Source organism: Poseidonibacter antarcticus, assembly GCF_003667345.1.
GTDB lineage: Bacteria > Campylobacterota > Campylobacteria > Campylobacterales > Arcobacteraceae > Poseidonibacter > Poseidonibacter antarcticus.
Window position 1 is genome coordinate 115,343 of the sequence record NZ_RCWF01000001.1, and the last position, 115,343, is coordinate 230,685.

The window sequence follows — 115,343 nt, forward strand, 5'->3', positions numbered from 1 at the left end:
ACCTAAAACAGCAAATGGTACAGCAAATACAATAGTAATAGGTAAGAACCATCTTTCATATAAAGCACTAAGGATTAAGTAAAGGAAAATAATACCTGCAATAAATGCAATACTACTATTACTTGATAACTCTTTTTCTTGATATGCAGTTCCTGTCCAAGCTAATGAATAATCAGTTGGTAATACTTCTTTTGAAATTTTTTCAATCACATCAAGAGCTTCACTTGAAGAAACTCCAGGTGCTGGTGAACCAGACACTTTCGCTGATTGGAACATATTCATTCTTGTAATAATATCAGTTCCTGTTGTTTTAGTAATTTTTATAAATGATGTAATTGGTAATAAATCACCATCACTTCCTCTTACAAAAACTTTATTTAAATCATCAGGGTTTTCTCTATAATTTTGAAGTGATTCAATAATAACATTGTAGTTTTTACCATTTAAAGTAAAATCATTTACATATTTATCTGCTAATGTTGCATTTAATGCTGTAAATATATCACTTGTAGAAACACCTTTTGCAAATGCTTTTTCATAATCAACATCCATTTTATACTTTGGAGTATTTACATTAAGAGTTGATCTAACACCTGTTAATTTTGGATTTGCATTTGCTTTTTTAACTATTTCTGACACATATTTATTTAATTCTAAAATATCAGTACTATTTCTAGACTGAACATACATATCAAAACCACCTGTCATAGACATACCAGGAATTGGAGAAGGTACAACACCAAAACTAAAACCTTCTGTTGTTGTTTGCATTAATTCACCAGTAAACTTTTTAGCTAAATATGGTGTTTGTTGATCAGGAAGTGTACGCTCACTCCAATCTTTCATATCAACAAAAGTAATCATTGCATTTGTTCTACTTGTAAAAGTACCAAAATCCATTCCTGGAATTTGAAATACTTGGTCTACATTTGGATTTTTTGTAACAGTATCATAAATTTGACCTGCTAGTTTTTCTGTTCTAGTTAATGAAGAACCAGGAGGGTTATAAGAAAGAATAAATACATTTCCTTGATCTTCTGTTGGAACTAATTCTGTATTCATTTTCCCAAATTCTGAATATGTAACATAAGCAACACCTGCATAAATTACAAGGAATACAACCGAAAGTCTAATCACAAATTTTACAATTTTCGCATATCCATTAGATAATGCATCAAACATTCTATTGAAACCTCTAAAGAAGAAGTTTGGTTCTTTATGATTTGGTTTTAATAATAATGCACAAAGAGCTGGTGTTAATGTAAGTGCAACAATACCTGAAATAACAACAGAAATTGCAATAGTAACAGCAAATTGTTTATACATAACTCCTGAAAGTCCACCTAAGAATGCAACAGGCACGAATACAGCACATAAAACTAATACAATAGCGATTAAAGCACCTGATACTTCGTGCATTGCTTTCATTGTTGCGTCTTTTGGATTCATTCCATCAGACATATGCTTTTCTACATTTTCAATAACAACAATAGCATCATCAACAACAATACCAATGGCCAGAACTAAACCAAAAAGAGTAAGAAGATTTATACTATATCCTAAAGCATACATACCTGCAAATGCACCAACAATTGAAATTGGTACTGCTAAAATAGGAATAAGCGTAGCTCTCCAGTTTTGTAAGAAAATATAAATAATTAACATTACTAAAATCATTGCTTCAACAAAAGTATTAATAACTTCATCAATAGAAACTTTAATAAATGATAATGTTTCATAAGGAACTCTATAACTAACTCCTGAAGGGAAAGTTTTTTCTATTTCTGCAATTTTTAGATTAATAGCATTATCAGTTTCAAGAGCATTTGCACCTGATTGTAAGAAAATACCAAAAGGAATCGCATTCTTTCCATTATATAAAGCTTTTCTTGAATATGAAGCAGCTCCAAGTTCAACTGTAGCAACATCTTTTAATAGAACATTTCTACCTGTTTCATCCGCTTTTAAAATAATATTCCCAAATTGTTCAGCATTTTTGAATCTATCTGGTGTTTGTAAAGTATAAGTAAACATTTGTTTGCTTGCAGTTGGTTCTTGTGCAAATTTACCTGCTGCATATTGTTCATTTTGATCTTTAATTTTTGTTATTACTTCAGCTGCAGTTAAATTATAACTTACTAATTTATCAGGGTCAATCCAAACTCTCATAGCATATTCTTTTTCACCAAAAATAACTACATCTCCAACACCATTGATACGTTTTAAATCATCAACAATATTGTTTTTTGCATAATTTGATAAGAATAAACTGTTTCTTGAGTTATCAGGAGAAATTAATCCATATACTTTTAGTATACTTGCAGATCTTTCTCTTACATTTAAACCTTGACTTTGAACACTAGCTGGCAGAGTAGAAAGTACAGTTTGTACTCTATTATTTACATTAACTTTTGCACTTTGTCTATTAGTTCCAACTTTAAAGAAAACATTAATCGAAGCTGTTCCATCATCTGATGTTGTTGATTCCATATAAATCATATCTTCAACACCATTTAAACTTTCTTCCAATGGTGCAACAACAGTTTGAGCAATAGTTTGAGCACTAGCTCCTGGATATGTTGTAGATACAATGATTTGAGGAGGTGACACTTGTGGAAACTGCTCAATTGGTAGATTTTTAATTGCCAATAATCCTGTAAGAAATATGATAATAGAAATTACCGATGTAAATACAGGATTTTTTATAAAATAAGATGAAATCATTTTATTCTTTTTCCTCTACTATTTGAACCTTAGAATTTGGTCTAAGTTTTGCAATATTATTTACTATAATTTTTTCACCACTTTTTAAACCACTACTTATAATAACACCTGTAGAAGTACTTTCACCTGTTAATTGAACTGGTCTAATTTGAGCAGTTGATTTATCATCAATAACGTAAACAACAGAAGCATTTCCACTTTGCATAATTGCAACTTCAGGAATAGAAATAACATTTGGAATAATTATATTTTGAATATTAATATCTGTAAATTGTCCTACAATTACTTGATTGTCAATATTTCTAAATTCTGTTCTTAATAAAAGTGTATCTGTTGCAGAATCAATTGTTGGAGAAACATATTTTAATTCACCACCATCAATACATTTATCTCCACAATTAATTGAGAATTTAATATCTTTTGATTTTAAGTGACCTAAATATTTTCCAATATCTTTTTGTGACAATGAAAATTCAGCATAAACAGGATCAACTTTTGTAATAGATGTTAAGCTTGTATTAGCATTTACATAATTACCAACATTTAATTTTGTAGTAGCAATAATACCATCCATTGGTGCTTTGATTTCTGTATAACCATATTGAATTTTTGCATTTGTTAAAGCTGCTTGTGCATTTTTTTCATTTGCAATTGCATCTTGGTAATTATAATAATACTCATCTTTTTGAGATGCACTAATTGATTTTTGTTCATATAATTTTTTATATCTATTCCAATCATTTGTAGCTTTTACTACTAAAGATTTTGCTCTATTAACAGCAGCTCTTGAAGAATCAATATTTGCTTGGTATGTTCTTTGCTCAATTGTATATAATTTTTGACCTTTTTTTACAAAATCACCCTCAACAAAATATCTTTTTTCTAATGCACCTGAAACTCTTGCAATAATATCTACACTTTTTTCTGCTTTTATTGTTGCTGGATATTTTTTACTTATTGTTACAACATCACTATTTACAGTAAATGCCTTAACAGGTACAGCAGGAGCTTCATTACCCGCTGCAAACATAAATGTGCTTGATACTAAGGCTAAACCTACTAATAATTTTTTCATTTTACGTACTCCCATACATTTTTTCCTTTTTGATACATTACGTTAGCTTTTCTAACTTCTAAATTGTATTTTGCTGAACTAAGCGCACTTTGTGCATCTGATTTATCACTTAAAGCTTCTAAATAACTTACATTATCAACTAAACCGTTTTCATATTTATTTTTTACTACATCATAAGTACTAACTGCTGCACGAAGTGCTGCATTTGCAGATTTGATTTTTAATTTTGCAATTTCATAAGATTTTATTGCTAAATTTAAATCAATACTTGCTTTGTTTTTTTCGTATTCTAGTTTTGATTTTGAACTCAAAAAAGATTTATGTTTTGAATCATAAGCTGCTTTTGTAGAACCAAAATCAAATAAATCCCATTTAAGATTTACTGAAAAAACATTTTGATGGTCAATTGCTGAATTTTGGTATGTTGAACTATTATAATTATAATCATAATATGAGTATGTATTATCTAATGAAACTTTTGGCATATTATCTGTTTTAACAGTTTTCGCATCTAAAAACTTAGTTTTAGCTTCATATTCTAATGTTTTAATATCATTTCTTAATTCACCTTCTTCACTACTTACTTCAAGATAAGAACCATTTGAAATATCAACTCTTTTCCCTGTAATATATTCTAATTCGTGTAATACAGTTTCAATATTTAAATCAAGTTCATGAAGTTCTACTTTTGCACTTTCTAAATTAGACATAATTCTATCTAACTCATCAATTGTTGTAGCTCCTGCATCTAAAAACTTACTTAGTCTTTGATACTGTGCTGTTAATTGTTCTATTTGCGTTATTTTTGCTTCTTTTTGAGAAACATAAGTTAAATAATTGAAATAATGGTTAATAACATCTAATGAAACTTCATTTTTTAACGTATTTAATTCTTCTTTTGAAGCATTTATTTGTGATTCATAAGATTTATAAGTTAAATCTTTTTTCCCACCATCATATAAACTATAAGAAATATCAACATAAGCATTCATTGAATTATTTGCATAACTTGATGTTTCTCTATCCACATCTGTATACGCTGCACCAACACTAACATTTGGTAAATAGCCTTTTTTTACACTTTTATACTCATCTTGTACAGATTCAACATTTTTTTCAGTTGCCATTATATTTTTATTTTTTAACGACATATTTATTAAATCATTTAAATCTTCACTAAAAAGCAAAATTGGTAAACTCAAAGCTAACATAACTTTTTTAATCATTTTTATATCCTTATTAATTACCTTCCTAAGAATTTAACATCTTAAAACTTATAAAATGCTTTCCTAGGAATGTATTTTTTGGGAATTTTCAATTTTTCTGATATAATAATCTTATGAAAAAGAAAATATTAGATGCATTTTATGCTTATGAACAAACAAAATCTAAAAATGGTGAAGATGATTATTGTGCACAATTAACAATACCTATGACAATAATTTCTAATATGTTGCATTCTCGTGGTAAACACATCTATGAAGCGTATGACTTAACTCAATCAGAAATTGATATGCTTGCGGTTTTATATATATACAATGAAGGACTAACAGCAAGTGAAGTTTCAGATAGAATGGTTTTTTCATCAGGTGGAATTAGTAAAGTTGTTAAAAAACTTGAATTTAAAAAGTTGATTTATAAAAAGTATTCCACAGAAGATAAAAGATGCGCTCTTTTATATCTTGAAGATAAAGCTAGAGAGATTGTATTAGCCTGCTTTCCTTTATTTAAAGAAAATGATGCTTACTTTTACAATGTTTTAGATGAAACAGAAATAATAATCCTAAAAAAAGCTTTCAAGAAAATTCTTTACTCAGTATCCGAAGATTAAAATAAATAAATCATATATCATGGAATTAATCCATGATACATATTTCTTTTTTTAACATATGATAAATAGTCTCTTTTGCTACTAAACATACTATTATAGTTGTCATTGTTGCTAAAACATATGATAAAACTGCGTAAAAATTTAGATGCGTTAATTGAAACATTAGTATAGTTGCTAAAGTAATTGCTGCCATTGGGAAAGTAAAAGCCCACCATGATATAAAAAATTTAATATTCATATAATTTTTATACATAGTAAATACAAGTATTGTAAAGAATAATCCTAAACTATATAAAATATGAGCAAAAAAATCTAATCCTTCTGTAAATTTCATATATGATATAAAACCAATTGCAGGTGGTGCAATTAGAATAAATAAAGTTGGCATAAATTTTGCAGCAAATTGTTTATGAAAAATTATTCTATTTAATATAATTGAAAAAAGAATAACCCAAAAGAAAATACCAATTGAGAAATAAAAGTATAATACAGAATCATCAATAAAACCTTTTCCAGCAATTGGAACAATTAAATTCCCAACAATTGGTATAAACCATGCAGGATTTGAGTGATGAAGTTCAAAGTTATTATTTATCCAAAATTTCATAGTATAAAAAGTTAATATAATATGTAATATAGCCCCAACAATAAAAAATATTTGAGATAAATCATCAAATGTATGTCTATAAAATATTGATAAAATTAAAGTAGAAATTGAAATCGCTGCAAAAAAGTTCACTCTTATTGGATGAGTTATTTCCTCTACTACTTCTTCTTTATACTTAAATAATTTTAAAAGATAATTTCCTAAAATTAGGAAAAATATTATCGTAGTGATTAAACCAAAAACACTTCCTATAATAGTAGGAAAATGTAAGACTTCTCCAAGTTTTTTAAAAACCAACGATAAACCTGATAAGCCCATTACAATTGCAAACATCATAACAGGAAAATATTGTAATCTATTTGAAGGTATTGCTTTAATACTCTCTTTATTATTCATTTATTACATCCTATTTATATATAATTTAATATACTTAGAAAAAAGGTTTAAAATGGCAAAAAAGAAACAAGCATTAATAGATTTAAAAAATATGAACCTCTCTTTTGAAGAAAAAGGTCAAATAATAAAACTAATAAATTTTAAAACTCAAACGCTAACTTTAGATACCCAAATCTACGAAAATGAGGAATTAATAGCCAAAAGAACTATGGTATACGCTCATTTACCTAAGAAATTGAAGGCACAATTAAACAAATTTTTCTAATTATAAGTATAATTATATCTTATTATTATTAAATTAAGTTTTATTAGTATAAGTTATACTTATACTATAAAAGATTTTATTTTTTATATTATTAAAACTAATTAATAAAATTAGATGAAAATATCACCCTCTTTTTTATCTATGATAATACTACACTATGCTAGAATTAAAACAAAATACATTTTCAGGACTTTAAATGAAAAAAGCTTCAAATCTTATAGAAATATCACAAGTATTTGACCCTCAAAAGGTACTAACACTTAAAGATAAAGATTTACATCAAGATATTTATGAAAGTACTATTAAACCTTTAAAAATGAAATTATTAATAAATCAAATTCCTAGTAAAACATTTTTTATATGTGGTCAAATTGGTATGGGGAAAAGTACAGCTTTAAACTATTTACCAGATGATAAAATCAATAAAAAATTTGATGTAAAATATTTAACAGGTCGTGAACTATTTGCAATTAATGATATTGATATTATAGATATTCTTTTAATGTTAGGTTTTGAACTTATCAAAGATACAAGTTTGGAAGATAGATATTATGAAGGATTAAATAAATTAAAAGATATAAACTTAGAAACTTTAAAAATAAGCAAAGAACAAACTTGGGATTTTGAAAATGATAAAGAAGAGAGAAAAGAAATTGGTGCAAAACTAAATCTTTTAGTAAGTAAGTTTGATGGAAAAGTATTTAAAAACTTAAAAATGAATGAAAGAGAAAGACAATCTATTAGAGAAATATTTAGTATTGATAAAGCTAATCTTATTGATTTTATAAATGATATTATTTCTGATTATAAAAATGAAGTTATGCAAAAAGATAAAGATTTATTACTTATTATTGATGATTTAGAAAAAATATCAGATAAGAATATCATAAAAAAAGTCTTTGTAGATGATAACTGGGTATTTCATAAAATAAATTGTGTGAAAATTATTCCTATTCATATATTCTTACCTAGAACTTATTCTATGTTTAACAATGATTTAATAGATTTTGATTTTAGAATAGAAGCAAATAAACTTGATAAAAGTGAGTTATCAAAAGAAGAAAAAGCAAAAATAGACACAAATATAAATACACTCAAAAACCTAATAAAAGCACGGCTTATAGATGAAAAGTTTATATCAGAGGATGCATATACTGAAATAATAAAATATTCAGGTGGAAATATACGACAACTAATAGAAATCATATATCAAGCATCTATAAACCAACTAACAATAAGTGATATGGAAGGTACCGTTATCACAATAGAAGATGTAAAATGGGGAGTAAGTGAAATATCAAATCGACTTTCAAAAGCAGCTGATTCTAAAATAAGACTTTTAACACAAGTTGCAAAACATCATAAACTTTTTGATGTACCTACAGAAAAAGATTTGGAAGATTTTGATAGTTTACTTTTGGATAATCTTATATTCTTTCACAAAAATGGTACACATTGGTATGATGTAAACCCAATTATTCAAAAAACTGTAGAAGTATATGCAAAATCAGATAATAACTAAACTAGAAAAATATTTAGTATATGAAGATAAACTAAAACTAAATACACTAAATACAACTTTAAAAGTTCGTCCAAAGGGTGCTTATATTTCACTAATAGGTGTTGATAGTGATGAACTTTTAAATGCTTTTAAAGAATATTTAACAACTTTTGAGAATACTGAAATATTTAACTACAAATCAGAGCAAATTATAGATGAAATTATTACTTTAAATAAAGAAAAAACATATATTATTGATATATATAATATTCCCGATAGCTTTGATATAAAAAATATAGTACAACACTTTAGATTTAACCGAGACTTTATACCTGATAAGAATATCCGTATATTTATACTTGCATCAAATAAAACACTTGATGTTTTCAGTGAAAAAGCTTATGATTTTGTGACATTTAATAATTTTTATGGAAAATTCAAAGATAATAAATTTGACTTTAATTATAAAGTTAATAGTGAAAAGTTAGATAAACTAATAAAAGAATACAAAGATTTAAAACCAAATACAGCTAAAAAAATTCAAATAGATAAAATGATAAAAATTGCAAAAGAAGCTGAAAATATTGCAAAAAATGATATTTCTCTTAAATATCTGAATATGGCATTACCAAAAGCAAAGAAAATTAAAAATAATTCTATCCTTGGTTTACTATATACAGCATTTGGAAATATTTATTTTCAAAGTGTAAAATATGATTTAGCTTTGAGATATTATAATTATGCTTTAAAAATTGCACAAGAAATAAATGACAGTTTAAATAAAGCTACGCTTTTATCTAATATTGGGAATATTTATCTTAAATATAATATTGAAGATAAATCACTTCTTTATTATAAAAAAGCAGAAAAAATTAATAAAAAATTAAATAATAAATATGGATTATCAAATAATTATATATCTATTTCAGAAATATATATAAATTATAAAGACTATGATAAAGCATTTGAATATTTGGAAAAATCATTTGAATTGGCTGTTTTAGTAAATGATAATTTCAATATTTCTAAATATTATAATAATAAAGGAGTTATTTATTTAGAATGTTATGATTTAAATAAAGCTTTAGAATTATTCCAAAAAGGTTTAACTATGGCTAAAAATTATTTATATCATAGTCTTATAATAGCTTTTTTAATGAATATAGCTCGTGTTTATAAATTATTATTAAATTTTGACTTATCTTTAAAATATTTTCATAAAGCTTTAGTTTTAAATAAAGAATCGAAGTATATAGAAGATACTAAAGAATGTGAAATGAATATCAATGAAATAGAAAATATCCTAAATGGTGTAGATACTCATAACTATTTTAATACTCTAGTAAATAAAGATAGTAAAGCCAAAGATGATATTATAAAGTATCTTATCTATGAAGCAAATATTTTAAAAGAAAAGAAAAACTACAATGAAGCAAAAGAAAAACTACAAGAATCAGAAAAAATTGCAAATGAAATAAATCTAAAAGGTTTATTATGTGAAGTTTATATGTCGTCTTATGATTTTTATAAAACTATAAATGATAGCAAAATAGCAAATAAGTATTATAATAAAGCAAAATACATTATAAAAAATTCAGGTCATAAACTTTTTGAAAAAAGACTAAGTGAGATAAAAAACTCTCACTTATAAATCTAAATATCTTTTAATCTTAGAAAAGTTGTTTCTGTACATTGTATGAAGGTATGTTCCAAATACTTTCTTATTTTTAAATGCTCCGTAAACTTCATTTTGATTTTTCTTTTTGTATAAGGTATATTCACCTTTATTACTTCCTAAAACTTTTGTATAATGAAAAGCGTGTCCTGTCATTCCTAAATCATTTTGATAATACCCTAGCCTATTTGGACGAGATGTTAGTTCAAAATCTATTGCTAATAAGCCTAGCATTTTTTTATCATCTACTTTTTGTCCTAAAACTATAAGTCCAGCACATTCACCATAAACTACTTTTGTTTTTGCGTGATTTATTAATGATTCTTGAAATATTTTTGAGTTTTTGAATCTATCATAGGCTTTTTGTGTTTCTATATATCCACCACAGATAATGACAATATCACTATCGCTTGGAATTGCTTCATCTTTTATACTATTTACTATTGTAACTTTTTGAAAAGTTTCTTCTAAAAATTTCAAATTGTCATAATAAAGAAAAGTGAAGTTATCATCATATACAAGTGTTAAATGTTTATTATATTTTTTTATTGTTTCAAATGGATAGTTTTCTTTGTATTCATATTTAAAATTAGCTATTTCATCAAGCTTTTTTAGATCAATATTACAAAGAACTTCTTTTGAAATATCTTCAAGTTTATCTTTATCATTATTACTTAAATCTAATCCTAAATGAACAGATTCTAAAGTATCAAGTTTACTTTTTATCCATCCTAGAACTACAATATCATCAAAATCTTTTTCTACTTGTTTTTTTATAAGTTCAAAATGCATAGAAGATGAAATGTGATTAAAAACAACTGCTTTGATTGTATTACCTTTTTGATACTCTTTTAGTCCTTTTATTATGGCACTTAATGTTATATATGAACCACTTGCATCAAGTATCATAATAGTTGGTATATTTAAAAGCTTTGTAACGTCATAAGCTGATGAGCCTTTGTCCATTCCATCATAAAAGCCCATAACTCCTTCTAATATTGAAATATCTTTATTTGCGTAGTTATTAAACATCCACCTAACTTGATTTTCATTCATAATACAAGTGTCTAAATTTACACTAGGTGTATTACAAATCTTTTTATGAAATAGTGGGTCAATAAAATCTGGACCTATTTTAAAAGGTCTTACTGAATTTTTATAATGATAAAGCAAGGCTGTTGTTAATATCGTTTTACCCTGATTTGATGCTGTTGCACTTATACATAAAGCTTTTATGATTTATCCTTCTAATTGTTATATTTTGTATTTTATCCTAACTTGCTATAATTCCTAAATAATAAATATAAAGTTAAAAAAATAAGGAAAAAAATGAAAATCGCTATTTTATCTGATATAAAATCAAATGTTTACGCACTAAAAGAAGTTTTAATGGATGCAAAAAATAATGATGTTGATGTATTATTAAATCTTGGAGATTCTTTTTATGGACCTATTGCTCCAAAAGCTACTTATGATTTAATAAGACAAAATGAATTTATTACACTTTTAGGTGACGAAGATAGAAAAATTTTAGAAGCATCATTAGATCAGTTAGAAAATAACGATACATTAAGATACGTTTATAATGATTTAGGAGATGAAGTTTTATATTGGATTCAAGAACTACCATTTGAAAAACTAATTGGTGATGATTTTTATATGATTCATGGAACTTATCAAGATGACTCTTTATATATGTTAGAAGATATTTCAAGTGGAAAAGCAGTTTTAAGAGATGATAATAAAATATTAGAGATTCTTGATGATATTAAATCAAAATTTGTATTTTGCGGAAACTCTTGTACTCCAAGATGCGTAAACTTAAGTTCAGGACAAGTAGTAATAAATCCAGGTTCCGTAGGAATACAAGCTTTAAGTAAAGAAGAACCAAATAAACATATTATAGAAAATAACTCTATTGAAGCTTCTTATGTGATTTTGACAATTGATGATGAAAAATATGATATTGAATTAAGAAAAGTTGCTTATGATTTTGAAAGTGCTGCATTAAAAGCAAGTGCAAATAATAGAGAAGATTGGGCAAATGTTTTAAGAACAGGAAAAGTTAACTAGACCTGTTTCTTTTAATCAATAAATATACAAAAAATGGCGCACCTATAAATGCAGTTACAACACCAATTGGTAAACTTGAAGCTGTGTTTAGGTTTCGTGCAATTAAATCAGAAATTACTAAAAATATTCCACCATAAAAAAATACAGGAAAAATTAACTGATCAGCACTTTTTTTGTAAATCAACTTAACAATATGAGGAATAACAAGCCCAATAAAACCAATGGGACCAACAAAACTAATACTAACACCTACACAAATAGAAATAACTACAAGAAGTAAAAGATTTAATTTATGTACATTTAAACCTTTTAAAAATGCTGTATCATTTGAGATTAGAAGTAGTTTTATTTTTGCTTTATTAGAATAAATAGTAAAATACATAATTAAAGCCATTACAAAAATAATAGCTGGACTTTCAAAACCAACTGTATCTAAGCTACCTAATGTAAATCGTACAATTGAATAATTTTGTTCTAAATTACTCATATAAAAAACCAACATCAAAGCAGATGAATAAAAGTATGATAAAGCAATACCAATTAAAAGTATTGAATTTGTTGATACTGCAACTGTATTTTTGTTTATATTCTTAGAAATATAATAAAGAATAGTGATTGTAATTAGTGAGCCAAAAGCAGATGAAATAGATAAAATCATCGCAGGGAAAAATACAATCGAAATTGCTGTAAAAAGCGTAGTTCCACTTGCAATTCCTAAGGTATAAGGTGTTATAAGTGCATTTTTAAATATAATTTGAAAAATTAAACCACTTAAAGCAAGTATTCCACCAACTAAAAAAGCTAATAAAACTCTTGAAACTCTTAAATCCCAAAATACTTTGTAAGTAATTGTTGAGGTATCTAAAATTTCATTTAGATTTAATATAATTTCACCTAAAAATGGAGATATTATAAGAATAATTGCTGAGATAATATATAAGCCAAGTTTCATAAGTTTACCACCAAATGCTCATTTACTTTTTGTATTGAATTATTATAAAATCTTTTTAGGTTTTCTGTTGAAAAGAATTCATCATTTTCTCCAAAAAACAGTATTTTCCCATCTTTCATATATAAAACTTTATACTTTAAAGCATAAGCTAAATCAAGATTATGAGTGATTACTATTTTTTGTTGTAGGTAATTGGCTTTAAAAATATCAAAAACTTCTTTTAGTCTTGAAATATCTAAGTTTGCAGTTAACTCATCAAAAATAGTGATTTTTGCATTGTGCATAATACTTGAACCTAAAAGTAAAAGTTGTTTTTCACCTGAACTAAAGGCTTTACAGTGCTTGTGTTCTAGTTTTTCTAAGTTTAAAATATTTATTAAATCATCGATTTTTTTATTATCAATTTGATTAATACACGCTAATTCAAAAAATTCTCTTAAAGTTATGTACTCATCAAATATTGATAGTTTTGGTGGAATATAGTTTATATATTCACTTCTTTTATTATCACTTAAATCTGAAATATTTTGATTAAAAACATTTACATTATTGTTTTCAATTAAATTAGATAAAACCTTTGCAAGAGTTGACTTCCCTGCTCCATTTTCACCTAAAATAATTAAGTTTTCATTTGTCTTTAAAGAAAATGTAATATCTGATAGAATATTGCTATTATAGTTATTTATTTCTAACATTTTCTAATATCTTTTTAAAATCTTTCATAAAATAAATCACTCTTTGACTTGGAATTCCTGCGTATAGTTTATCTACAACATAAATATTTTTCTTTACACTTGCATTTATAGGAAGTGTTTGCCAAAGTTTTATCAACTCTTTTTGCTCTTTTTCTTTTCCATCTAAAAATGGTGAAATCATTACGATAATATCTGGATTCATATTTATAATCTTTTCACTATTTACAACTGGTTGATTTGTACTCGTTGAAAAATAAGCATTTTTATTTCCTGAAGCTTTTATAATATCTTCAAAATATAAGTTGTTACCTGTAATATATATTTGATTATTCAAATTTTTTCGTGGACCAATTACAATTAATATTTTTTTGTCAAGTACAATATTTTCTAATGATTTTAAAGAAGTATCAATCTTAGAAATTAGTTCATTTGCTTTTTTCTGCTTTCCAAAATATTCACCTAAAGTTTTGATAGTATTTTTAATAGAATCTAAGGTATCAGTTTTAAAAACCATAGTTTTAATATTTAGATTTTTAAGATTTCCTAGCATTTTTGCATCATAATTTTGTGCAATTACTACTGTTGGTTTTGCTTCAAGGATTTTTTCTAAGGAAATAGTAGAATATCCACCAACTTTTTTCACTTTTTTAGACTCAAGAGGAAAATCACAATATTTTGTATTTGCAACTACATTTTTTCCCATTCCAAGAGCGTAAACTATTTCATTTATTGAAGGAGTCAGAGTTACAATTCTGCTCTCCCCCATTAAATTTATACAGAAAAATAAAAGTATAAATATATATTTATTCATATTAGAATGTAGCCTTTAAACCTATGTATGCACTTCTCTCAGCTGTTGCGTAACCATCAACTGTTTGATAATATTTATCAAATAAGTTATCAACTTTTAAGTAAGTTGAGAAAGTTTTGTTGATTTCATAGTTAATTACTGAATTCCAAACTGTGTATCTTCCCGTTTGAGCACCTGCTTTATTTGCACTATTATATCTAGTTCCTACGTATGAACCATTAACATTTAAATGTAATTTATCAATTCCATAATAATCAACTCCAAATCCAACTTGTCTTTTTGCACGTCTTGCTAAGTCTTCTCCATCACTATCTTGTGCGCTTAAATGAGTATAGTTTAAACTTAATAATGCATCTGCACCTAAATTATGTTTATAAGCAAATTCATAACCTTTTAATGTTGATGTTCCATCTATATTATTGTATTTAGATGTAGCAAAATCATAATCAATCATATCTTTTATTTTACTATTAAAATATGTTACAGAGAAACCTTGATATTCAACTTGGAAATCATAATTTTTTGTCTCTTCTGGATTTAAGTCTTCATTTCCATAATATGAATATAAATTATATAAAGTTGGAACATTATAAGCAGTACCATAATTTGCACTTACATTTAAATCCTTCCAAATATATTGTTTTATTCCTATTTTAGCAGTTGTTTTATCATCAAATTTTGTATATGAATCAAATCGTAAAGATTCTGTTATGATTGTTTTATTATCATTAAATTTATTGCTATTCGTTATAAAAACAGCTTTATTATTATATTTTTCATTTAAATCATTTTTATGTTCAAATGATTTATAATCTGCTCCTAAAACTAAAAAAGAACTATCATTTAAATATGCAATATTTGTTTTTACTCCATACTCTTTTACAACACCATCATACTCTGATAGTGAACCGTATGCAGGGTAGTAGTATTCTCTATCAAATTCAGATCTTTTTGCATAAATATCTGTTGTTGCAAAATCATTTTTATTTTCATAAGAAATTGTTGAAAATTTATCTTTTGTACTTGATGTATTATACGCATCAGCACTTGAACTATCAAAATTACTATCTGCATCAATAATTGTGTGTGATACATCAATTTTATTTGAATCATCAATATTATAACCAGCTTTTAAATTTACAGTTAAGTTTTCATATCCATCATCTTCTAAACCTAATTTATCGCCTCTTTTTCCATAATCAGCAGAAGACTTCTTTGCAACAAAAGAAGAATAACCATCTGTATCTATTTTATGAATAGAACCTTTTACATAATATTTATCTGTTTTATGTGATAAATTCATACCGTATTTTTTAGTATCAAATGATCCATACTCTACATTTATATCACCATGAGTACCTGATTTTGCAGTTTTTGTAATAATATTAATTACACCCGCACTAGCATCAGCACCCCAAACACCACTTTGTGCGCCTTTTACAACTTCTATTTGCTCAATATCTTCTATCATTAAATGCTCAAAAGGAGCGCCACTTAATCCTGTAATATCGTTGTATCTAATTCCATCAATTAGAACTAAAGTTCTTTTTGAATCATTACCTCTTACATAAACAGATGATGAATTACCTAATCCACCATTACTAGTAAATGATATTCCAGGAAGTGTATTTAAAGCTTCTGTAACACTACTAAAGTGTCTTTCTTCTATTTCTTCACTTGTAATAACATCTATATTTGATGTAACATCTTTGATTGACTGAGCTGTTTTTGTAGCACTTGTAACTGTGATTGGAGCTAATTCTTCTGTAGCGTAGATATTTGTTGCAATAAGTAAGCTTGCAACTATACTTGTAGATATTTTCTTATTCATTCTTTATTTTCCTAATTTTTTATATTTTATTTGTTGAATCTAAGTTTATGGGTTTTAATTGTTTTGCTAGTAATATTTTCATTGTTTCTGGTAAAGTACTATGTAAAATTGCATCAATTGTGCAGTAAAAAGATTGCATTTTTTTATCAACAGTAGCTGCTAATAGTCCAAAAATTGTAAAATATTTTTTTGATTTACTAATCATATATCCCTCCTTTAAAAAGTTTTTGAATTTAAGTGAAGGGATTATATAGAAAAGTTGATAAAACTATTGAATTAATAATTTATATATGACAGCTTAATATAGATTTTGTAGGATCAATGATATATTCATAACCGTGATAAACTATATAAAAACCAAAGGCTATTACTAATATAGAAGCTAGTTTTATAAATAATCCTCTTAAATTTGATTGTTTAAATAAGCCTACGAAAAAACCTAAAGAAAATAAAGCAGGTATAGTGCTAAGTCCAAATATCAACATTACAAAAGCACCCCAAAAAGCACTTCCTGTACTTGCAGCTGTTATTGCAAAGACATATACAAAACCACATGGAAGTAAGCCATTTAACATTCCTAATAAATAAAAACTAAATAGTGAATCTGAACCTAAAAGTGATTTGAATGTATTTTGATAAAGTGGAGATTTTGAACATGAGTGTTCTAAGATTGTTAAAAATTTGATTTTTCCCATTAGTGAGAGTCCAACTAAGACCATCATTAAGCCTGTAATTACTAAAAATATTCCACTTGTCATATTATCGAAAGTTACAACGCCACCTACTAAACCAAATAATGCTCCTAGAATCATATATGTTGTAACTCTACCAAACGAGTAAAGAAGATGGGCTATTGCTTGTACTTTTTTTGACCATTCATCTCTAATTTTGGTACTTGAATAGGCGATTACAATTCCCCCACACATACCAACACAGTGTCCAAAAGAACCTAAAAATGCAATTGTTATTATTGATATTATACTTATCGTTTCCATTATTTACTCATTAATTCTTTTTTAATATATGGGTTAGTTAGGTTTTCACCACGAAGCATCATTAAAATCATAGCTTCAAAATCTACATATCCCTCTTGTTTTACTTTATTAGCACCAAAACCATAGTTCATAGGAGTTGTATCTGTTCTCATATACCAAGCATCCCTTGCATTTATATATTCATTTGTATCATTTGTATATACCCAAAGAGTTGCTTCTTTTTGGAATTTTATATTGTGATACCACAAAGACATACATCCAACATCATCAAAAAACCAAGTTCTTCCATCAGGGGCAACTGCTTGTGCTGAATGTCTTTTATTTACTATTGTCATACCACATTGTGAATCTTGAAAATGATTTAATTTTATATCTACTGGTTGATGTGTATGATTTCCTTCATGAATAACAACCATTTGTTTTTTATTAGACATTGATAAAAATATTATGACAATTACGGCTATTATTATGATTATTGTTAAAAAAGGTAAGATCTTTTTCATTTATTAAACTCCAAGGTTTGTATTATACAAAAAAAAAGCTTCACAAAGATTTGTGAAGCCGCATTCAAATTTATTATATTAATTATAGGATACTAATCTTGTATATAATCAGTTTAGTAGGAGGATTAAACTAGTAAATATCCTAAGTTGTGTGAAAGTATAACGATTAAATGTTAATTAATTGTTAAATGAAGATATCTTTTGTCCTATATATTGTTTTTGTCTAAATTTAATCTTCCTTTATAGTTTTAATCATATAATACAAAAAATATTTACCTTAGGAAAAATTTATGCGTTTAATTATGTTTGATATGGATGGAACTTTAATAAATAGTGGCTTTGCTATCACAAATAGTATTAATTATGTAAGAGAAAATTTAGGACTTGAAGAATTAGAAAGAAATTATATTTTAGAAAAATTAAATGAGCCAGATATAAATTCAGCTGAGTTTTTTTATGGTACAAAAGAGTTTACTCCTAAACAAACAAAGCTTTTTGAAGAATACTATGATAAACATTGTTTAAGTGATTTAGTACTTTATGATGGTATTGCAAAGTTAATTAATGATTTAAAAGGTGATTTCAAACTTGCTGTTGCAACAAATGCTAATTCTTTATATGCAAGAAGAATGTTAAATCACGTGGGAATTGGAGAGAATTTTTCTACAATTCTAGGTTATGATAGTGTGAAAAATCCTAAACCACATCCTGAAATGGTAAATAAAATCTTAAATAAATACAGTGTTTCAAATACAAATGCGCAAATGATTGGCGATTCTCACAAAGACATAATAGCAGCTACAAAAGCTGGTGTTGATTCAGTTTTAGTAAATTGGGGATTTTCAAATCATGAAAAAGATGCAATTGAAACAATAGAACAATTAGAAGAAAAGATATATAAAAAATTTAGATAAGTTTATATTCAATTGGTATTATAATTACAATATCTTTTGATACTCTAGGGAAAAAAGAAGAAGCATTTTCAACTGCTTGAATTGTTGCTTTTTGCAAATGTCTACTTCCACTTAATATCGTGATATTAGTAACTTCACCATTTTTAAGTAAAGTAAATTTCACTCTTACTACATCTTGGATATGCATTATTCTTGCACGTTTAGGATACTTTACATTTTTATTAATGTAGCTTCTAATTTGCGCAAGATGTTGATTTAGATAATTTTCTCTTACATCAACTTCTTTAGGTGTTGAAACTACTTTTTTAGCTACATTTGAAACTTTACTCTCACTAGGTGCTTTTTTTTCTACAACTTTTTCTATTTTTTGATTTTTAGGCTTTGTAACTTCTCGTTTTTTAATTTCTTTTGTTTTTTTAGCTTTAACTACTTTTTCTACTTTTTTCTTAACTATCTTCTTTTTTACTATTTTTTTTGGTTTTGGTTTTGGTTTCTTAGCTTCTACTTTTTTTATGACTTTCTTTTTTTCTATTTTTTTAGGCTCAACTTTTTTAGCTTCTACTTTCTTAGGTTTTACATCTTCTTGTTTTTCTTCTACTGGTTTTTTCTTTATAACTTCTTTTTCTAATTTAATATGATTTAGAGATATTATTTTTGAAGATTCTGATTTCTTCGCTTTGATTTTTTCATCTGCAAACATTGCAAATAATGCAAAAGCGATAATTAGATATAAAGCTAATGTAATAAAAAATGAGTTTAAATATCGTTTCATTTCTTCGTCACAATAGAAATATTTGAATACTCGTGTTCTTTTAACATATCTAAAACTTGTACAAAAGTTTCAAACTTTGAGTCTTTATCACTATTTATATGAATTGGCGTATCTTTTGGCAAAAGTAATATATGTTTTTTTATATCTTCTAGTCCACTTATATTTTTACCTGCGAATATTGTATTATCTTTTTTAATTGTAATTATAATTTCTTTTTTCTCTTTTATATTACTAGCACTTTTAGCATCAGGTAAAGATACAGGAATAATACCTTTTGAAATAAAAGTGGAAGTGAGTAAAACAATTGTTAATAATACTAATAATACATCTATAAAAGGTATTACGTTTATTGAATCAAACTTCTTCAGTTTCATAAGAACTCTCTAAAACTTCAGCATATCTTCCTAAAATATTATAAAAAATTTGAGATATAATAGCAACAACTAATCCAGCTGCTGTTGCTTTTAATGCAAGTGCAAGTGAACTCATAATTTTAGCAGCTTCAATATCACCACTTCCCATAGTAATAAATGTAAGCATAATAGCTAATACAGTACCTAATAAGCCTATATATGGTGAATTTGAGGCAATTGTACCTATAATTGTTAGATTACGTGTAAGAGCTACATCTAAGGTCTTCTTATTTTTAAATACTTTTACATCTAGTTTTCTATAAAAGAATATTCTTTCAATAAAAAACCAAACTGATATAAAACTCATAAAAATCAATAGAGCAATAACTCCGTAATCAACTAAGTTCTTTAAAAATTCTATATCCATTATTTATTTCCTTAATTATTTTTAGTTCTAAACTAGAATGATTATGTCCACTCTTTTTAGCTCCATAAGTTTTAAACACATATCCTGTATAAAAATTTAATGCCATATAAAAAATGATTAAAAGCGATGCAAAAGGGAATGCTATAAACTTTAAATGCTTTTTTGCATCAATAAGTTTTAATCTTTTTACCATTAAAACAAAAGCCCAAATATAACCTAAATGTGAAAATAAAGCAAATATATGAACCCATGAATCTCTTCTCGTTGCTAATGGTTTAATATTCTCATATCCAAGTGCAAAAGCTTGATTAAACCCATTGAATATATTTGAAGCATATGAATAAAAGAAAAACTCACCAATATGAGATAATCCCCCAATTATAAATAGAGGGGCAAAAGCATAACCTAACGTATAAAATACTTTTTCATAAGGAACATTCATAATTTTAGAAGCAATAAACATACCAATAGTACTCAATATTATAGCTATTAAAACAGCATATAAAACAGCAAAAAAGCCAATAGCGTCAATTGTACCAAAATTTATAAATGATTCAAAATATCTTGCAGTTTTTACCCAAAAAAAGTCTTCAACAATTGCACTTCTACCCAAAGCATGATGAAAACTCATTGTTAAACTAATTACTGCAGTAATTAAAATAATAGCCCATACTTCAACCTTCTTTGTTTTAAAATTTTTAAAAGATTTACTTGAAGGTTTTATAATTTTAAAACTAATAGCATCACAAGCTTTTGTACAATCCATACATAAAGTACAATCATCCATTGAATTCTTCTTAGCAAAAGTAAAAGGTTTCAAGTTATAACTACAGGCACTAGCACACTCAAATGTCTTACATGATTTACAATTATCTGTGTAAGTCTCAAGTTTTGTAAAACTTACTATGGAAAAAGCTTTTGTCATAGTTCCAATTGGACAAATATTTTTACAATAAGCCATTTCATCATAAATAAAATAAAATAAAATAGCAACAAGTGTTAATACTAGAAAAAATACAGCTGACATATATGGTGTTTTAAATAATCCAGGATATAAATAATAAGTCAACCACCAGCCAATAACTAATAAAAATACACCTATAAATGGATTTGCTAAGTTTTTTGGCATTTTCTTTTTTAAGCCAATTTTTGTGATAAATTTTCCTATAAAAGCATGAGGACATATTCCACAAAAGATTCTTCCAAAGGTTGATAAAGAAACAACCATAAAAAATGGCCAAAATAAACTCCAAAAAACTGCAGTTGTAAACAAATTATCTTTTTTTTCTGGATTTATAAAACCAAAAGTAATTGCATAAATAAAAAGACCAAAAGTTAAAACTTGAACCGTTTTTATAAATATTTGGTTTTTAAAAATTGTTTTTAGAATAAACATCGAAAAAATGTCATTTTTATCTCTATTAATATTTTTTACCATTCTTTCTCCCTAAAAACTATAACTATACGTAAGCATAAGACTTCTAGGTGCTGCTGCTTTATATGATTCACTTCCATATACATCTTTAGAAGCCTCTAATGCATAGAATTTATCAAAAACATTATTTACATTCAATTGAATATTATGTTCTTTCTTTTCATAACCAATCATAAAATCAGTAATTAAAGAATAACCTTCATATTTTGAAGTATTTGCATTATCCATATAATAACTTCCATAAGATTTTGTAGTTATTCTTGATTTTAAACCATTAACTAAATGCATTGAAACAAATAAAGAATATTGATTTTTAGGAATATAAGGTAAATAATTCCCATCTCTTGAAACTAAATTTCCACTAACAGATTCATTAAAAGTTTTAAATTTGTAATTACTATATGAATAAGCACCTCCTACTTGAAAGTTTTTGTTCAAATTATAAGCTATATTAAATTCTAAACCTTTTTTACTAGTTTCTCCAGCATTATCATATATTGAATTTCCATTTGCATCCAAAATCTGAATTATTTCATCTTTCACATCATTTTGATAAATAGCTAAATCTGATGATAAGTTTTCATTTCTTGTTTTTAAACCAATTTCATAATTAATACTATTAGTTTTTCTTAATGATTCTTTATCACCTAATTCACTTGTTGTAGGTGCTTGATTAGCTTTTGCAAAAGAAATATAAATATTTGAACTATCATTTAAAGCATAACTAGCTCCAAGTTTTGCAGAGAATAAAGTAAAGTCTTTATTTATATCATAATCTCCAATTCCATTTTCATAACTCTTTGTTGAATAATTATAACTAGTAGCTTCATTCCCTGAAATATCAAAATCTAATTTATCAATTCTCGTACTAATATCAATCGACAAGTTTTTAGTAGGCTTAAAAGACTCCATTGCATATATACCATACAAAGTCGTATTTGTATCTTCAACTGAAGCAAGACTTCCTTTATTATTTGATAAGGTATTATTTATTTGAGTAACACTTCCTGCCCAAGATGAAATTGTCGAAGTATTTAAATCTCTATAAGTATATTTTTTTGCATTATTTGTTACATCTTTTTTCCATGTAAATCCTGTTACAAAACTTGCATCATTTGAAAATAGCTTATGAGTATTATTTAATTCTAAATCTGTTCCAAATACATTATTATCACTACTATCATTAATCATTCCTGTTACTGGATGATAATGATCCCATGTATTAAAATATACTCTAGGTTTAAAAGTAAAATTTTCAAATTCTTTTTCATATTTTGTATTTAAAGAATATATTTCAGAATTTCTTGCACTATTTTGCCATTGATATGAAGTATCATGCTGTTTTCCTGTTTGTTTATATTCCTCAAACTCAGCTTTAGTCATTGAAGTAGGAAGATTTAAATCTGACTTGGTATAAGCAAATTCAGATTCAAGAATTGAATCATCATTAAAAATATGACCATATTTTATACTAGCTTGTGTAGAATCAAATTCATTATTATCTCTCCATTTATTATCAAGCGTTCTTTTACTAAAAGAAAAAGAGGTAAAGTCATTTTCACTTAAAGCTTGTGATAATTTTAGATTTATATTTTTTTGACCATCATTCCCCATTCCAACTTTTATTCTATTAGAAGAATCATCAAAAACTGACTTTGTAATAAGCTGAATTACTCCACCCGTTGCATTAGCAGCATTAATAGAACCTGGCCCTTTTTGTACTTCTATACTTGAAACATCTTGCATATCAATATAATCAAATCTAGTAAATGAATCAGGATCTGTCATAGGAACGCCATCTTTAATAACCATAATTTCTCGTACTCCATATCTAGCTTTTAGCCCTGCTCCTCTAATTATAAGTTTAGGACTTGAAGAATTTGAAGAAGATTGTGCAATAACACCTGGAATATTTTCTATTGCTTGTTGAATATTCAATATATTTTTATCTTCAATAGTTTTATTATCAACAACAGCAATACTTTGTGTTACTTCTTTTGTAGGAGTTTTAATTTTAGTTGCAGTTACAGACATTTGTTCTAAAACTACTTCGCGAGAAAAAGATGTAGAAGTTAATGTAAGAAGTGCAAATAAAGAGTGTTTAATTCTCATTTTATACCTTAAAATAATTTTTAATATTATAAGGTTGCTTTGTTAACTTTTCATTAATTATTTGTTAATTATTTGTTAAGTTTTAGAATAAAAGAAACTAAAAAAGTTAGTTTCTTAAAGATTTATTTTTTACTTATAGTTGCAGAATTTTTATGAGTTTTAGTTACGATTACTTTTTCGCCTTCGTTAAATTTTGATTCATCAATTGAACCATCAATTTGCCAATACGTTCCCTTGTAATAAACTTTTTGATTTTTGATTTCACCAAAGCCTTTTTCATCCAAAAAATTATCACTTATATTCTCATCTGATTCCAAAAACTTTTCAAAAGCTTTTTTTCGTAATAAAACAAGTAATAAAACAGAGATAAAAGATGCAATTGCTAATTGCCAAACTCCGTCACTAAAAGGATAAAAATAAGAGATTAATGCAGTTATTATAAAACCTATCCCAAACCAAATAAGAATAAATGATGTAATAATTGCTTCAAAAGCAATTAAAATCACACCAATTCCAAGTAAAATATATGGGTTAAATACTTCAAGCATTATTTTTACTTTCGTTGCTAACACCCTTGAAGAAAGCATCACCTAAAACACTTGTACTTCCAATCATTTGTGTTACGTCATAAGGTAAAATCATTTTATCATTTGATGGACTCTCCGCCAAGGCTTTAAATGCTGCAACTCTATCTTTTGCAAGTAAAAATTCTGCACCTTTTTCATTTTGAGACATTGATTCATTTAGTAAAATCATTGCTTCTTTTTGACCAGCTGCTACTTGTTCTTGTTCATATCTTTTTGCATCTGCCATTCGCTCAATTGCTTCTGCTTTTAAAAATTGTTCTTGTCTAAAACCTTCAGCTTTTAATATCACAGATTCTTTATCAGCTCTTGCTTTTGTTTCTATAGCTCTTTTTTCTCGCTCAGCTTCCATTTGCATATTCATAGCACGTTCAATTTCACTTGGAACTGAAATATCAGATATTTCAACTCTTGTAACTTTAATTCCCCAGTTTGCTGCTGCACTTCCTAATTCATTTTGTAGTTTTGCATTTAAAGTTTCTCTATTTGATAAAGTATCATCTAAATCCATTCCTCCAATTTCAGCTCGAAGGGTTGTCATTGCTAAATTTGCAATAGCATTTTTAAAATCTACTACATTATATGTAGCTTCTTTTGCATCATCAACCTTACAAAATACTATTCCATCAATAGAAATATTTACATTATCTCTTGTAATCACAGATTGTTTTGCAATATCTACTAACTGCTCTCTTGAAGTTAAAACTATTCTAATAGAATCTACAATAGGAATAATTAAATGAAAACCACCATGAAGTATTTTATAATATTTTCCTAATCTTTCTACAACATAAAGATCAGATTGAGGAACAATACGAACTCCTTTTAAAGTTATAACTAATGCAAAAATTATAATTGCAACAGCAAAAACTACATTTTCTTCTATTACCATAGTAATCCTTTTTTATCTTATTTCTTATTTAAGCGATTATATTTTTAATATTTAAATTAAATGTATTACCATTTGGATGTGTATCTATTTTAATAATAATCTTATTTTTATCACAAAACTCTTTTACAATATTTAATCCTAAACCAAAACCTTCATGTGAAGGGTCTGTTTGATAATATCTATCAAAAATTATAAGTAAATTTTTTGTATCAATTTTTTCACCCTTATTAAATATTGATAATATATTATCATTAAAGCTAATATCAATTTCAGGATCTTGCTTTGTATTATATTTTATTGCATTTAGTATAAGATTATCAATTACTTTTAAAAAACCATTTGTATCAGTTAAAAGTTTTATATCAGGAACGTTTGATTTAATAATAGTATCTTTTTTAATATCATCAAATTTATTTATAGAATTTGCAATAACTTCATCTAAAAAACAGTTTTGCTTTTCAATTTTATCTATTTCTTTTTTGATATTATATTCCATATCTTCATATAATTTAATAAGATTATTAGAAGCTTCTTTGATACGATTAAGACGTTTTAAACTCTTTTCATCTGTAATTTTCTTTTCTAAAAGCTGCGTATTCATTTTGATAGTTGAAACTGGGATATTTAGTTCGTGGATAGTTTCTTTTAAATTCTTTTGTAAATTATCATCACTTGTAAATAAAGGTTTTAAAATACTTGAAGTAAAACTAAGAAAAATAATAATCCCAAGAACTAATAAAGGAATTATTATATATATGAAATTATCTTGATTTAAACCAAATACTGAGATTAAAACATAATTAACATATAAAATTATAACAAGAGAAAAAGTAAATATAATAGAAATAGAAATTAAAAAATCTTTTTTCTTAGAATTCAATTTTATATCCAATACCTTTAATATTATGAATAGACTCTTTTCCTAAAAGTTTCTTAACTTGATTTATATAAACTCGTATTGAACCTTCACTATAGTCTTCATCAATATTCCAAAGCTTTGAAATAATCATCTCTTTTGTAACAATTGAACCTCTATTCTCAATAAATAATTCTATTAGCTCTGAAATTTTTATAGGAAGATTTAAATCTTTATTATCATCTAAAATCCTTTTTGTTGTAGGATTAAATGTTAAATGTGAATTTAATTCAACAATATCAAATTGCTTTTTATTTCTTTTTAATAAAGCTTTTATTCGTAAAATAAGTTCATCTAAATCAACGGGTTTTTTTATATAATCATCACAACCATTTAAAAAACCCTCGTGCAAAGTATCTTTATCTTTATATGATGTTAAAAATATAGATGGAGTTTCATCTCCTGCACTACGTAATTGTTTTAATAAATCTAATCCATTGATTTTAGGTACATTTATATCAAAAATATACAAATCATAATTTTTTTCATAATTTAAATTAAGACATTCCTCACCATCAAAAGCTAAATCCACACTAAAACCTTCTTCACAAAGAAAGTCTTCTAGCGTATTTGCAAATAGTTCGTCATCTTCTAAAACCAATATATTAAACATTATTTATCTTTACTTGAAATCTTTATAATTTTGTCTTAATGCTTCATAAGCAATAATTGAAACTGAGTTAGCCATATTTAAACTTCTAGCTTCATTTGTCATAGGAATTGTAATACAACCCTCTTCTCTTTTTTCTAAAACTTCAATAGGTAAACCTGCATCTTCGCGTCCAAAATAAAAGTAATCCCCTACTTCAAATTTTGCTTCAAAGTAATTTCTTTTTGTTTTTGTAGTTGCGAAGAAGTGTCTAGGAGAAAATGGATTTTTTGCCCAAAAATCTTCAATATTATCATATTCTCTTACATCTAATTCAAACCAATAATCAAGTCCAGCACGTCTAACTTCTTTTTCTGTAATTGCACCAAAACCATAAGGTTTTATAAGGTGCAAAGTACAATCCATTGCAAAAGCTAGTCTTCCAATAGTTCCAACATTTCCAGGTATTCTAGGTTCTAATAAAACAAGATTAAACATTATAAAATCACCGTTTTATTTCCATGTACGAAAACCCTATCATCTAGTAACATTTGAAAAGCATTTGATAATACAATTTTTTCTACATTACGTCCTGCTTTTCTCATATCTTGCCAAGAATATGTATGATCGATTCTTACTACATCTTGAGCAATAATTGGACCTTCATCTAAATCATTTGTAACATAATGAGCCGTTGCACCAATAATCTTAACACCTCTTTGATGAGCTTGTTTATATGGATTTGCACCTATAAATGCAGGTAAGAAAGAGTGATGTATATTTAATACTTGCTTAGGAAAAGTTTCAACAAAATTAGGAGTTAAAATTCTCATATATTTTGCAAGAACAATAAGTTCAGGTTCATATTCTTTAACTTTTTCAATAATCTTTCCCTCATGTTCTTCTCTTGTTAAACCTTCAGCATCTATATGTATAAAAGGAATATCAAAGTTTTCAACTAAACCTTTTAGGTTATCATGATTTGCAATAACAGCTTTGATATTTGCATTTAATTCACCATCTATATATCTGATTAATAAATCACCTAAAACATGAAATTCTTTAGTTGCAAGAATAACTACATTTTTTTTAGCTTTTTTATTTAACTTTATCTCTGAATTTGGAGGTAATACCTCTTGTAATTCTTTTAATAATAATTTCTGAGAAATTTTCCCAGAAATTATTGTTCTCATAAAAAACTTATTTGTATTTTTATCAACATATTCAGTATTTTGTTCTATATTTAAGTGGTTAGCAAAAAGTACTTTTGAAATATTGTATACCAAACCTTTTGCGTCTTCTGTATCAATTAAAAGTATGTATTCGTCCATGGATGTCCTGTATTCTTCTCATTTAAAAATTTTCTCGAATCATAGCATTTTATTGATTAATAGATAATTTACCTATAGCATATGAGAAAGTTTTTCTCTATACTCTTCCAAGTTAAACTCTTTAACTCTTGCAACTCCTGTTTCTACAGCTGCATTTGCAACAGCTGATGATACTTCAACTATAAGTCTTTTATCAAATGGTGTTGGAATAATATATTCTCTCCCATAAGATAAATCTCCAAATAAAGCTTTTAATTCAGAAGGGAAAGGCTCTTTTGCTAAATTAGCAATTGCTTTTGCTGCTGCTATTTTCATAGTCATATTAATTTTTCTAGTTTTAACATCTAATGCACCTCTAAAAATATAAGGGAAACCAAGTACATTATTTACTTGATTAGGAAAATCAGATCGTCCTGTACCAATAATTGCTTTTGGCTTAACTTCACTTATCTCTTCTGGAAATAATTCAGGAGTAGGATTTGCCAATGTAAATACAATTGGCTCTTCAGCCATTAAAGAAACAAGCTCTTTGGTAAAACTTCCTGGACGCGAAAGTCCTAGAACCATATCAGCGTTGCTAAAGGCTTCTTCCATAGTTGTAGCCTTGTCTGTTACAAACTCTAATTTGTATTTATTTAAGTCATTTCTTTTTGAATGTACAACACCTTTAGAATCACACATAATTAGATTCTTAATTCCTGCACCCTTGTACATAGTAGAACAAGCAATAGCAGCAGCACCAGCTCCTACAACTACTACTTTCATATCTTCTAATTTTTTACCCATCATTTCACAAGCATTCATAAGTGCCGCAGTTGTAATAATAGCAGTTCCGTGTTGATCATCATGCATAACAGGAATATCAAGTTCTTCTACAAGTCTTTTTTCAATTTCAAAACATTCAGGAGCTTTAATATCTTCTAAATTAATCCCACCAAATGTTGGAGAAATTGCTTTTACAACTTCACAAAATTTATCAATATTTGTTTCATCAACTTCAATATCAAAAGAATCAACAGCTGCAAACTTTTTAAATAAAACAGCTTTACCCTCCATAACAGGTTTTGAAGCTATTGCGCCAATATTTCCTAATCCTAATACTGCTGTACCATTAGAAATAACTGCAACTAAATTTCTTTTTGCTGTATATTCATACGCTAATTCTGGATTTGCTTGTATTTCTTCACATGGAAATGCAACACCTGGAGTATAAGCTAAAGCTAAATCTCTTTGTGATTCTAATCTTGTTGTAGTAGCAATTTCGATTTTTCCTGGTTTTGGAACTCTATGATAATCTAATGCTTCACTTTTTGTTACTTTATTACTCATAATAATCCTTTAAATTTATGATATTAAATCTATTTATCAAATTGTAACAAAAAGAAACTTATATAAAATAAATATTTGAATTACTTTATAAATAAATTTTAATTTAAGTTTACTACATAATTACAACTTTATAAGACCTGCAAACCTTCCAGTTTTAGGATTTTTTCTATATGAATAATATTTGTCACTACCACATTTGGTGCAAATATCACTAATAGTAATATTTGCAACACCATTTTTTAATAAAATTGATTTGTTTATTGCTTGTAAATCTATATTTCTTCCATCTACAAACTCTTTTCCAAAAGATGTTTTAACAATATTCGCTAAATCTTCACTTACCTCATAACAACACTTTTGAATACTTGGACCTAAAGTAGCTTTTATATCCAAAGGGTTACAAGAAAATTCTTCTTTCATTTTATTTATAGCAACTTTTGCAATTTTTAAAAAAGTTGAGTTTCTTCCTGCGTGAAGTGCAGATATTACGCCTTTTTTTTCATCGTGCAATAATATTGGAATACAATCAGCAACCATTACTAATAAAGGTAAATCTTTTTCATTTGTAATTAAACCATCACAATCATCAATTATTTTAGGTGATTTGGAACTTACTATTTGAACATTGTTTCCATGCGTTTGATTCATTGAAACAAGTTCTTTATAATCATAATTATATTTTAATGCTAAAGCTTTTCTATTATTATCTACGTTTGATCTTTCATCTCCTACGTGATAAGCTAAATTTCCATCGTTTGTATTGGTAAAGATAGATAATATTTCATTCATTTTTTTATCCTGTTTTTAGTAATCGTTAAGTTTTTTAACTGTAAAGTCAAAATATTATATAATAAAAGTTAAAAAATTTGGAGAAAGTATTTGAATAGATTTGATAAAGCAGCTAAAACATGGGATTCAAAGCCATCAAGTGTCGCAATTGCAAAAGCGTGTGTTAAAAATATACAAAAATTTATAGATATTGAAAAAAATATTAATATCTTAGATTATGGATGTGGTACAGGTCTTGTGTCAATTGCTTTAAGTAATGAAAAAAATCAAGTTTTAGGTATGGATTATTCAAAAGGAATGGTTGATACATTTAATGAAAAAATTCAAAAACTCGGATTTGATAATATCAAAGCAATAAAACACGATATTCATAATGAAGATTTCAAAGAAAACTCTAATGATTTAATCACTATAAATATGGCTCTTCATCATTTAGAAGATACTTCAATTTTTATAAAAGAATGTAAAAAATCACTTAAAAAAGATGGTTTTTTATGTATAAATGATTTGGATAAAGAAGATGGGAGCTTTCATAGTAAACATAAAAATGAAGGAGTTTTTCATTTTGGTTTTTCAAAAGATGAATTATGCAATTTATTAATAAAAAATGGATTTGAAATAATCGATTATACAATAGTATTAATAGATAAAAGAAATGAAAAAGAATACCCAATATTTAATCTAATAGCAAAACTTTAACATAAATTTAAAAAGGTAATATAAATGTCAAAAGAACAAGAAAAATTCGTAATTTTTGGAAACCCAGTAGCTCACTCAAAATCACCACAAATGCAAAATGCAGGATTTGAAAGCTTGGATTATAATGGTATATATGAAAAACATCAATTACTAGATGGGAACACAATAAAAGAGACTTTTTTACAAAACAATTATGAAGGTGCAAATATCACAGTACCACATAAAGAGTTTGCATATAAAAATGCAGATGAAGTAAGAGGCTTAGCACAAAGAATAAAAGCAGTAAATACATATATAAATGAAAATGGAAAAGTAATCGCCTACAATACAGATGCTCCAGGATTTTTAAAAGCAATAGAATCTTTTGGAAAAGTTAAATCAGTTTTATTACTTGGTGCGGGTGGTACTGCAAAAGCAATTGCCCTTGCCTTACAAGAAAATAATATCGAAGTAACAGTTTTAAATAGAAGCGAAGGCAAACTAGAGTTTTTCAAAAATGAAGGAATTAATTGTTATTCGTGGGAAGATTTTGAAAAAGAAGTAAAAGAAAAAGAATTCGACTTAATCGTAAACTCAACAAGCGCAGGACTTAAAGATGAATATTTGCCATGTGATAAAGAACTTTTACAAACATTATTTAAAAGTGCAAAATACGCTTTTGATTGTGTATATGGAAAAATAACACCATTTTTAGCACTAGCAAAAGAAAATGGACTTGAAATAAAAGACGGTGAAGATATGCTACTTTATCAAGGTGTTTTAGCTTTTGAGTATTTTACTAAGCAAAAAGTAGATGAAAAAGTTAGTGAAGCTATGAGAAAGGGATTAAAGAAAGAATAAAAACTTAAATACTTACAAATGAAAATAAGAGATATTTCATTTGTAAGTCTAGTATTAAATACCAAATATCCAAAGAACAAAAGAGATTGTAAATATCGATAAAACAACTTGTATCGATATAATTGAAGATATTAGTTTTAAATCTCCACCTAATTGACGTGCTAAAACATACGAAGCAGAGCCTGTTGGCATAGCTGCAAAAAGAATCATTAACATTGTAATATCTTTATTAATTTCAAATAGTAAGCATAAAATATACATAATAATTGGTAGTAAAATTAGCTTTGAAAATGAAGAAATAAATAATAACATTTTTGTATCTTTTAAAGCAGATAAATGTAGTCCTACACCTATTGACAAGAGTCCCATTGGTAATGATGCTGAGCTAACTATAGATAATGCATTTTCTAAAATAGTTGGTAGAGAAAATCCAGATATATTAATACTTACACCTAATACACAAGAAACAATTAATGGATTTTTCATTATAGATTTTAAAAATGATACTATTGATATTTTATTTTTTGGTATATATAAAGAAAAAATTGATATACACAGTATATTGATGAATGGAGTGACAAAAGCCATAAGTAACATACCCATTACAAAACTTTCATTACTTAGTAATGTACTAGAAAGTGCTATAAAAACATATACATTAAATCGTATTGCACCTTGATAAATAGAAGTAAAAGAACTGTTTTCTACTCTCATAAATTTATTTAAAATAATTAAAAAAATAGAAGTTGTTGCTATTGCTACAAGACCTATTAGAATAAAATCAAAAGTTAAAATATTCTTAATATTTGCAGTAGAAAGTTTATAGAATAAAAGAGATGGAAACAAAACAAAATAGTTAAATTTATCTAAATGTTTCCAGAAACTTTCATCTGGAAATTGTATCTTTTTAAAAAAGTATCCTACGATGATTAAACAAAAAATTGGAATAAGAGTATTGATAATGAGCATAAATTGATTTAATATGAACTTTTGTTCATATATTCCTTTCTAAATAGTTTATATAAAACTATCTAATATACAAAAAAATAAGTAATTAAACAAATAAAATTTATTTATTATTTTCATAAATTTATTTTATCTCAGATACTGTAATCATACTCATTTTACCCTTCCAAATTCCTCTGAGTAAAGATTTTCATACTTGGAAATTCCAAAGCACACAATCTTGGGTTTTTTACTTTATCATGTGTTTTATAGCATCCTAAATCGATTGCTGCACTATATTTATTTAGTACTGGTTCATCAAATATTGTATGTCCATAAACATTGAATATTTTATTGTTATTATGATTTTTATATCTACTCCAAAGTACTTGTGCTTCAAATTTATTTTTTTCGTCTTTATTTTTACTGTTTCGTAGTTCCCATGCTTTTCCTAGGGATGAATGGCTAACTACTAAATATCTTCCATCTTTTGTTTTATAGTTTTTATATTCTTTATATAATGGCAGAGATTTCAAAAAATCTAATTGTTTATGAAACTCTTTTTTTGAACTATATGAACTTAAAGTTTCTTCTCCTCCACAATTAAAAAGCCAGTGTTTTAAGGAATCATTTTTTCTATCATTTTCAAGCATAGAAGAGTATTCTAAGAACATTTTTTCGTGATTACCTAAAACTAGGTCATAATTATTATCCATTATAAACTTGATTACATCATAAGAGTTATCTCCTCTATCAACTAAATCACCTACAAAACATATTTTAGATTTCTTTTTATTTGGTAATTTATCAATCAATGCTAATAAGCTTTTATAACAACCATGAACATCACTTATGATATAAATATTTTCCAAATATAGCCTTTATTAAAAAATTCAGAAAATATAATAGCTAATTATTATTGAAATATCTCTTCATCTAATTTATAGCAAGAATTTAGTAATATATCTCAACTTAATAAAGAACAAAAAGTAAAAAAGGATTATTAGTTTTGAAAAAGAATAATAATATTAAAAAAATATCAAATTATGCGGTAGTTGGTGGATTAGGTGCAATTTTAGTATCAGGGTTAATTGGTTGTGAAGATAAATCAAATAATCAACAAGGTTTTCAAGAAAGTGATGCGTTTGCAAATGCTAGTCAAAGACAAGCAGCTTTTGTAGTTATTGAAGAATCAACAGATGGGAAATATGCAATTGTTGATGAGTTCCCTGCATCAAAAACAACAATCGTTTTAAGAAAACCAGATGGAACAGAAAGAATTCTAACTCAAGAAGAAATTCAAGCTCTTGTAAAAGAGGAAGAAAGAAAAATTGATAATGGTACATCAGGTTTAACAAACCCAAATTCAGAGGAAGCAAGTTCTGGACTAGGGCTTGGTGGAATTTTAATGTCATCAATAGCAGGAGCAATGTTAGGTTCATTTATTGGTAATAAGTTATTTGGAAACCAAAACTACCAAAATCAAAGAAAAGCACAATATAAATCTCCTTCAACATATAGTAAATCACAAAGTTCTTTTAGTAAAGCAAATAGTTCAGCTGGAAAATCTTCCTCTGCTACTAAAAAAAGTGGCTTCTTTGGAAGTAATAATTCTAGTTCAAAAACTAGATCATCATCTTTTGGAGGATAAAAATGAATTTATTAAAATTAGAGCCATTAACAGATGAGTATTTAGAATCAATTGGTTTTGTATGGCATACGGATGAAGATAATTCATCATATATTGCAAATGAAGTTGTGCAACTTAGTGAAGATGAAGCAAATGCATATTATGAGGCTACAAATGAGCTTTATGATATGTTTTGTGAAGCTGGTGAATATGTAATAGAAAATGATTTATTTCATGAAATAAATATCCCTTTTAATTTAGTTGAAACTATAAAAGAATCATGGGAAAATGATGTTCATTGGCATTTATATTCAAGATTTGATTTAGCAGGGGGACTTGATGGTGCACCTATTAAACTAATTGAATTTAATGCAGATACTCCTACTTCACTTTTTGAAACTGCTATTATTCAATGGGCTTTATTAAAAGCAAATGGCTTAAATGAAGCTAGTCAATTCAACAATCTTTATGATGCACTAAAAGATAATTTTAAAAGAATTATAACTTTAGATTCAGATATTGAAAATTTTGAAGAGTATTATAAAGATTTAGGTTGGAAAATGCTATTTTCTTCAATTTCAAGCTCACAAGAAGATGAAAACACAACTAAACTTTTACAACATATTGCTACAGAAGCTGGATTTAATACTGATTTTGAATATATTGATAAAGTCGAGTTTAATGATGAAGGTATATTTAAAGATGATGAAAGTTTTGAATTTTGGTTCAAACTAATTCCTTGGGAAGATATAGCTATTGATGAGAGTGAATTAGCACTTATTTTAGCAGAAATTATTAAAGAGAAAAAAGCGATTATTTTTAATCCTGCTTATACTTTGATGTTCCAATCAAAAGGTTTTATGAAAATTCTTTGGGATTTGTATCCAAATCACCCTCTTTTACTTGAAACTTCTTTTGAACCTTTAGAAGGAAAAAAACAAGTTGAAAAAAGATGTTTTGGACGAGAAGGTGCAAATACAAAAATCATTAATGAAGATGGTAGTATTGATGTAGAAACTTCTGGCGAATATGAAGGTCATAAAGCGATTTATCAAGAGTATGTAGAGTTAAACACTGATAGTAATGGTGTTACATACCAAGCTGGTGTATTTTACGCTTATGAAGCTTGTGGTTTAGGATTTAGACGTGGTGAGAAAATTTTAAATAATATGTCTAAATTTGTAGGTCATATAGTAAAAGAAGATCAAGCACTTCTAACTTGATCTAATAATAACTCAAAACACAATTCTAAGACTTTTAAATTTTTTAAAAGTAACATAGGATTGTGTTTTAGTACTTTTTTATCCTCATTCATTTCTACATTTCTAATATCAATTTCACCATCAATTAAGACAAGATCAAATCTTACTTTATCATTTGAAAAACTTAAAGATATTGGGATAAAAAGTTCTTTATCATTTTCATCTAAATACCAATTTGAACCTTTTTGTACCATTATATTTGGTAAAGGTGCATTAAAAGTAGCACTATCAATTAAATTTTTATTAAAAATAATTTCTTTTAAAGTTTGAATATTTATTAGCTCTTTATTTAGATTTCTTTTTACTCTTTTGTACATAATTTTCCATAAAAAAGAGTTAGTTTTTTTCGTTGAATCCAAATGAAATAAAGCTTCTTCATCTATGTAATATATTTTATTCATATGTTTTTATATACTCTTTCATGGTAGAAAAATCTACACTTTTATCTAATTTTATATCTAAATCCATCAGGTATAAATTTTTTATATTAAAAGTTTCAAGTTTTACTAAATCTTTCCCTGTAGTTATTATTTGATAGTTTTTATATTTTTCTTTTATTTCTTCTATTTCAGTAGCCAAAAAAGTATGATGGTCAGGATAAGCTAATAGCTCTGTATCTTTTGGCAAAAATTCTAAAAGTCTTTTAGGTTTCGAAATGGCAGTTAAAACAATAGTTTTACCATTTAACTTAACTTCTTTAGTAACTTCATCACCAACTTTTTTAATAGTTATAATTCTATTAAAATCCCTACCCTCTTTTAATTCTAAATCTGCATATGCATACAAGCCTTTGGGTTCTCTATATCCACCACTTGGGAGACAATAAAAGTTTGTTGGTTCTTTTTTTGGACGAAGAAGAATATTGTATTTTTTAATATTGTATTTTGAAAATCCATCATCTAAAAATACAATTTTACAGCCTAATTCTTTTGCTTTTTTAATTGCTTCAATTCTATTTTCACTTACAATTACAGAAGAGTTTGGTAAAGACTTTGCTAAAAGCATTGCTTCATCACCACTAATGCTTATATCTTCTAAAATATTACCATTATGAGATATTACATATAAACCTTTTGAATCTCTTCCGTAACCTCTTAATATTACACAAGAGTTTTCATATGAAGTTGCTATTTTTATTGCAATTGGTGTTTTACCACTTCCACCTACAATTATATTTCCAATAGAAATAACAGGTATTCCAAAATCAATCTCTTTTGCAAATGCACGTTTTATAAGAATAATAAGCATATAAATAAAAGTAAGTGGTAATAATAAATAAGCAATAACCTGCTGCAAGGTATTTGGAAAGAAGAGATAATCTTCAATCCATAAGTATAATTTTTGTTTCAAGTTAAATTAAATCCACTCAGAAGCTACATCAATTACTTGATCACATACATAATTAACTTCTTCATCTGTTAAACCTGCATACATTGGCAATGAAAGTATTTGTTGATAATTATTTAAAGCATTTGAAAATGCTGTAATTTTTATAGAATATTTTGTTTTATAATAAGATAAAAGATGTAAAGGAATATAGTTAAGTCCAGTAGCTACTCCTCTCTCTTTTAAAGCTCTTGCAAATGCATCTCTATTTCTAGAAACTTTTACTATAAATTGTGTAAATATATGCTCATCTTTATATGGAGGAATTGTAATATGCTTAACCCCTGTTAATCTTTTTTCATATAACTTTGCAATTTCTTTTCTTCTTTTAATAAATTTTTGTGTTTTATTAAGTTGTGCTAAAGCATACGCTGCATCTAATTCTGATAAATCATATTTATGTCCAATATCAACTACATCATATACATAATCTAAGTTTCCATAACTATCATAAGTAGTTGTAAGTGCGTGTGTTCTTAATAGTTTTGCTCTATTTGCAATGGCTTCATTATTTGTAATAATAATACCAGATCTTGAAATCGCATATTTACTATTAGAAGGATTTGTAGAAAAAATCGTCATATCTGCTCTTAAATTACCTACTCTTTTCCCTTTATATGTAACCCCAAGAGCAGATCGGCAATCTTCGATTAATATAATCCCATATTTTTGTGCAATATCATAAATTCTATCTAGATCAGGAGTTTGCCCTGCAACAAAAGTAATAATTGCACCTCTTAATTTTTTTGATTCATTTTGGGCTAAAGCTTTTTCAAACTTATCAACATCAATATTCATATCTTCCATATTAATATCAATAAATACAGGTTCTGCATCGAAGTGTCTTACAACTTCAGGTAAATTTACAAAAGAGTTTACAGACATCAGAATCTTATCACCTCTTTTAAGTTTTATTGCACTTAAAGCAAGATGAATAGCAGCAGTCGATGTAGCTGTAGCAACAGCATACTTAGAACCAATAAATTTAATCATATTTTCTTCAAATTCAATAGCTTTTGATAAGTCATCTTTTGATTCTAATACGCTTCTAATTTGGGTTAATTCTTCATTATCTAAAGATGCTTTGTAAATAGCAATATCTCTCTTCATTCCTAACTCCACTTAATATTTGCAATAATTGGTAATTTACCTTTAAAAGCATTTGATTTAATTTTATAATCAATCATATCAATTAGTTTTTTCTCAAATCCTGAAGAAATTAATTCATTTTTTGTTTTTTTCTCATCTACAAATAATTTTAACACTTCATCTAATTGTTTATATGTATAACCAAGTTCATCCTCATCGCTTTGACCTTCCCAAAGATCAGCACTAGGAGCTTTTGTTAAAATAGAATCAACAACACCTAATGATTTTGCAAACTCAAACTCATCACTTTTATACATTTGTCCAATTGGATTAATAGCACAAGCAATATCACCAAAAATTGTTCCATATCCTAGTAATAATTCACTTTTATTTGAAGTTCCAACTACCAAAGATTTTTCACGTGAAGATACATCATATAATACTGCCATCCTCATTCTTGCTGAAAAATTACCAATTCTTAATTTATCACCATCCATGTTATTTATAAAAGATTCAACCATAGGTGCGATTGAAATAATCTCATATTTAATATCAAACTTTTCACAAATTTCAATAGCATGTTCACTTGAACTTTGTGATGAAAATTGAGAAGGCATTAGAACACAGTTTACCTTATCACCAAAAGCTTCCTTACAAAGTATTGCTACTACAGCTGAATCTAATCCACCTGATAATCCAACCGTAACTTTTTCTAAACCTGACTTATTCACTTCATCTTTTAAAAAATCTATTAATTGAGTTTTTACATTTTGCCAATTTATCACTTGTAATCCTTTATATAATAATTATATCTCATCTTTTTTTGTTTTTTCATAAATTTCATCTAAATAACTCGATGTAATTGACGATATACTTTCTTTTCTATCATTTAATTGTTTTATAATATCTTCTAATTCTTCTATTTGAAAATATTCAAGATAATTAGGATTAATATCAATTGTTTCATTTTTATTAATCTTAATTAACTCTTTTATTTGCTCTATTAATTCATTTTTCATATTTTGTAACTACTTCTTTTCAAATTTTTTTAATATCTCATCTAAATAAAGTTCCATTTTTTTAACACCATGATCTTGCTCCTTACAAACACAAGATTTACAACATGTACCTGCATCTGTTAATTCACCTATTTTTATAAGAGAAGATGCATTTCTATCTTTTATTGCATGAATAATTTCACCAAGTGTAACTTGTTTACAAGTACATACTTCATATGAGTGTTGAAATTTTCTAGCCATTTATTCGCTCATTTTTAATTTTATTTAATACATCTTTACAATATATATTTTTCTTCATTTTACCATTATCTCCTTCTTTAAAAATACAGTATCTACATTCAGTTCCAGCACCTGTTAAATCCTGTATATCACTTAAAGTTGGATTTTGTTCTTTTTCTAAAGCCACTATTATTTCTTCAATTGAAACTTTTTTACAACTACAAATTTCATAGGACTCATCAAATCCTAACATTAAATCCCTCTATCTTTTTTAACTATTTCATAAGCTTCATTAATTTCTTGAAGTTTTTTTGTAGCTTCATCAATAATACTTTGAGATTCACCACGTCCTGACATAATATCAGGGTGATGTTGTTTTACAAGTTTTCTGTAGTTTTTCTTTAATGTAGCATTATCATCAGTACTATTTGATTTTAAAATCGAATATGCTTTTTCTAATGAAAGTGCATTTGATGAAGCTTGATTTGAATAAAAGGCTTTAAAAGTACTAATTAGATTCTCAAAATCTTGAATTTTTATTTTTAAGGCATTTGAAATATCTTCTGTAATCATTCTTTCAGTATCTGAAAATTCTTTATCAATAAATGCAAGGTTTAATAAATATTCCATAATTTTAACACGTTTAGAATACTCAAATTTTGTAAGGCTGTATAATCTTTGACATATTTCAAGAGTATTATCAAAACTTTCTTTTTCTTTTTTATATAAAACTTTCAGTTGTTCTCTTACTTCTTCATTATTTTCAAAATGACTTGAAATATCATTAAAAGTGTGTTTTAAAAGCTCTGCTTCTAACTCACAAACTTTTCCATCCGCTTTTGCAACTTTTGCCATTAAAGCAATTAATAATCCGGCTTCGTGATTCATTAAATCACCATTAAAGTTTTCTTTTACTTTTAAATTTATATTTTTAAATTCTTCTGTTTTATAATTTTTTGCAATTAAATATAATACAAAACCTACTATTATTAATACTACATAGCTCATTTTTTTCCTTAATTTTTTTAACTAAATATTTATTTTCAGTGATTTTATCAAAAAGTAGGTAAAACAATGACTAATATAAGGAAAGAAGAGTGGAAATTTAAGATTTATTTCTTATCTGCAAGCTTTTCAAAAATTATTAACAATGTACTTTTTTCTACATCAGTTAAATTAATAAAATAACTTCCTTCTATTTTTAATACATCATTTAATGCATCAATTGCTAAACTTTCACCAACTGATGTTATTTTAACAAGTTTACTACGCTTATCTTCAGGATTTTCAATTCTTGTAATATAATCTTTCATTTCAAGCTTTTTTAAAAGTTTTGTCATTCCACCTGATGAGAATACTAAATCTTCATAAAGTTTTGTAGGAGCTAAAGTTTTATTTTCAGTTGTACTCAAAGTAACTAATAAATTTAGTTCACTTTTATTAAGTTCATATTTTTTTTCTAGAAATACCTTTACTTCTTGCATCATATTTTTATAATAAACATGTAAGGGAATAACAAGATCCACTGTATCTTTTAAAGCAGGAGTAAGTATATTTTTTAATTGTACTTTTTTTTCTTTATAATTTAGATTTTTCATAGAAAATTATAACAAGTCAAAACTAAATTATATCTTTCTAAAAAGTATAAACAATCAGTTTTAATATTTGAGCTAAAAATATGATAAAATATATAATATTTAGACTAATTACAAGGATTTTTATGTCAAATGCTCATTTATTGAATTCTATGCTTTATCTTTTTGTTGTTGCTGCTGTTTTAGTAACACTTTCAAAAAAATTAGGATTAGGCAGTATTTTAGGTTTATTACTTGCAGGAGTTATTGTAGGTCCCTACTCTCCTGGTCCTATCCTTACAAAAGAAGTAGAATCGCTTAGACATATAACAGAATTTGGTGTAGTTTTACTTTTATTTGTAATTGGTCTTGAGATGCAACCTAAAAAACTTTGGAGTATGAGAAAAGAGGTTTTTGGTTTAGGAACTGCTCAAATTCTTATTTCAGGATTCTTTATATTTTTATACTCATCTTTATATGCTACTTCTTTACAAGTTGCTATTTTAGTTGGTCTAACATTTGCACTTTCTTCAACTGCTTTTGTAATGCAAATTTTACAAGAAAAGGGAGAGATTTATTCTCCTATGGGAAAAAGTAGTTTTTCAATTCTTTTAATGCAAGATTTAGCAGTTGTTCCGCTTTTAGCTTTTGTTCCAATCTTAGCAGATAAAGGAAATTTAACTGATGGACATTCTATTTGGCAACAAATTTTGATTGCTATTAGTTTGATACTAATTTTACTAGCTTTTGGAAAATATATTATTCCTAAACTTCTTGATTATCTAGCATCAAATCAAAATAAAGAGGCTTTCTTTTTCTCTGTAATTTTATCTGTGGTTTTTGCAGCTTGGGCAATGGAATATGCTGGGCTTTCTATGGCTTTAGGTGCTTTTATTATGGGGATGATTTTATCAAGTTCTAAATATCATTATCAAATTCAAGCAAATGTAGAACCATATAAGGGTCTTCTTATGACTTTATTTTTTGTTGCTGTTGGAATGTCTGTTGATTTAAATGCAATGATGGAAAACCCTTTAATTTTGATTCAACATTTAGTTGTAATAATGGGAATAAAAATCTTAATACTGTTTTTAATAATGTTATTTATGGGATATACACGATCAACTGCTATTTCAGTTTCATTTCTACTTGCTCAAAGTGGGGAGTTTGGATTTGTTCTTTTTGGAGCAGCAAAAGCTTTAGGTGTTATTAGTGATGAAACATTTGTTGCAGCTGTTACAATTATCTCTTTTAGTATGCTTTTAACTCCACTTTTTGTAAAAATAAGTGAAAAATTCAGTATTAAATTTGATAATACACCAATAGAAATAAAATCTGCTTATGTTCCTCAAGAAGAATGGAATGGTGTATTCATAGTAGGATATGGTAGTGTTGGTAGATTTGTTGCAACTATGCTAGAGCATGCAAATGTACCTTTTGTAGCTTTTGATATTGATACAAAGAGAGTAGAAATTGGTCAAAAAGAAGGAAGAGCTGTTTATTATGGAGAATTAAGTAACTTAGAGTTTTTAGCTCATATTGGACTTTCAAGAGCAAGAAGTGTTATTGTTACTGTTGATAGTCATCATACATCAGCAAAAATTGTTTCACATATTAGAAATATTTCACCGAAAATAAAGATTTTAGCTAGAACAGAAAATATGAAAACTAGAGATGCTTTATTAATACATGGTGCTTCATGGGCAATACCTGAAGTTTTAGAGGGAAGTTTAAGACTTGGTGAAGAGACTTTATTAGGTCTTGGAATGATGAAAGAAGATGTAAATGAAGTTCTAACTTTCTTTAGAAAAGATGATTATGAATCTATAAAAAAGCTTTATAAAAGTTTTGATAGTGATATTTAACTATCACCAAATAAAAACTTTTGTAAATAATTATGACATTTTTATTTGTTATAATACGCAAAAAATATAAAAGGCTTTTTATGGAAATAGAAATTTCAACACCAGCATTGTTATTCCCTGCTATCTCATTGCTTCTTTTGGCATATACAAATAGATTTTTAACTACAGGACAACTTATTCGTTCAATCAGTCGTCAGGCAAAAGAAAACACAAATCAAGATCTTTCAGGACAAATTCAAAATTTGAAAAAAAGATTAGAACTTACTAAATGGATGCAATTTTTTGGAGTGGTATCTATACTTATGTGTACGGTTTCTATGTTTGCACTTTTCTTAGGTTTTCATACTATTGGAAAAAACGTTTTTGGTGTGAGTTTAATAATAATGTGTCTATCTTTACTTCTTTCTTTATGGGAAGTTTATATCTCTTCTAATGCTTTAAATTTGGAATTAAAAGACTTATTCAATAAATGTAAATAAAATTCATTTAGAATTCATTTATATAAATATGCTATGATTTCTACAATTAATACAAAGGATTGATTATGAAAAAACTACTCATTATTTCATTACTGATATTAAGCTCTTCACTTTTTGCTGATGCTAATATTGGTGTTAGAATTGGTGTTCCAATTGGAAACAATGCAAGTATAGATGTAGGTTTTAAATCTGATGACCATAGATATGATAATAGATACAAAAAATTTAATTATAAAAAAAATGGCTATTATGATAATTATGGATACTATTTTGGATTTTTTGATAGAAGAGGATATTTTTATAATAATATATTCTTCACTTATGATAGTAGATACACATATAATGATAGATTAAGACATAGAGGAAACTTCGCTCCAAGACATGTTCATTATAGACCTTATAAATATCACAAGGTGAATAATTGGAATAAATCTAGAAATTATAGAAAGCCAAATCAAACTATTTATGGTAAATATTATGATAAAAAACAACATAGAAAAAAAGTAAATAATATTTATATAGATAAGAGAAAAACTGTTATTAAACAAAATAATAAAATAAAAGTAAATAATAAACATAATGATCATAAACAGTATAATAGAGAAAAAACAAATAATAGACACTATGAAAAGAAACAAAATAATAGTAGACAAAACAATAATAAACAAGATAGAATGTATGAAGATAAAAGAAGATAATAAAAATCTATACAAGTGTATAATTTTTATTCAAAAAGATTGTTAACTTTGTTTTTAATCCCGATATACTACTAATCTTCAAAAGATAATACTTTAAGGATTAGTATGGGATTATTCGATATATCAATAAGAAAAGAAATAACTTCAAAAAAAACTAAAGAAGATTTTTTAAATTCTTTAGAAAAAAAATTAAAAAGTTTCTCAAATGAAACTCCAATCAACAAAGATGGAACACTTCTTTTAAATAGTTTCAAAACTTCAATATTAAAATATGACTTATCTGTTAATTTAGAAAAATCATCTAAAGGTTTCAATATATCAATAGATGGTGAGCTTCAACAATTTTATGTATTAATTCTAGTTTTCTTAGTGATTTTAGGTATTGCTGTAACAATGGGGATTGGTGTTATTGTTGTAATTGTTTTTGCTTACTTACAAAAACATTATACTACAAAATCAATTAATTCATTAATAGAATATATTTCCTAAAAAGCTTTAATAGTGAAGATTAATTTAATCTTTTTAAAAGGTTGTATATGCAATAGTTGTATATACATTTAAAGGATTCTAAATGCACACTGATTTAAAACAATCTATAGGATTTAATATTAATAAAACAGCTAACTTATTAAATAGCTCATTTAATCATAAATTAAAACAACATAGTATTGCATTAGAACAAAGAGCTACTTTGGAGATTTTAGAATTTGAAGAAAATGTTACCCAAACAAAAATTGCAGAAATTTTAGGAAAAGATAAAACAACAATTAGTAGAACGCTAAAAACTTTAGAAAAAAAAGGTTTTATTAAAAAAGAAGAATTAGATAAAAGAACTTATTTGATAAAACTTACAAAACTTGGAGAAAACGTATTAAAAGAAAGTACTCAAACAGTACAAGATTTTAGAGCTAGTGTTGCTTCAAAACTAAGTCAAGATGAAATCGATCAATTTTTTTCTACACTTGAAAAAGTTCTTATCTCACTAAATGAGCAAAAATGAAAAAACCAATAAATCATATATACTTAATCGTATTATTATCTGTTTTATCATCAGTTGCTCCAATGGGAACAGATACTTATATCCCCTCTATTCCTGATATAGCAAAATATTTTAGTGTGGGAATTGAAAAAATTGAACTTACTTTATCTATTTTCTTAATTGGATTTTCCATTGGTCAAATTTTTGGTGGACCAATTTCTGATAAATATGGTAGAAGAAAAGGTTCCATTGTTGGACTTTTAGGATATGCATTTTTTAGTTTTCTAATTATTTTTAGTACAAATATCTATGAACTTTGGGTATATAGATTCTTAGAAGCATTCTTTGGTGGAATTGTAGTAGTAAATGCAGCAGCTTCTGTTAGAGATAGATTCAAAGGTGCAGAAGCTGCAAAAGTATTTTCATTAATTGGAACGATTAGAAGTTTAGCTCCTCTAATTGCACCTGCTATTGGTGCTTTTATCATACACTTTTTTTCATGGGAAGCTGTATTTGTATTTTTAACAGTTTATTCATTGTTAGTTGCCCTTTGGGTTTACAAAGATTTAGATGAAAGTTTTACTTATATAGAGCAAAATGTTATCGAATCTTTTAAAATAGTTTTAACTCATAAAAAAGCTATGAAAGCAATGTTGACCTTAGCTTTAGGTTTTTCTGGATTTTTTATCTTTATTTCAAAATCTTCATTTATTTATATTGAACATTATGGAATTTCAACTGATATGTTTCCTTTATTCTTTGGATTTAATTTTATTATCTTAATTTCAATGATTAGAGTAAATTTAATATTTTTAAAAAAATATACCCCTATAGAATTAATTAAATTTGCAATATTTATTCAAGTAATAGCTGCTATTTTAATGATGATAAATTATGAGGGAAATTCACTTATTATAACTATGATTTTAATGGCTAGTTATATGAGTATGATGGCTTTTATTTTTGGAAATTGTATGGCTTTAGCTCTAGAACATTTTTCTAAAAATGCTGGTGTCGCTTCTAGTGTTATTGGAGTTTTACAGTTTGGATTAGGTGCAATTATTTCATCAATCGCCCTATCTTTTCATAATGAAACTTTTTTACCAATTGCGATTAGTGTTACAATTATTTCTTTTACATCATACTTGATTATTAGAACTTATAAATAAGGAATTCACATGTTTAAATATTTGATTAGTATTGTTGGTTTTTCAATATGTTTGTTTGCAAACGAATTTGAAAATCCTAATCTTACGTATACTTGGGTTGGTTTTGCAACACTTATTATTTTTATAGTAGGTTATTATTTCGTTGCAAATGAAGAAAAATATAATCTTGATAAGTCTGTACCTGCACTTTTTATTGGTATTTTTTCTTTTTTATTAATTGCTGTTTATTATTATACAAATGGTTTAGATATTCATTTAGTTCATAATGAAGCTGAAAAAGTTATATTAGAAATTGCTGAAATATTTTTCTTCTTATTTGTTGCTATGACGTATATTGAATCTTTATTACATATGCGTGTATTTGATGCTTTAAAATACAACCTTGTTTCAAGAGGATATAGTTATAGAAAATTATTCTGGTTAACAGGATTAATTGCATTTTTCCTTTCACCTATTGCTGATAACTTAACAACTGCGTTGATTTTAGCAACTGTTTTAATTACAATCGAAAAAAATAATAAAGAGTTTTTAGTTCCAAGTGCAATAAATATTGTAGTTGCAGCAAATGCGGGAGGTGCTTGGTCACCTTTTGGAGATATTACAACGCTTATGACATGGACAGCAGGAAAAGGAGATTTTACTGATTTCTTATATTTATTCCCTGCTTCAACAGTGGGATATTTAATTACAGCTTTTTTACTATCTAGATTTGTTCCTAAATCACAACCTATTTTTAATGTAGAAGAAGAAGTAAAACCAAAAATGGCAATTGGTGCTAGAATGGTTATAGCCTTAGGTTTTATAACTTTATTATCAGCTATTATTTCACATCAAATTCTTGATTTTCCTGCGATGTGGGGAATGATGTTTGGTTTAACTTTATTAAAAATTTATTCTCATCGTCTTACAAGAAAATATGGAGATGACCAATTAAATGTATTTAGAGCAATGGCAAAAATTGAAAACAATACATTAATGTTTTTCTTTGGTATTTTAGCAGTTGTAGGAGCTTTATATTTTGTAGGATGGTTAACTTTATTATCAGTAGTTTATAATCCTGATGTTCTTGGTCCTACTTGGTCAAATATTTGTGTTGGTTTCTTATCTGCAATTGTTGATAATGTTCCTGTAATGTCTGCTGTTTTAAAAGCAAATCCAGATATGAATACTTCACAATGGATGTTAGTTGCACTTACAGCTGGTATTGGTGGTTCTCTTATTTCTTTTGGGAGTGCAGCTGGAGTTGGAGTTATGGGGAAATTAAGAGGAATTTACACTTTTAGTTCACATATGAGATATGCATGGGCCATATTACTTGGATATATTACATCAATTGCAATATGGTATTTTCAATTTATCTTTTTAAATATCCACTAGCCTAATACTTTTGTATTAAGCTAGCATAAAGCCCAAGGTTAAAAGATTTTTAATAATTAAAAATCTTTATATAAATATTAATTAATATTTTTGTTCAAATTAGATAAAATCTCTATCTTAAATATGCACTGGAGATATACAATGTTTGGAATGGGCTTTATGGAAATCTTTCTAATTGCAATTGTCGCAATTATCGCACTTGGACCTGATAAATTACCTACTGCTATGGTTGAAGTAGCTAAGTTTTTAAAAAAATTTAAATCAGGTGTTGAAGATGCAAAATCAACATTTAATAATGAATTAAATATTGATGAAATCAAAGAAGAAGCTAATAAATTCAAAACTCAAATAGAAGATACAAAACTATCAATGACTATGGATTCAAGAGTTGATTTAGGACTTGATAATATCATGAAAGATGATTCAAATCAAAAAAGAGAAAAACCTAAAAATGAAAAAATATCTTTAAAAAAGAAAGATAAAAAGAAAACTCCTGAAGTTGAAGAAAATCCAACAAATAAATTCAAAGTAAATTTTGACAATGAAAAAAAAGAGGATAATGTTTAATGTTTGATGATTTAAAACCTCATATAGCCGATTTACGAAAAAGATTAGTAATATCAGGATTATCACTAATAGTGATGTTTTTTGTATGTTTTTTCTTTTATGAACCAATATTAACATGGATGATGGTTCCTGTTGAAGCTGTATTACCTCCTGATTCAAAAATGGTTGCTGTTGAAATTCAAGAAACATTTTTCACTGCACTTAAAGTTGCTTTTTTCTCTGGATTTATAGTTTCATTACCAATAATATTTTGGCAATTATGGTTGTTTTTAGCTCCAGGACTTTATGAACATGAAAAGAAACTTGTAGTTCCTTTTGTATTTTTTGCAACATTAATGTTTTTGATTGGTTCATCATTTGCTTATTATGTAGTTGTACCTTATGGATTTGAATTCTTAGTTAATTTTGGTTCTGCTGTTGTTACAATATTACCTAGTATTGGTAAATATGTTGGATTTTTTACAAAACTATTATTTGGGTTTGGTGTTGCTTTTGAATTACCTGTAATTACATTTTTCCTTGCAAAAATTGGTCTTGTTGATGATAAAATGCTAAAAGATTTCTTTAAATATGCAGTTGTTTTAATCTTTATTTTAGCATCACTTTTAACACCTCCTGATGTATTAACACAGTTTTTAATGGCAGGTCCTTTAATAATTCTTTATGGTGTGTCAATTTATATTGCAAAAGTTTTCAATCCTGCTCATGTAGATGAAGACGAAGAAGATTTTGACGATGATGAAGACGATGAAAAAATAGATGAAGAAGAGAGAAAATAAACTTTATGTTAGACCCTTTAAAAACTTCAAGCTATGACTATTCTTTACCAAAAGAACTCATAGCTTCAAAACCAGTATTCCCAGCAGATAGTGCAAAACTTTTAGTTTACAATACAAAAACAGACACAATCACTCATACAACTTTCAAAAAATTAATGGATTTTTTACCTGATGATATTTCAGTATTTTTAAATGATACAAAAGTTATCAAAGCTAGAATATTTGGTAAAAAACCATCAGGTGGAAAAGTTGAATTACTTTTAAATAAACCTCTTTTTATGGATAGATATTTAGTAATGATTCGAGGAAAAGTTCATGAGGGATTAGAACTTGAATTTGATGAAGGATTAGTAGTAAAAGTTTTAGAATTAAATGATGATGGAACAAGAGTAGTTGAATTTTATAAAAATAAAGAAAAACTAGACTTTTTAACATTAGTTGATATTTTAAATAAAATTGGACATTTACCACTTCCACATTATATGAATAGAGAAGATAATGAAGAAGATAATACAAATTATCAAACATTATTTGCAAAAAACTATGGAGCAGTTGCAGCACCTACTGCATCTTTGCATTTTACAGAAGAGTTATTACAAAAAATAAATGATAAATTTGATGTAAATTATTTAACACTACACGTAGGAGCAGGAACTTTTAAACCTGTTGATGCTGATGATATTTTGGATCACCCAATGCATAGTGAATATTTTGAAATAGGTCGAGAAGCTAAAGAATCACTTGATAAAGCTTCAAAAGTTTTAGCAGTTGGAACTACGGTTACGCGTACAATTGAATATTATGCTAGAAAAAATATGATTTCAGGAGAATGTGATTTATTTTTAAATCCTGCTAATAAACCTATTAAAGTTGATTATTTACTTACAAATTTTCACCTTCCAAAATCAACACTAATTATGCTAATTGCAGCATTTGTAGGCTTAGAAAAAACACTAGAAATTTATGAAGAAGCTGTAAAAGAAAAATATAGATTTTTTTCTTATGGTGATGGAATGCTAATTATATAAAGAGGAAATAATACCTATGGCACATTATGTACTATTTGATACAGAAACAACAGGAAATCAAGAAGAAGATAGAGTTATCCAATTTGGAGCAATGATACTTGACCAAAAAGGAAAAGTTGAGGCTTTTGATGAATTATGTACAACAGATATTGATATAAAAATTGAAGCAATGGAAGTTCACAATATAACACCTGATTTAATTGTAGGAAAACCAAAAGCTACTGAAACTTCTTTTTATAAAAGATTAGAAGAATTAAATACAAATGAAAACTATATAATAGCTCATAATATCTCTTTTGATATGGGAATGATTCAAAAAGAAGGTTTTGTAAATCAATATAAACAAATAGATACATTAAGATGTGCGAAACATTTATTTTCTGATCTTCCTTATCATAGATTACAATATTTAAGATATGCTCTTGAATTATATAAAACAGAAGCTAATGAAGCTGCTAAACACAATATTACAATCAAAGCTCATGATGCAATTGGTGATGTTTTAGTTATGAAACTATTTCTTTCAAAATTAGTTGCAAAATGTAGAGAGATTTACCCAGATTATAATCCAATAGAAAAACTTGTAGAACTTACTTTAACTCCAGTATTTATTAAAACTTTTAAGTTTGGTAAACATAAAGGCAAAGAAATAGCAGATGTTGCAAAAGAAGATTCAGGTTATTTAAATTGGATGAGATCAAATATGGATTTGGATGAAGATTTAAAGTATACTCTTGATAAAGTATTAGGCTCAACAAATAACTATTAAATATGTATATTTTGAATAGAAACGCTACAAAATTAATATAAATTATGTAGTGTTCTAATATTAAACTATTATTTAACTACTTTCTTTATTTTTAACTTTCCAATAACTTATATTTCATATTAATTTTATTATAATTACGCCAAAAAGGTACATATGTGAATAAATTTACAAGATTAGGGTTTATTCTTACTGCGGCAGGTTCAGCAGTTGGATTAGGCAATATATGGAAATTTCCTTATATTGCAGGAGAATATGGGGGAGGAGCATTTGTTATAATATATTTGCTAGCTATTTTATTTATTGGATTAGTTGTTTTTCTTGCAGAAGCAGTAATTGGACAAACAGCCCAAGCAAATGTTGCTACATCGTTTATACAAACATCTAAATCTAAAAATGAGAAATGGAAATTTGCAGGTTTGATAATAATTACAGGTTTACTAATATTATCTTTTTATTCAGTTGTTTTAGGTTGGATATTAAACTATGTAATTACTTCATTTTCATCTCTTCCTAAAGATACTCAAACTGCTGGTTTAATTTTTGAGACATTAATATCAAAAGACATAGCTTTACAGCTATTTTATCACTCATTAATTGCTGGAACTGTTATCTTTATTGTATTAAAGGGAATAAAAGATGGTATAGAAAAAATAAATTTAATTCTAATGCCTTTATTAGGAATAATTTTATTTGGACTACTTTTATATGCCTTAACTTTAGATAGTTTCTCTACTGCTGTTAGTTTTATGTTTAAACCTGATTTCTCAAAAATTGATGAAAATGCATTACTTGCAGCTTTAGGTCAAGCATTTTTTACACTTTCATTAGGTGTTGGTACAATTATGACTTATTCAGCTTCATTAGATAAAAATGCAAATTTTGTAAAATCTTCTATTATGGTTGCAATTATTGATACAACAATTGCAATTATTGCAGGATTAATAATCTTCTCCTTTTTATTTGAAGCAGGTGCCAAAAGTACATCGGGACCAGGACTTGTGTTTATTTCATTACCTGTAATTTTCTCAGGATGGGGAATTTTAGGTCAAGTTATTGCTGTTTCATTCTTCTTAGCTTTAGTATTTGCAGGAATCACTTCTGCTGTTTCAATGATTGAACCATCATTAATGTATTTTATCGAAAGATATAATATGACAAGAAAAAAAGCAACAATATTGTGTGGAGGTATTTTTTATAGTTTAGGAGTAGTAGCCCTGCTTTCAATGTCTACTAAATATGGAAATGATTTAACTTTCTTTGGAAAAAATGCTTTTGATTTAATGGATTTTATTACATCATCTATAATGATGCCAATTGCAGCAATTGTAACTTGTCTATTCTTAGGATATTTTGTTGATAAAAAATTACTTGAAGAAAAGTTCTTAAAACATACATCAAAAAGTTTATTTAATATTTGGTATGTATTAGTTAAATATATAGTTCCATTTATAATATTGATACTATTTTTAAATAAGTTAGGGATTTTAAAATAAAAGAAGAAAATCAGTAAGTAGATTAAAATCTACTTACTGAGAAAAGATTACAGAATTGTAACGTTTTGTGCTTGAGGACCTTTTTCGCCTTCACCAATTTCGAAAGACACTCTTTGTCCTTCTTCAAGAGAAACTCTACCATAACCTGGGTTATTGATTTGTCTAAAGTGAACAAATACATCATTTCCACCATTCTCTTGTTGGATGAATCCAAAACCTTTTTCACTATTGAACCATTTTACAGTTCCGTTAACTTGATCTGCCATTGCAAATTCCTTTTAAATGTAATACACCCTATTTCTAGAGTGGTCGAAAATATAAAGTAAATACTTTTCTATGTTTCTGTTGGCGATAGTATATCAAATTATCTTAGTAATAACAAGTATTTTCTTAGTTAAAGCCATTTTTTTACTAAAAATTACATTAAATCAACATATAAATTACAAAATATATAATAAATTGTAAGAGATCTTTGTATGAATTTTTATTATTTATTCATAAAATTAGATATACTCTTTCCTCAATAATTAAATAAAATGGAATGTTAATGTTAAGAAAAAATAAAAAATCACTAGGTATTTTTGAACTAATTGCTATTGCTCTTGGAGGAATGGTTGGAGGTGGGATATTTACAGTTTTAGGTATTTCTGTTTCAATGGTAGGAGTATATACTCCCATTGCTATAATAATAGGTGGAATTATTGCAACATTTGCTGCTTATTCTTATATTAAATTAGGTGTTTATTACAAAGATGAAGGAGCTACCTACTCTTTTTATAAAAAAACATTTCCAAATACACCATTTGCAGCATCATTAATAGGATGGTGGGTTATTTTTGGATATATAAGTACTTTGGCTTTATATGCTTATACTTTTTCTGCTTATGCAATTAGTAATTTTTCATTTGGTGATAATGAATTAATTAGAAAATTAGTAGCAGGTCTAATAATTTTAATCTTTACACTTATAAATATTTGGAGTGTAAAAGGAATGGGTAAAATTGAAGATATTATGGTTTATACAAAACTAACTATACTTTTGATAATTTCATTTACACTTATGAACCATTCAAATACTACTCTTCCCATATTAATAGAACAAAATAATAGTAATATAACTATAATATCAATACTAATAGTTTCATCTTTAACTTTTGTAGCATATGAAGGTTTTCAACTTGTAATAAATGCAGTTAATGAGATGAATAAACCAGAAATAAATATTCCAAGAGCAATATACACTGCCCTATTTTTAGCAATTTCATTATATGTTATTATATCAATTGGAGCTATTATATCAATTCCTTTCCCCGATATTATTGAAAATAAAGAATATGCATTAGCTGCTGGTGCAAATAAAGTATTAGGACATTGGGGAACAGATTTGGTAATATTGGGAGCATTACTTGCAACAAGTAGTGCTATAAATGGAACATTATTTGGGGCATCAAGACAAATATCTACTATTGCAGAAGATGGATATTTCCCAAGTTTTTTACAAAAAAGGAAAAATAATATTCCAATTTATGCTGTAATTATAATGGCTTCATTTTCTTTTACTATGATATTACTTGGGAATCTAAAAGTAATATTAGAATTTGGGAGCGTTACATTTTTATTAGTTTCATTCTTAATGGCATATGCGAATTTTAGAATATATAAAAAAACAAATTCATCGATAATTATTACTATAATTTCATTAATTGTATTAGCTTTTGGTACTATTTTAATAATATATTATGAGATTACAACTCAAGTAGAACAATTGTATTTTATTGGAGGATTATATTTCTTATTAACTTTAGCAGCTTGGATATTTGCTAAAATTAATAATAAAACTATTAATTAAGATTTAAAATTCTTCTAATAACTTTTTATAATGATTATTATCATATTTTTCTTGAAACCAAGAAGGAAGAATTTCTGATAAAAAAGGATAGTTTATTAGCATAGTACAAAAAACATCATATACACAAGATGCATCTTCACTAGCATATTTAACTTGTGTGTCTGATAATTTTATATTTTCCCAATTTGATCTTGATACCCTTTTAGATTTTTGTAAGTTCTGATTCAAAAATAAAAGTACACTTCTTTTAGCCCCAATATCATTAGGAAAAGACATCTTTGTTTTAAATAAAGAACCAAAATCTATACAGCATCTAAGTCTAATTCTAAATTCTTTATATAAAGCATCTGTATCACCATTTAATCCGATTCCTACTTTAATTAAATCTTTACTTGTTAATATATCTAATAATGGTTTTATATTTCTTATTAGATGAACTTGAAATAAATAACAATTTTTATCATCAGATATTTGAATAACTGCAATTTTACTAGGTGGAACACCTTTTTGGAAGATTGGTTTTTGTTCTGTGTCAAAGCCTAAAATTTTTGAATCTAGTAACTTTAAAACAGCTTCATTTAAATCTTTTTCAGTTTTAATAATATGAACTTTTTTATTTTTTAATGTATAATTAGGTAAATTATCATCCGTAATTTTATTTATATTATCAAGTTTTGATATAAAATCTATTAATTTATATGTTCTGTCATCTAGTGTTGTTACCACATCACTAAAAGCATTTGAAACTGCTTTTTCTAATTCTTCACCAGTTTTATTTCCACAAATCTTTTTAATTAAGCTAATTCTATTTTTATTTATAAAGGACTCTGATATATCTATTTTCAAAAAAATTCTCCAGGAAATATGTTTTAAGTAAAGAATAGTATCTAAAACTATTTAAATTTTAAGCGTATAATCAATATTAAGTTTTTTGACATAAAAAAAAGGGAGTTAACATTTGTTAAACTCCCTTCTTAAATATTACAGTTAAATAAAACATTTACTTAACCTATTCACTACACAGTGAATCAAATTATTATATTAGTTTGTAACAATACTAAAAATGTAAAACCTCTATCATCTTCACCTCCGTATTATTTGCTTACTGACATTATAACATCTTTTTAAATTAAAACTAACTTAATTTTAGTTAAGTTTATATAAAATGACTACAATATAATAAAGGAATACAATGTTTTTAGAAATTATACGAACTATATTTAAAAAAGAAAAGACTTTCGAGTGTATTATCTGGGATGGGAAAACTATGAAATATCAAGATTTAACGCAAAAAGAAATAGATGAAATTAAGAATAATCCAGAATACAAAGATTGGAGTGTTACATTAAAAGATGAATGTTAATTCTATTTAGATAAAATAACTTATGAGAATATTAGATAATAAAGAAAAAATATACCTTTTAGAGGAAAATGACTTTATTTTTCCAAGTTTAGAAATGATGAATAATGATTTAGTAGCAATTGGTGGTGATTTCCACCCACAAAGACTGATAAATGCATATAAAAATGGTTTATTTCCTTGGTTTATTGATGAAGATAATTATATACATTGGTTTAGCCCAAATAAAAGAATGGTTTTATATCCTGAAGAATTTAAAGTTTCTAAAAGCTTAAAAAAGAGTATTAAGAATAAAGGTTTTATTATAAAATCAAATGAAAATTTTGATGAGATAATAAAAAATTGTGCTAATATAAAAAGAAAACATGAAGATGATACTTGGATTAGTCAAGAGTTTATCCAAGCTTACACTAAACTCTTTGAGTTAGGTTATGTATTTTCAATTGAATGTTATTTAGATGATAAATTAGTAGGTGGATTATATGGTCTATTAATAGATGATATTTTCTGTGGTGAAAGTATGTTTGCAAAAGTAAGTGATGCTTCTAAAGTAGCTTTTTATTATTTATGTAAACAAGCAAAAGAAAATGGAATTAAGCTTATTGATTGTCAAGTTTATAATGATCATTTAGCATCTCTTGGGGCAAAAGAAATAAGTAGAAAAGATTTTTTTAATATCTTAAAGGCTTAAGATGAAAACTAAACACAATCTGAAAGAATTACATAATTTTATTGAACTTATATCAGATTTAGTATTCGTAAAAAATTTCAACGGTCAATATACCCATTGTAATAAGATTTTTTTAGATTTCTTCGATAAAAAAAGAGAAGATGTAATTTTTAAAACAGATTATGATTTATTTTCTAAAGAAAATGCTGATTTATTTAGAAAAAGTGATACTGAAATATTTAAAACAAAAGAAGATAAATTTAATTATAAAGAACAGATTATTCATAAAAATGGAATTACTTCATATTTTACTGCTTCTAAACAGATTCTTTATGACTTAAATAATAATGAAGTTGGATTGTTTTGTATAATAAAAGATGTAACTATTGAAAAAGAATATGAATTAATATATAAAGATAATAAGCTTTTATTAGAATATATTGCTATTGAAAATAATCTAAAAAAAATATTAGATAAAATTGTATTATTAGCAGAACATAGAAATAAAAAGAGTACATGTTCAATACTTTTATTAGATAAAGAAAAAAAACATTTATTAACTTTTTCTGCACCTAATTTACCTTCATTTTTTAATATTGCTATTCATGGTATTAAAATAGGAGAAAAAATAGGTTCTTGTGGAAGTGCTGCATATAAAAAGAAAAGAGTAATTGTTGAAAATATTAATACCCATGAAAACTGGCAGAATTATTTAGAGTTAACAAAGAAAGCTAATCTACACTCATGTTGGTCCGAACCTATAATTTCTTCAAGTAATGAAATACTTGGAACTTTTGCAATATATAATGATAGACCAAAAAAACCTTCTGATTTTGAACTTAAATTTATTTCTGCATATTCTAATCTTGCAGCAACTGCGATTGAAAAAGACAAAAATTACAAAATAATTTTAGAAAATGAATATGAACTATCCTTATTATTTGATAATGCTCAAAGTGGTTTAATTTATGTTAATAATAAAATGGAAATACTAAAAGTAAATAAACGTTTTATAAATATATTTGGTTATGAGACTACAAAAGAGCTAATAGGAAGTAATATTCTTAAATTACACTTGTCAAAAGATAATTATAATAAAATAAAAAAGAATACATCCCTTTTATTAAAAGCTCAAGAAACATTTTATATAGAATGCCAATTTAAGAAAAAAGATGGAACAATTATTTATTGTGAACTTTCAGGGAAAACCTTGAATAAACAGTATGTTAATAAATTATCAAAAGGTATTTTATGGACAATAAATGATATTACAAAGAGAAAAGAAGATTTACAAAAAGTAGAAAATCTAAATAAACTTGCTACATCATTAACACAATCACAAGCAACATTATTGTCAATATTTGATAAAGGTGATTCTGTTCTTTTTAAGTGGAAGAATAATCCTACATGGGATGTTGAATATGTTTCTTCAAGTGTGTCTAAGCTATTAGGATATAGTAAAGAAGACTTTCTTTCAAAACATATTACGTATACTCATTGCATTCATAAAGACGACATAAAAGATGTTATTAATCAAGCTAATTATGCTAAAGAAAATAATTTAAGTCATTTTAAATATGAACCATATAGAATTATTGATAAAAATAATAAAATAAAATGGATTTTAGAACATTCTGTTATACAAAGAGATGCAAGTAATAATATTTTATATTTCATTGGGTATATTACTGATATTACAGAACAACTAAAACAACAAGAAATAATTTTTCAACAATCTAAATTAGTATCAATGGGAGAAATGATTGGTAATATTGCGCATCAATGGAGACAACCTCTATCTATTATTTCTTCTATAGCAACTGCTTCAAAACTTGAAAAACAATTAAACACTTTAGATGAAAAAGTTTTTTTAAAGAATATGGAAATAATAAATACAAATGCACAATATTTATCTCATACAATTGATGATTTTAGAGAATTTATAAAAGCAGATAGAGAATTAAATGATTTTAATCTATCTAGTACAATAAAAAGTTTTTTAAACGTAGTAGAAACTTCAGTTACAAAGAATACAATTCAAGTGATTTTAGATTTAGAAGACGATATTATCATGAATAATTATCAAAATGATATGATTCAATCTTTTATCAATATTATCAATAACTCAATAGATGCATTCTTAGAAAAAAACATTAAAGAGCGATATTTCTTTATAACAACAAAAAAATTAGGCAAAAAAATCTATATTAAACTCAAAGATAATGCAGGAGGGATTAATAAAGATTTACTTAATAAAGTTTTTGAACCATACACAACAAGTAAACATAAAAGTAAAGGAACTGGCTTGGGTCTTAACATTACATACAATTTTATTGTTCTTGGAATGAAAGGAAATATATCAGTAAATAATACTACTTATATTTATAAAAATAAGGAACTTTTAGGTTGTGAATTTTTAGTAACTTTTGATAATTAATTTCGATAATTAACTTTTATCTTTTTACCTAAGACCTTTGCTTTGGTCATTAAAATATGAAGATCTAAGAAAGCTTTTATTTGTGCTAAAGATTCTCTATCTTGCATTTTCTTTGCAGCTTCTGTCCCTTTTATATCATATGCTGCAAAGCCAATGGCTTTTTGACCTTTCCCATGTGCAATATATAAGGCACGGTTTAGATGAAACTTTTGTGATACAATAATATAATAATCTAAATCAAAAATTTCTTTTGCTCGTATAATAGAATCAAAAGTTCTATATCCTGCAAAATCTTTTGTAATATATTTTGCAGGAACACCCGCTTTTATTAAATCTTTATACATAGAAGTGACTTCATCATAATTAGCACTTTTATCTCCAGATACAACAATAGCATCTATTTTTTTAGCTTTCCATAATTTAACTGCTGCTCTTATACGATAGGTATAAAAATAGTTTTGTTTTCCCTTTGATACATATTTTGCAGTTCCCAATACTAAGGCTGCTTTTTTATGTGGAACTTTTTTTATATCAGTAAAAATATATGGATTTTCTTTTTCATCTACGCAAAAAGCCGCACTTAAAGTAAAAGAAATTAAAAAGATTAATTTAAATGCAAAACTCATACATTAAACATCCCAATTTTTTATCCATTCTTTTTGCTCTTCTTTTGTAAGAAAAGTCCAAATCACGATTCTAGATATTTTTTGTCCATGTTGCATATCAATAGTGTCATATTCTGCTGGTTTAATTTCATCTAAAACATCATAAATATAAGGAAGATTCCCTTTTTTTGAAACAATAGTTGTAAACCAAAAACAATTTTTAGCATATTTTTTACTTTGTCTCATCATTGCTTTAATAAATGCAACTTCTCCACCTTTACACCATAACTCATTACTTTTACCACCAAAGTTTAAAGATGCTTTATCAACAACTTGTTTTGTAAGGTTTGAAATCTTTCTTTTATTTCCTGCTATTGCTGCTTCTTGTGTTTTATGAAAAGGAGGATTACATAATGTAAAATCAAATCTATCATCTTCTTTTATAATTCCTGTAAAAATACTATCGTGATTTAATTGTAATCTACACTCAACTTTTCCTTTTAAAGAAGCATTTGAATTCACAATATTTTGTGATGATTCTATAGATTCTTGTTCTATATCAGAACCTACAAACTCCCAACCATAAACACTATTTCCAATAATAGGATAAATACAGTTTGAACCAATACCAATATCTAAACCTTTTATTTTTGAACCTCTTGGAACTACGCCTTTTGTATTTTCTGCTAATAAATCAGCAATATAATGAATATAATCAGCTCGTCCAGGAATTGGAGGGCAAAGATAACCTTCTGGAATTGAATATTCTTTAATCCCATAAAAATGAGCTAAAAGTGCTTTGTTTAAATTAAGAACAGCTTGTGCATTTGCAAAGTCGACTGATAAATCACCATGTTTATTTTCAAAAACATAATCGCCAAGTTGTGGAAAACTTTTAATTAGTTCAGGGAAATCATATCTATTGTTGTGAGGATTACGTTTATGTAAGCCTTTTTTATTTTCTTTTTGTGCCATAATATTATCTTAGTGTATAAATTTTTTTGTATTGTACAATGATATTACTAATTTTAAGAAAATTTATTCTTAATCTAATAGGAATTAGGTACAATAATAAATATTTAAATAAAAGAGGAAATGTGCCAAGAGCAAAATTAAGAAAAGTTTTACCTACACATGAAAAAATAAAAGAGCAAAAACTATTAAAGGTTTTTGGTAAATTGTTAAATAAAAGAGAAATTTGGAGTCTTTCAAGAAGAAAGATTTTAGGTGGTGTTTTTATAGGCGTGTTTGTTGCTTTTATTCCTATGCCTTTTCAAATGCTATTAGTAGCTTTTTTAGCAATACTATTTAAGGTTAATTTTCCAGTAACCCTACCCTTAGTTTGGATTTCTAATCCTTTAACAATGCCTTTTATCTACTATTTTGAGTATGAAGTAGGTAATTTCATTTTAAATGTAAAAGACCCAATAGAATTCAGTTTTGAAACAATGAATGATAATATAAGTGAAATTGCATTATCTTTATATATGGGAACTGCATTAGTTTCAACGGTACTTTCTTTTGGTACTGTATTTATATTAAATCTTTTATGGATAAAAGATGTTAGGGATAGAAGAAAGTAAATTATTCTATTCTCTTTTTCTAAATCTTTAAATTCTTTAATAAATCATCTATAGCATCAAATTCATCCGCAACATTTATTAATGCTTTTTTATTAGTAACTTCAAATCTAGGCATAAATATTTTTATATCTTCACTAGCTCTTGTAATAGAAACATACGTTAATCTATATTTTTCATCATCACTCATATATCTATTATCTGATAAAGAAAAAAGATCAATATATGCAACATCGTGAGTACTTCCTTGTAGTTTATGAATAGTTGAAGCATGTACATATTGAACATCTGCAAACATATCTCTTACTGAATAAAATGTTTTCCATAACTCTTTTTTACTAGGATGTTGAGCTTTTTTAGCTGTTGAAACTATTAATTTTAGTTTATCATTAAAAACTTTTATACTTGCAGGTTCTATTACTCTAAATATTTGTTGATCTAAAGAGCCAACTTCTCTACATTCCCAAAAATTTATATCTAAAGTTTCGTGATATTTAAGTATTGCACTTTGTAGTTCTACTATTTGTCCATTATGATATAAAGAAATATCATTTACACTATAAGCTTCTTTAAAACGCAGGGTATCTCCTGTACGAAATGTAGGAGGATTTAAGACATTTTTTTGTTCCCAAAACTTAGTTCTAATTAGATTATTAAAAGAATCTACATCTTTATTTTTATATGTTGCAATAATTTTATCTTCATTATACCATTGTTCATTTTTATAAAAATCTGCCAAAAAATCTCTATGATTATTAAAAAATGTTAATTCTTCATGATAATTTTCACTAAAAAATTGTCTTAAAGGAATAAAATTCTTTGTTTCTATACTTTCTCTAAGTTTTGTAGCTATTTTAATAATATAACTATCTTCAGCTTGTCTTACAACTTCTTTTAAAACAAATTTATTTCTTAATTTATATATTTGATTTTCACTATTATCTACAGGTAATAACTGAAAAGGGTCACCTATAAAAAATACAAATTTTACTCTTTCTTCTTCTAGAGCTTCTTTTATATATTCAAATAATTCTGATCCAATCATTGAACTTTCATCTACTATTAGTATAGATGCACTATCATGAGTTTTTTTTGTTTTATCTACTTTAAAAGTTTCAATACCCTTATCAAAATCACGAAATGGTTTTATTCCTAAAAAAGAGTGTATTGTTTTACAACTTGCTTGTATTTTATTTTTTCTTAACATCTCTGATATTACACCAACTGCTTTATGTGTTGGTGCAGTTATTGTAAAGCTAAAATCTGTATCTTTTTTATCTCTAAAATATTTAGCAATTTGTGCTGTTAAAAATGTCTTTCCTGTCCCAGCAGCTCCTGTTAGAGAAATCATATAATCATATATATTTTCTGTTTTTAGAATACTTTTTATTCTTATATCAATTAAACCTGTAATATTGTTAAATATTTCTTTTTGGTGTTCTGTTAGTTTAGATGTGTTTTTCTCTTCATTTAAATCTACATTTTGCTTAGTTATATTGTTCATTTATACTCATTTTAAAAAATTATGATTTGGATATGGACTATTTGGAAGTTGTATTTTATAGTTAATATACTTTAGAAAAGTATATCTCAAATTAGATAATAACGCTCTTTAAATAAAGGTATTTGAAGAGAAGGAATATAAAAGAAGTGAAATAATTCACTTCTTTTTATTTTAGAATGTTACATTCATACTTAACCAAAATTCTCTTCTTTTTTGAGCTAAGTTATAAGAATAATCTTCTACAAGTTCACCATCATCTGAGTAGATTTTAGTACCTGTAAAATCTTTATCAAATAAATTGTTAATTGCACCATTAAAAGTTACATTTTTAGATAATTTATAAGAACCACCTAAATTAAATACTTGGAAATCATCGTAGTAATCATCATAGTCATCATACCATCTACCTTTTTCACCAGACATTTTGATAAATGTATTCCATTTAGGATTAATTTGCCAATCAACTATTACATTATATAAATGCTCTGCACTTGATCCCAAAGGATTTCCTGTATCATCTCTTTGTGAATCTGTATAAGTATAATTACCTTTAAGTGATACAGCATTTGTAATATTATACTTCCCTGCAATTTCAATACCTTTTATTGTAGCATCACCAATATTTTGCATTTGTCCAGCAATTACACCAAAATCAGCCCATTCTTCTGGAATATCAATATTTTCATCACTTCTTTCAATTTTATCTCTAAAATCATTTTGGAATAATGTTATATTAAAATTATGCCCATTTTCATGAGTATAATATGCTGCAAGTTCTTTATTTAAACTTTTTTCTGGTTTTAAATCAGGATTTCCAAACCAAGGTTTAGTACCTTGTCCACCAAAACCTGTAACTCCATCAAATAAATCACTTGTTTTAGGTGTTTTATAACCTGTAGAAACTCCACCTTTAAAAGTCCAGTTTTCATTTAAACTATAAATAGCATATCCCCTTGGACTTATATTACTTCCAAATGAATCATGATTATCATATCTAAGACCTGTAGTAAATGAAAAATCATCAGTAGTCATCCACGTATCTTCTGCGAATAAAGCCCATTGTTTATAATCTAATGTAATTCCAGATTCAGTAACAGAATTAGCAGTCATTCCAAATACACCATCTTCCATTTCACCCTCTACATATTGTCCACCAACAACAATTAGGTGATTATCTAAAGGCATTTCAAACTTTGCATCATAAGTAGTATTTTGCGATTTTAAAGTTCTCCCTGGTCTTGGCATAAGTGCAGCAAATTCTGAATTTTGAAGTGCTTCATCAACACTTTGCCAATTTTCTCCATTTCCATTTGTATTATTTGCAATAAATTGTCTTTGTGATGCATTTAATGGTAAACTTCTTCCAAAGTTTTCAGAACTAATATGATGTACCCCTATTGTACTCTTCCCTAAATCCCAATTTCCTTCATGTGAAATTGAATATTGTTCCCTTTCCATTCTTTGAATTTCATCATATCCAACTCTTTGTGTATCAAAAATAGTATCATATGAATCTATTGTTCCAATTTGTCCTTCACTATTATCATATTTTTGTTTTGAAATATCATAATCAACTTTAATTGTATGATTATCATTTGGTGTAAAAGTTAAACCTGTTCCAAATGACCAGTTTTGATTATCCATAGTTTGCCCAGAACCACCAAAAGTACTTCCACTGCTTGTTTCAGGATTTGATTCTTCTTTATCGTAATAACTTCCTCTTAAACTTAAACCTAATTTATTTTCAATAAGTGGACCTGAAATTGCAATATCACTTGTAGTATCATTTCCAAATTGACTATCTGATTGAAATGTTTTACTTTGAGTAAATGAACCTGTCCATTTTTTAGATATCTTTTTTGTAATAATATTTACAACACCACCCATAGCATCTGCACCATAAAGTGTAGACATTGGACCTCTAATTATCTCAATTCTTTCAATCATTTCAAGTGGTGGTAAGTTTGCACTTTGGAATCCACCAAAACTATTTGGATAAATATCACCATTATTATTTTGTTTTTTACCATCAATCATAATAAGCGTATAATCAGAACCCATACCTCTTATACTAATACTACCTTGACCTGATTTATCTCTAGTTTCACCAATATCAACACCTTCAATATCTCTTACAGCATCAAGTAAATTTGTATATGGTTTTTTTTGTAAATCAGCTTTTGATACAACAGAAATACTAGCTGGTGCATCTGCTAATTTCTGTTCATATCCAGAAGCAGTACTTACTGTAATATCATCTATTGTAGTAGTTTCATTCGCAGTTAATGAACTTTGAGATAATAATAGTGCAGCAAGAGAACTTGCAATTTTAAATTTCATTTATTTTCCTTATAAAGTATATTGTAATATTTGGCTGGCTATTTATTTAGAAGAATACTTAAAATTTTTGCTTGCTATTTTATTTTTTGTTATTTTGTTAAGATTAGTTTATTCGCTTTTGTAATTCTCAATTGATATTCTTGATTATCATGAATTATTGTTATAATATTTGAGTGAATAAAGATTTCTTCAGTATTAATTTTCTTTTCTTTTTTTTCCATAACTCTCCAATTAAATCTTTTAAATTATTTATTAACAAAATGTTAATGGGATGTTAACAAAGGTAGTCTTAAATTCTTATAAAAGTGATAATTAGTATCATTACTGATTAGAAGTGTAAACCTTAAAATATTAAATTATTTTAAGGTTTACTTTGTAGTTTTTGTTAGTTTAAAAGAATTATTTTTTCTTTACAGCTTTTGCATTTGGTAAATCTGTAATAGAACCATCATAAATCTCAGCAGCCATTCCTATTGACTCATGAAGAGTAGGATGAGCATGAATCGTTAGCGCAATATCTTCAGCATCACAATCCATTTCTAAAGCTAGCGAAATTTCACCTAAAAGTTCTCCCGCATTTTCTCCAACTAAAGCACCACCTAAAAGTTGGTTAGTGTCTTTGTTGAATATTAATTTAGTCATACCTGTAGTTGAAACATCACTTGCTAATGCACGTCCTGATGCACTCCATGGGAAAGATGAAACTTCATAGTTTATACCACTTTCTTTTGCTTCATTTTCAGTCATACCAGCCCATGCAATCTCAGGGAATGTATAAGCTATTGATGGTATTTGTTTAGGTTCAAAGAATACATTGTGTCCTGCTATTACTTCAGCTGCTACGTGACCTTCATGAACAGCTTTATGTGCTAGCATTGGTTGACCTATAATATCTCCAATTGCAAAGATATGATTTACTTTTGTTCTAAGTTGGCTATCAACTTTGATTAAACCTTTTTCATCAACTTCAACACCTGTATTTTCAAGTCCAATTTTGTTTCCATTTGCACTTCTTCCAAGAGCAACTAAAACAGCATCGTATAAAATACCTTCTTTAGGAGCATTATCACCCTTAAACTCTACATATACTCCATCACTTTTAGGAATAATAGATTCTGTTTGAGTTTTAGTCATAATATTAAATCTATCTTTATTTGCTTTTGTATAAAGTTTAATTAAATCTTTATCAGTTCCTGTCATTAGTTGTGTACCACGAATAGCAACATCTACTTGACTTCCAAGTGTTGAATAAACAGTACCCATTTCTAAACCAATAATTCCACCACCTAAAACTAAAAGTTTTTTTGGAATTTCTTTTATTTCTAAAGCATCTGTTGAATCCCAAATTCTAGGATCTTCATGAGGAATAAATGACATTTTACTACTTTGACTACCAGCTGCGATAATACAATTATCAAAAGTCACTTTTCTTTTTTCACCTGTTGATAAAACAACTTCAACACTATTATCATCTAAAAATGAAGCATACCCTTGAAGAGTATTAACTTTTCTCATTTTTGACATAGCACCTAAACCATCAGTTAGTTTCTTTACAACACCACTTTTATAAGCAGCAATTTTTTCAATATCTATAGAAGGAGCAGAAAAACTAATTCCTGCTTTTTCTACATGCTTCGCTTCTTCTGCTACTTTGGCAATATGAAGTAATGCTTTTGAAGGAATACAACCAACATTTAAACAAACTCCACCAAGTGTTTCGTATCTTTCTACTAAAACAGTTTCTAAACCTAAATCAGCACATCTAAATGCAGCTGAATAACCACCAGGTCCAGCCCCTATTACTAAAACTTGAGTTTTAATTTCTTCCATTTTCCAACTCCTTAAAGATTTAGTAATCTAATATCACTTAAAAGTTCTGCTAATGTTGTAGTAAATCTAGCACCATCTGCACCATCTATAACTTTATGGTTATAAGATAAACTTAAAGGTAAAATTAATCTTGGTTTGAATTTCTTTCCATTAAACACAGGTTTAATTTGAGATTTTGAAATTCCTAAAATCGCAACTTCAGGTGCATTTATAATTGGAGTGAAATAAGTTCCACCAATTCCACCTAAACTTGAAATTGTAAAACAACCACCTTGCATATCAGCAGAAGTTAATTTTCCATCTCTTGCTTTTACTGAAAGTGCTGCTAATTCAATAGCAATTTCTTTAAAGCCTTTTTTATGGGCATCTTTAATAACAGGAACTAATAATCCATTTGGTGTATCAACAGCAACACCAATATTAAAGTATTTTTTCATAATTAACTCTTGACCATCTACACTTAGACTTGAGTTGAATTTTGGATGAATTTGTAAAGCTTTTACAACAGCCTTAATAATAAATACTAAAGGTGAAAGTTTGAAATCTTTTGCAATTGCATTTTGTTCTTTTCTAAACTTTTCAAGTTCTGTAATATCAGCTTCATCAAATTGTGCAACATGAGGCATAGCTAAATAGTTTTTATGTAAGAATGGACCTGAAACTTTTTGAACACGACTAAGTTCAACTTTTTGGATTTCTCCAAATGCTGAGAAATCAATCTCTTTTGCTTCAGGAAGATTAAATCCAACATCAATTCCTGTTCTACTTGATGGTTTATTTAATTGTTCTTTTACATATTCTCTAATATCTTCTTTAACAATTCTACCTTTTTTAGCACTTCCTTTTACAAAACCTAAGTCAACACCATATGCTCTTGCAATTTTACGTACACTAGGTGATGCATAAACTTTTGCAGCTTTTTTTGTTAAAACTTTACTTTCTTCGCTATGAGTACTAGCAGCTGCCACTTCTTGAACAGTAGGTCTTGAAGGAGTTGCTTTTTCAACTACAACAGGAGTACTTGAAGTATTTAAAGCTGGAGTTGGAACTTTATTTTCAATTACAACAGTTTTAATTATTTTTGCAATTAAATCACCACTATTTATTTTCATTCCAGTTTCTACAAATAGTTCAATGATTTCTCCACTAAAAGGTGCAGGTACATCCATCGATGCCTTTTCAGTTTCTAAAGTAATAAGACCATCATCAATTCTAATAATATCTCCTACTTTAACCATAACATCAATTACATCAACATCTTTATCAGCCCCTAAGTCTGGAACTTTTACTTCTTCCACAACTGATTTTATTGATTGTTCTTTTACAAATTGAGTAGAAGTCTGTGAGACAGTAGTCTCTTCTGCTTGAGTTTCAACTTTTGGTGTTTCAACTTTTTTCTCTTCTTTTACTTCTACTTTTGGTTCTTCTTCTGAGACTTCATCTTCTGCTTCAATTCTAGCAATCAAATCTCCACTATTTACTTTCATACCAACTTCTAATAAAATTTCTTTTATAACTCCTGCATGTTCTGTTGGAACATCCATTGAAGCTTTTTCAGTTTCTAGTGTAATAAGTCCATCTTCAACTTCAACTTTATCCCCGATTTTAACCATAACATCGATTAAATCAACATCCTTATCAGCCCCTAAATCAGGAATAAAAATATCATATATTTTTGCCATTTTTAACTCCTTATGATTTTAATGGATTGATTTTATTTGCATCAATTCCATATTTTTTCATAGCATCAGTAGCAACATCTTTTTTGATTTTACCATTTATTGCAAGTTGTGCTAAAACAGTATAAACAATAAAGTTAGTATCAACTTCAAAGAAACTTCTTAAGTTTGCTCTACTATCACTTCTACCATATCCATCTGTTCCTAAGGCTTTAAATGTTCCTTTTACAAATGGTGCTATTTGTTCTGAATATGTTTTTACATAATCAGTTGCTGAAATAATGATATTTTCTTCATCATCTCCTAAAAGAGTATTTACATAAGAAGATTTTTGTTCTTTATCTAAATTTAAAAGATTATGTCTTTCTACATCTTGAGCTTCACGAGCTAATTCATTATAAGAAGTAGCAGAATAAATATCACTAGAAATTCCATACTCATCTTTTAAAATATCAGCAGCTTTTAGAATTTCTTGGAAAATAGAACCAGAACCTAATAATTTAACTTTAAAGTCATTTTTAGCTTCAACAGTTTTAAGTTTATAAATACCTTTAATAATACCTTCAGCAGCATTTTCAGGCATTGCTGGTTGTTTATAATTTTCATTTAACGTTGTAATATAATAGAAAACATCTTCTTGTTTTTCACCATACATTCTTTCTATTCCATCTTGAATTACTACAGCAACTTCATATCCGTAAGTTGGATCATAAGTAACACAATTTGGAATTGTATTTGCTAAAATATGTGAATGACCATCTTCATGTTGAAGACCTTCACCATTTAATGTAGTTCTACCACTTGTACCACCAACTAGGAAACCTCTTGATCTTTGATCACCTGCTGCCCAACATAAATCACCTGTTCTTTGGAATCCAAACATTGAGTAAAATACATAGAATGGAATCATAGGACAATCATTTACAGAATAAGAAGTAGCTGCTGCAATCCATGAACTCATTGCACCTAATTCATTAATTCCTTCTTGTAAAACTTGACCTTTTATATCTTCTTTATAGTAAGCTACTTGTTCTTTATCTTGTGGAATATATTTTTGTCCAGCTGATGAATAAATACCAACTTGTCTAAACATACCTTCCATTCCAAAAGTTCTAGCTTCATCAGGAACAATAGGAACAATTTTTTTACCAATTTTTTTATCTTTAATTAACACATTTAAGACTCTAACAAGTGCCATAGTTGTAGAAATCTCTCTATCACCACTACCTTTTGTTATCGAATCAAATGCGCTAAGTGCTGGAAGTTCAAGTTTTGTAGAGAATTTTTCTCTTCTTTGAGGAACAAATCCACCAAGATTTTCTCTTTTTTCTTTCATGTATTTAACTTCAGCTGAATCCTCTTCTGGTCTATAATAAGAGAATTTTTCTACTTCTTCATCTGAAATTGGAATATCAAATCTATCTCTAAACTTGATTAAGTCAGAAGAATTTACTTTTTTTACACCATGAGCAATATTCATACCCTCAGCAGCAGCACCCATTCCATAACCTTTTACAGTTTTTGCTAATATAACTGATGGTCGTCCAACAGTTTCATTTGCTCTTTTAAATGCAGCATAAACTTTTACAGGATCATGTCCACCTCTATTTAATTTCCAAATCTGATCATCACTCATATTTTCTACAAGTTTTGCAGTTTCTGGATATTTATTAAAGAAGTTTTCTCTTGTATAAGCTCCACCTTTTTGTTTAAAGTTTTGATATTCACCATCAACAGTTTTTTCCATAAGTTCAAGAAGTTTTCCTGAAGTATCTTTTGCAAGAAGTTGATCCCAAAGGCTTCCCCAAATTACTTTTAATACTTCCCAACCAGCACCTCTGAACTCACCTTCAAGTTCTTGGATAATTTTTCCATTTCCACGAACTGGACCATCAAGTCTTTGTAAGTTACAATTTACAACAAATATTAAGTTGTCTAATCCTTCTCTACCTGCTAATCCAATAGCTCCAAGAGATTCAGGTTCATCTGTTTCACCATCACCTAAGAAACAATAAACTTTTTGATCTGAACAATCTTTTATTCCTCTATGAGTAAGATATTTTAAGAATCTTGCTTGATAAATAGATTGTATTGGTCCAAGACCCATTGAAACAGTAGGGAATTGCCAATAGTTTGGCATAAGCATTGGATGTGGATATGATGATAGTCCATCATTAAATGCTTCTTGTCTAAAGTTATCCATTTGATCTTCAGAGATTCTTCCTTCAATATAACTTCTTGCATAAATACCTGGAGAAATATGACCTTGGAAATATATTAAATCTCCACCGTCTTTTTCAGTTGGTGCTTTAAAAAAGTGATTAAAAGCAACATCATATATTGTTGCTGATGATTGAAAAGATGCAATATGACCACCAAGTTCTAAATTCTTTTTAGATGCTCTTAGTACCATAATTTGCGCATTCCACCTAATTATAGATCTGATTTTTCTTTCAATATCCATATTTGCAGGCATATTTGGCTCTTCATTTGGCGAAATAGTATTTATATAAGCTGTTGTTGCGTCATATGGCAAATGCCCACCACTTCTTCTTGACTTATCAATTAACTTTTCAAGTAAAAAATGAACTCTTTGTATACCTTCTTCTTCAATAACTGCCTCTAAAGCCTCAATCCATTCTTGAGTCTCTAACGGGTTAATATCTTCTAAATTTAACGATGACATAAATCTCCTTTGAAAAATAATACTTAATTCTTAAAATTATATTAATTATTAATATTAGTTTTTTATTATAATTGAATCTAAATTATAATAAACTTACACGTTTACTAAAATTCATAATTTTTTTAAACTCTTCTTAAATAGAAGTATTATAAAAATATATAAATTAAACTTAAGGCCTGAAATGATTTTTAACAATAAATTTAGATTTATTATATCTCAAAATCTTGATGCAAAAGCTAACTCTAGTATAGATTCTGCATTATTTAAAGCTTTTAAAAAAGATAGTTTACCAGTTTTACGGCTATATTCGTGGCAAGATAGCGTTACTTTTGGGCTTTCTCAAAATCCAAGTGATTATGTAACACTATTAGAAGAGTATAAAAATAATTTTGCAAAAAGAATAACAGGAGGTGGAGTATTGTTTCATGGACATGATATTTCATATTCCTTAATAATTCCAACTAGTTATATACAAAACAAGGGAGTAAAAGAAACTTATGAGTTAATTTGTTCTTTTATTCTTGAATTTTATTCTAGTTTTGGTTTAAAAGCCAATTTTGCAAAAGATATAGAAGAGATAATTTTAAGCAAAAATGCATTTTGCCAAGTGGGATTTGAAGCTTATGATATTATAATCAATGGAAAAAAGATTGGTGGAAATGCACAAAAGAGATCAAAAAATGTGATTTTCCAACATGGTTCAATTCCTTTAAAAACTATTGAAAAAAACGAAAGATACGGCTCATCTTTGGAAGATTTCTCTATTAATATAGATTTTAATCAAGCTAAAGAAGCTTTACAAAAAGCATTTATTAAAACATTTAATGCACAGTTAATAGATTCTAAATTAGATGAAAATGAACAAAAAATATATAATGAATTATACGAAGGATAAATATTATGACAAAAGAAATGACAAGTAACTTTACAACAAGAGAAGTAAAATATAAAAAACCAGAATGGTTAAGAAAAAAATTAACACCACATACTCAAATAGAAATGGAAAATCTTTTAAAAGATGTTGGAGGACTTCATACAATATGTCAAGAAGCCAAATGTCCAAATATTAGTGAATGTTTTGCAAATAAAAATGCAACTTTTTTAATCTTAGGGGCTATTTGTACAAGAAGATGTACATATTGTAATGTTAAAACAGGATTACCAAGTGGCGTTGATGAAACAGAGATTCAAAAAGTTACAACTTCAGTTTTAAGACTTGGTCTTAAATTTGTAGTAATTACAAGCCCTGCTAGAGATGATTTAAAAGATGGTGGAGCTGAGCAGTTTTATAAAGTTACAAGAGATATTTTAGAAAAAGCACCTGGTACAAAAGTAGAGATTTTGATTCCTGATTTTAAAGGAAAAGAAGATAGTCTAAAAAGAGTCATTGAGTCAGGTGCAGTAATCATCGGACACAATGTCGAAACAGTTCCTAGTTTGTATAGAATAAGAAGAAATGCAAATTATGAAAGATCATTAGAAGTTTTAAGAAAACTTAAAGAACTTGGTGGCGATAAAATAAAAACAAAAACAGCTTTAATGGTAGGACTTGGGGAAACTGAAGAAGAAATGATTCAAGTATTCAAGGATTTATTAGCAGTTGGTTGTAAATTTTTAAGTATCGGTCAATATTTAGCTCCTACAGGTGAGTATGAAAAAGTAATAGAATATGTAAAACCTGAACAGTTTAAAAGATATGAAGAATTAGCTTTGGAATTAGGTTTTGATTTTGTAAAAGCAAGCCCATACGCTAGAAGTTCATATATGGCACACGAATATATACAAGAAGATTCAAAAATCTAGGATAAAAAATAAATATGAAAAAAATAATTAAAGTTATACTTATGATAACGATGTTATCACAACTTAGTTTTCTAAGTATAAACGCATTTGCATCAGAGCTAAAAACTGTACAAGATAAAATAAAAATTGATATAGTATCTGATGTAGTTTGCCCTTGGTGTGCTATTGGGTACACACGATTAACACAAGCTATTAGTGAATTAAAACTAGAAGATAAAGTTGAAATTGCATGGCATCCTTTTGAGCTTAACCCTGATATGCCAAGAGTTGGGAAAAATGCGGATGAATATCTAAAAAATAAATATGGATTAAGTGAAGATAAACTACAAGAAACTAGAAACAATGTTACTAAACTTGGAAAAGAATCTGGATTTAAATTTGATTATTTTAAAGAAATGAGAAAATTAAATACATTTGATTCTCATATATTACTAAGTTATGCGAAACAATTTGGTAAACAAACTGAATTAGAAATGCGTTTACAAGCTGCATATTTTGGTGAAAGAAAAGATATAAGTAATCGTGATGTTTTATATGCTGAATTAAAAGCAGTCGGTTTAAATGCTGATGAAGCAATGAAAAGATTAGATAATAAAGAAGCAATTAAACAAATCGAAGATGAAGAGAAATTTTGGCGAGACCAAGGAGTTTATGCTATTCCTACTATAATATTTGATAATGAAATTGCACGAGTTGGTGCTAATAAAGTTGAAACATATAAACAAATATTAACAGAATTGATTAATAAAAGAAAATAAAAAACCATTAGGTTAAGTGTCCTATTTATAGGCACTTGCCTTTTTTAAAACTTAAATATGTTAGAATTCATTTTAAATAAATATATTTCAAGGTGTCTTTTGTGTCTATTTTTACTTTACAAGGTTTAGCTGGCGGTTTTCTAGATGAGGATTTAGAACATTTTAACAAATTTTTTGATGATTGGTGTATCCAATTTGATAGTTATGAAGATGCTAAAGATATAGTTCAAACTCTTGAAAATGAAGAAGCCATAGATATTGTTGAAATAACACCATTGAGTTATCCAAAATATTTTTTCCCCTCTTTAAAAGGTACTATTTACACTACACGACAAATTGAAGATAAAATCATTTGTGTTGTAGAACCATATATGGGTTCTAGTTTTAAACTTGCAATATGCGATCTTAAAACAAAAGATGTAAGACTAACAAAAACTAACTATAAAAGTATTCCAAGTATTGAAGGTGCTTTTGCTAGTTTTGGTATAAAATAAATGAATTTGGATAAATTAAAAGATTTAGAATCAGAGTTTTTGGCAATGTATCCAGAAGGTTTTAAAGACGAAACATTTTTCCCAAAAATACAAAAATTTAATCCCCAAAAACTAGAAGATTTTGCAAAGAATCAACTAAAAAAAGAAAACTTCTCAAATCCAAATTTACTAATAGAAGGATTTTTTAAAACAGTTCAAAAATCTGTTATGGTTTCATTATTTGATAAATTAAAATTAAAAGATGCAATCGCTTCATTGAACTCTTATGAAAAAGATATGCTTAGTATTGAGATATATGAGCTTTTATATGGAAATAAGAAAGATGGTTTTGAAGGTTTAGTAGAATTTTTAGCTCAATACAACTTGGCAAAATGGACTATTATAAGTGTAGCACCCTACTGTATAAATAGACATAGTGAATACTTTATCAAACCAACTACTACAAAAATGGTAATCAAATATTTTGAACTTCAAGATTTAGTGTATAAGCCAAAACCTAGTTTTGAGTTTTACAAAAAATATACAAAAGCTTTGGATGAAATGAAATCAAACTTAGATGATTCACTTACCTTTGATAATGTAGCCTTTACTAGCTTTTTGAAAATAGCTATTGAGTCTGATAAGAGTGATATTTCTTAAAAATCACCCATTAACTTGTCACTATCACTAAAATAATCTGTCAAATATTGATCTTTGATTTCTAATAAAATCTCTTTATCTTTAATAGCATCTTCATTTGATGTGATAATAGTTTGAATACCAATTCTATCTAATTGATGAATCGCCGCATAAATACCATTTTCATAAGTATTTTTATCTCCATGGAAAGGACTATCAAAAGCTACAAATTTGATAAGTTTTTTTTGTGCATAAATTTCAGCTAATGCAGAGGCAAAGATAAAAGATAAAAGCTTTTGTTGTGTAGCATCATTTAATTCTTCATTATTTCCCACATTTATAGAAAACTCTATATCATTTGAAGTATTTAAATCAATTAAAAAAGTTACCTCTTTTTCTAATACTATTCTTCCATATTTAGAAAATATATTTTTAAATCTATCTATAAAATAGCTGTTGATTAATTTTTTATTCTCTTCAATAACTTTTTGTAAATCACTTTGTGCAGTTTTTAAAACTGTGGGTTCAATATCTTCTTTTTTGATTAGTTCATCTAGTTCATATTTTTTTCGCAACTTTCGTCCATCAATACCTAAAAATTTTGATATAAGTGTTTTGTATTCTATTTCATGTGAAGCTTTATTTTTATTTAATATAAATACATTACTTTGATTGTTCTCATCCCTTAAAAAATATGTTATATATGTTCTAAATTTGTTTATTGAATAATTAGCTTTATTTTCAAAAAAAGATTTGGCTACACCTATACTGCCTTTTTTATTAAAATCTTTTTCATCCAAAAGCATTGATTTTTGTTTTGTGATTTTTAATTCGATATTTTTACCACCAACAATAGGTCGTTTAATCGTAATATATCTATTTGAAGCAATTTGAAGTTCAATATAAAAGATATAATCTTTAAAGTGTTCATTGCCTAAAAAGTGTTTATCACCTAATAAACAAAAGTCTATTAGGTTAAAAAGACTAGTTTTCCCAACACCATTGTTTGATGAGAGGATAAAATTTATACCTTTATCAAATTCTATGGTTTTAAAATTATCATTGTTTGCATATAATTTTGATATTTTCATTTATAATCCTTGTTTTTATTAATCATTTATTAGAATTTATTACTTCTGTCATATTTTTTATATTCTTTTTAAAATATGGATTCCATGTAAGTCTAGCGAAATACTTGCCCTCTTCTTGTAATCCCCAAGCAGAATACCAAAGTTCGTCATTTTGGCTATTGTAAATCTTGTCTTGACCATTTCTGAACATTTTATATTCACTATTTTTTCCATAAAAGAAATTATCTTTTTTAAATAACACACTTAAATGAGAAAAGTTTGCAATCTTTTGATTAGGAATATAAGAAGGTAAATAAGTGATTCTGCTATCTTTAAAACCATTTTCTTTTCCAAACCAAACTAGTTGGCTTTTGGGATTTTTAAAATTTTTTGTAAAAATAGACACTATATCTTTTGATGTTATAACACTATCATCTTCACTAATAGTTATAAATACTGGTTTTGAAAAACTTTTTTTTTCAAAGCCCTCTTCAACTCTTTTTAGAGTTTGATAATACAAATTTGAAGCATTCATAGATAAGGATTCATATCGTAAAATATTTTGACTATTGTCATTTTGAAATAACCACGTTTTGAAAAAAGACCCAATTCCTGAAAAAGGTAATAAGGTTCTTTCATCTGATGCAAAACCAGGAGAAAAAAGTAACAAGCCTGATATTTCTTCTTCATTTTCAAAAGCGTATGAAGTTACAAGATTAGCTCCTGTAGAAAATCCACCTAGCCATAATTCATCTACTTCTTTTTCTAATAGTTTTATATGATGATTTACAAGATTTTCCCATTGTTCAAACTCAACGTTTATTAAATCAGCGGGTTTACTACCATGTCCTGTTAATAACACAGTTCTTACTAAAAATCCTTGTGAAACTAACTCTTGTGCTAAATCCTGAAAATAACCAGGAGAATCACCAAGTCCATGAACTAACAAAATTCCTTTTGATGCTTTTTGATTAATTGGTTTTTACTCAAATGGTGAATTTAGAAAAAGTTCCAATTCGTGATTTTTTGTTAAAAAAGCACGATTGTTTTCTAGCCATTTTTTATTTTCATCTATATATTTTGAAAAATCTTCTTGATTAAAGGAAGGAAGTGTTTTTGAAGGAATATATAAAGGGTTTTCATTTGTAGCGAAACAAAAGTTGAAGATTAGTATTAATAATAGGAAAAGTTTAGTCAATTTTTGTCTTTTCATTTAGAATATTAACAACATATCATTCCATTGAGCACCACCATGACTTGATTCTGATATACCTTGATGAATAAATCCGAAGCCTTGGTAGAACTTAACAAGGTAATCTTTACAAGTAAGTACCATCCCTTTATGTTTGCGATTTTTACTAAACTCAATAAAATATTTAATAAGTGCCGATGCATAACCTTGATTTTGGTATTTAGGATCAACTGCCAATCCAAATACTGTTTGGTATTCACCTTTGGGGCAATGCAGTTTACTATCTGAATACAATGCATCAGGAAGTTCTGGTGCATTGTTAATACAGCCATTTATATGACCTACAACAATATCATCAATTTCTAGTACAAAAAAACACTCAGGAAAAACTGAAAATCGTTTTTGAAATGATTCTAATGACGCAGCTTCAGACGCAGAAAAACAAATTTTTTCTATTTCTGCCATACGACTAATGTCTTCTTTTATAGCTTGGCGTATTTTGTACATTTAAATTCCTTTTTATAATTACGGTATTTTAGCTTTTTTAGACTTACAAATATTCTTTTTCATACTAGTTTTGGTATTATTCTTATTATAATTAGTTAGTAAAAAGGATAAAAAAGTGAAAGTAAATATTCCAGGAAGAGAAGAGATAGAAATTCAAAACATTGTATTTGATTATAATGGTACGATTGCAATTGACGGTAAACTAATTGAGGGTATTAAAAAAAGTATAAATGAACTTTCAAACTCTTTTAAATTTTATGTAATTACTGCTGATACTTATGGAAGTGTTGAAAAAGAACTTGTAGATACAAAATGTGAGATTATAAAAATATCAAAGACATCACAAGATGTTAGTAAGTTAGATTTTATTAAAAGTTTGGGCTCTTCTACTACTTTAAGTGTGGGGAATGGACGAAATGATAAGTTAATGTTAAAAGAGTCTATTTTGGGTATTGCTATTTTGCAAGATGAGGGTTTATGTACTGAGACATTGTTGAATTCTGATATTTTTGTAAAATCGATTTTTGATGTATTCTCTTTTTTGAAAGATGAAAATAGATTAATAGCTACATTAAGGAATTAATCTAAATTATATTTGATATTTGACTTATTCCTTTTACCTTAGTAATATTATCAATAGATAAAAGTAATTCATCCCTATCACCCTCTTGTATTACTTGAGTTAGATATTCTGCTATGATTTCTTTATCATCTAAGTATTGTGAAATGTCAAAATCTGTTAAATTATTTTTCATTTATAATCCTTTGCTAACGACCGAACTGAAGGACAAGTGATTTCAACCTCTTCGCTAACTTCTTTTTCTTAGCACTAAATGATAGTTAGTAAATGAGAAAAAATCCGCTTATCACTTGTTCATTTCCTGTGTTTTGTTATAGATTTTTTACTATGACTATATAATTTCTTTTATTTTGATATATTGACTAGGTTGTTCTGGTGAAACTTTATTTATCAATAATTTGATTATATCTAATAAATTTTCTTCATCTTGCCCAGCAACTATCATTGTTCTAAGTAAATAACAATATATTGTTTCATTTCCATTTAAGATATATTTTGATTCTCTATGAAATCTATCTTTTGATGGTATATTTCCTGATACCAATTGAAATGATATAATATTATTTTGATTATAATCTGTATCAATCATAATTCCTTTATTATTGTTTTTTGTATCGGAGATTAAAATTGTATAACTACTAAGTCTTTTTGCAGTTATATTATTTATCAATAGTTCAGCTACTTCAATAGCTTTTATTACTTCACTTCTTTTTGGTAATGCATAGTCATGTTCAATCTTATTCCTTAACAATCTAACTTCTGATATTAAAATTGATGGAGCTAAACCAAGGGCAGTAAATAATTTCAACTGATTTGGCTGAATTTCTTTATCTTCATCAGAAAGAATATTATTACAAAAATCAATTATATCTGTTGATAGTTCTTTATCAATATTAAAATGTAAACCTATTAATGTACTTTCAATTAAACAGTCAATACATCTTTTTGCATTTGATAAAGCATTTATTAATCCTCTAGCATCTTTATTTTTCAAATCTTGTCTTGCAAATTTTAAATATTCTTGTGGACTAAGTGGGAAATCATGAAGTTCAAAATTTGTAATATCAAGTGTTTCAATTGTTAATCTTGTATAATCAAGGTTAATACTTCTAAATAATTCAATTGGACAAGATACTATATTTTCAGTTTGCATTTTATATTCCTTGTATCTATAACTATTTATTAAATTCTTGTAGTTACTAATAACTAACAATACCTATTAAATCATTATTGTAACTTTTATCAAACAATTTAAACATTTATTTTTATTTATTATTAGTCACAAATTGGGCACACTGAACTTTTCCCTCAGACTAAATTATCGCTCTCCTCGTACTTTTTATCTTCTTGAGTATATACTTTTTTTAATAGTTCCATTCGAAATCTCCATCTATTTTCTTTTTATCAATTAGTATTTGTCTTATTTTTTTGAACTCTTCATTGCTTACAGGAAATAAGTCAAATACAAAGAACCAATAAGTTTTCCATTTATTTTCTTTTTCCCAAAACATTAAACTTCCACCAAAAAAACTTTTTGAAACAGTTGTTTCCATTTTTGAATAATTTAGTGTTCTTCTATAAGTTTTTCCAAATATATTTGACTCTTTCATTATTTTATTTTCATAAAAAGTTAAGCTTTTAAAGAATGATAGATTAAAAAAATAGAAAATAGAACATATAACTAATAGTATTCCAGAAAAATTTGCAAAATAATTATTTACTACAAAAAATAAAAATAATCCAATTGGTAGACCGAATAATAACCATACAAGTAACATAAATATTCTTCCCAATGGATTATATTCTATTCTTAGTAATTGATTCATCGTTTTCCTATTCTTACTTAATGCTGTTCAAAATCTTTTAATAAGACTATTGAATTCCATATATTGATTACTTTCTGCATAATAATAACGAAAAATACATAAATAATCGATATTATAATTTTAAGATAATATTTTAAAATAGAAAACTATATAATACTAATAATTTTATTAAATTTTTATAGTTAATAATAACTAACGATACCTATAAAATCACTATTTTAGCTTTTATCAAAAATAAAAAAATGTTTATTTTTATTCATACATAGGTACAATTTGGGCACAGTAAAATGGAAACTGATAAATACAAAGAATTAACATAATAGTAAATTTAAATGTTTATTTACTAAATAAAAAAACTATTAATAAACAAAATTCTTCTTTACCACTCTATCCTATTTTTAATTTTAGTAAATCTATAGATAAGGATTAGGATTCGTTTTATTTAAAAAATTTTCTCCAATCAAAAAAGGTATATATTCAATGTTATCTGAAGATTTTTGATTCATAAGTTTATATGTAACTTCACCGTCAGTTTTTTTTTCTAAAAAATCTATTCTGAGTTTTTCTTTTAATTTTAATGTAGAATCAATTATCATTCCATTTTCTACTAAAACCCAAACATGATAATTTACATTTTTACTTTTTAATCCTATTAGTTCATTATAAAGATATTCATAAGTTGTTTTATATTCTAATTCCTTATTGAACATCATATCTCCAATAATGATTATAGAGGTTATATCACAACTTTTCAAAAACCTATGTATTAAAATAGACATCCCCCCACAATTGATCTGTCGATACTGTTCTTTTATAGTATGAAAAGCTTCTAGTATTTCTAATCGTCTAGCTTCATCTTCGCTTCCAAAAACTTCATCAAAAGCTAGGAACCCTACAGAACTTGTACCACTTACTTCAGCTAGGGTTTTTGATATGGCGATTCGCAAGACTAAGTTTGCTAGGTCTACTTCACCACCTGAAAATCTTTCGATTGGGTATTTTTTACCTTCATCATAGATAAAAAAATCAAAGTCATTTGATATCTCTATATGTTGGTACTTTCCTTTTGTGATAAGTGCGTACATATTTGAGGCAAAGCTTGATATTCTTGGTGCTATTTTGCGTTTAGTTTTGTTTTAAACTCTCCTAGGCTTATTTAATATCTTTGATAGTTCTTTTTTTATTTACCTACCTCATCCCTATTTTCTTTTTTATATTCTAGTTCTAATTCATCATATTTTATATTTAGCTTATCTATTGTTGTTGTTACTGTATTTAGTTCTTCTTGTGCTTTATCTAGGTGTAAGAGCATTGTTTCTAGGTTTTGGATGTATTCATATTTTTCTTTTAGTTCTTTTTGTTTCTCTAGTGCATTTTGATATGATGTAATATCATATACCTGATTACCTAGTTTTTCTAATTCTTCTTTATTTTTTAAGCCTTGTGCTTTTATTTTTTCAAGGTGTTCTTCTTCTTTGATTAGGTCTCTTCTTTTGCTTTCTATTAGATTTATGCTTTTTGAGACTTGGAAGTATTCGTGATTTATTTTAGTAAACTGCTCTTGTGCTTTTTGTTTGTCTTGCTTTAGTTTTTCTAACTCTTCTTTTGCTTTTGCTATTTTTTGTGTTTGTGTATGTTTTATTATCTCTTCTAATGATTGAAGTACATTATCATATTCATCAAGTAGTGGTCTTGTACATATAGGACAAGCTGTTTCTCGTCCTAATTCTTTAATCTTTTCTATTTTTATATTTACTTCTGCTATTAGCTTATCTTTCCTAGCTATTTTCTTTTCTATTGCTTTTTCTTCTTCTAGCTTTTGTTCTACTATGTTTTTATACTCTACTATATACGTTTCTAACTCTTTTTCTTTTTTTATTAGATTTGTATGTTCTTTTGTTTGCTCTAATAGTTGCGTAATAGCATCTTTTGATTTAGTGTATTGTTCTCTTAGGTCTATTTGCTCTGCTTTTAAGTCTTCTCTTCTTGTATTGTCTTCTTTTAACTGCCCTTGTTCTTTTATAATCTTATGAATCTTTGTATATTCTACTTTTATACTCTCTATACCTCTAAGCTCATTTTGTTTTTGTTTTAAAGTATTTACATCATCATTTAGTTTTGCTTGATTTCTTTTATGTACTGTTATACTATTTTTTAGTACTTCACATTGTGAATGATAGTCTTGTTCTTTTTGATTAGTAGGTACATTTGTATTCATTTAAAACCTTTCTTTAGCTCTATTGTATCGTTATATCTTATTTGCTTATAACTAAAAAGTATTACTATCAAGTTTTTCTCTTTCTAATAGTTCTTTTTCTTTTCTCTCTTTTTCTTTTTGTTTTTTTATATTTATCTTTTCTAATAGTGCTGATGTAAATATACTTCCTGGTATTGCATAAAAGGCTATTCCTAAAAAGCTTACAAAAATTGTAAGTATTCTACCCATTAGTGTAATTGGATACATATCTCCATATCCAACAGTTGTAAATGTAATAATAGACCACCACATAGTTGTACCCATACTAGTAAAAACCTCAGGCTGTGCATCTTTTTCAAAAAAGTAAACTAATGGAGTGATTGTAATAAGTAATACTATAAGAGCAATAACAATAAAAATAAACTCTTCTTTTTTCTCTTTTATGATTGATATAACCAAAGCATCAAATTCAGCGAACTTTGTTAGTCTAAATAGTTTAAAAATACGTAAAATTCTAAGAGCTCTTAAAAAACCAAAATCCATATTAAAAGCTGATAGATAAAAAGGAAGTATTGCTAGTAAATCTATTATCATCATAGGTTTTGTGATATGCCTAATACGCTTGCTAGTTTCATTAAATCCTGCTGCGTATACTCTACAGATATATTCAAGAGTAAAAAACATAATATTTACAAAATTTATAATATAAAAAATATCATAATAATCAATCAAGCTTTTTTCTGTTTGCAAAAACATAATAACTATACTAATAAAAATATTTAAAAATATTAAAGATTGGATTAGTATTCCATATTTGTGTCTTCTTGGATATTCAAATATCGTATGTAGTTCTTTTTTGAAATTCATTTTAACTCTTTTCTATTCTTCATTATATAATAATCTTATAAAAATAAATAAATATTAAAAATCACCATACTTATATTTAGAATAATAAAAGCACTTTTATAAAATATTGAAAGGAATGATATACATACATAAAAGATAAAGACTTCTAAACTTGTTCCTACTTCAAATATATAAAAATCACTTGCTAAAAAGAGTTGTAGGTACTTATCAAAGACACTCGCAAAGTTAAATAAATGAGCAAATAACTCCATTGGGTAAAAAATTGTAAAAGCCATAGTCATAAAAGGTGAATACAGTTGTTCATATGTAGTAACTTTGAAGAAATAGTGAACAATAGCATTCATTGCAAAATATATCCAAAAATTAAAAAGTAAGATTTGTACGACTTTACTTTTTAGGTCTTTAAAGTATTTGATAAATAAAAATATATAAAATACTCCAAACATAGAAAACCATAAAGATAGTGAAAATATGTATTTAGGAAAAACTGATATTATTATCAAGAAAGCAAATAATAGATTGTTAAATGTGATTAGCTTTATATTTGAACGTAATAAAATTATTCCTAAACTCAACATCACAAAAGCTCTAAGAAGTGACGCTACTATATTTGTAAGAAGTAAGTATAAAAATAAAAGACAAAGTGTAAGCAATAACAAATCATATTTTTTATTTCTATATGGAAAGTATTTTGTATGAAAGAAACTATAAGGAAAGTAAAAAATCCAATATATCAAAAAAGATAAAACTGCCAAATGAAATCCTGAAAGTGCTACTAAGTGACTAATCCCATAGTTTGTAAAAACCTCTCTTGTATGTGTAGATAAGGGAATTGCTAAAAATAGTGCTTCAAAGACTTCACTAATTTGATCATTTGTATGATTTGCTCTTATCTTTTCTACTATTTTGTCTTTGAAGGTTTTATCTTTTTGCAAAATGTCAAAATATATTGTATTAGTAAAAAAACCTTTTAAGTAATCTACAAAACTTATATTTATTGTTAGTATGCCTACATTAATTAAATCCAACTTTTTAATAGTATGTTGTTTAGGTACGGAAGTGAAAAATTCTAGATTATTTGTTTTTAATTTTAGTACATCATATTTTTCTTTTTGATATATGTTTATTACTTCTACTTTAGTTTCATAAAGTTCTTCATATATTAACTCTTGATATTTACTATACTCAATAGAAAGGCTTATGCTAAATATTACAAATAGCAATCCTAGAAACTTTGATATTGGAGAAATTAATTGTTTTTTATCATAAATAATCATATAAATTATTATAGTATATTTTATATATGTTATACTATTTAATAATTTTATTATTTATAAGAAGGAACCAAAATGAGTGAGAAATTAGTATTAGGTCCTTTATTATCTATTGAAAATGATAATAAATATGTTGTGTGTTTTTTAAGTAAAACAAATTTAGACTATTCTATTGTTTTTGATAATGATACTATAGTAAAAGCTAAAAAATTAGCAAATTTAAATAATGGTTATTTCTATAGAGCTGAATATACTATTAAAGCATTGGAAAATTCAAGATATGTAACATATCAAATACAAAATGAGAAAGGATTTCTTAAAGATTTCAATAAAAGAGATTCTTGGAAATTTTATATTCCAGCTAAAAATGAAAAAGCGAAATTTGCTTATGCTTCTTGTAATGGTTTTTCTAGCCCTGATTTACTTGCTAAAACAGATGTTCCTTATAAATTATGGGAAAAGTTAGAAAAAAATCATAAAAAAGAGCCTTTTTCTGTTCTTGTAATGGGCGGAGATCAAGTTTATGCAGATGAATTATGGTCAAAAGTATTAGAGTTAGAAAAATGGACAAAACTGAAAATGAAAGAGAAGATAAAAAGACGTGCTTCTAAAACTATGATTAAGCAGTTAAAAGATTTTTATGAAAAACTTTATATATCAAAATGGAGTGATAAATCAATGTCTTTGGCATTAGCTACTATTCCAACGGTTATGATGTGGGATGATCATGATATTTTTGATGGTTGGGGTTCTTATCCTGATGAGCTTCAAACTTGCGATGTATATAAAAATATTTTTTCTGTAGCAAAAAAGTATTTTGAGATATTTCAAATAAGAACAATCAAAAACACATCTTTACTTTCTAAAAAAAGAGAACACTATTCATTTGCATTAAAATTTAGAAACTATCATATTTTAGCACTTGATAATCGTGCTCAAAGAAGTATCTATACTGTTATGGGTAATGATGAATGGAAAGATATAAATACATATTTGGATGAAAATATTTTAAATGATAATTTACTTGTTTTATCAGCGGTTCCTGTTGTTTATAGAGATTTTTCTTGTACGGAAGCTTTAGTCGATTTTTCTTCATGGCAAGAGGAATTAACAGATGATTTAAAAGATCATTGGAGAGCAAAAGAACATCAAGGTGAAAGAATGCGTCTTATTATGCGACTTTTTATGAATATCAAAAAAAGAAAAGAAAATGGTCAAAATACTAGAACAGTGATTTTATCAGGAGATGTTCATGTAGGCTCATTAGGAGTTATAAATGACAAAGAGAACAAAGATAAAATACATCAAGTTGTATCATCAGGTATTGTTCACACACCACCTTCTTATATAGAATGGCTTGGAATTTCTGCTGTTACAAATGATAATAATGAATTTTTAAATGAAGATAAAACTATTGAGACTTCAATGCTTACACCAATTGGTTCTTCAAAATATCTAAGAGTTAGAAATTTTGTAACTATAAATGAAGGAACAGATGAAAAACTATGGATAAACTGGATTTGCGATAATAAAGATAAACCTTGTTATGCTTTAAATTAATTTAAAAGAGTAGTTATCTACTCTTTTTAATGAAGTAATTCTTTTCCTAAAAATTCTATTTTTCTAGTATCATCAACAATTTGCATTGCTACTTCATTACTTTTTACTGCTACATCTTTTACATCTAATGCTACAGAAGCATTATTTTGTACAGCGTGATCAATTGTATTAATTGCATCACTTATTTGATTAATCCCTTTTTCTTGTTCTGAAGATGATGTACTAACACTATCAATTAACTCAACAGTTTTATTTATATCTGTAATTAAAGTTTCATACCCCACACTCATTAAACTTGCAATATCTTTCCCATATTTAGTTTTTTCTTGAAGTATTCCCATTAATCCTTCAATATCTTTTGCAACTTCTGCACTCTTATTTGCAAGATTTCGAACTTCTTGTGCAACTACTGCAAAACCTCTTCCTGCTTCACCTGCAGTTGCTGCTTCTACTGCTGCATTTAATGAAAGTATATTTGTTTGAAATGCAATCTGCGATATTTGATTTACTGAAGTATATGCTTCAACTGTTGCACTATAAATATCATCCATTGCTTTATGAGTATCTTTTGATAAAGATGAACCTTTTTGAGATTCATTTTGGACTTTCATACCAATTTGTTGCATCATATTAACTGATTCAACATTATTTCTAACTATTGATGATATCTCAACTACTGCGGCGGCTGTTTCTTCAATAGCAACTGATTGTTCTTGTGAAGATAAAGATAAAGCTTCTGCTTTTTGTGTTAAAATCTGAGATTCATTTTCTAAAACAATTCCATTTTTATAACTTTGTGTAGCTTGAACTGTTATTCTTTCTTGTAAAGAGTTTATTCCTTCAAGTAATTGCTTTAATGCACCACCTGTAAATACACTAGTATCAACTTTATTTAAAAAGTTTTGTTCTTTGTATTCATCTAAAATATTTAATGTTTCGTTTATACTTACATTTAGTTTTTCAAACATCACATTTAAACTTTTTGCAATATAGTTAAGCTTACTATCATCAGATATAGATGTTATTTTATCATTAATATAACCATCTGATATTTTCTCACAGGCAAGCATGATCTCACCATAAACAGTAAGGTTTTTTTGATTTTTTGATTGAAGTAAATCCATAATTGAACACATCTTTTTTTCTATTTGTGCAAATTCTGCAGATTTTACATTTTCTTTATAATCAATTGAATTTATATCATTTTGAATATAAGCTTCTAAGATATCTAGTGATTCTAATATCTTTTCTTTATCTTTTCTTTTATTAAAAAACATAATCTATCCTAATCTAGAGTTTGATATAAAGAAATAGCCTTATTTACTTCTTCATCAGTTGGCTTGATTCTTACTGAAATATATCTTACTGAACCATCTAAAGATTTTGATGAATAAACAGTAGCATTAACCCAATAATAACCACCTTTTTTAGTCTTGTTTTTAACCATTCCATTCCAAATTTTACCTGAACTAACAGTTTCCCAAAGATCTTTGAATGCAGCTTTTGGCATATCTGGATGTCTTACAGTATTATGTGGCTTGCCAATAAGTTCTTCTTTTGAATATCCAGCAATTTGACAAAAATCACTATTTGCATATATTATATAACCTTTATGATCTGTTTCAGAAACAATCATCGTGTTTTTATCCAATTTTATTTCTTGATTATGACTCATTATATTTGCCTTTCAAAATTATTTTTATAATTTTAGCACAAGAATATATATAAAAAATGACAATGGTTATTTTATTTTATAACCATTGCCATAAATATTTTCAATAAAGAAATTATCATTATTAATTTTTCTTATAATTTTAGTTCTGAGTCTAGATAGCATTTGTACGATACTATTTGCTTCAACTTTTTTCTCTGGAAAAATTATTTCCTTTAAATCTTCAGCAGTTAAAAATCTATTCCTATTTTCAAATAAATGTTTTATTAACAATATTTCATTTTTCGTAAGAGCTAATAATTCTGTTCGATAAGTTAATTCTGTTTTATAATTATCCCAATAAAAACCATTATTCAAGAAAATTTTATTACTTTTATTTTTATCTTTATTAACAATATGTATTGCTTTTAAAATTGAATTTTTCAATTCATTGATATTAAAAGGTTTAATAATATAAGAAATTGCTCTTAAATCTATTGCACTTAAAAGATTTATTGTATCACTATGAGCACTAATAAATAAGATTGGTATATATTCGTCTAATTCTCTAATTTCCGTTGCTAATTGTAATCCATCAATTTTAGGAATATTTATATCTAAAAGTACAATATCAATTGAATTGTTTTTAAATATAGATAAACCTTCTTCTCCATCACTTGCTGTATAAATATCAGAAAAACTTCTTTTTAATAAAAAAACTACATCTTCTAAAGCTTCTATATCATCTTCTACATATAATAAATTTAACTTATGCATATAAATCCTATTTCTCAAGTCTAATTATAAAAGTCGTATTATTATCTTCTGATTCTACACTTAAAAGCCCATTCATACTATCTTCTACTAATGTTTTTGCCATATAAAGTCCTAACCCTGTGCCTTCTTTTTTAAATTTTGTTGTGAAATATGGTTCAAAGATATTTTCTAAATTCTCTTTTGCTATACCACCACCATTATCATTTATAAAAAGTTCAAAATAGCTATTTCTTTCTAAATACTCAATTTTAATACTTTTATTTTCTAAATTTGTATTTTTAAAGTTATCAAGTGCATTATTTAAAATAATAAGTAGCACTTGAAGATATTCATTTCTATAATTATAAACTTCTACTGCTTTTGGAACAATAATATTTATATCAATTCCTACTGTTCTACTTTCTAATAATTTTAAACTTTCATAAATAGCAGTATATATAGAAAAAGTATTCTTTTTCTTGTCTGCTTTAAAGAAATTCATAAAATCATCTATAGTATCAGACATATATTTGATATTCTTTTGGGCATAAAAAATTTTATTAGTAATTAATTCTTTATTATCATCTTCTTCATAAACAGTTTGAATTATAGATAAACTTAAATTTACTCTATTTAAAGGTTGTCTCCATTGATGAGCGATATTTCTAATCATTTCACCCATACTTGCTAATTTTGATTGCTTAAATAGCGTGATATCTTTAATTCTATTATTTTCAACTTCTTTTTTTACTCTTTCTTCTAATGTTTTATTTAATTTTTCAATTTCTTTTTTCAATTTATTTTGTTTATATATAAATATAAATAAACTAATAAAAAGTAAAATAAAAATAGATATTATATTAAAAATAATACCATAATCAACCTCTTTTGAAAAATGTATTGATATCCAATTGTTAAAAATATCATCTTTTTTCTTTTTAGATATATTATTTAAAGTTTTTTCAATTATACTATTTAGAATTTTTTCATCAATTCTTGTTGCCATTGAAAATGATATTTCTTTTTTGAGTTTCCCTGCAATTTTTAAATTATAAAAAGATCCCTTTCGAATAGAATATGCAATTGATACTAAAGTATCTGCATAAGCAAAGACCTCAGAATTATTAACTTTTTGTAAACCTTCTGATGGTGAATTAACATAAAATAAATTTATTTTGGGATATTCCTCTATCAAAATATCTGCAAATGCTGTATTCTTTAAAACTGCAATTCTTTTATTAGTAACTTTTTCTAATTTATCAATAAAAATCTCTTCATCCTTAGTTGCAAGAACAAGTGATTGTTCTGCATAAGCTGAAGTAAAATGCATAAACTTATTTCTATCTTTTGTTTTAATAATCATTGGAATAATATCACATTCTTTAGATTTTATTTTAAAAATAGAGTCTATCCACTTTTCATTAGAAATTATTTTCATTTCTACATCTAATCTTTTATTTATAAGAGATATAAGTTCAGCAGTAATTCCTGTATAATTTCCATTTTCTACATTTCCATAAGGAAGCTTATTAGGAGGAGAACAGATATTAAGTACTTTTTTATTTGCTAGATATTCTTTCTCTTTAGGAGTTAAAAATAATGACTTTGAATTTTTATAAATAATATTATTTATATCTAAATTATTTTTAATAAGCCCCATTAACTTATATAAATCATACATTCTTTGAATTTTATTTTTATCTATATTTCCAAATTCTATTTCTTTATAAAAAGACAACTTTTTTAACTCTTTTCCTTCAAAAATAAGTTCTTCTTTTGTAAGATGTTGATTATTATATTTTTCAAAAATTAAATCTGCACTTTCTTCAATATTTGAGTATGCATAATTCCAACCTCTTATTGAAGCTTTTTTAAATTTTTCTACTGTTTGAATATCTGATTGGATTAACTCATTATTTGTATATAAAAAATCACTATATATATCAAAACCATAATCTTTTGGATTAAATACTCCATATTTTATATTTTTTTTATCTAAATATAACGGTGCTTTCGAAGTGTAAGCAGATATAATATCAGTTTTATTATTTATAAAATCATTAATATTATGTGTATGTTTTATAATCTTTAAACTTTTAAAATCTACATTTTCTGAAGTAATCATTGCTTTTAAAGAAACTTCACTTGAATCTTCAATTGTAGACATTATTCTTTTCCCTGAAAAGTCTGCTATTGTATTTATATTTGAACTTTTTTTTGTTAAGAAAACTAAAGGACTAGTTTGAAATGTGGCATAAAGTAAAGCCAAATTCTGATGTTTATTTAGTATTTCTAATATTAAATTCTCTCTACCAATAGCAAAATCAACCTCTTTATTATTTACCATTGAGGGAATATCCATATTCATTTTATATGGAATTATTTCGACATCTAATCCAACTTCTTTATAATAACCTTTTTGTTTTGCCATATAATAACCAGCAAATTGAAATTGATTTAACCAAGAAAGTTGTAGTTTTATTTTTTTTAAATCTTCTGAAGAAAATAAATAACTATTGAGTAATAAAAAAAGAAAAAAATATTTTAAAAATTGCTTCATTATGGATAAATAAAGAAAAAAGCCTTAAGCTTTTTTCTTCCAAATTGACATTTGTGAGATTGAATGTTGGTATTTTCTATTTGTTTCTTTTATTACAAAAGGAACATCTATAGTTTCTAATAGTTCAAAATCTTTTAATTCTGATTTTAAAGTATCTAATGTAGAAACTTCTTTATTATCTTTGATATATCCACCTAACCAGTTTTCTTTTGGTGTATACTCTTCTAACCACGTGTATGGACTTAAAAGTACTAATAATCCATTGTCATTTATTCTTGAAGGAACATCTTCTAAAAACTTTTTAGGATAATATAATCTATCTATTAAATTTGAACAGAAGATTAAATCATAACCTGTATAAATATCTTTTAAATTACAAGCATCACCTTGCATAAAAGATACATTTTTTTGAGTTTCTTCTAATCCAAAATCTTCTAAAGACACTATTTTTTCAGTAGAAATATCACCTTCATTTTTTATTCTAAAAGTCAAAGTATCATACTCTTTAAGTTTTACTCCAACATTTATAAAGTTTGCTGAAAAATCAATTCCAGTTACCTCATCAAAAGTTTTTGCTAATTCAAAAGTACTTCGTCCTACTGAACAACCTAAGTCTAGTGCTTTATTTGTTTTAATATCTTTTAAATATGGTTTTAATAACTCAACTGAGTTAACACAGAAGTTTTTAACTCCAAAGTTTTCTTCACCATAGTGGAATTCGCAATATTGTGCTATTGAGTCATCTGTTTCATAAACATTGTCATTTAATTTTGTTCTATATTCGTTATCTGATTTCACGTATCTAAATCCTGCGTGTTGGAAGAAATGCTTTCTAAAAGCATATCTAGCTTCTCTTAAGATCTCATTTCCTAAAGAAATAAAAGATCCACCTTTCATAAGTGCGTGTCTGTCATCAAATGTTGGAGTTGTAAAGTCATCATAAATAGGATGAACTTTAAAATCATCAAATGGATACATAGGAGTAATACTCCATTGCCATACATTTCCTACAACATCATAAAACTCTTTATCATCAATTCCAAACTTGTATTTATCAACTGGTGATTGATTAAATTGTTTTAATCCAATATTTGCGTCTTTTTCTCCTGCATTTACATAATCATATAATCTATAATATTCATCCTCACTAGGAAGTCTTACTTCATATCCTAATTTTGCACTTTTATATTTACAAAAAGCCTCTGCTTCATATACATTTATATCAACAGGGTAGTTTAATGGTAAAGGTATGATTCTACTAATTTCTCGTAAAAAATATTCTCCATTTTCTTTACTCCAAAAAACTGGATGTTTTGCTTGTGAAAAATCTAACCATTCTTTTCCCTCTTTTGAGAATAATTCAGGTTCATTATATCCACCATCTTTTACAAATTCTAAAAACTCTCCATTTGATACTAAATATTTAGAAGCTTTAAAATCTTTTATATATGATTTATGAAATGAAAATTCATTATCCCAACCGTAAAAAATAGGATTTTCTCTATTTTTTTGTATTACAACCTCACCTGCTTTTACATCAAGTAATTCGTTTTGTGGATAAGTATCACTTTGTTCATTTACGTATTCAAAAATCTCTTCATCTATTAATCTTTTATTATCAAGTTCTCGTAAAAGTACTGATGATGTTTCTATATGAATATTCTCATGCTCAATTCCCATTAAGATAACCCACATAGGACTTTCCCAGTTAATTGGCATTGTAAACTCTATTGTATCGATTAATTCACATACTGTTTGTTTTACTTCTTCTCTATACTCTTTTGCCTCTTTTATACTAGGCCATGCGTAATGTTTTGATTCTAAATCATCCCAAGACATTTCATCTACACCTATTGCAAAAATTGCTTCAAAATCTTTATTTACTCTATTTGGTAAAATATTTGCAAGATTTAATTTATTAACAAAAAAAGTTGCTGTATGACCAAAATAAAAAATTAAAGGATGTCTTAATCTATTTGGTTGTTTATATATGCATTTTTCATCTTTTAATAAATCAAATAATTTCTCATCTAATGCATACGTTTGTAAAAAATATTCTTTTATTTCTTTTCTTTTTTCTTCTATTGTACCTGTGTTTAAATTTATACTGTTTTTTATGTAATCCATTTTCTTCCTTGTTAGAAATTAATACATTATAATGGTGTTTGAATAATATCTAAATTAATTGATCTAAAAAATCTAGACTTTTTATCTTATCAACTTTTAAAAACTCTTTGTATAGACTCAATAGCTGTTTATACTCATTTTCATCTAATAACTCTAAATGATTTTTTAATCTATTAACTATAATGCTTGTATCTTCATTTAATAAACATCTTGCAATATAATTTTCAATTAAAAGCATTCCTAATCTTTTTATAGATTTTGTTTTATCTAAAATCAAAATTGCTTCATTTGTAATATTAATAATCTCTTTACATTCTATATCATTTTGATTACAATTAAGCATTTTTGATAATACATTTAAAGCTTGATTATGAAGTACTACAGGTATTTCATCTCTATCACCTACAGACTCTTTTAGGATTACACCTAGTTTACCAAGTCTAATAGATTTATCAATAATATCAAGGTTTTGTGTATTTGATGTTAAGTACTTTAATCTATAAGCAATGGCCATATTTACAAAAGTTGCTCCATATTCAAAAGCTCCTAAAGTGGGAATTGACAAACATTTTTTATAGTTTTGTATTGATAAATCATAAGAACTATCCCATTCAAAATAATTAGCTTTTATATTATAGTAATGCCATAAGCAAAGAGGATCGTTATTTTCATTATGTGAGAATATCAACTCTCTTAAACTTTCCAATGAATCTAATCCAACTTCTTTTAGATTCTCTTTTCTTTGACTTACAATAATCCATGCTTTTCTTTGAAAATATCTAATCTCTATATCACTAGGTTTTTTATTTTTTCCTAGATTTAATTTAAGAGGTAAACTAGCGTATGCCTTGTCAAACTGTCCCATTCTTTCATATAAAGAACATATTGTAATAGAGTATTTATTAGGATTGATTTCATACAAATATTGACATAAAAGTACTGCTTGATGAAAATGACCATTTCGCTCAAATAAGAAAATCAACTTATCCAAAGATTTTATTGATAATTTTCTATAAAAAGAGTTATTATCTTTATCAAAAGAATCTAAAGAAGTAGAATCAAACATCTCTCCTGCAATATCAAACCAATAATCATCAATTAGTTTGTATTGTTGTTTTTTATCAATTGCTTCAATAAACTTTTCCAAAATTAATATTATTCTTTTTTCATCTAAAACAATATCTTTTACATAATAAAATAAAACCAATAAAGAAATAGGATTAGCAAAATAAACAATACAATCTTCAATATGATTTCTTAAATAATAAGAAAGTCTTTTTTGTTCATCTTCTAAATCTTTAAACTTCACCTTATTTGTAAAATATGTTTGCATAGATTTTTCTTGTGCTATAAAATTAAAATCATCAAAACTTCTATTTATAAAATTTTGAAAACCAGAGATTAGTTGATTTTTAGAATCTTTTGATTCCTCAAAAAAGTTTCTTCCACAATACTCAAAAAGTTCAAGTGATATAAAAACTTTTTTATCGCTTCTTTTATTTCCATAATTTTCTAATATTTTTAAAGAACTAAGCTGCATTAGTGAATAAAGTTTTTGTTCTTTATTTGAAAGTAAAAAATCTATATCACAAGAATTTGATTCATTTTTTGCTTCTTGTTTTGATTTTATTACTACTATATTTAAAGCACCTAAAGCTTCTAGTTTTTTTGTTATACTTTGAATCTTATCATTTCTAATATACAAATTTATAATATAAAATCTTGAAATCAATATTTTGAGTAAAAGCCGATAAGTCCAGTGTTTTTCACTTTCCAAATCAAAGTTGTATAAGTTTATAGTAGTTTTTTTATCATACAAAGAAAAACCCAGTTCTAATCTTTTTAATTTTCTAATATCTTTATTAAACCAAGAAGATAAAATAGTTTTAAACTCACTACCCTCTGCGTCTAAAAGTGATGGCATTAGTATTAACCCAAAAAAGAAAACAAGTACAAATAATAAAGAAATACTATCATTTCCACTCCAAGGAAAAGGCAAGGTAAAAATGATTTTTTTTAGTAAATCTTCATAAATAGAAACAGCAATTAATGCAAATAAAATAATCAAAACAGAAAAAGTAGAAATAAAAGTAGAAGAAAATCTTTTCTTTAAAAAATAAATAAATGAATTCCCTCGAAGTTTATTTAAATCGTTTTCAAACTTTTCTAGAGAATCTTCTTCACAAAAAGTAATATGTATTTCATTTTTCTCTTTATAGATAAGTTTATCGTTTTTTGTTTTTCTTCTTGTTTCACAAAGTTTAGAAGTATAAATATTACAACTATTTTGACTCATTCTCTCCTACTCCTTGTTTTGCAAACTTATTTTGAATAGGATCACTAAAGGTATAGATACCTTGTTTTAGAGCAAAAGGATAATTTTCTAAGCATTTTGAATACTCAAAAACAAAATCTTGAGAATAAGAAGGAAAAGCATTTGTTAAAATATCAATATATTTTGCTGGTATAAAAGTGTTTTCATCACCTTTTTTTGCAATTTTCTCTTTATTTGTAGTCATAAAAGCAATAATATCCTCATCTAAAGGAATATTTGCATTTGCTGCTTTTATTATTATACAAGTATAGTTTTTTTCTCTAAGCTTTAATAATTCTAATTCTTCATTTGTAATCTTAATTATCACCCCATTTGTAGAAGAGTTCGGATTTCTTTCTAAGTTTAAGAAAACACCATTTACATCAACCCCATCAAATTGAATATGTTCAATTGAATTCCAAACTTTTTCAAAACCTTTAACTATAACAGGAATTAAATCTTCTTGATTTAAATCTCTTTTAAAAGATTTTTGTGCGCTTGCTAGATTTATTAAAGAACCATAACCAAAAAGATACATAACTAAATCAACTTTTCTTTTGTAATTACAATTCCATCACAATCAGCATAAATATAATCACCTTCACATATTTCTACATCATCAATAGATAAAGGAATGTTAATTTGTCCATCTTGCACAGGAATATATTTTTTAGGACAAGTACCAATTGCCATTAATCCAACATTAAAATTTTTTGTATTGATTGTATCTCTTACATAGCCATTTACAATAATTCCTGCATATTTATTATCACTTGCAAACTTCATTAAATTATCACCAACAACTGCGTAATATTGTTTATCTACATCTACAACTACTATTTTTCCTTCACCTTTTTTATCTCTTAAAAGTGCTGCTAAATCTTTATTGTTTTTATCTAATTTAACTGTAATTACAGAACCACTAAATTTTACATTTCCTCCATATGACTTAAAATCAGGTCCTAAAACTTCTGTTTTATCACTAAACTCATCACATAAATCTGCTGTAAAAAATTCCATATTAATCCTTGTTTTTGTATTTAAAATGAGTTATAATTATCTCATTTTACTATTAATCTATTCTTATTAACTCACTAAAATTATACAATAAGGTTATAATATCTTTTAAGAAAAAGGAAATGACTATGCAAACTATTTATAAATTTATTTTATTTATACCGTTTATACTAATATTTACAGCTTGTAGTCCAAAAAGCTTAACTGTTAAAACACTTCATCCATCAAAAATACCAAATGAAAAAATCTATTCTGTAAAAGTAGCAGATTTTATTAATGATGATTTATATCAAAGTTTAAAAATTGAAAGTAAATTAAGTAATAAAATAATAAATGGGAAAAAAGTATTTAAAGTTTTAAATACATCAAATAATACAGATGCAATAATCAAAGGATTTGTAGACTCTTCACTTGATTATTATACTTTTTACAAAAGTGAGATTGATTATAGTAGATGTAGAACTTATAGATACGATAAGAAAAATAAACATAGAAGATGTGTAGAATATCATTTACGAACAATTCCTTGTGTACATAGACAATATAATGTACAAACAAATATAAAAGTTTTTAAAACAGCTACAAGTGAAATCATATTCGCTAAAACTTATAATAAAACTAGAAATATAAATGAATGTTACGAACATCATTATCGTCCATATCATCCAATATTTAATGATAAAAGAGAAATAAATAGAAAACTCGCAAGTTTAATTGCAGATGATTTTTTAAATGATTTCTCACCACATTATGTGTATTTTGATATTACTATTATTGAAGAATTAGATGAAGAAAATCTAATCTTTACGGATAATCAAAAAGATAGATTTGAGAAAATAACAGAATTAATGGAAAAAGGAGATCTTGATTTATCTTTTGAAGAGTTAAAGAAATTAGATAATGAATTTAATCATAAAAGCTATGAGGTTATTTATAATATTGGATTAATATATGAAGCAAGAGCAAATTTATACGAAGCAAATAAATTGTATAAACAAGCTAAAACACTAGTAAAAGATATTGATGATTTAGAATTTATTAATAATGCAATAATAAGAACAGATATAAACCTAGAAGAAAAGATAAAAGCAAAATCACAGTTACCATAAGTATTTTATTTTATAAAGAATTAGAAAATATTTAAGAAAAACTCTAAAATTACACTTAATTGTTATATACTTTATTATAACTTATTTAAGGAAATAATTTTAATGGATATAAATAGTATAAAATCAAAACTGCTGATACTTCTTTTTCTCAGTATTTCACTTTCTTTTTTTATTTTAGGTTTTTACAATACAAAAAATGCCTATGATTCAGAACATAATTTAATTGAACAAAAAGAACTTAATTTATCACAAGAAACATCAAAATATATTAATAGTTATTTAGAATCAAAGATTAATATCATTGAAGCTGTTGCAGAAGAAATTCCTACAACAAATCTAAATATAAATAATAAACAAATAGTTCAGAAACTTTTACTTGCAAAAAAAGCAGGGAAATTTGTTGATTCATATATTGGATTTGAAAAAAATGGAGATTTACTACTTTCTGATGGGTCGTATTTAAATATTCAAAAAGATAACTTTGATTCAAGAATTAGACCTTGGTATAAAAAAGCCATTTTACTTGGAAAATCTGGAGCATCAAAACCATATATTGATGTTTCAACTAAGAAACTTGTTGTAACTGTGTTTACACCATTAGAAAAAAATGGAAAGTTCATTGGAGTAGTAGGATCTGATATTTTTCTAGATACAGTTGTTAATACAATTTTAGATGTAAAAATTGGAAATACAGGTTTTGCATTTTTAGTTGATGAAAAAGGAACAATTCTAATTCATAAAAATAAAAAACTTTTAAATAAAAAAAGTGATTTATACAATCATATTAAAACAGATAAGAACAGTGATTTTGGTGAAGCACAAGAAAATAATATAGCAAAACTTTTAGCCTATAGTAAAATTCCTATGACTAACTGGTCTTTAGTTATACAGCTTGATAAAGAAACTATTTTTGAAGATATTAATGCTGAACTAATAAAAGAAGTAATTTTATATATAATTTTACTTGCGTTAATTCTTTTAATATTATTTTTCTCTTTATTAAAAATTTTAGCTCCTTTGAAAACTTTAGAAAATGGTCTTTATTCATTCTTTAGTTATTTAAAAGGTGATCAAAAAGAAGTTTCTAAACTTAATATTACAACAAATGATGAATTTGGAAAGATGTCAACTGTAATTAATAAAGAGATTGAATTAGTTAGTAAAAATTTTAATAACGATAAAGAACTAATTGATAATGTAAAAAAAGTTGTTAATAGAATTAAAGAAGGGAAACTTGATTGTTATGTTGAAAAAGAAACTTCTAATACATCATTAAATGAATTAAAGAATATCTTAAATGAAATGATTGAAACAATTGGGAAAGATGTTGATAAAGATATCAATTCAATCTTGGTATCACTTGAACAATATTCAGAATTAAACTTTGTGGAAGATATTAAAAATCCTAGTGGGAAGATAGCTAATGGTTTAAATAACTTGTCTAACATCATTAATAAGATGTTAGCTGAAAATAAATCAAATGGTTTATCACTTGAAGAAAGTTCAAAAGTATTACTTCAAAATGTAGATATTTTACATAAATCTTCTACTGCTACTGCAGTTTCATTAGAAGAAACAGCAGCTTCAGTTGAAGAAATAACAGGTACTATTACGAATAATACAAATAGAATATCTCAGATGGCTAAACATTCACAAGATTTATCTACATCAATTAGTAAAGGACAAGACCTAGCTAATCTAACTGTTATTTCAATGGATGAAATAAATGAACAAACTCAAGCTATTGCTGATGCAATCACAGTAATTGACCAAATTGCATTCCAAACAAATATTCTTTCACTAAATGCAGCAGTAGAAGCTGCAACAGCTGGTGAAGCTGGCAAAGGTTTTGCAGTAGTTGCAGCTGAAGTACGAAATCTTGCATCAAGAAGTTCTGAAGCAGCTAAAGAAATAAAGAATTTAGTTGAGCATGCAACGAATAAGACAAATTCTGGCAAAAAAATTGCTGATGATATGATTTTAGGATATACAACACTAAATGAAAATCTTATAAAAACAACAGAAGTTATTCAATATATTTCAGATGCTTCAAAAGAGCAAAAAATGAGTATTGAACAAATTAATGATGTAATAACTAAACTCGATCAACAAACACAAAAAAATGCTTCTGTTGCAACACAAACTCAACAAATTGCAATAAATACTTCAAGTATTGCAAAAAAAATATTAGATAATGTAAATGAAAAGAAGTTTAGAATTAATTAAATTTAAGTAGAGGTGATTTCTCTACTTAATAACTAATATATAATTTATAAACAACTATAATCTCACTTTTATTTCATTTGCTTTTAAAAATATACTTTTTACTTCTTCTAATAAAATTCTAACCACAATTCAGTTACTATAATTACCTAAAATAAGCTAATAAAAAAATAATTAGGGTATGAATATATGAAAGTAGTTACAGGAGTTGTAGGTAACGATATACATGTAGTTGCAAATAGACTTATAGATATATCATTACAAGCACGTGGATTTGAAGTATTTAACTTAGGTGTTAATACTTATTTAGAAGAGTTCATAGATGCAGTAATCGAAACAAATGCAGATGTTTTATTAATCTCTTCACTAAATGGTGAAGCTGAGGGTTGGTGTAGAGAACTTAAAATCTTAAAATCAAAATATAAAAACCTTGATGGTGTTGTATTTATGTTAGGTGGAAACCTAAGTGTTGGTGAAGGAAATGAAGCAGAAATCGTTCCTAAATTCAAAAATTATGGTTTTGACTTAGTATTTCACCAAGTTGATTTAAATACAGGACTTGATAATCTAGAAAAATACTTGAAGGAGAAAAGATAATGAGTTTACTTCAAGAAGAACGAGATATTATTATCCAAAATAAATATGCAGATAACTTTGATTTTGCAGAAATTGAAGATTTTGTAAGAAATGCTTCAAAAGATTTATTTATTTCACATAACTTTAAAAATACTAATAAAATGCTAGTACAACCTCGTGGCGGTTTTCCTACATATCAAAAGCAGTATGATTTATATGAATTTTTTGTAAATGCAAATGTTGATGTACTTCCACTTACAATAGATTCAAATACAAGATTAAATGACTATGCAACATCTGCTAAAATGCTAAAACTTTCAGAAGAAAATGAAGTTGATATGTTAAATGGTTATCCTCTTGTAAATCACGGTTATAAAACTACTAGAAAAATGATTACTCATTTTAATAAGCCTGTATCACTTAGACATGGAACTCCTGATGCTAGACTTTTAATAGAAACTGCTATTGCTTCTGGAATATTTGAAATTGAAGGTGGTCCAATTACTTACCTTTTACCCTACTCTAAAAACTTTCCTCTAGATAAGGCTTTTTTATATTGGAAATATGTTGAGCGTGTTTGTGCTAATTATTCAAAATTAAATGAACCAATTAATAGAGAATCATTTGGTCCATTAACAGCAACACTTGTTCCTCCTTGTATAACAATTGTAATTCAATTACTTGAAATGCTACTTTCACTTGAAGAAGGGGTTAAATCATTCTCTGTATCTTTTTCTCAAAGTGGTTCTATGAATCAAGATATTGTAACAGGTGCAGTTATACGAAAAATGGCTAAGCATTATGCTGAAGAAATTGGCTGTGGTGATGCATCAGTTCATTTAGTTTATCATCAATGGATGGGAGCATTCCCTACAGATAAAAACTTTGCAGAGTGTTTAATTAATACTTCAACTGTAATTGCTGCTATGGTTGGTGCTGATAAGATTATTACAAAAACTAGAGATGAAGCTTCAGGAATTCCTACAAAAGAATCAAATGCAAAAACAGTTGCAAATACTCAATACACGCTTAGAATGCTAAATGGTTTACCAAATATAGTAGACAAAGAAGAAGAAGAAATTTTAACACAAGAAGTACAATCTATAATGGAAGCAGTTTTCAATGACCCTGCTGATACATTATGGAGAAAAGTATTTAACTCTATAAAAAATGGAACAATTGATGTTCCTTTCTCTCCACATATTATTAATCATAATGAAGTAGTAACAGTAAGAGATAAAAATAAGAACATCAGAATTATCAAAAAAGGTAAGTTACCAATTAGTGATCGATGTTTTGAATATGAAAAAAAACAATGTGATTTAAATAAAGATGCATCATCAATAGTAAATGATATTATCCATGATATAGGAATTATGCAATGGTAGAAAATAAACTTTTAATAGATATAGGAAGTACATACTTTAAAGTAGCAAGTAATAATAACGTAGAACAATATTTTAGAGATTTCAATAAAGATATTTATGATGATCTAATATCAAAATGTTCTAATAAAATAGAAGGTTTCAAAAAAGATGAAGTATTTATTTGCTCATCTGCAAATGGTGGGTTATCTACACTTATTATTGGAGTTACCAACTCTTTTTCACTAAAATTTGCTAAAAATATAGCTTATAATTCAGGTATTAATATTATTGATACTGTTTTATACCAAGATATAGAAAAAGCATCAGTTCCAAGTGATTTAATTGATGTTGTTATAATTGTAGGTGGAATAAATAGTGTAAAAGATATTTTCAAAAAAGATTTATTTGAATATTTAAAAAATATAAATTATTCAAATATAGTATTTGCAGGATCTATAAAAGATGCACAATATTTAAGTAATGAACTTGAGAACTTAGTAGTAATTGATAATATAATTGACAATAAGCTTCATGTAGTTGAAGAACCTTTAAAAGAATACTTAACTAACCTTTATCAAGCTGATATTGTAGGAAAAGAAGATATTAAACATCTTTATGACTTAACATCAAACCAAATTTATTCGACTCCGTATATTGTAAATAAAACACTACCTATGATTGATTCTAAATTTGCGGCTGTTAATCCTTTTATATTAATAGATATTGGAGGAGCTACTACAGATATTCATTATTCAAAAGATTTATCTTCTGACAATATTGTAACTTCCAATGAGTATGATAGATTAGTATTTAAAAAACTTGGGGTTTTTAAATCACGAGAATCACTTATCTTTGCAGCAAAAAATAATGAATTTGTATATGAATTACTAGAACATTTAAAAGTTACAGAAAATATTTTTAATGAAAATAATGAAAAAAGTCTTAGAATATTAATGCAACTAGCTATTTTTTTAGTGTTATATAAAGTATCTGAAGTTCATCCTTTATATATTAAGTTGAAATTAGAGCTATTAAAGTCTGTAGTTTTAACAGGTGGTATTACAAAAGTTTTAACTTTTGATGAAGTTGAAGATATTATTGCATTTTTCTATAAAAAAATATTAAATAGTGAAGTTCATCCTTCAATTGTCCTAGATTCAAATTATGATATTTGGACTCTTGGAATTACTCAAAAATAAAGGAAATAATATGTCAATAAATTGTATAAGAACATTAATTGAAGAAGCTAATGTAACTCATCCAAATAAAACAGCAATAATATTTGGGCAAGAAAAATTAACTTATAGTGAACTATTTGTCAAAGTTAATCAAATTGCTTATTATTTAGATGAATTAAACATGCCAAGTAAAAGTAGAATTGGCGTTTACTCGAATAAAGGATGTGATCAAGTAATTGCTATGCTTGCAATTCTTTCAACTGATTATATTCTAGTTCCTTTAACAAAACTTTTAAAACCCGAACAAGTTGAGTATATAATCAATGATTGTAATATTGAGTGTATTATTACAGATAAAGTTAAGATTAAATCAATTGAAGAGATTAAATTTACAGGTTCAATTATTTCATATGAAACTACACATAAAGATTTAGCATCTTTTAAAGAAATTTATAAATACTATAATAAACCTTATAAGTGTAATATTTCAGGTCATCAAAATGCTGCGATTACTTATTCATTTGGAATGAGTGGAAGTCCAAAAGGTATTGTAATATCACATAGAAATTTTATAGATTCAGCACGTGTTGTATCTCAATATTTACATTTAAAAGAAACTGATATAATTTCTGGATTATTAGTTTTTAATCTAGATTATGGATTAAATCAAATCTTTTGCTCATTATATAAAAGAGCAACATTAGCATTACATACTTTTGTATTACCTAATGACTTTTTTAATCATATTATCAATGATAAAATAACAGTTCTACCACTTATGCCTGTTACAATTTCTGATATGTTTGATGAGGAAGAAATTAAACTCCCTAGTAGTGAGCTTTTAAATAATGTTAGAATTATTACTTCTTCAGGTGGAAATGTTACAAATAAAATGATTAGAGATATTGAGAAATACTTCACTAATGCAAAATTCTACTCAATGCATGGACTAACAGAAGCTTTTAGATCAACATACTTAGACCCAAGTCAACTAAAAATTAGACCAGATTCAATAGGAAAAGCTATTCCTGATGTTGAACTATATGTAATCGATGAAGAAGGTAATGAATGCCCTCCAAGAGTTGTGGGTGAATTAATTCATAGAGGTGGATATATTTATCAGGGATATTGGAAGGGTAAAAAAGAAACAAAAGAAAGATTTAAATCTGCACAAATTCTAAAAAAAATTATTAATCTTGAAGGTGATTTAATTGATGAAATTGTAGTTGCAACAGGAGATTATGTATATAAAGATGAAGAAGGATATCTTTATTTTGTATCACGTGGTGATAATATGATTAAAACAAGAGGTTTTAGAGTAAGTCCTTATGAAATAGAATCAGTAGTAGCTCGAAAGATTAAAGAAATTGAACAATGTGCAGTATTTTCAATTGAAAATGAAGATATTGAAGAAGAAATAGTTTTAGTATATACTTCAAAAAATGAGTTAAGTTCAAAAGAAATTATATTTGAATTAAAAAAACATTTAGCTTCATATATGATCCCATTAAAAATAATCTATAAAAAATCTTTACCACTTATTCCTTGGAATAAAAACAAGGTAAATATAGACGAATTAAAAAAAGAATTATTTCTAAAATAATAGCTAGTTAAAACTAGTTATTATTTTATTCAAATTCTATTTTATTTATGCCCTTATTTTTTGCTGTATACACAGCTGAATTTGCTTTTTTTATCATTTCATTAACATTTTTACATTCATTTAAAAATGAAACTCCTATGCTAACAGGAATAGGAATATTTCTTAAAGGATGATAGATTTTTTTTGATTTAATATCTTCAATTAATTCATTAAGTTTTTCTAGAATATGATTTTTTGTAATAAAACATAAAATCAAAAATTTTTCTTCTGTATATCTATAAACTTCACCATTTAAAATTTTTGCATGTTCTTTTAATTTCTGAGATAAATATATTAAACCTTTATCTCCCACTTCATAAGCAAATTCATCATTTATTCTTCTAAATCTACTTACATCAATAAAAATAACACATAAAAAAGAGGAGTTACTTTGTCTAGAAAAAACTTCTAGATCGTCTTCCATCTTTCTTCTATTAAATACTTTTGTTAAATGATCTCTATTCATTTCATCTTTTAAAAGTTCTTTCTCTTTTAATAACTCTTCAATTAAATTATCTTTATAGTTTTCTTCTAAGTTTGTATTTTTTTGTTCGATTACTTTGCCTAAAAAGAATTCAAAGCAATCTTTATGACTAGAATAATCTATTCTCTTACATTCAATAACTAAAGAAGGATCTTCTTTTGATAATCCATTTGTAATTGTTAAGGTATCAAATTGTCTTATTGAATATTCAATATTATTATCAACAATTTTTGGTTCAAGAAGTATTTTTTTCCAATATTTACTATTTGGCTTATTGAAACTAAGTGCCTTTTTTAATAAAATATCTTCAAATAACTCTTTTGAGACTGAAAATTTTTGCATATATTTACTTTCTAAAATAGTTTAGTGAAACTATATCAAGTAATTACTTAGCTCTGACTATATAAAAATATTCATCAAAGTTCAATAATATCTTTAAATTAAAGAAAAAAATATTTTTTTAATAAATAGAATAATAATAAAATGATACAATCATTAAATTTAATTTAGAGGTTACTATTAATGAAAAAAATCAAAATAATTTCAAATATTCTTTTACTATCAACACTCCTTTTATTCACTGCTTGTTCGCATAAAAACACATTAATACAAGTAAATAAAAGTGATTTAGAAAAAACAAGTAATACTGCAAATAATAATTTTATGAATCAAGATAAAGAGACAAATAAACTATTAAAAAAATATTTCACACCATGGAATCAAAACAAAGTATCATACTCATTAAGAGAAGCAACATGGGGATTTTCATATAAAAATAAAACAATTTATTTAGAAAATCATAGAAAAGCTAGTAAAGAATGGTTTGATAAACAAATAGAAAACTCAAATTTTGATAAATACAATAGTGAATTAAAAAAAGCAATTACTATAAAAAACACAAATATTAGAGTTTTACCAACTGATTCACCAATGTTTTACAATCCAACTAAGCCAGGTGAAGGTTTTCCATTTGATTACAATCAAAACTCATCAATAAAAATAAATACACCTATTTTTATATCGCATTATTCAAAAGATAAAGCATGGGCTTATATGCAATCAGGAACTGTTGGAGGATGGATTCATATAAATGATATTGCCTTTGTAGATGAAGAGTTTATAAATGAATTTAAAACAAATGATTATAGTGTAGCAGTAGCCGAAAAATTTCCAATTTATGATAATATTTTTAGAGAATACGTAAAAGTAGCTACGATCTTTCCAAAGTTCCAAGACTATTATATTATCGCAAAAAAAGATTTTAATAATAATGCAATAATCACATATATAAAAATCAATCCTTCATATGTTCAATCTTTACCTATAAAATTTAACACAGAAAATAGAATAAAAATAGCAAAAGCACTTCTTGATGAGCCTTATGGTTGGGGTGGATTATTAAATAATAGAGATTGTTCTAGTTTCACTCAAGATTATTTCGCTCCATTTGGGAAGTTCTTATCAAGAAATTCAAGAGCTCAAAGTAAAAATGGTACATATCACGACCTTTCAAAATTCTCAAATGAAAAGAAAAAAGAGTATATAAAGAAAAATGGTGTTCCCTACTCAACTCTTGTATATTTAAGAGGTCATATTATGTTATATATTGGAATTAAAGAAAATGAACCTATTGTTATACATAATATGTGGAGTGTAAGACTTAAAAATATATGGGGAGAAAAATACCGTCATATTGTAGGAAAAGCATCAATGACAACACTAGAACCAGGAAAAGACTTAAAAGACTTTGATAAAGAAAATAGTATTTTACGTAAAATTCAAGGTATTGTGATTTTATAAATAGACATAAAATCCCTACAAAATGATTTCTATTAGTGCTAAACTAATATATACATAAAAAAAGGGATTTATTATGAAAGTATTACTAACAGGTTCAAATGGTTATATCGGAAGAAGACTAAAACAAAAGCTTTTAGAACAAAAAGATATAAATCTTAGATTATTTGTTAGAGATAAAAAAACTTTATCTTCAAATATTGATAAAAACATTGAAGTTGTAGAAGGTGATACTTTTGATAAAAAGAAGTTAAAACTTGCTTTGCAAGATGTAGATATTGCTTACTATTTGATTCACTCTTTAAATAATAAAAACTATAAAGACCTAGATAAACTTTCAGCACAAAACTTTATAAATATTGCAAAAGAATGCGGTGTTAAAAGAGTTATTTATTTAGGTGGACTTGGTGTTAAAAATGAAAACACAAGTGAGCATTTATTAAGTAGAATAGAAACAGGGGAAGTTCTTTCATCTTGCAAAGAAGTCCAAACTATTTTTTTAAGAGCTGGAGTTATAATAGGTTCAGGAAGTACAAGCTTTGAAATTATTAGGAACTTAACAGAAAAATTACCAATAATGACGACGCCAAAATGGGTAGAAACAAAAGCACAACCAATTGGTGTTGATGATGTTATTTCATATCTTGAACAATCACTATATATAAAAGAGCAAAAAAACTTAATCGTTGATATTGGAGCTGAACAACTAACTTATAAAGAAATGATGTTGCAAACAGCAAAGGCTCTTGGTTTAAAAAGAGTTATTATTCCTCTTCCTTTTTTAACTATAAATATCTCTTCATATTGGTTAAATCTTTTTACTCCTGTGCCTTTTACAGTTGCAAAAGCTTTGATTGAAGGCTTAAAATCAGAAGTTCTAATACAAAATAATCATGCAAAAGAATATTTTCCAAATATAAAACCCATTAAGTTTATAGAAGCAGTAAAACAAGCAGTTTTAGTAATACAACAAAATCAAGTAATCTCAAGATGGAGTGATAATCTAGGAAAAGACTGGAACAAAGACCACTCAAAAGAAATAGCAGATGCAATATTTTATGATAGAAAAGAAATAGATATTAGCACTATCTCAAAAGAAAAAGTTTATGCAAGTTTCATAAGTATTGGTGGAGAAAATGGTTGGTTTGAGTTTGATTTTCTTTGGGAACTTAGAGGTTTTCTTGATAAAATGATTGGTGGAGTTGGATTAAAAAGAGGAAGAAGAGATCAATCAAATCTTAGAATTGGAGATAGCTTAGATTTTTGGAAAGTAGTTGATATAAAAGAGAATGAAAGATTACTTTTATTTGCTCAAATGAAACTACCAGGAAAAGCATGGCTTGAATTTAAAATAAAAGACAATAAACTAATACAAACAGCATATTATTATCCAAAAGGTCTATTTGGTAGAATATACTGGTATTGCCTTATTCCTATTCATCATTTTGTATTTAAAAATATGATAGATAATATTGTTAAAAATGCGAAAAAATCATAGAACTATTTATTTCTCAAATAAATAATTCTATAAATCATAGGTACTAAATATAGATTTAAAATTGTTGCCCATAATATCCCAAATCCTAAAGATATAGCCATTGGTTGTAAAATCAATGCTTGTCCTGAAGTGAAAAATATAAGCGTAGCTAGACCTAATATAGTTGTAATTGATGTTAATAATATTGGTCTTAATCTCATTTTTGCTAATTCTACCATTTCATCTAATGTTTTGGCTTTTTTAATAAAATCCATCATAATAATTCCATCATTAACAATAACACCAGCAAGTCCAACAACACCTATTAAACTCGTCATAGAAATATTTATTCCCATCACGATATGCCCTATTAAAACACCCAAAATAGATAAAGGAATAGTACTTAATATAATCAAAGGTTTAAGCACAGAATCAAACATCCAAACCAAAGCCATAAAAATAAGAATAATAGCTATTAAAGCAGCTTCTCCCATTTCTTTTTGTACTTTTTCATTTTCTTGTTGCTCACCTTTTATTACTAGTGTAACTTTTTTTCTAAGCTCATCTATATCACTTTGGATTGCTGTAAATACTTCTGATGATGTAACTTTATCTAATGATGCTGTTACACTTATGATTTGTTCATTATTTTCTTTAAATATTTGAGAATATGCAGGAACTTTTATAAACTCAACTACATCTTTTAAAAGTACTTTTTCTCCATTGCCTGTACTTATTTCAAATGTATCTAAACTACTTAAAAGGTCTTTTGATTTACTCTCAAATATAATCTCAACAATTCCTTTGTCATCAAACATTTTAGAATATGTACCTTTAAAATAAAAAGGTCTTAATTCATTTAAAATATTTTCTTCTGTAATTCCTATATTATTACCATAATTATTTACTTTGAATTTTAATTCATAGTTTCCAATTAATGCATCATCTGCAACATTTGAAACTCCAACAGTATTTGAAAGAGCTTGTTTTATTTTGTTTACTGCAAGTGTAACTTCATCTTTTTGACCTGAAACTGCTATTTCAATATCATTTTTTACAATTCCTGCTTGTGGTACAAAAATCTTTAATTCATCAAAATTAGATGATGTAAGATCAGCTTTTAAAATATCTTTTAATTGCCCTACTACCTCTTGTGCTGTAATTGTTCTTATCATATTTGAATCATCATATTTTGGTGATAAATAAGGATTTATATACTCTTCAAAAATATTAGAAGGTGCTCTTTCATGTAAGTTTACAAATACTTGGAAGTAAAACTCTTCATAATGTGGTTGATTTTTACCATCTAGTTTCATTCCTGTAACAGAACTTACAGAACTTACTACATTTTTAAAATCAACAGAGTTTAGTATCTGTTTTTCAAGATTAAATACTAATTGTTCAGTTTGTTCAATCTTTTTACCAACTCCTACTGAACCTGTTATATAAATTTGTGTTGAATCAAAAGTAGGCATAAACTGAAATTTTTGAGTTTTTAATATCATAATAGAAGAGCCAATAATTGCAACAACCATTATAATAATTGCAATATATTTTCCTTTTAATAAAAACTCTAAAATATTTCCATAAAGTTTATAATTAAAATCCCAAACTTTATGAGATTTTCTCTCACCATGACTAACTGTTAATAATTCTTGTGCATGCAAAGGAAGAAAGAAAAAAGCTTCAACAAGTGAACTTAAAAGTAAAATAGTAATCATAATAGGAAGTATTTGCATAAACTTGCCTACTTCACCTGTCATTAATAAAATTGGTATAAAAGCAAAAATAGTTGTTGCAGTTGCTGTTAAAACAGCAGGAAACATTTCAAGTGCGCCATCTCGCGCTGCTGTAAATTTATCTTTTCCCATCTCAAGATGTCTATAGATATTTTCACCTACAACAATAGCTTCATCAACTAACATTCCAAGTGCAATTAAAGCTCCTAAAAGTGAAAGCATATTTAAACTATACCCCATATAATCAGCACCAATAAGTCCAATCATAAAAGAAGTTGGAATACCAATAGCAATAACAATAGCAATTCGTATATTTATAAAGAAAAATAGTGCAATAAATAATAAAATTAAACCAAAGATAATATTTGAAACAACAGTATTAAGTCTATTTTTAATCCATACAGAAGTATCAATATAAGTATTAAATTCTAAGTTTTTATACTTTTCATCAAAACCTTTTGCTATTTGCTTAATTTGTTTTACAAGCTCAATAGCATCACCTTCAACACCTTTATTTATTCCAACTGCAATATTTGTTTTTCCATCAAAATGAGAAATATCTGATACATCAGCTAATGTATATTTTATATCTGCTATATCTCTTAAATAAAGTGATATACCATTAATCCTGATTAAAGTATTTTTTATCTTTTCTATATTTTTCTCACCATTAAATGTTGATAAATAATAGTGTCGTGAAGTATCTTTTATCATACCAATAGGAAAAATAGAACTTAAAGATGAAACAGCATTTATTACATTTAATTTATTTAATCCATAAGCTTCAATTTTTTCATCATCAAATGATATTAAAAGTTCTTTATCACTTTTACCAAAAACAGTAACTTGTGATAAATCTTTTAATTGCATTACTTTTGATTTTACATCTTCTGCTATATCTAATAAATATTCTTTAGAAACATCCTCTTTAGAAGAAACTGATATATTTATCAAAGGAAAAGCGTGTTCTATTGCTTTTACAGTTGGCTCATCCATATCTGTAGGCAAATTTGTTTCGATTTTTGTAATAATATCTTTTACATCATCTACAACTTCTTTTGCTTTATAGCCATCTTTTAAATCAACTTTTATATTAAAACTTCCATTTTTAATAGTCGAAGAAATAGTATCAGCACTACTTAATCCTAAAAGTTCATCTTCAATATCAGAAACTGCTATCTTATCAAGTAATTCTGAACTAGCTCCTACATAATATCCATTAATAGATATAGCATCCATAGCTGATGGAGGAAATATTTCTTTAGGAATCTTAAAATAAGAAAAAAATGCAAGTAAAAAAATAAAAAGAAGAAACATATGATTTAAAATAGGTTTTCTTAATGCAAACTCAATAAGACCTTTTATCATTTTGCATCTTTTAACGGATTAAATAATAAAGAATCAATAATCTGATTTTTGAATTTCATATCTTCTAGTTGTTGAGACAAGAACTTATTTTCTTCTTGTAATGAAATATAATGTGCATATAATTTATTAATATCTTTACTAATATAATAAATATTATTTCTAAAATATATTTTTGGGAAATATAATATAATAGTTATAAAAAGAATAGAAAAGACAATTATTAATGTATTAATAGCATTTAGTCTAATCAAACTTAAAAATCCTTAATTTAGAACTTCTACTTCTTGGATTTCTTTTAATCTCTTCTTTATTAGGAATAATAGGTTTTTTTGTAAGTATTTTTCCTAAAGCATGATTATTTCCACATTCACACCTAAAAGCCTCAGGTGGACAAATACAAGACTTAGTCCATTTTTTAAAATAGTTTTTTACAATTCTATCTTCTAAAGAATGAAAAGAGATAATTGCAACTATACAATTTTTAAGTTTTGCTTTTTCAAGAGAATCAAAGAGACGTTTAAGTACACCTAGTTCATCATTTACTTCAATTCTTATTCCTTGGAAAGGAAGAGTTGCTGGATGTATTTTACCTTTTGACATTTTTTTTAAAAGTAATTGTGCTATTTCTTTTGCAGATGTAAATGGTCTGTTATTAACTATTAAGGAAGCAACTTTTTTATATTCTCTTACTTCTCCATACTCTTTAAAAACTCTTTCAAGTTCACTTTGAGGATATGTATTTACAACTACTGAAGCATCTAAGCTTTGATTCTGATTCATTCTCATATCTAAAGTTTCACTTTCAAAACCAAAGCCACGTTCTAATTTATCAAGCTGTAAAGATGAAACACCTATATCAGCTAACACACCTCTTATATCGAAATCTTTAAAATTATCTAAAACGTGTTCAAAGTTACCTTTATTAAATGTAACTCTTGAAGAAAAAGCCTCTAATCTTTTAGCACAAAAAGCTAAAGCTTCATCATCTTGATCATTACAAATTAACTTAATATTTTCATTTTGTTCAAGTAATCCATTACTGTGTCCACCAAACCCTGTCGTACAATCTATTATATAACCCTCTTTTATATTAGAAAAAGCTTCTAGTACTTCATTATATAAAACGGGAACATGTGGTATTTGCATTCAAATAGTCCTTATTAAAATTACAATATAATACCCAAAAATATATTTAAGGCTTTTTAAAATGGTTGATAAGGCTACAGTAAAACAATTAAGTAATCTATCTTTGACAATGTTTAGAAAAAATTTCTTTGGTATTTATCATGGAGCAATCTCTGCTAAACTAGATCAAGATAATTTTCTTATTAATACAAATGATGCAATTTTTGATGAGATGACTTCAAGTTCTTTTTGTACTTTAAATCTTAATAAACAAGATTATAGATGGAAAATAGCAAGTATGGAATCGCATATTCATGCAACAATATATACAAATATTCATGAAGCAAAATATATTGCATTTGGAATGCCTATTTATACTACATCATATACCTTTGATCATGATTCAATAATTTTTGAAGATTTTTTTGGAAAAATGACATTTGGAGAAATCCCAATTTATGATCCAGGGGATTGTGAAACTTGGTATGTAAGAAATGCACTTGAAATTACTAAATACTTAAAAGAGTCACCAAGTAAAGTAATGGTTATAAAAGGTGTAGGTGCATATGTTTATGATAGAGATATAAATGAATTAGTAAAAAAAATAGCTATTTTAGAGAATTCTTGTAGACTACTTAGTATAAAAACGTCTTTTTGCTAAAAAATATCTTTAAAAAATTATTTTAAAAATTATTTATTTAGATAAAGCCCCAAATTTAGCTATTTCAAAGCTTAAATACTATAAAGTTTATCAAATTTTATTTTAATTAAGGAGTTCACCCATGAACAAAGCTGAATTTATTGACACGATAGCTACAAAAGCTGGTTTATCTAAGAAAGATGCAAAAGGTGCAGTTGATGCTGTATTAGAAACAATTACTGAGACATTAGTAAAAAGAGAATCTGTAAGTTTTATTGGTTTTGGTACGTTTACAACTGCTGATAGAGCTGCAAGAACTGCTAAAGTTCCAGGAACTGATAAAACAGTTGATGTTCCAGCTACTACTGTTGGAAAATTCAAAGTTGGGAAAGCATTAAAAGAAGCTATTGCTAAAAAATAATTAATTTATATAAATTAATCAACTTAAGGAGGGTTTACTTTATGTAAATCCTTTTTTTATGTCCATTGATATAAATAACTTTAATAAAGAAAAAATTTTAAAGGTTATATAATATCAAAAACTACATATAAAGAATACTTATGATTAAATTTACTCTGCTATTAATATTTTTATCTATAACTGCTTTTTCTAATACCATAACTCCTATTCCCAACCATTTAAAAATTAATAAAGAAAAAGCCCAGTTAGGTAAATTATTATTCAATGATACAAGATTATCTAGAAATGATACTATTTCTTGTGCAAGTTGCCATTTTTTAAAAGAAGGTGGGGATGATAATTTAAAAGTATCTATAGGAATAAATGGATTAAAAGGTGAACTTAATGCACCAACTGTATTAAATTCTGTTTTTAATTTTAGACAATTTTGGGATGGACGAGCTAAAACACTACAAGAACAAGTCTTAGGGCCAATAGAAAATCCAGTGGAAATGGACAATGACTTTAAAATACTTGTTCCAAAATTAAAACAAACAGAATATAAGCAACTTTTTTTAAATATATATAAAGAAGGAATTACAAAAGAAAGTATTAGTGATGCAATAAGTGAATATGAAAAAACCTTAATTACACCTAATTCTCCTTTTGATAGATATTTAAGAGGTGATAAAAATGCTATTACTAAAATTCAAAAAGAAGGCTATGAATTATTTAAAGAAAAAGGTTGTATTTCTTGTCATCACGGTATAAATATCGGTGGTAACTTATATAGTAAATTTGGGGTTATGATAAATCCAGATATTAAGAATTTAGGAAAGTTTAATCTTACAAAGAATGAGAATGATAAATATTCCTTCAAAGTTCCTAGTTTAAGGAATATAGAAAAAACTCCACCTTATTTCCATGATGGAAGAGTAAGTGATTTAAATGAGGTAGTAAAATTAATGACTTTATATCAACTAGGAAGAGATATATCAGATGCTGAAGTTTTTAAAATAGTTGAATTCTTAAAATCATTAAATGGTGAGATTAAAGTAGGAAAAGAATAATTATGAAATTTACAAAGAAAAGTTTATTCATTTATTTATTAGTTTTCAATTTACTAATATTATTTGGATTATTTACTTACCTTTTTAAAATAGAGAATCATATAAAACATTATAATACTTATAAAAAAAATATATCAAATTTAATATTAATTGAAAGAGAATTTAAGCATTTCTTTTTATTAAAAGATCAATTTATAAATTTTGATACTATTGTAAATGAAACTAAAGAATTTGAATCAAATTTAAACGCCTTATATTCAAGTAATTTAGAAAAAGATTTTGGTAGTGATATTATAAAAGAACTAAATTTAACAAAAAGTACTTACGAAAAAAAACTTTTACTTATTGAGGATTATAAATCAATCCAGGCATCAATTTTAAACTCTTTACACTATTTACTTGATTTAAATAAAACAATAAAAAACAATAAAAAATATGATATTAAACTTAGAAATGGAGTTGATGATATTATTTTTTTAATTCTTCATAATTATATTAATATATCAAATGATTTTCAAAAAGTAAGAAAAAAAATTAAATCATTAGAGAAAGAAAACCCACTATTAGATAACAATCAAATAAAATACTTTTTCATTCATTCAAATAAAATGATTTTATTATTAGAGAAGTCTTTTAAAATAACAAGAGATTCTAATAAAATATTATTAGATAAACCTTTAAATGAAATGAATTATAACCTTGATGAAATATATAATAATTACTTAAAACAACAATTGATTATTTCTTTTTTATTCTTTATTTCATCTATTTTAATTATGTTATGTTTAGTAAAAATATATTTGGATACATTAAAAATAAAAGATGAATTATTAGCATTTAAATATGCAGTTGAACATAGTGATAATTCTGTAATATTGACAGATTCAAATAGAAAAATTTTATATGTAAATGAAATTTTTGAATCAACTACAGGTTATTTAAAAAATGAAATTTTAGGCAAGGATCCAAAGGTTTTATCTTCAGGATTATCAGATAAAACTATTATTACAGATTTAAATGAAAAATTAAAAGAAGGTAAAAAATGGAAAGGTGAACTTATAAATAAAAAAAAGGACGGCACAATTTTTTATGAAAAAGCTTCAATTGTTCCTATATTTATAAATAAAAAACTACGAAATTATCTTGCTATTAAACTTGATATTACAAAATATATAAAACAGCGTGAAGAATTAA

The 115,343-nt window shown here is 26.3% G+C and carries 115 protein-coding genes (2 of these 115 running past the window's edge); 46 read left to right on the plus strand and 69 right to left on the minus strand.

Translation table 11 applies throughout. The features are described 5' to 3' along the window. The 3 genes in view from D9T19_RS00590 to D9T19_RS00600 are tightly spaced (at most 1 nt apart) and all read right to left on the minus strand, a layout consistent with a single transcriptional unit that may run on beyond the window. On the minus strand, window positions 1-2,724 hold the 5' portion of the coding sequence (locus D9T19_RS00590; RefSeq protein ID WP_121626254.1) for an efflux RND transporter permease subunit. It extends 417 nt beyond the left edge of the window; only the first 2,724 of its 3,141 coding nucleotides appear in the window; its start codon is at window positions 2,722-2,724; the stop codon falls past the left edge of the window. 1 nt (window position 2,725) lies between these two features. Next, the gene (locus D9T19_RS00595; RefSeq protein ID WP_162984514.1) at window positions 2,726-3,799 is read right to left on the minus strand and encodes an efflux RND transporter periplasmic adaptor subunit; all 1,074 of its coding nucleotides are present in this window, start codon (window positions 3,797-3,799) and stop codon (window positions 2,726-2,728) included. Further along, window positions 3,796-5,025, minus strand: a complete 1,230-nt coding sequence (locus D9T19_RS00600; protein WP_228197933.1) for a TolC family protein — start codon at window positions 5,023-5,025, stop codon at window positions 3,796-3,798. The genes D9T19_RS00595 and D9T19_RS00600 overlap by 4 nt, the downstream gene beginning before the upstream one ends. Window positions 5,026-5,138: 113 nt before the next feature. Between D9T19_RS00600 and D9T19_RS00605 the strand changes: the two genes are divergently transcribed. Next, entirely contained in the window at window positions 5,139-5,630 is a 492-nt protein-coding gene (locus D9T19_RS00605) for a MarR family winged helix-turn-helix transcriptional regulator (RefSeq protein WP_121626256.1), read from the plus strand. Window positions 5,631-5,655: 25 nt separating this feature from the next. Here the strand turns inward: D9T19_RS00605 and D9T19_RS00610 are convergent, their stop codons facing one another. Then, a complete protein-coding gene (locus D9T19_RS00610; protein ID WP_121626257.1) occupies window positions 5,656-6,633 on the minus strand; it encodes an SLAC1 anion channel family protein in 978 nt (325 codons plus the stop codon). 52 nt (window positions 6,634-6,685) lie between these two features. Here D9T19_RS00610 and D9T19_RS00615 point away from each other — a divergent pair, with 52 nt between their 5' ends. From D9T19_RS00615 to D9T19_RS00625, 3 genes are all read left to right on the plus strand, one after another. Continuing rightward, complete coding sequence (locus D9T19_RS00615) at window positions 6,686-6,898, plus strand: malate dehydrogenase (RefSeq protein ID WP_121626258.1); 213 nt, start codon at window positions 6,686-6,688, stop codon at window positions 6,896-6,898. 196 nt (window positions 6,899-7,094) lie between these two features. Next, on the plus strand, window positions 7,095-8,420 hold the full coding sequence (locus D9T19_RS00620) for a hypothetical protein (RefSeq protein WP_121626259.1): 1,326 nt from the start codon (window positions 7,095-7,097) through the stop codon (window positions 8,418-8,420). Next, window positions 8,398-10,050 carry a tetratricopeptide repeat protein gene (locus D9T19_RS00625; RefSeq protein ID WP_121626260.1) on the plus strand — a complete coding sequence of 551 codons (1,653 nt, stop codon included), beginning with the start codon at window positions 8,398-8,400 and terminating at the stop codon, window positions 10,048-10,050. Before D9T19_RS00620 ends, D9T19_RS00625 begins: the two co-directional genes overlap by 23 nt. Here the strand turns inward: D9T19_RS00625 and D9T19_RS00630 are convergent. Then, entirely contained in the window at window positions 10,045-11,313 is a 1,269-nt protein-coding gene (locus D9T19_RS00630; RefSeq protein ID WP_322900258.1) for a cobyrinic acid a,c-diamide synthase CobB, read from the minus strand. The genes D9T19_RS00625 and D9T19_RS00630 overlap by 6 nt on opposite strands. A gap of 90 nt (window positions 11,314-11,403) precedes the next feature. Between D9T19_RS00630 and D9T19_RS00635 the strand changes: the two genes are divergently transcribed. Continuing rightward, window positions 11,404-12,147, plus strand: coding sequence for a metallophosphoesterase family protein (locus tag D9T19_RS00635; protein ID WP_121626262.1), 744 nt, complete (start codon window positions 11,404-11,406; stop codon window positions 12,145-12,147). On the opposite strand, the gene D9T19_RS00640 is transcribed toward D9T19_RS00635, so the two are convergent. From D9T19_RS00640 to D9T19_RS00670, 7 genes are all read right to left on the minus strand, one after another. Next, window positions 12,140-13,099 carry a FecCD family ABC transporter permease gene (locus D9T19_RS00640; RefSeq protein ID WP_121626263.1) on the minus strand — a complete coding sequence of 320 codons (960 nt, stop codon included), beginning with the start codon at window positions 13,097-13,099 and terminating at the stop codon, window positions 12,140-12,142. The genes D9T19_RS00635 and D9T19_RS00640 overlap by 8 nt on opposite strands. Beyond that, window positions 13,096-13,794, minus strand: a complete 699-nt coding sequence (locus D9T19_RS00645; protein ID WP_121626264.1) for an ATP-binding cassette domain-containing protein — start codon at window positions 13,792-13,794, stop codon at window positions 13,096-13,098. Before D9T19_RS00645 ends, D9T19_RS00640 begins: the two co-directional genes overlap by 4 nt. Beyond that, a complete protein-coding gene (locus tag D9T19_RS00650) occupies window positions 13,778-14,605 on the minus strand; it encodes an ABC transporter substrate-binding protein (RefSeq protein WP_121626265.1) in 828 nt (275 codons plus the stop codon). Before D9T19_RS00650 ends, D9T19_RS00645 begins: the two co-directional genes overlap by 17 nt. Before the next feature lies 1 nt (window position 14,606). After that, on the minus strand, window positions 14,607-16,436 hold the full coding sequence (locus tag D9T19_RS00655) for a TonB-dependent receptor plug domain-containing protein (protein WP_121626266.1): 1,830 nt from the start codon (window positions 16,434-16,436) through the stop codon (window positions 14,607-14,609). Window positions 16,437-16,455: 19 nt separating this feature from the next. Next, window positions 16,456-16,641, minus strand: a complete 186-nt coding sequence (locus D9T19_RS00660) for a hypothetical protein (RefSeq protein WP_121626267.1) — start codon at window positions 16,639-16,641, stop codon at window positions 16,456-16,458. 79 nt (window positions 16,642-16,720) lie between these two features. Further along, window positions 16,721-17,431 carry a sulfite exporter TauE/SafE family protein gene (locus D9T19_RS00665; protein WP_121626268.1) on the minus strand — a complete coding sequence of 237 codons (711 nt, stop codon included), beginning with the start codon at window positions 17,429-17,431 and terminating at the stop codon, window positions 16,721-16,723. After that, window positions 17,431-17,934 carry a hypothetical protein gene (locus D9T19_RS00670; RefSeq protein WP_121626269.1) on the minus strand — a complete coding sequence of 168 codons (504 nt, stop codon included), beginning with the start codon at window positions 17,932-17,934 and terminating at the stop codon, window positions 17,431-17,433. The genes D9T19_RS00665 and D9T19_RS00670 overlap by 1 nt, the downstream gene beginning before the upstream one ends. Window positions 17,935-18,224: 290 nt before the next feature. Between D9T19_RS00670 and D9T19_RS00675 the strand changes: the two genes are divergently transcribed. Continuing rightward, window positions 18,225-18,848, plus strand: a complete 624-nt coding sequence (locus tag D9T19_RS00675) for an HAD family hydrolase (protein ID WP_121626270.1) — start codon at window positions 18,225-18,227, stop codon at window positions 18,846-18,848. On the opposite strand, the gene D9T19_RS00680 is transcribed toward D9T19_RS00675, so the two are convergent. From D9T19_RS00680 to pgeF, 13 genes are all read right to left on the minus strand, one after another. Next, window positions 18,841-19,620, minus strand: a complete 780-nt coding sequence (locus tag D9T19_RS00680; protein ID WP_121626271.1) for an energy transducer TonB — start codon at window positions 19,618-19,620, stop codon at window positions 18,841-18,843. The genes D9T19_RS00675 and D9T19_RS00680 overlap by 8 nt on opposite strands. Then, complete coding sequence (gene exbD, locus D9T19_RS00685; RefSeq protein ID WP_121626272.1) at window positions 19,617-19,994, minus strand: TonB system transport protein ExbD; 378 nt, start codon at window positions 19,992-19,994, stop codon at window positions 19,617-19,619. Before exbD ends, D9T19_RS00680 begins: the two co-directional genes overlap by 4 nt. Beyond that, complete coding sequence (gene exbB, locus D9T19_RS00690; RefSeq protein WP_205588662.1) at window positions 19,975-20,400, minus strand: TonB-system energizer ExbB; 426 nt, start codon at window positions 20,398-20,400, stop codon at window positions 19,975-19,977. The genes exbD and exbB overlap by 20 nt, the downstream gene beginning before the upstream one ends. Continuing rightward, window positions 20,369-21,838, minus strand: coding sequence for a 4Fe-4S binding protein (locus tag D9T19_RS00695; RefSeq protein WP_121626274.1), 1,470 nt, complete (start codon window positions 21,836-21,838; stop codon window positions 20,369-20,371). Before D9T19_RS00695 ends, exbB begins: the two co-directional genes overlap by 32 nt. 9 nt (window positions 21,839-21,847) lie before the next feature. Next, window positions 21,848-23,947 (minus strand): TonB-dependent receptor, encoded by a 2,100-nt coding sequence (locus tag D9T19_RS00700; RefSeq protein ID WP_121626275.1) that lies wholly within the window; start codon window positions 23,945-23,947, stop codon window positions 21,848-21,850. A 122-nt stretch (window positions 23,948-24,069) separates the two neighbouring features. Further along, on the minus strand, window positions 24,070-24,495 hold the full coding sequence (locus tag D9T19_RS00705; RefSeq protein ID WP_121626276.1) for an NfeD family protein: 426 nt from the start codon (window positions 24,493-24,495) through the stop codon (window positions 24,070-24,072). After that, window positions 24,488-25,417 carry an SPFH domain-containing protein gene (locus D9T19_RS00710; protein WP_121626656.1) on the minus strand — a complete coding sequence of 310 codons (930 nt, stop codon included), beginning with the start codon at window positions 25,415-25,417 and terminating at the stop codon, window positions 24,488-24,490. Before D9T19_RS00710 ends, D9T19_RS00705 begins: the two co-directional genes overlap by 8 nt. A 34-nt stretch (window positions 25,418-25,451) precedes the next feature. Beyond that, the gene (locus D9T19_RS00715) at window positions 25,452-26,303 is read right to left on the minus strand and encodes a sensor histidine kinase (protein WP_121626657.1); all 852 of its coding nucleotides are present in this window, start codon (window positions 26,301-26,303) and stop codon (window positions 25,452-25,454) included. Next, the gene (locus D9T19_RS00720; RefSeq protein ID WP_121626277.1) at window positions 26,293-26,952 is read right to left on the minus strand and encodes a response regulator transcription factor; all 660 of its coding nucleotides are present in this window, start codon (window positions 26,950-26,952) and stop codon (window positions 26,293-26,295) included. The genes D9T19_RS00715 and D9T19_RS00720 overlap by 11 nt, the downstream gene beginning before the upstream one ends. 9 nt (window positions 26,953-26,961) lie before the next feature. Beyond that, complete coding sequence (locus D9T19_RS00725; RefSeq protein WP_121626278.1) at window positions 26,962-27,426, minus strand: tRNA (cytidine(34)-2'-O)-methyltransferase; 465 nt, start codon at window positions 27,424-27,426, stop codon at window positions 26,962-26,964. Then, on the minus strand, window positions 27,426-28,259 hold the full coding sequence (purU, locus tag D9T19_RS00730) for a formyltetrahydrofolate deformylase (RefSeq protein WP_121626279.1): 834 nt from the start codon (window positions 28,257-28,259) through the stop codon (window positions 27,426-27,428). The genes D9T19_RS00725 and purU overlap by 1 nt, the downstream gene beginning before the upstream one ends. Before the next feature lie 72 nt (window positions 28,260-28,331). After that, a complete protein-coding gene (locus tag D9T19_RS00735; protein WP_121626280.1) occupies window positions 28,332-29,588 on the minus strand; it encodes a malic enzyme-like NAD(P)-binding protein in 1,257 nt (418 codons plus the stop codon). A gap of 120 nt (window positions 29,589-29,708) precedes the next feature. After that, window positions 29,709-30,377, minus strand: coding sequence for a peptidoglycan editing factor PgeF (gene pgeF, locus D9T19_RS00740; protein ID WP_121626281.1), 669 nt, complete (start codon window positions 30,375-30,377; stop codon window positions 29,709-29,711). 90 nt (window positions 30,378-30,467) lie between these two features. Between pgeF and D9T19_RS00745 the strand changes: the two genes are divergently transcribed. Together D9T19_RS00745 and D9T19_RS00750 are read left to right on the plus strand one after the other, a co-directional pair. After that, entirely contained in the window at window positions 30,468-31,076 is a 609-nt protein-coding gene (locus tag D9T19_RS00745) for a class I SAM-dependent methyltransferase (protein WP_121626282.1), read from the plus strand. Window positions 31,077-31,100: 24 nt separating this feature from the next. Continuing rightward, window positions 31,101-31,916, plus strand: coding sequence for a shikimate dehydrogenase (locus D9T19_RS00750; protein ID WP_121626283.1), 816 nt, complete (start codon window positions 31,101-31,103; stop codon window positions 31,914-31,916). 54 nt (window positions 31,917-31,970) lie between these two features. On the opposite strand, the gene D9T19_RS00755 is transcribed toward D9T19_RS00750, so the two are convergent. Both D9T19_RS00755 and D9T19_RS00760 read right to left on the minus strand, forming a co-directional pair. Continuing rightward, window positions 31,971-32,885: an AEC family transporter gene (locus D9T19_RS00755; RefSeq protein ID WP_121626284.1), complete on the minus strand. Its 915-nt coding sequence runs from the start codon at window positions 32,883-32,885 to the stop codon at window positions 31,971-31,973. Window positions 32,886-33,040: 155 nt separating this feature from the next. Then, window positions 33,041-33,733, minus strand: coding sequence for a metallophosphoesterase (locus D9T19_RS00760; RefSeq protein WP_121626285.1), 693 nt, complete (start codon window positions 33,731-33,733; stop codon window positions 33,041-33,043). A gap of 137 nt (window positions 33,734-33,870) precedes the next feature. Between D9T19_RS00760 and D9T19_RS00765 the strand changes: the two genes are divergently transcribed. Both D9T19_RS00765 and D9T19_RS00770 read left to right on the plus strand, forming a co-directional pair. Beyond that, entirely contained in the window at window positions 33,871-34,512 is a 642-nt protein-coding gene (locus D9T19_RS00765) for a UPF0323 family lipoprotein (RefSeq protein WP_121626286.1), read from the plus strand. A gap of 2 nt (window positions 34,513-34,514) precedes the next feature. Further along, on the plus strand, window positions 34,515-35,714 hold the full coding sequence (locus tag D9T19_RS00770) for a glutathionylspermidine synthase family protein (RefSeq protein ID WP_121626287.1): 1,200 nt from the start codon (window positions 34,515-34,517) through the stop codon (window positions 35,712-35,714). Here the strand turns inward: D9T19_RS00770 and D9T19_RS00775 are convergent. From D9T19_RS00775 to D9T19_RS00815, 9 genes are all read right to left on the minus strand, one after another. Next, entirely contained in the window at window positions 35,696-36,154 is a 459-nt protein-coding gene (locus D9T19_RS00775) for a hypothetical protein (RefSeq protein WP_121626288.1), read from the minus strand. The two genes, D9T19_RS00770 and D9T19_RS00775, sit on opposite strands and share 19 nt — an antisense overlap. After that, on the minus strand, window positions 36,147-37,103 hold the full coding sequence (locus D9T19_RS00780; protein WP_121626289.1) for a tetraacyldisaccharide 4'-kinase: 957 nt from the start codon (window positions 37,101-37,103) through the stop codon (window positions 36,147-36,149). Before D9T19_RS00780 ends, D9T19_RS00775 begins: the two co-directional genes overlap by 8 nt. 6 nt (window positions 37,104-37,109) lie before the next feature. Continuing rightward, window positions 37,110-38,249: a DegT/DnrJ/EryC1/StrS family aminotransferase gene (locus tag D9T19_RS00785; RefSeq protein ID WP_121626290.1), complete on the minus strand. Its 1,140-nt coding sequence runs from the start codon at window positions 38,247-38,249 to the stop codon at window positions 37,110-37,112. A gap of 2 nt (window positions 38,250-38,251) precedes the next feature. Further along, window positions 38,252-39,013, minus strand: coding sequence for an NAD+ synthase (locus tag D9T19_RS00790; protein ID WP_121626291.1), 762 nt, complete (start codon window positions 39,011-39,013; stop codon window positions 38,252-38,254). A gap of 21 nt (window positions 39,014-39,034) precedes the next feature. Beyond that, window positions 39,035-39,247 (minus strand): hypothetical protein, encoded by a 213-nt coding sequence (locus tag D9T19_RS00795; protein ID WP_121626292.1) that lies wholly within the window; start codon window positions 39,245-39,247, stop codon window positions 39,035-39,037. A 9-nt stretch (window positions 39,248-39,256) separates the two neighbouring features. Continuing rightward, window positions 39,257-39,487: a (2Fe-2S)-binding protein gene (locus D9T19_RS00800; RefSeq protein ID WP_121626293.1), complete on the minus strand. Its 231-nt coding sequence runs from the start codon at window positions 39,485-39,487 to the stop codon at window positions 39,257-39,259. After that, the gene (locus D9T19_RS00805; RefSeq protein WP_121626294.1) at window positions 39,480-39,719 is read right to left on the minus strand and encodes a (2Fe-2S)-binding protein; all 240 of its coding nucleotides are present in this window, start codon (window positions 39,717-39,719) and stop codon (window positions 39,480-39,482) included. Before D9T19_RS00805 ends, D9T19_RS00800 begins: the two co-directional genes overlap by 8 nt. Next, the gene (locus D9T19_RS00810) at window positions 39,719-40,474 is read right to left on the minus strand and encodes a TerB family tellurite resistance protein (protein ID WP_121626295.1); all 756 of its coding nucleotides are present in this window, start codon (window positions 40,472-40,474) and stop codon (window positions 39,719-39,721) included. The genes D9T19_RS00805 and D9T19_RS00810 overlap by 1 nt, the downstream gene beginning before the upstream one ends. Before the next feature lie 104 nt (window positions 40,475-40,578). Continuing rightward, on the minus strand, window positions 40,579-41,064 hold the full coding sequence (locus D9T19_RS00815) for a MarR family winged helix-turn-helix transcriptional regulator (RefSeq protein WP_121626296.1): 486 nt from the start codon (window positions 41,062-41,064) through the stop codon (window positions 40,579-40,581). 122 nt (window positions 41,065-41,186) lie between these two features. Here D9T19_RS00815 and D9T19_RS00820 point away from each other — a divergent pair, with 122 nt between their 5' ends. The 12 genes from D9T19_RS00820 to D9T19_RS00875 all read left to right on the plus strand — a co-directional run bounded on the left by D9T19_RS00820 (window position 41,187) and on the right by D9T19_RS00875 (window position 52,243). Beyond that, the gene (locus D9T19_RS00820; RefSeq protein WP_121626297.1) at window positions 41,187-42,905 is read left to right on the plus strand and encodes a cation:proton antiporter domain-containing protein; all 1,719 of its coding nucleotides are present in this window, start codon (window positions 41,187-41,189) and stop codon (window positions 42,903-42,905) included. A gap of 80 nt (window positions 42,906-42,985) precedes the next feature. Further along, window positions 42,986-43,384: a DUF2721 domain-containing protein gene (locus D9T19_RS00825; protein WP_121626298.1), complete on the plus strand. Its 399-nt coding sequence runs from the start codon at window positions 42,986-42,988 to the stop codon at window positions 43,382-43,384. 65 nt (window positions 43,385-43,449) lie between these two features. Further along, window positions 43,450-44,082 (plus strand): hypothetical protein, encoded by a 633-nt coding sequence (locus D9T19_RS00830; RefSeq protein WP_121626299.1) that lies wholly within the window; start codon window positions 43,450-43,452, stop codon window positions 44,080-44,082. Window positions 44,083-44,187: 105 nt separating this feature from the next. Then, window positions 44,188-44,571 carry a hypothetical protein gene (locus tag D9T19_RS00835; RefSeq protein WP_121626300.1) on the plus strand — a complete coding sequence of 128 codons (384 nt, stop codon included), beginning with the start codon at window positions 44,188-44,190 and terminating at the stop codon, window positions 44,569-44,571. Between the two features lie 82 nt (window positions 44,572-44,653). Then, on the plus strand, window positions 44,654-45,082 hold the full coding sequence (locus D9T19_RS00840; RefSeq protein WP_121626301.1) for a MarR family winged helix-turn-helix transcriptional regulator: 429 nt from the start codon (window positions 44,654-44,656) through the stop codon (window positions 45,080-45,082). Continuing rightward, on the plus strand, window positions 45,079-46,230 hold the full coding sequence (locus tag D9T19_RS00845) for a multidrug effflux MFS transporter (protein ID WP_121626302.1): 1,152 nt from the start codon (window positions 45,079-45,081) through the stop codon (window positions 46,228-46,230). Before D9T19_RS00840 ends, D9T19_RS00845 begins: the two co-directional genes overlap by 4 nt. Before the next feature lie 9 nt (window positions 46,231-46,239). Then, entirely contained in the window at window positions 46,240-47,607 is a 1,368-nt protein-coding gene (nhaD, locus tag D9T19_RS00850; RefSeq protein ID WP_121626303.1) for a sodium:proton antiporter NhaD, read from the plus strand. 159 nt (window positions 47,608-47,766) lie between these two features. Further along, the gene (gene tatB / locus D9T19_RS00855; RefSeq protein ID WP_228197934.1) at window positions 47,767-48,174 is read left to right on the plus strand and encodes a Sec-independent protein translocase protein TatB; all 408 of its coding nucleotides are present in this window, start codon (window positions 47,767-47,769) and stop codon (window positions 48,172-48,174) included. Beyond that, window positions 48,174-48,953 (plus strand): twin-arginine translocase subunit TatC, encoded by a 780-nt coding sequence (gene tatC / locus D9T19_RS00860; protein WP_121626305.1) that lies wholly within the window; start codon window positions 48,174-48,176, stop codon window positions 48,951-48,953. Before tatB ends, tatC begins: the two co-directional genes overlap by 1 nt. Before the next feature lie 5 nt (window positions 48,954-48,958). After that, window positions 48,959-49,981 carry a tRNA preQ1(34) S-adenosylmethionine ribosyltransferase-isomerase QueA gene (gene queA / locus D9T19_RS00865; protein WP_121626306.1) on the plus strand — a complete coding sequence of 341 codons (1,023 nt, stop codon included), beginning with the start codon at window positions 48,959-48,961 and terminating at the stop codon, window positions 49,979-49,981. Window positions 49,982-49,997: 16 nt separating this feature from the next. Beyond that, complete coding sequence (locus D9T19_RS00870) at window positions 49,998-50,750, plus strand: 3'-5' exonuclease (RefSeq protein ID WP_121626307.1); 753 nt, start codon at window positions 49,998-50,000, stop codon at window positions 50,748-50,750. Window positions 50,751-50,905: 155 nt separating this feature from the next. Continuing rightward, window positions 50,906-52,243: a sodium-dependent transporter gene (locus D9T19_RS00875; protein ID WP_121626308.1), complete on the plus strand. Its 1,338-nt coding sequence runs from the start codon at window positions 50,906-50,908 to the stop codon at window positions 52,241-52,243. A gap of 47 nt (window positions 52,244-52,290) precedes the next feature. Here the strand turns inward: D9T19_RS00875 and D9T19_RS00880 are convergent, their stop codons facing one another. Next, window positions 52,291-52,509 (minus strand): cold-shock protein, encoded by a 219-nt coding sequence (locus D9T19_RS00880; protein WP_121626309.1) that lies wholly within the window; start codon window positions 52,507-52,509, stop codon window positions 52,291-52,293. Between the two features lie 281 nt (window positions 52,510-52,790). On the opposite strand from D9T19_RS00880, the gene D9T19_RS00885 reads away from it, so the two are divergent. After that, a complete protein-coding gene (locus tag D9T19_RS00885) occupies window positions 52,791-54,092 on the plus strand; it encodes an APC family permease (protein ID WP_228197935.1) in 1,302 nt (433 codons plus the stop codon). Between the two features lie 3 nt (window positions 54,093-54,095). Here D9T19_RS00885 and D9T19_RS00890 read toward each other — a convergent pair whose 3' ends face one another. After that, a complete protein-coding gene (locus D9T19_RS00890; RefSeq protein ID WP_162984515.1) occupies window positions 54,096-54,938 on the minus strand; it encodes a 3'-5' exonuclease in 843 nt (280 codons plus the stop codon). Between the two features lie 346 nt (window positions 54,939-55,284). On the opposite strand from D9T19_RS00890, the gene D9T19_RS14470 reads away from it, so the two are divergent. Genes D9T19_RS14470 through D9T19_RS00900 form a run of 3 tightly spaced genes read left to right on the plus strand, consistent with a single transcriptional unit; the run spans window position 55,285 to window position 58,559 of the window. Beyond that, a complete protein-coding gene (locus tag D9T19_RS14470) occupies window positions 55,285-55,455 on the plus strand; it encodes a hypothetical protein (RefSeq protein WP_162984516.1) in 171 nt (56 codons plus the stop codon). Window positions 55,456-55,477: 22 nt separating this feature from the next. After that, the gene (gene aat, locus D9T19_RS00895; protein ID WP_121626312.1) at window positions 55,478-56,143 is read left to right on the plus strand and encodes a leucyl/phenylalanyl-tRNA--protein transferase; all 666 of its coding nucleotides are present in this window, start codon (window positions 55,478-55,480) and stop codon (window positions 56,141-56,143) included. A 1-nt stretch (window position 56,144) separates the two neighbouring features. Beyond that, window positions 56,145-58,559, plus strand: coding sequence for a PAS domain S-box protein (locus tag D9T19_RS00900; RefSeq protein WP_121626313.1), 2,415 nt, complete (start codon window positions 56,145-56,147; stop codon window positions 58,557-58,559). On the opposite strand, the gene D9T19_RS00905 is transcribed toward D9T19_RS00900, so the two are convergent. Together D9T19_RS00905 and rlmF are read right to left on the minus strand one after the other, a co-directional pair. Beyond that, window positions 58,556-59,185 (minus strand): SanA/YdcF family protein, encoded by a 630-nt coding sequence (locus D9T19_RS00905; protein WP_121626314.1) that lies wholly within the window; start codon window positions 59,183-59,185, stop codon window positions 58,556-58,558. The genes D9T19_RS00900 and D9T19_RS00905 overlap by 4 nt on opposite strands. A 3-nt stretch (window positions 59,186-59,188) precedes the next feature. Further along, the gene (gene rlmF / locus D9T19_RS00910) at window positions 59,189-60,139 is read right to left on the minus strand and encodes a 23S rRNA (adenine(1618)-N(6))-methyltransferase RlmF (RefSeq protein ID WP_121626315.1); all 951 of its coding nucleotides are present in this window, start codon (window positions 60,137-60,139) and stop codon (window positions 59,189-59,191) included. A 122-nt stretch (window positions 60,140-60,261) separates the two neighbouring features. Between rlmF and D9T19_RS00915 the strand changes: the two genes are divergently transcribed. Next, window positions 60,262-60,747 (plus strand): DUF2062 domain-containing protein, encoded by a 486-nt coding sequence (locus D9T19_RS00915; protein ID WP_162984517.1) that lies wholly within the window; start codon window positions 60,262-60,264, stop codon window positions 60,745-60,747. A 19-nt stretch (window positions 60,748-60,766) separates the two neighbouring features. On the opposite strand, the gene D9T19_RS00920 is transcribed toward D9T19_RS00915, so the two are convergent. The 6 genes from D9T19_RS00920 to aceE form a co-directional block, all read right to left on the minus strand. Next, window positions 60,767-62,248 carry an ATP-dependent DNA helicase gene (locus D9T19_RS00920; protein ID WP_121626317.1) on the minus strand — a complete coding sequence of 494 codons (1,482 nt, stop codon included), beginning with the start codon at window positions 62,246-62,248 and terminating at the stop codon, window positions 60,767-60,769. A gap of 171 nt (window positions 62,249-62,419) precedes the next feature. Beyond that, window positions 62,420-64,588, minus strand: a complete 2,169-nt coding sequence (locus D9T19_RS00925) for a TonB-dependent receptor domain-containing protein (protein ID WP_121626318.1) — start codon at window positions 64,586-64,588, stop codon at window positions 62,420-62,422. Window positions 64,589-64,677: 89 nt separating this feature from the next. Further along, window positions 64,678-64,809, minus strand: a complete 132-nt coding sequence (gene hemP, locus D9T19_RS00930) for a hemin uptake protein HemP (protein ID WP_121626319.1) — start codon at window positions 64,807-64,809, stop codon at window positions 64,678-64,680. Window positions 64,810-64,987: 178 nt separating this feature from the next. Then, entirely contained in the window at window positions 64,988-66,418 is a 1,431-nt protein-coding gene (gene lpdA, locus D9T19_RS00935) for a dihydrolipoyl dehydrogenase (protein WP_121626320.1), read from the minus strand. An 11-nt stretch (window positions 66,419-66,429) separates the two neighbouring features. Beyond that, window positions 66,430-68,100, minus strand: a complete 1,671-nt coding sequence (gene aceF / locus D9T19_RS00940) for a dihydrolipoyllysine-residue acetyltransferase (RefSeq protein ID WP_121626321.1) — start codon at window positions 68,098-68,100, stop codon at window positions 66,430-66,432. A gap of 10 nt (window positions 68,101-68,110) precedes the next feature. Next, window positions 68,111-70,783: a pyruvate dehydrogenase (acetyl-transferring), homodimeric type gene (gene aceE, locus D9T19_RS00945; protein ID WP_121626322.1), complete on the minus strand. Its 2,673-nt coding sequence runs from the start codon at window positions 70,781-70,783 to the stop codon at window positions 68,111-68,113. Between the two features lie 181 nt (window positions 70,784-70,964). Here aceE and D9T19_RS00950 point away from each other — a divergent pair, with 181 nt between their 5' ends. The 5 genes from D9T19_RS00950 (at window position 70,965) to D9T19_RS00970 (ending at window position 74,477) form a co-directional block, all read left to right on the plus strand. After that, window positions 70,965-71,678: a lipoate--protein ligase family protein gene (locus D9T19_RS00950; protein ID WP_121626323.1), complete on the plus strand. Its 714-nt coding sequence runs from the start codon at window positions 70,965-70,967 to the stop codon at window positions 71,676-71,678. 5 nt (window positions 71,679-71,683) lie between these two features. Continuing rightward, on the plus strand, window positions 71,684-72,586 hold the full coding sequence (lipA, locus tag D9T19_RS00955; protein WP_228197936.1) for a lipoyl synthase: 903 nt from the start codon (window positions 71,684-71,686) through the stop codon (window positions 72,584-72,586). A gap of 14 nt (window positions 72,587-72,600) precedes the next feature. Next, window positions 72,601-73,344 carry a DsbA family oxidoreductase gene (locus D9T19_RS00960; RefSeq protein ID WP_205588663.1) on the plus strand — a complete coding sequence of 248 codons (744 nt, stop codon included), beginning with the start codon at window positions 72,601-72,603 and terminating at the stop codon, window positions 73,342-73,344. Window positions 73,345-73,445: 101 nt separating this feature from the next. Further along, the gene (locus tag D9T19_RS00965; protein WP_121626324.1) at window positions 73,446-73,838 is read left to right on the plus strand and encodes a hypothetical protein; all 393 of its coding nucleotides are present in this window, start codon (window positions 73,446-73,448) and stop codon (window positions 73,836-73,838) included. Beyond that, on the plus strand, window positions 73,839-74,477 hold the full coding sequence (locus tag D9T19_RS00970; RefSeq protein WP_121626325.1) for a hypothetical protein: 639 nt from the start codon (window positions 73,839-73,841) through the stop codon (window positions 74,475-74,477). Here D9T19_RS00970 and D9T19_RS00975 read toward each other — a convergent pair. The 4 genes from D9T19_RS00975 to D9T19_RS00990 are packed head-to-tail and all read right to left on the minus strand — an operon-like array spanning window position 74,474 to window position 77,225. Beyond that, window positions 74,474-75,547 carry an AAA family ATPase gene (locus D9T19_RS00975; protein WP_121626326.1) on the minus strand — a complete coding sequence of 358 codons (1,074 nt, stop codon included), beginning with the start codon at window positions 75,545-75,547 and terminating at the stop codon, window positions 74,474-74,476. The two genes, D9T19_RS00970 and D9T19_RS00975, sit on opposite strands and share 4 nt — an antisense overlap. Before the next feature lie 22 nt (window positions 75,548-75,569). Beyond that, window positions 75,570-76,502, minus strand: coding sequence for an alpha/beta hydrolase (locus D9T19_RS00980; protein WP_121626327.1), 933 nt, complete (start codon window positions 76,500-76,502; stop codon window positions 75,570-75,572). 6 nt (window positions 76,503-76,508) lie between these two features. After that, window positions 76,509-76,724, minus strand: a complete 216-nt coding sequence (locus D9T19_RS00985) for a hypothetical protein (RefSeq protein WP_162984519.1) — start codon at window positions 76,722-76,724, stop codon at window positions 76,509-76,511. 15 nt (window positions 76,725-76,739) lie between these two features. Beyond that, entirely contained in the window at window positions 76,740-77,225 is a 486-nt protein-coding gene (locus D9T19_RS00990) for a GNAT family N-acetyltransferase (RefSeq protein ID WP_121626329.1), read from the minus strand. A gap of 115 nt (window positions 77,226-77,340) precedes the next feature. Between D9T19_RS00990 and D9T19_RS00995 the strand changes: the two genes are divergently transcribed. Next, window positions 77,341-77,808, plus strand: coding sequence for an HAD family hydrolase (locus D9T19_RS00995; RefSeq protein WP_121626330.1), 468 nt, complete (start codon window positions 77,341-77,343; stop codon window positions 77,806-77,808). Window position 77,809: 1 nt separating this feature from the next. Here D9T19_RS00995 and D9T19_RS14475 read toward each other — a convergent pair whose 3' ends face one another. The 7 genes from D9T19_RS14475 to D9T19_RS01025 all read right to left on the minus strand — a co-directional run bounded on the left by D9T19_RS14475 (window position 77,810) and on the right by D9T19_RS01025 (window position 83,972). Further along, window positions 77,810-77,980: a helix-turn-helix domain-containing transcriptional regulator gene (locus D9T19_RS14475; protein WP_162984520.1), complete on the minus strand. Its 171-nt coding sequence runs from the start codon at window positions 77,978-77,980 to the stop codon at window positions 77,810-77,812. Window positions 77,981-78,136: 156 nt separating this feature from the next. Beyond that, a complete protein-coding gene (locus tag D9T19_RS01000) occupies window positions 78,137-78,958 on the minus strand; it encodes a hypothetical protein (protein WP_121626331.1) in 822 nt (273 codons plus the stop codon). A gap of 211 nt (window positions 78,959-79,169) precedes the next feature. After that, window positions 79,170-79,631: a hypothetical protein gene (locus D9T19_RS01005; RefSeq protein ID WP_121626332.1), complete on the minus strand. Its 462-nt coding sequence runs from the start codon at window positions 79,629-79,631 to the stop codon at window positions 79,170-79,172. 413 nt (window positions 79,632-80,044) lie between these two features. Then, window positions 80,045-80,716 (minus strand): hypothetical protein, encoded by a 672-nt coding sequence (locus tag D9T19_RS01010; protein ID WP_121626333.1) that lies wholly within the window; start codon window positions 80,714-80,716, stop codon window positions 80,045-80,047. Between the two features lie 95 nt (window positions 80,717-80,811). Next, window positions 80,812-81,849, minus strand: a complete 1,038-nt coding sequence (locus D9T19_RS01015) for a hypothetical protein (RefSeq protein WP_121626334.1) — start codon at window positions 81,847-81,849, stop codon at window positions 80,812-80,814. Between the two features lie 51 nt (window positions 81,850-81,900). After that, window positions 81,901-82,695 carry an ion transporter gene (locus D9T19_RS01020; RefSeq protein ID WP_121626335.1) on the minus strand — a complete coding sequence of 265 codons (795 nt, stop codon included), beginning with the start codon at window positions 82,693-82,695 and terminating at the stop codon, window positions 81,901-81,903. 35 nt (window positions 82,696-82,730) lie between these two features. Next, window positions 82,731-83,972 (minus strand): ComEC/Rec2 family competence protein, encoded by a 1,242-nt coding sequence (locus D9T19_RS01025; RefSeq protein ID WP_121626336.1) that lies wholly within the window; start codon window positions 83,970-83,972, stop codon window positions 82,731-82,733. A 72-nt stretch (window positions 83,973-84,044) separates the two neighbouring features. Here D9T19_RS01025 and D9T19_RS01030 point away from each other — a divergent pair, with 72 nt between their 5' ends. After that, on the plus strand, window positions 84,045-85,529 hold the full coding sequence (locus D9T19_RS01030) for an alkaline phosphatase D family protein (protein ID WP_121626337.1): 1,485 nt from the start codon (window positions 84,045-84,047) through the stop codon (window positions 85,527-85,529). Window positions 85,530-85,555: 26 nt separating this feature from the next. On the opposite strand, the gene D9T19_RS14760 is transcribed toward D9T19_RS01030, so the two are convergent. The 8 genes from D9T19_RS14760 to rraA all read right to left on the minus strand — a co-directional run bounded on the left by D9T19_RS14760 (window position 85,556) and on the right by rraA (window position 95,957). After that, window positions 85,556-86,806, minus strand: coding sequence for a methyl-accepting chemotaxis protein (locus tag D9T19_RS14760; protein WP_121626338.1), 1,251 nt, complete (start codon window positions 86,804-86,806; stop codon window positions 85,556-85,558). Window positions 86,807-86,814: 8 nt separating this feature from the next. Then, on the minus strand, window positions 86,815-87,204 hold the full coding sequence (locus D9T19_RS01040; protein ID WP_121626339.1) for a PAS domain-containing protein: 390 nt from the start codon (window positions 87,202-87,204) through the stop codon (window positions 86,815-86,817). A gap of 66 nt (window positions 87,205-87,270) precedes the next feature. After that, window positions 87,271-87,957, minus strand: a complete 687-nt coding sequence (locus D9T19_RS01045; RefSeq protein WP_121626340.1) for a response regulator transcription factor — start codon at window positions 87,955-87,957, stop codon at window positions 87,271-87,273. 7 nt (window positions 87,958-87,964) lie between these two features. Further along, entirely contained in the window at window positions 87,965-90,496 is a 2,532-nt protein-coding gene (locus D9T19_RS01050) for an ABC transporter substrate-binding protein (RefSeq protein WP_121626341.1), read from the minus strand. Between the two features lie 24 nt (window positions 90,497-90,520). Beyond that, entirely contained in the window at window positions 90,521-92,623 is a 2,103-nt protein-coding gene (gene ovoA / locus D9T19_RS01055) for a 5-histidylcysteine sulfoxide synthase (RefSeq protein WP_121626342.1), read from the minus strand. Between the two features lie 49 nt (window positions 92,624-92,672). Next, window positions 92,673-94,919, minus strand: a complete 2,247-nt coding sequence (locus tag D9T19_RS01060) for a hypothetical protein (protein WP_121626343.1) — start codon at window positions 94,917-94,919, stop codon at window positions 92,673-92,675. Further along, window positions 94,906-95,475, minus strand: a complete 570-nt coding sequence (locus tag D9T19_RS01065) for a gamma-glutamylcyclotransferase (protein WP_121626344.1) — start codon at window positions 95,473-95,475, stop codon at window positions 94,906-94,908. The genes D9T19_RS01060 and D9T19_RS01065 overlap by 14 nt, the downstream gene beginning before the upstream one ends. Window positions 95,476-95,477: 2 nt before the next feature. Next, a complete protein-coding gene (gene rraA / locus D9T19_RS01070; RefSeq protein WP_121626345.1) occupies window positions 95,478-95,957 on the minus strand; it encodes a ribonuclease E activity regulator RraA in 480 nt (159 codons plus the stop codon). A gap of 125 nt (window positions 95,958-96,082) precedes the next feature. Between rraA and D9T19_RS01075 the strand changes: the two genes are divergently transcribed. The 6 genes from D9T19_RS01075 (at window position 96,083) to D9T19_RS01100 (ending at window position 104,010) form a co-directional block, all read left to right on the plus strand. Then, window positions 96,083-97,063: a hypothetical protein gene (locus D9T19_RS01075; protein ID WP_121626346.1), complete on the plus strand. Its 981-nt coding sequence runs from the start codon at window positions 96,083-96,085 to the stop codon at window positions 97,061-97,063. A gap of 102 nt (window positions 97,064-97,165) precedes the next feature. Further along, complete coding sequence (locus D9T19_RS01080; RefSeq protein WP_121626347.1) at window positions 97,166-99,289, plus strand: methyl-accepting chemotaxis protein; 2,124 nt, start codon at window positions 97,166-97,168, stop codon at window positions 99,287-99,289. A gap of 186 nt (window positions 99,290-99,475) precedes the next feature. Further along, on the plus strand, window positions 99,476-99,883 hold the full coding sequence (gene glmS / locus D9T19_RS01085; RefSeq protein WP_121626348.1) for a methylaspartate mutase subunit S: 408 nt from the start codon (window positions 99,476-99,478) through the stop codon (window positions 99,881-99,883). After that, on the plus strand, window positions 99,883-101,250 hold the full coding sequence (locus D9T19_RS01090; protein ID WP_121626349.1) for a methylaspartate mutase: 1,368 nt from the start codon (window positions 99,883-99,885) through the stop codon (window positions 101,248-101,250). Before glmS ends, D9T19_RS01090 begins: the two co-directional genes overlap by 1 nt. Next, window positions 101,244-102,428, plus strand: coding sequence for a glutamate mutase L (locus tag D9T19_RS01095; protein ID WP_121626350.1), 1,185 nt, complete (start codon window positions 101,244-101,246; stop codon window positions 102,426-102,428). The genes D9T19_RS01090 and D9T19_RS01095 overlap by 7 nt, the downstream gene beginning before the upstream one ends. A 10-nt stretch (window positions 102,429-102,438) precedes the next feature. Then, on the plus strand, window positions 102,439-104,010 hold the full coding sequence (locus tag D9T19_RS01100) for an AMP-binding protein (protein ID WP_121626351.1): 1,572 nt from the start codon (window positions 102,439-102,441) through the stop codon (window positions 104,008-104,010). A gap of 25 nt (window positions 104,011-104,035) precedes the next feature. On the opposite strand, the gene D9T19_RS01105 is transcribed toward D9T19_RS01100, so the two are convergent. Further along, window positions 104,036-104,875 (minus strand): GGDEF domain-containing protein, encoded by an 840-nt coding sequence (locus D9T19_RS01105; RefSeq protein WP_121626352.1) that lies wholly within the window; start codon window positions 104,873-104,875, stop codon window positions 104,036-104,038. A gap of 180 nt (window positions 104,876-105,055) precedes the next feature. On the opposite strand from D9T19_RS01105, the gene D9T19_RS01110 reads away from it, so the two are divergent. Further along, complete coding sequence (locus D9T19_RS01110; protein ID WP_121626353.1) at window positions 105,056-106,333, plus strand: C40 family peptidase; 1,278 nt, start codon at window positions 105,056-105,058, stop codon at window positions 106,331-106,333. 73 nt (window positions 106,334-106,406) lie between these two features. After that, the gene (locus tag D9T19_RS01115; protein WP_121626354.1) at window positions 106,407-107,828 is read left to right on the plus strand and encodes an SDR family oxidoreductase; all 1,422 of its coding nucleotides are present in this window, start codon (window positions 106,407-106,409) and stop codon (window positions 107,826-107,828) included. A gap of 2 nt (window positions 107,829-107,830) precedes the next feature. On the opposite strand, the gene D9T19_RS01120 is transcribed toward D9T19_RS01115, so the two are convergent. From D9T19_RS01120 to rsmH, 3 genes are read right to left on the minus strand one after another with little or no spacing between them, the layout of a single operon-like run. Further along, the gene (locus D9T19_RS01120) at window positions 107,831-110,914 is read right to left on the minus strand and encodes an efflux RND transporter permease subunit (protein WP_121626355.1); all 3,084 of its coding nucleotides are present in this window, start codon (window positions 110,912-110,914) and stop codon (window positions 107,831-107,833) included. After that, the gene (locus D9T19_RS01125) at window positions 110,911-111,165 is read right to left on the minus strand and encodes a hypothetical protein (protein WP_121626356.1); all 255 of its coding nucleotides are present in this window, start codon (window positions 111,163-111,165) and stop codon (window positions 110,911-110,913) included. The genes D9T19_RS01120 and D9T19_RS01125 overlap by 4 nt, the downstream gene beginning before the upstream one ends. Next, window positions 111,158-112,060 carry a 16S rRNA (cytosine(1402)-N(4))-methyltransferase RsmH gene (rsmH, locus tag D9T19_RS01130; protein ID WP_121626357.1) on the minus strand — a complete coding sequence of 301 codons (903 nt, stop codon included), beginning with the start codon at window positions 112,058-112,060 and terminating at the stop codon, window positions 111,158-111,160. The genes D9T19_RS01125 and rsmH overlap by 8 nt, the downstream gene beginning before the upstream one ends. A 61-nt stretch (window positions 112,061-112,121) precedes the next feature. Here rsmH and D9T19_RS01135 point away from each other — a divergent pair, with 61 nt between their 5' ends. The 4 genes from D9T19_RS01135 to D9T19_RS01150 all read left to right on the plus strand — a co-directional run. Continuing rightward, window positions 112,122-112,700, plus strand: a complete 579-nt coding sequence (locus D9T19_RS01135; RefSeq protein ID WP_121626358.1) for a class II aldolase and adducin N-terminal domain-containing protein — start codon at window positions 112,122-112,124, stop codon at window positions 112,698-112,700. Between the two features lie 121 nt (window positions 112,701-112,821). Beyond that, window positions 112,822-113,100 carry an HU family DNA-binding protein gene (locus D9T19_RS01140; RefSeq protein ID WP_121626359.1) on the plus strand — a complete coding sequence of 93 codons (279 nt, stop codon included), beginning with the start codon at window positions 112,822-112,824 and terminating at the stop codon, window positions 113,098-113,100. A 140-nt stretch (window positions 113,101-113,240) separates the two neighbouring features. Further along, on the plus strand, window positions 113,241-114,149 hold the full coding sequence (locus D9T19_RS01145; RefSeq protein WP_121626360.1) for a cytochrome-c peroxidase: 909 nt from the start codon (window positions 113,241-113,243) through the stop codon (window positions 114,147-114,149). 2 nt (window positions 114,150-114,151) lie between these two features. Continuing rightward, window positions 114,152-115,343 carry the beginning of an EAL domain-containing protein gene (locus tag D9T19_RS01150; protein ID WP_121626361.1) on the plus strand. 1,655 nt of this gene lie beyond the right edge of the window, so only the first 1,192 of its 2,847 coding nucleotides appear in the window; it begins with the start codon at window positions 114,152-114,154; its stop codon lies off the right edge, out of view.

What these genes read in the sequence shown, in the direction of transcription:
- D9T19_RS00595 (WP_162984514.1), bottom strand. Translation starts at nt 3,799, where the DNA reads ATGAAAAAATTATTAGTAGGTTTAGCCTTAGTATCAAGCACATTTATG.
- D9T19_RS00600 (WP_228197933.1), bottom strand. Translation starts at nt 5,025, where the DNA reads ATGATTAAAAAAGTTATGTTAGCTTTGAGTTTACCAATTTTGCTTTTT.
- D9T19_RS00605 (WP_121626256.1), top strand. Translation starts at nt 5,139, where the DNA reads ATGAAAAAGAAAATATTAGATGCATTTTATGCTTATGAACAAACAAAA.
- D9T19_RS00610 (WP_121626257.1), bottom strand. Translation starts at nt 6,633, where the DNA reads ATGAATAATAAAGAGAGTATTAAAGCAATACCTTCAAATAGATTACAA.
- D9T19_RS00615 (WP_121626258.1), top strand. Translation starts at nt 6,686, where the DNA reads ATGGCAAAAAAGAAACAAGCATTAATAGATTTAAAAAATATGAACCTC.
- D9T19_RS00620 (WP_121626259.1), top strand. Translation starts at nt 7,095, where the DNA reads ATGAAAAAAGCTTCAAATCTTATAGAAATATCACAAGTATTTGACCCT.
- D9T19_RS00625 (WP_121626260.1), top strand. Translation starts at nt 8,398, where the DNA reads ATGCAAAATCAGATAATAACTAAACTAGAAAAATATTTAGTATATGAA.
- D9T19_RS00635 (WP_121626262.1), top strand. Translation starts at nt 11,404, where the DNA reads ATGAAAATCGCTATTTTATCTGATATAAAATCAAATGTTTACGCACTA.
- D9T19_RS00640 (WP_121626263.1), bottom strand. Translation starts at nt 13,099, where the DNA reads ATGAAACTTGGCTTATATATTATCTCAGCAATTATTCTTATAATATCT.
- D9T19_RS00645 (WP_121626264.1), bottom strand. Translation starts at nt 13,794, where the DNA reads ATGTTAGAAATAAATAACTATAATAGCAATATTCTATCAGATATTACA.
- D9T19_RS00650 (WP_121626265.1), bottom strand. Translation starts at nt 14,605, where the DNA reads ATGAATAAATATATATTTATACTTTTATTTTTCTGTATAAATTTAATG.
- D9T19_RS00655 (WP_121626266.1), bottom strand. Translation starts at nt 16,436, where the DNA reads ATGAATAAGAAAATATCTACAAGTATAGTTGCAAGCTTACTTATTGCA.
- D9T19_RS00660 (WP_121626267.1), bottom strand. Translation starts at nt 16,641, where the DNA reads ATGATTAGTAAATCAAAAAAATATTTTACAATTTTTGGACTATTAGCA.
- D9T19_RS00665 (WP_121626268.1), bottom strand. Translation starts at nt 17,431, where the DNA reads ATGGAAACGATAAGTATAATATCAATAATAACAATTGCATTTTTAGGT.
- D9T19_RS00670 (WP_121626269.1), bottom strand. Translation starts at nt 17,934, where the DNA reads ATGAAAAAGATCTTACCTTTTTTAACAATAATCATAATAATAGCCGTA.
- D9T19_RS00675 (WP_121626270.1), top strand. Translation starts at nt 18,225, where the DNA reads ATGCGTTTAATTATGTTTGATATGGATGGAACTTTAATAAATAGTGGC.
- D9T19_RS00680 (WP_121626271.1), bottom strand. Translation starts at nt 19,620, where the DNA reads ATGAAACGATATTTAAACTCATTTTTTATTACATTAGCTTTATATCTA.
- exbD (WP_121626272.1), bottom strand. Translation starts at nt 19,994, where the DNA reads ATGAAACTGAAGAAGTTTGATTCAATAAACGTAATACCTTTTATAGAT.
- exbB (WP_205588662.1), bottom strand. Translation starts at nt 20,400, where the DNA reads ATGGATATAGAATTTTTAAAGAACTTAGTTGATTACGGAGTTATTGCT.
- D9T19_RS00695 (WP_121626274.1), bottom strand. Translation starts at nt 21,838, where the DNA reads ATGGTAAAAAATATTAATAGAGATAAAAATGACATTTTTTCGATGTTT.
- D9T19_RS00700 (WP_121626275.1), bottom strand. Translation starts at nt 23,947, where the DNA reads ATGAGAATTAAACACTCTTTATTTGCACTTCTTACATTAACTTCTACA.
- D9T19_RS00705 (WP_121626276.1), bottom strand. Translation starts at nt 24,495, where the DNA reads ATGCTTGAAGTATTTAACCCATATATTTTACTTGGAATTGGTGTGATT.
- D9T19_RS00720 (WP_121626277.1), bottom strand. Translation starts at nt 26,952, where the DNA reads ATGTTTAATATATTGGTTTTAGAAGATGACGAACTATTTGCAAATACG.
- D9T19_RS00725 (WP_121626278.1), bottom strand. Translation starts at nt 27,426, where the DNA reads ATGTTTAATCTTGTTTTATTAGAACCTAGAATACCTGGAAATGTTGGA.
- purU (WP_121626279.1), bottom strand. Translation starts at nt 28,259, where the DNA reads ATGGACGAATACATACTTTTAATTGATACAGAAGACGCAAAAGGTTTG.
- D9T19_RS00735 (WP_121626280.1), bottom strand. Translation starts at nt 29,588, where the DNA reads ATGAGTAATAAAGTAACAAAAAGTGAAGCATTAGATTATCATAGAGTT.
- pgeF (WP_121626281.1), bottom strand. Translation starts at nt 30,377, where the DNA reads ATGAATGAAATATTATCTATCTTTACCAATACAAACGATGGAAATTTA.
- D9T19_RS00750 (WP_121626283.1), top strand. Translation starts at nt 31,101, where the DNA reads ATGTCAAAAGAACAAGAAAAATTCGTAATTTTTGGAAACCCAGTAGCT.
- D9T19_RS00755 (WP_121626284.1), bottom strand. Translation starts at nt 32,885, where the DNA reads ATGCTCATTATCAATACTCTTATTCCAATTTTTTGTTTAATCATCGTA.
- D9T19_RS00770 (WP_121626287.1), top strand. Translation starts at nt 34,515, where the DNA reads ATGAATTTATTAAAATTAGAGCCATTAACAGATGAGTATTTAGAATCA.
- D9T19_RS00775 (WP_121626288.1), bottom strand. Translation starts at nt 36,154, where the DNA reads ATGAATAAAATATATTACATAGATGAAGAAGCTTTATTTCATTTGGAT.
- D9T19_RS00785 (WP_121626290.1), bottom strand. Translation starts at nt 38,249, where the DNA reads ATGAAGAGAGATATTGCTATTTACAAAGCATCTTTAGATAATGAAGAA.
- D9T19_RS00795 (WP_121626292.1), bottom strand. Translation starts at nt 39,247, where the DNA reads ATGAAAAATGAATTAATAGAGCAAATAAAAGAGTTAATTAAGATTAAT.
- D9T19_RS00800 (WP_121626293.1), bottom strand. Translation starts at nt 39,487, where the DNA reads ATGGCTAGAAAATTTCAACACTCATATGAAGTATGTACTTGTAAACAA.
- D9T19_RS00805 (WP_121626294.1), bottom strand. Translation starts at nt 39,719, where the DNA reads ATGTTAGGATTTGATGAGTCCTATGAAATTTGTAGTTGTAAAAAAGTT.
- D9T19_RS00810 (WP_121626295.1), bottom strand. Translation starts at nt 40,474, where the DNA reads ATGAGCTATGTAGTATTAATAATAGTAGGTTTTGTATTATATTTAATT.
- D9T19_RS00815 (WP_121626296.1), bottom strand. Translation starts at nt 41,064, where the DNA reads ATGAAAAATCTAAATTATAAAGAAAAAAAAGTACAATTAAAAAATATA.
- D9T19_RS00820 (WP_121626297.1), top strand. Translation starts at nt 41,187, where the DNA reads ATGTCAAATGCTCATTTATTGAATTCTATGCTTTATCTTTTTGTTGTT.
- D9T19_RS00825 (WP_121626298.1), top strand. Translation starts at nt 42,986, where the DNA reads ATGGAAATAGAAATTTCAACACCAGCATTGTTATTCCCTGCTATCTCA.
- D9T19_RS00830 (WP_121626299.1), top strand. Translation starts at nt 43,450, where the DNA reads ATGAAAAAACTACTCATTATTTCATTACTGATATTAAGCTCTTCACTT.
- D9T19_RS00835 (WP_121626300.1), top strand. Translation starts at nt 44,188, where the DNA reads ATGGGATTATTCGATATATCAATAAGAAAAGAAATAACTTCAAAAAAA.
- D9T19_RS00840 (WP_121626301.1), top strand. Translation starts at nt 44,654, where the DNA reads ATGCACACTGATTTAAAACAATCTATAGGATTTAATATTAATAAAACA.
- D9T19_RS00845 (WP_121626302.1), top strand. Translation starts at nt 45,079, where the DNA reads ATGAAAAAACCAATAAATCATATATACTTAATCGTATTATTATCTGTT.
- nhaD (WP_121626303.1), top strand. Translation starts at nt 46,240, where the DNA reads ATGTTTAAATATTTGATTAGTATTGTTGGTTTTTCAATATGTTTGTTT.
- tatB (WP_228197934.1), top strand. Translation starts at nt 47,767, where the DNA reads ATGGAAATCTTTCTAATTGCAATTGTCGCAATTATCGCACTTGGACCT.
- tatC (WP_121626305.1), top strand. Translation starts at nt 48,174, where the DNA reads ATGTTTGATGATTTAAAACCTCATATAGCCGATTTACGAAAAAGATTA.
- queA (WP_121626306.1), top strand. Translation starts at nt 48,959, where the DNA reads ATGTTAGACCCTTTAAAAACTTCAAGCTATGACTATTCTTTACCAAAA.
- D9T19_RS00870 (WP_121626307.1), top strand. Translation starts at nt 49,998, where the DNA reads ATGGCACATTATGTACTATTTGATACAGAAACAACAGGAAATCAAGAA.
- D9T19_RS00880 (WP_121626309.1), bottom strand. Translation starts at nt 52,509, where the DNA reads ATGGCAGATCAAGTTAACGGAACTGTAAAATGGTTCAATAGTGAAAAA.
- D9T19_RS00885 (WP_228197935.1), top strand. Translation starts at nt 52,791, where the DNA reads ATGTTAAGAAAAAATAAAAAATCACTAGGTATTTTTGAACTAATTGCT.
- D9T19_RS14470 (WP_162984516.1), top strand. Translation starts at nt 55,285, where the DNA reads ATGTTTTTAGAAATTATACGAACTATATTTAAAAAAGAAAAGACTTTC.
- aat (WP_121626312.1), top strand. Translation starts at nt 55,478, where the DNA reads ATGAGAATATTAGATAATAAAGAAAAAATATACCTTTTAGAGGAAAAT.
- D9T19_RS00900 (WP_121626313.1), top strand. Translation starts at nt 56,145, where the DNA reads ATGAAAACTAAACACAATCTGAAAGAATTACATAATTTTATTGAACTT.
- D9T19_RS00905 (WP_121626314.1), bottom strand. Translation starts at nt 59,185, where the DNA reads ATGAGTTTTGCATTTAAATTAATCTTTTTAATTTCTTTTACTTTAAGT.
- rlmF (WP_121626315.1), bottom strand. Translation starts at nt 60,139, where the DNA reads ATGGCACAAAAAGAAAATAAAAAAGGCTTACATAAACGTAATCCTCAC.
- D9T19_RS00920 (WP_121626317.1), bottom strand. Translation starts at nt 62,248, where the DNA reads ATGAACAATATAACTAAGCAAAATGTAGATTTAAATGAAGAGAAAAAC.
- D9T19_RS00925 (WP_121626318.1), bottom strand. Translation starts at nt 64,588, where the DNA reads ATGAAATTTAAAATTGCAAGTTCTCTTGCTGCACTATTATTATCTCAA.
- hemP (WP_121626319.1), bottom strand. Translation starts at nt 64,809, where the DNA reads ATGGAAAAAAAAGAAAAGAAAATTAATACTGAAGAAATCTTTATTCAC.
- lpdA (WP_121626320.1), bottom strand. Translation starts at nt 66,418, where the DNA reads ATGGAAGAAATTAAAACTCAAGTTTTAGTAATAGGGGCTGGACCTGGT.
- aceF (WP_121626321.1), bottom strand. Translation starts at nt 68,100, where the DNA reads ATGGCAAAAATATATGATATTTTTATTCCTGATTTAGGGGCTGATAAG.
- aceE (WP_121626322.1), bottom strand. Translation starts at nt 70,783, where the DNA reads ATGTCATCGTTAAATTTAGAAGATATTAACCCGTTAGAGACTCAAGAA.
- D9T19_RS00950 (WP_121626323.1), top strand. Translation starts at nt 70,965, where the DNA reads ATGATTTTTAACAATAAATTTAGATTTATTATATCTCAAAATCTTGAT.
- lipA (WP_228197936.1), top strand. Translation starts at nt 71,684, where the DNA reads ATGACAAAAGAAATGACAAGTAACTTTACAACAAGAGAAGTAAAATAT.
- D9T19_RS00960 (WP_205588663.1), top strand. Translation starts at nt 72,601, where the DNA reads ATGAAAAAAATAATTAAAGTTATACTTATGATAACGATGTTATCACAA.
- D9T19_RS00970 (WP_121626325.1), top strand. Translation starts at nt 73,839, where the DNA reads ATGAATTTGGATAAATTAAAAGATTTAGAATCAGAGTTTTTGGCAATG.
- D9T19_RS00975 (WP_121626326.1), bottom strand. Translation starts at nt 75,547, where the DNA reads ATGAAAATATCAAAATTATATGCAAACAATGATAATTTTAAAACCATA.
- D9T19_RS00990 (WP_121626329.1), bottom strand. Translation starts at nt 77,225, where the DNA reads ATGTACAAAATACGCCAAGCTATAAAAGAAGACATTAGTCGTATGGCA.
- D9T19_RS14475 (WP_162984520.1), bottom strand. Translation starts at nt 77,980, where the DNA reads ATGAAAAATAATTTAACAGATTTTGACATTTCACAATACTTAGATGAT.
- D9T19_RS01000 (WP_121626331.1), bottom strand. Translation starts at nt 78,958, where the DNA reads ATGCAAACTGAAAATATAGTATCTTGTCCAATTGAATTATTTAGAAGT.
- D9T19_RS01005 (WP_121626332.1), bottom strand. Translation starts at nt 79,631, where the DNA reads ATGAATCAATTACTAAGAATAGAATATAATCCATTGGGAAGAATATTT.
- D9T19_RS01010 (WP_121626333.1), bottom strand. Translation starts at nt 80,716, where the DNA reads ATGTACGCACTTATCACAAAAGGAAAGTACCAACATATAGAGATATCA.
- D9T19_RS01015 (WP_121626334.1), bottom strand. Translation starts at nt 81,849, where the DNA reads ATGAATACAAATGTACCTACTAATCAAAAAGAACAAGACTATCATTCA.
- D9T19_RS01020 (WP_121626335.1), bottom strand. Translation starts at nt 82,695, where the DNA reads ATGAATTTCAAAAAAGAACTACATACGATATTTGAATATCCAAGAAGA.
- D9T19_RS01025 (WP_121626336.1), bottom strand. Translation starts at nt 83,972, where the DNA reads ATGATTATTTATGATAAAAAACAATTAATTTCTCCAATATCAAAGTTT.
- D9T19_RS01030 (WP_121626337.1), top strand. Translation starts at nt 84,045, where the DNA reads ATGAGTGAGAAATTAGTATTAGGTCCTTTATTATCTATTGAAAATGAT.
- D9T19_RS14760 (WP_121626338.1), bottom strand. Translation starts at nt 86,806, where the DNA reads ATGTTTTTTAATAAAAGAAAAGATAAAGAAAAGATATTAGAATCACTA.
- D9T19_RS01040 (WP_121626339.1), bottom strand. Translation starts at nt 87,204, where the DNA reads ATGAGTCATAATCAAGAAATAAAATTGGATAAAAACACGATGATTGTT.
- D9T19_RS01045 (WP_121626340.1), bottom strand. Translation starts at nt 87,957, where the DNA reads ATGCATAAGTTAAATTTATTATATGTAGAAGATGATATAGAAGCTTTA.
- D9T19_RS01050 (WP_121626341.1), bottom strand. Translation starts at nt 90,496, where the DNA reads ATGAAGCAATTTTTAAAATATTTTTTTCTTTTTTTATTACTCAATAGT.
- ovoA (WP_121626342.1), bottom strand. Translation starts at nt 92,623, where the DNA reads ATGGATTACATAAAAAACAGTATAAATTTAAACACAGGTACAATAGAA.
- D9T19_RS01060 (WP_121626343.1), bottom strand. Translation starts at nt 94,919, where the DNA reads ATGAGTCAAAATAGTTGTAATATTTATACTTCTAAACTTTGTGAAACA.
- D9T19_RS01065 (WP_121626344.1), bottom strand. Translation starts at nt 95,475, where the DNA reads ATGTATCTTTTTGGTTATGGTTCTTTAATAAATCTAGCAAGCGCACAA.
- rraA (WP_121626345.1), bottom strand. Translation starts at nt 95,957, where the DNA reads ATGGAATTTTTTACAGCAGATTTATGTGATGAGTTTAGTGATAAAACA.
- D9T19_RS01075 (WP_121626346.1), top strand. Translation starts at nt 96,083, where the DNA reads ATGCAAACTATTTATAAATTTATTTTATTTATACCGTTTATACTAATA.
- D9T19_RS01080 (WP_121626347.1), top strand. Translation starts at nt 97,166, where the DNA reads ATGGATATAAATAGTATAAAATCAAAACTGCTGATACTTCTTTTTCTC.
- glmS (WP_121626348.1), top strand. Translation starts at nt 99,476, where the DNA reads ATGAAAGTAGTTACAGGAGTTGTAGGTAACGATATACATGTAGTTGCA.
- D9T19_RS01090 (WP_121626349.1), top strand. Translation starts at nt 99,883, where the DNA reads ATGAGTTTACTTCAAGAAGAACGAGATATTATTATCCAAAATAAATAT.
- D9T19_RS01095 (WP_121626350.1), top strand. Translation starts at nt 101,244, where the DNA reads ATGGTAGAAAATAAACTTTTAATAGATATAGGAAGTACATACTTTAAA.
- D9T19_RS01100 (WP_121626351.1), top strand. Translation starts at nt 102,439, where the DNA reads ATGTCAATAAATTGTATAAGAACATTAATTGAAGAAGCTAATGTAACT.
- D9T19_RS01105 (WP_121626352.1), bottom strand. Translation starts at nt 104,875, where the DNA reads ATGCAAAAATTTTCAGTCTCAAAAGAGTTATTTGAAGATATTTTATTA.
- D9T19_RS01110 (WP_121626353.1), top strand. Translation starts at nt 105,056, where the DNA reads ATGAAAAAAATCAAAATAATTTCAAATATTCTTTTACTATCAACACTC.
- D9T19_RS01115 (WP_121626354.1), top strand. Translation starts at nt 106,407, where the DNA reads ATGAAAGTATTACTAACAGGTTCAAATGGTTATATCGGAAGAAGACTA.
- D9T19_RS01120 (WP_121626355.1), bottom strand. Translation starts at nt 110,914, where the DNA reads ATGATAAAAGGTCTTATTGAGTTTGCATTAAGAAAACCTATTTTAAAT.
- rsmH (WP_121626357.1), bottom strand. Translation starts at nt 112,060, where the DNA reads ATGCAAATACCACATGTTCCCGTTTTATATAATGAAGTACTAGAAGCT.
- D9T19_RS01135 (WP_121626358.1), top strand. Translation starts at nt 112,122, where the DNA reads ATGGTTGATAAGGCTACAGTAAAACAATTAAGTAATCTATCTTTGACA.
- D9T19_RS01140 (WP_121626359.1), top strand. Translation starts at nt 112,822, where the DNA reads ATGAACAAAGCTGAATTTATTGACACGATAGCTACAAAAGCTGGTTTA.
- D9T19_RS01145 (WP_121626360.1), top strand. Translation starts at nt 113,241, where the DNA reads ATGATTAAATTTACTCTGCTATTAATATTTTTATCTATAACTGCTTTT.